At 43.5% G+C, this 115,343-nt stretch carries 90 protein-coding genes, 1 tRNA gene and 5 pseudogenes (1 of these 96 running past the window's edge); 72 read left to right on the forward strand and 24 right to left on the reverse strand.

Annotation, left to right across the window (positions count from 1 at the left end; all coding sequences use genetic code 11):
• Positions 1-387: 387 nt before the first annotated feature.
• Complete coding sequence (locus IEY34_RS08180) at positions 388-1,149, reverse strand: DUF4309 domain-containing protein (protein WP_229757521.1); 762 nt, start codon at positions 1,147-1,149, stop codon at positions 388-390.
• 226 nt (positions 1,150-1,375) lie between these two features.
• On the opposite strand from IEY34_RS08180, the gene IEY34_RS08185 reads away from it, so the two are divergent.
• On the forward strand, positions 1,376-1,945 hold the full coding sequence (locus tag IEY34_RS08185) for a xanthine phosphoribosyltransferase (RefSeq protein WP_189010158.1): 570 nt from the start codon (positions 1,376-1,378) through the stop codon (positions 1,943-1,945).
• An 80-nt stretch (positions 1,946-2,025) separates the two neighbouring features.
• Positions 2,026-2,352, forward strand: a complete 327-nt coding sequence (locus IEY34_RS08190) for a hypothetical protein (protein ID WP_145662633.1) — start codon at positions 2,026-2,028, stop codon at positions 2,350-2,352.
• 73 nt (positions 2,353-2,425) lie between these two features.
• Here the strand turns inward: IEY34_RS08190 and IEY34_RS08195 are convergent, their stop codons facing one another.
• The gene (locus IEY34_RS08195) at positions 2,426-2,743 is read right to left on the reverse strand and encodes a hypothetical protein (protein WP_189010161.1); all 318 of its coding nucleotides are present in this window, start codon (positions 2,741-2,743) and stop codon (positions 2,426-2,428) included.
• Positions 2,744-2,887: 144 nt separating this feature from the next.
• Between IEY34_RS08195 and IEY34_RS08200 the strand changes: the two genes are divergently transcribed.
• Together IEY34_RS08200 and IEY34_RS08205 are read left to right on the forward strand one after the other, a co-directional pair.
• Complete coding sequence (locus tag IEY34_RS08200; RefSeq protein ID WP_373291193.1) at positions 2,888-3,154, forward strand: hypothetical protein; 267 nt, start codon at positions 2,888-2,890, stop codon at positions 3,152-3,154.
• A complete protein-coding gene (locus tag IEY34_RS08205) occupies positions 3,129-3,875 on the forward strand; it encodes an adenosylcobinamide amidohydrolase (RefSeq protein WP_229757522.1) in 747 nt (248 codons plus the stop codon). Before IEY34_RS08200 ends, IEY34_RS08205 begins: the two co-directional genes overlap by 26 nt.
• A gap of 38 nt (positions 3,876-3,913) precedes the next feature.
• Here the strand turns inward: IEY34_RS08205 and IEY34_RS08210 are convergent, their stop codons facing one another.
• Entirely contained in the window at positions 3,914-4,093 is a 180-nt protein-coding gene (locus tag IEY34_RS08210) for a hypothetical protein (RefSeq protein WP_189010163.1), read from the reverse strand.
• A 124-nt stretch (positions 4,094-4,217) separates the two neighbouring features.
• Between IEY34_RS08210 and IEY34_RS08215 the strand changes: the two genes are divergently transcribed.
• Both IEY34_RS08215 and IEY34_RS08220 read left to right on the forward strand, forming a co-directional pair.
• Positions 4,218-4,301 (forward strand) — tRNA-Leu (locus IEY34_RS08215).
• A 400-nt stretch (positions 4,302-4,701) separates the two neighbouring features.
• Positions 4,702-5,853: an RCC1 domain-containing protein gene (locus tag IEY34_RS08220; RefSeq protein ID WP_189010165.1), complete on the forward strand. Its 1,152-nt coding sequence runs from the start codon at positions 4,702-4,704 to the stop codon at positions 5,851-5,853.
• Positions 5,854-5,934: 81 nt separating this feature from the next.
• Here the strand turns inward: IEY34_RS08220 and IEY34_RS08225 are convergent, their stop codons facing one another.
• The gene (locus IEY34_RS08225) at positions 5,935-6,219 is read right to left on the reverse strand and encodes a hypothetical protein (RefSeq protein WP_189010589.1); all 285 of its coding nucleotides are present in this window, start codon (positions 6,217-6,219) and stop codon (positions 5,935-5,937) included.
• Between the two features lie 128 nt (positions 6,220-6,347).
• Between IEY34_RS08225 and IEY34_RS08230 the strand changes: the two genes are divergently transcribed.
• The 4 genes from IEY34_RS08230 to IEY34_RS08245 all read left to right on the forward strand — a co-directional run bounded on the left by IEY34_RS08230 (position 6,348) and on the right by IEY34_RS08245 (position 8,735).
• Positions 6,348-6,638 carry an AraC family transcriptional regulator gene (locus IEY34_RS08230; protein ID WP_229757523.1) on the forward strand — a complete coding sequence of 97 codons (291 nt, stop codon included), beginning with the start codon at positions 6,348-6,350 and terminating at the stop codon, positions 6,636-6,638.
• 52 nt (positions 6,639-6,690) lie between these two features.
• Entirely contained in the window at positions 6,691-6,969 is a 279-nt protein-coding gene (locus IEY34_RS08235) for a hypothetical protein (RefSeq protein WP_189010167.1), read from the forward strand.
• Between the two features lie 400 nt (positions 6,970-7,369).
• Entirely contained in the window at positions 7,370-7,969 is a 600-nt protein-coding gene (locus tag IEY34_RS08240) for a stalk domain-containing protein (RefSeq protein ID WP_189010169.1), read from the forward strand.
• A 112-nt stretch (positions 7,970-8,081) separates the two neighbouring features.
• The gene (locus IEY34_RS08245) at positions 8,082-8,735 is read left to right on the forward strand and encodes a Bax inhibitor-1/YccA family protein (protein ID WP_189010171.1); all 654 of its coding nucleotides are present in this window, start codon (positions 8,082-8,084) and stop codon (positions 8,733-8,735) included.
• Positions 8,736-8,807: 72 nt separating this feature from the next.
• Here IEY34_RS08245 and IEY34_RS08250 read toward each other — a convergent pair whose 3' ends face one another.
• Positions 8,808-8,990 (reverse strand): hypothetical protein, encoded by a 183-nt coding sequence (locus IEY34_RS08250; RefSeq protein ID WP_189010173.1) that lies wholly within the window; start codon positions 8,988-8,990, stop codon positions 8,808-8,810.
• A 161-nt stretch (positions 8,991-9,151) separates the two neighbouring features.
• On the opposite strand from IEY34_RS08250, the gene IEY34_RS08255 reads away from it, so the two are divergent.
• Both IEY34_RS08255 and IEY34_RS08260 read left to right on the forward strand, forming a co-directional pair.
• Positions 9,152-9,433: a hypothetical protein gene (locus IEY34_RS08255; protein ID WP_189010175.1), complete on the forward strand. Its 282-nt coding sequence runs from the start codon at positions 9,152-9,154 to the stop codon at positions 9,431-9,433.
• A 77-nt stretch (positions 9,434-9,510) separates the two neighbouring features.
• A complete protein-coding gene (locus IEY34_RS08260; RefSeq protein WP_189010177.1) occupies positions 9,511-9,747 on the forward strand; it encodes a YqzE family protein in 237 nt (78 codons plus the stop codon).
• A gap of 31 nt (positions 9,748-9,778) precedes the next feature.
• Here IEY34_RS08260 and IEY34_RS08265 read toward each other — a convergent pair whose 3' ends face one another.
• The 3 genes from IEY34_RS08265 to IEY34_RS08275 form a co-directional block, all read right to left on the reverse strand.
• On the reverse strand, positions 9,779-10,735 hold the full coding sequence (locus IEY34_RS08265; RefSeq protein ID WP_189010179.1) for a hypothetical protein: 957 nt from the start codon (positions 10,733-10,735) through the stop codon (positions 9,779-9,781).
• A 117-nt stretch (positions 10,736-10,852) separates the two neighbouring features.
• Positions 10,853-11,860, reverse strand: coding sequence for a YqhG family protein (locus IEY34_RS08270; protein ID WP_189010181.1), 1,008 nt, complete (start codon positions 11,858-11,860; stop codon positions 10,853-10,855).
• Positions 11,857-13,650: a DEAD/DEAH box helicase gene (locus IEY34_RS08275; RefSeq protein WP_189010183.1), complete on the reverse strand. Its 1,794-nt coding sequence runs from the start codon at positions 13,648-13,650 to the stop codon at positions 11,857-11,859. Before IEY34_RS08275 ends, IEY34_RS08270 begins: the two co-directional genes overlap by 4 nt.
• A 177-nt stretch (positions 13,651-13,827) precedes the next feature.
• Between IEY34_RS08275 and lipM the strand changes: the two genes are divergently transcribed.
• A complete protein-coding gene (gene lipM, locus IEY34_RS08280; protein WP_189010185.1) occupies positions 13,828-14,667 on the forward strand; it encodes an octanoyltransferase LipM in 840 nt (279 codons plus the stop codon).
• Positions 14,668-15,053: 386 nt separating this feature from the next.
• On the opposite strand, the gene dat is transcribed toward lipM, so the two are convergent.
• Positions 15,054-15,881, reverse strand: coding sequence for a D-amino-acid transaminase (gene dat / locus IEY34_RS08285; RefSeq protein ID WP_189010187.1), 828 nt, complete (start codon positions 15,879-15,881; stop codon positions 15,054-15,056).
• A gap of 330 nt (positions 15,882-16,211) precedes the next feature.
• Between dat and IEY34_RS08290 the strand changes: the two genes are divergently transcribed.
• Positions 16,212-18,857, forward strand: a complete 2,646-nt coding sequence (locus tag IEY34_RS08290; RefSeq protein ID WP_189010195.1) for an adenosylcobalamin-dependent ribonucleoside-diphosphate reductase — start codon at positions 16,212-16,214, stop codon at positions 18,855-18,857.
• A 79-nt stretch (positions 18,858-18,936) separates the two neighbouring features.
• On the opposite strand, the gene IEY34_RS08295 is transcribed toward IEY34_RS08290, so the two are convergent.
• The 3 genes from IEY34_RS08295 to IEY34_RS08305 all read right to left on the reverse strand — a co-directional run bounded on the left by IEY34_RS08295 (position 18,937) and on the right by IEY34_RS08305 (position 21,007).
• On the reverse strand, positions 18,937-19,575 hold the full coding sequence (locus IEY34_RS08295) for a DUF1796 family putative cysteine peptidase (RefSeq protein ID WP_189010197.1): 639 nt from the start codon (positions 19,573-19,575) through the stop codon (positions 18,937-18,939).
• A 493-nt stretch (positions 19,576-20,068) separates the two neighbouring features.
• The gene (locus tag IEY34_RS37720; protein WP_189010199.1) at positions 20,069-20,311 is read right to left on the reverse strand and encodes a spore germination protein; all 243 of its coding nucleotides are present in this window, start codon (positions 20,309-20,311) and stop codon (positions 20,069-20,071) included.
• 576 nt (positions 20,312-20,887) lie between these two features.
• Positions 20,888-21,007 carry a YjcZ family sporulation protein gene (locus IEY34_RS08305; protein ID WP_189010203.1) on the reverse strand — a complete coding sequence of 40 codons (120 nt, stop codon included), beginning with the start codon at positions 21,005-21,007 and terminating at the stop codon, positions 20,888-20,890.
• Positions 21,008-21,522: 515 nt separating this feature from the next.
• Here IEY34_RS08305 and IEY34_RS08310 point away from each other — a divergent pair.
• The 5 genes and pseudogenes from IEY34_RS08310 to IEY34_RS08330 form a co-directional block, all read left to right on the forward strand.
• A pseudogene (locus IEY34_RS08310) lies at positions 21,523-21,738 on the forward strand (macrolide ABC transporter ATP-binding protein); the annotation flags it as partial.
• 271 nt (positions 21,739-22,009) lie between these two features.
• A pseudogene (locus IEY34_RS08315) lies at positions 22,010-22,721 on the forward strand (IS6 family transposase).
• A 612-nt stretch (positions 22,722-23,333) separates the two neighbouring features.
• Entirely contained in the window at positions 23,334-26,252 is a 2,919-nt protein-coding gene (locus IEY34_RS08320; RefSeq protein WP_373291209.1) for a glycoside hydrolase family 9 protein, read from the forward strand.
• Positions 26,253-26,344: 92 nt separating this feature from the next.
• Positions 26,345-26,623: pseudogene (locus IEY34_RS08325) on the forward strand (glycoside hydrolase family 48 protein); the annotation flags it as partial.
• A gap of 319 nt (positions 26,624-26,942) precedes the next feature.
• Positions 26,943-27,677, forward strand: a complete 735-nt coding sequence (locus tag IEY34_RS08330) for a helix-turn-helix domain-containing protein (RefSeq protein WP_189010207.1) — start codon at positions 26,943-26,945, stop codon at positions 27,675-27,677.
• A 443-nt stretch (positions 27,678-28,120) separates the two neighbouring features.
• On the opposite strand, the gene IEY34_RS08335 is transcribed toward IEY34_RS08330, so the two are convergent.
• From IEY34_RS08335 to IEY34_RS08345, 3 genes are all read right to left on the reverse strand, one after another.
• Positions 28,121-29,404 carry an ABC transporter substrate-binding protein gene (locus IEY34_RS08335; RefSeq protein ID WP_229757525.1) on the reverse strand — a complete coding sequence of 428 codons (1,284 nt, stop codon included), beginning with the start codon at positions 29,402-29,404 and terminating at the stop codon, positions 28,121-28,123.
• 117 nt (positions 29,405-29,521) lie between these two features.
• Complete coding sequence (locus IEY34_RS08340; RefSeq protein ID WP_189010210.1) at positions 29,522-31,150, reverse strand: response regulator transcription factor; 1,629 nt, start codon at positions 31,148-31,150, stop codon at positions 29,522-29,524.
• Positions 31,128-32,972 carry a sensor histidine kinase gene (locus tag IEY34_RS08345; protein ID WP_189010212.1) on the reverse strand — a complete coding sequence of 615 codons (1,845 nt, stop codon included), beginning with the start codon at positions 32,970-32,972 and terminating at the stop codon, positions 31,128-31,130. The genes IEY34_RS08340 and IEY34_RS08345 overlap by 23 nt, the downstream gene beginning before the upstream one ends.
• Positions 32,973-33,116: 144 nt before the next feature.
• Here IEY34_RS08345 and IEY34_RS08350 point away from each other — a divergent pair, with 144 nt between their 5' ends.
• The 16 genes from IEY34_RS08350 to IEY34_RS08420 all read left to right on the forward strand — a co-directional run bounded on the left by IEY34_RS08350 (position 33,117) and on the right by IEY34_RS08420 (position 53,946).
• A complete protein-coding gene (locus IEY34_RS08350) occupies positions 33,117-34,004 on the forward strand; it encodes a carbohydrate ABC transporter permease (protein ID WP_189010214.1) in 888 nt (295 codons plus the stop codon).
• Complete coding sequence (locus IEY34_RS08355) at positions 34,004-34,834, forward strand: carbohydrate ABC transporter permease (RefSeq protein WP_189010217.1); 831 nt, start codon at positions 34,004-34,006, stop codon at positions 34,832-34,834. The genes IEY34_RS08350 and IEY34_RS08355 overlap by 1 nt, the downstream gene beginning before the upstream one ends.
• Positions 34,835-34,870: 36 nt before the next feature.
• Positions 34,871-36,271, forward strand: a complete 1,401-nt coding sequence (locus IEY34_RS08360) for an ADP-ribosylglycohydrolase family protein (RefSeq protein ID WP_189010218.1) — start codon at positions 34,871-34,873, stop codon at positions 36,269-36,271.
• 37 nt (positions 36,272-36,308) lie between these two features.
• The gene (locus IEY34_RS08365) at positions 36,309-37,238 is read left to right on the forward strand and encodes a ribokinase (protein WP_189010220.1); all 930 of its coding nucleotides are present in this window, start codon (positions 36,309-36,311) and stop codon (positions 37,236-37,238) included.
• Between the two features lie 472 nt (positions 37,239-37,710).
• A complete protein-coding gene (locus IEY34_RS08370; RefSeq protein WP_229757542.1) occupies positions 37,711-38,619 on the forward strand; it encodes an ABC transporter permease in 909 nt (302 codons plus the stop codon).
• A gap of 16 nt (positions 38,620-38,635) precedes the next feature.
• On the forward strand, positions 38,636-39,523 hold the full coding sequence (locus IEY34_RS08375) for a carbohydrate ABC transporter permease (RefSeq protein ID WP_189010224.1): 888 nt from the start codon (positions 38,636-38,638) through the stop codon (positions 39,521-39,523).
• Positions 39,524-39,623: 100 nt separating this feature from the next.
• Positions 39,624-41,327 carry a type 2 periplasmic-binding domain-containing protein gene (locus IEY34_RS08380; RefSeq protein ID WP_189010226.1) on the forward strand — a complete coding sequence of 568 codons (1,704 nt, stop codon included), beginning with the start codon at positions 39,624-39,626 and terminating at the stop codon, positions 41,325-41,327.
• 143 nt (positions 41,328-41,470) lie between these two features.
• Positions 41,471-43,390, forward strand: a complete 1,920-nt coding sequence (locus IEY34_RS08385) for a sensor histidine kinase (protein WP_189010228.1) — start codon at positions 41,471-41,473, stop codon at positions 43,388-43,390.
• A complete protein-coding gene (locus IEY34_RS08390; RefSeq protein ID WP_189010230.1) occupies positions 43,365-44,933 on the forward strand; it encodes a response regulator in 1,569 nt (522 codons plus the stop codon). The genes IEY34_RS08385 and IEY34_RS08390 overlap by 26 nt, the downstream gene beginning before the upstream one ends.
• A 556-nt stretch (positions 44,934-45,489) precedes the next feature.
• On the forward strand, positions 45,490-45,669 hold the full coding sequence (locus IEY34_RS36620) for a hypothetical protein (protein ID WP_229757526.1): 180 nt from the start codon (positions 45,490-45,492) through the stop codon (positions 45,667-45,669).
• A gap of 523 nt (positions 45,670-46,192) precedes the next feature.
• Positions 46,193-46,315 (forward strand): Ger(x)C family spore germination C-terminal domain-containing protein, encoded by a 123-nt coding sequence (locus tag IEY34_RS37725; RefSeq protein ID WP_373291195.1) that lies wholly within the window; start codon positions 46,193-46,195, stop codon positions 46,313-46,315.
• Positions 46,316-46,339: 24 nt separating this feature from the next.
• Positions 46,340-47,023, forward strand: coding sequence for a GerAB/ArcD/ProY family transporter (locus tag IEY34_RS08400; RefSeq protein ID WP_229757527.1), 684 nt, complete (start codon positions 46,340-46,342; stop codon positions 47,021-47,023).
• A gap of 1,016 nt (positions 47,024-48,039) precedes the next feature.
• Positions 48,040-48,996: an ABC transporter permease gene (locus tag IEY34_RS08405; protein ID WP_373291196.1), complete on the forward strand. Its 957-nt coding sequence runs from the start codon at positions 48,040-48,042 to the stop codon at positions 48,994-48,996.
• Complete coding sequence (locus IEY34_RS08410; RefSeq protein ID WP_189010232.1) at positions 48,990-49,874, forward strand: carbohydrate ABC transporter permease; 885 nt, start codon at positions 48,990-48,992, stop codon at positions 49,872-49,874. The genes IEY34_RS08405 and IEY34_RS08410 overlap by 7 nt, the downstream gene beginning before the upstream one ends.
• Before the next feature lie 68 nt (positions 49,875-49,942).
• On the forward strand, positions 49,943-51,553 hold the full coding sequence (locus IEY34_RS08415) for an extracellular solute-binding protein (RefSeq protein ID WP_189010234.1): 1,611 nt from the start codon (positions 49,943-49,945) through the stop codon (positions 51,551-51,553).
• An 80-nt stretch (positions 51,554-51,633) separates the two neighbouring features.
• Positions 51,634-53,946 carry a helix-turn-helix domain-containing protein gene (locus tag IEY34_RS08420; RefSeq protein ID WP_189010236.1) on the forward strand — a complete coding sequence of 771 codons (2,313 nt, stop codon included), beginning with the start codon at positions 51,634-51,636 and terminating at the stop codon, positions 53,944-53,946.
• Positions 53,947-54,357: 411 nt separating this feature from the next.
• Here the strand turns inward: IEY34_RS08420 and IEY34_RS08425 are convergent, their stop codons facing one another.
• On the reverse strand, positions 54,358-55,908 hold the full coding sequence (locus IEY34_RS08425; RefSeq protein WP_189010237.1) for a response regulator: 1,551 nt from the start codon (positions 55,906-55,908) through the stop codon (positions 54,358-54,360).
• Positions 55,901-57,643: a cache domain-containing sensor histidine kinase gene (locus tag IEY34_RS08430; RefSeq protein WP_189010239.1), complete on the reverse strand. Its 1,743-nt coding sequence runs from the start codon at positions 57,641-57,643 to the stop codon at positions 55,901-55,903. Before IEY34_RS08430 ends, IEY34_RS08425 begins: the two co-directional genes overlap by 8 nt.
• Positions 57,644-58,132: 489 nt before the next feature.
• Here IEY34_RS08430 and IEY34_RS08435 point away from each other — a divergent pair, with 489 nt between their 5' ends.
• From IEY34_RS08435 to IEY34_RS37730, 7 genes are all read left to right on the forward strand, one after another.
• Positions 58,133-59,461 (forward strand): ABC transporter substrate-binding protein, encoded by a 1,329-nt coding sequence (locus IEY34_RS08435; protein WP_189010241.1) that lies wholly within the window; start codon positions 58,133-58,135, stop codon positions 59,459-59,461.
• A 67-nt stretch (positions 59,462-59,528) separates the two neighbouring features.
• Entirely contained in the window at positions 59,529-60,404 is an 876-nt protein-coding gene (locus tag IEY34_RS08440; protein WP_229757528.1) for a carbohydrate ABC transporter permease, read from the forward strand.
• 15 nt (positions 60,405-60,419) lie between these two features.
• Positions 60,420-61,250: a carbohydrate ABC transporter permease gene (locus tag IEY34_RS08445; RefSeq protein ID WP_189010245.1), complete on the forward strand. Its 831-nt coding sequence runs from the start codon at positions 60,420-60,422 to the stop codon at positions 61,248-61,250.
• A 30-nt stretch (positions 61,251-61,280) separates the two neighbouring features.
• Positions 61,281-62,153, forward strand: coding sequence for an HAD family hydrolase (locus IEY34_RS08450; protein WP_189010247.1), 873 nt, complete (start codon positions 61,281-61,283; stop codon positions 62,151-62,153).
• Entirely contained in the window at positions 62,154-64,397 is a 2,244-nt protein-coding gene (locus IEY34_RS08455; RefSeq protein WP_189010249.1) for a glycoside hydrolase family 65 protein, read from the forward strand.
• A 680-nt stretch (positions 64,398-65,077) separates the two neighbouring features.
• Positions 65,078-69,166: a DUF6259 domain-containing protein gene (locus IEY34_RS36625; RefSeq protein WP_229757529.1), complete on the forward strand. Its 4,089-nt coding sequence runs from the start codon at positions 65,078-65,080 to the stop codon at positions 69,164-69,166.
• Between the two features lie 14 nt (positions 69,167-69,180).
• Entirely contained in the window at positions 69,181-69,333 is a 153-nt protein-coding gene (locus IEY34_RS37730) for a Spo0E family sporulation regulatory protein-aspartic acid phosphatase (RefSeq protein WP_189010251.1), read from the forward strand.
• 280 nt (positions 69,334-69,613) lie between these two features.
• On the opposite strand, the gene IEY34_RS08470 is transcribed toward IEY34_RS37730, so the two are convergent.
• Positions 69,614-70,633, reverse strand: coding sequence for a LacI family DNA-binding transcriptional regulator (locus tag IEY34_RS08470; protein WP_189010557.1), 1,020 nt, complete (start codon positions 70,631-70,633; stop codon positions 69,614-69,616).
• A gap of 242 nt (positions 70,634-70,875) precedes the next feature.
• On the opposite strand from IEY34_RS08470, the gene IEY34_RS08475 reads away from it, so the two are divergent.
• From IEY34_RS08475 to IEY34_RS38105, 11 genes and pseudogenes are all read left to right on the forward strand, one after another.
• The gene (locus tag IEY34_RS08475) at positions 70,876-73,161 is read left to right on the forward strand and encodes a helix-turn-helix domain-containing protein (protein ID WP_189010263.1); all 2,286 of its coding nucleotides are present in this window, start codon (positions 70,876-70,878) and stop codon (positions 73,159-73,161) included.
• A gap of 167 nt (positions 73,162-73,328) precedes the next feature.
• Positions 73,329-74,252: an ABC transporter permease gene (locus tag IEY34_RS08480; RefSeq protein ID WP_189010265.1), complete on the forward strand. Its 924-nt coding sequence runs from the start codon at positions 73,329-73,331 to the stop codon at positions 74,250-74,252.
• Positions 74,253-74,307: 55 nt separating this feature from the next.
• A complete protein-coding gene (locus IEY34_RS08485; protein WP_189010266.1) occupies positions 74,308-75,198 on the forward strand; it encodes a carbohydrate ABC transporter permease in 891 nt (296 codons plus the stop codon).
• Between the two features lie 57 nt (positions 75,199-75,255).
• Positions 75,256-76,836 carry an extracellular solute-binding protein gene (locus tag IEY34_RS08490; protein ID WP_189010272.1) on the forward strand — a complete coding sequence of 527 codons (1,581 nt, stop codon included), beginning with the start codon at positions 75,256-75,258 and terminating at the stop codon, positions 76,834-76,836.
• Between the two features lie 602 nt (positions 76,837-77,438).
• A complete protein-coding gene (locus IEY34_RS37495) occupies positions 77,439-80,105 on the forward strand; it encodes a beta-1,3-glucanase family protein (protein WP_308422992.1) in 2,667 nt (888 codons plus the stop codon).
• A gap of 223 nt (positions 80,106-80,328) precedes the next feature.
• Positions 80,329-80,487, forward strand: a complete 159-nt coding sequence (locus tag IEY34_RS08500; RefSeq protein ID WP_189010274.1) for a hypothetical protein — start codon at positions 80,329-80,331, stop codon at positions 80,485-80,487.
• Positions 80,488-80,622: 135 nt separating this feature from the next.
• The gene (locus IEY34_RS08505; RefSeq protein ID WP_189010276.1) at positions 80,623-81,117 is read left to right on the forward strand and encodes an ABC transporter substrate-binding protein; all 495 of its coding nucleotides are present in this window, start codon (positions 80,623-80,625) and stop codon (positions 81,115-81,117) included.
• Positions 81,118-81,143: 26 nt separating this feature from the next.
• Complete coding sequence (locus IEY34_RS37260; protein WP_268240113.1) at positions 81,144-81,275, forward strand: hypothetical protein; 132 nt, start codon at positions 81,144-81,146, stop codon at positions 81,273-81,275.
• A gap of 188 nt (positions 81,276-81,463) precedes the next feature.
• Positions 81,464-81,877 (forward strand): Ig-like domain-containing protein, encoded by a 414-nt coding sequence (locus tag IEY34_RS08510; protein ID WP_189010278.1) that lies wholly within the window; start codon positions 81,464-81,466, stop codon positions 81,875-81,877.
• Between the two features lie 43 nt (positions 81,878-81,920).
• Positions 81,921-82,121 carry an S-layer homology domain-containing protein gene (locus IEY34_RS08515; protein WP_189010561.1) on the forward strand — a complete coding sequence of 67 codons (201 nt, stop codon included), beginning with the start codon at positions 81,921-81,923 and terminating at the stop codon, positions 82,119-82,121.
• A 213-nt stretch (positions 82,122-82,334) separates the two neighbouring features.
• A pseudogene (locus IEY34_RS38105) lies at positions 82,335-82,639 on the forward strand (transposase); the annotation flags it as partial.
• Positions 82,640-83,100: 461 nt separating this feature from the next.
• Here IEY34_RS38105 and IEY34_RS08525 read toward each other — a convergent pair.
• The 5 genes from IEY34_RS08525 to IEY34_RS08545 form a co-directional block, all read right to left on the reverse strand.
• Positions 83,101-84,672 carry an ABC transporter substrate-binding protein gene (locus tag IEY34_RS08525; protein WP_189010280.1) on the reverse strand — a complete coding sequence of 524 codons (1,572 nt, stop codon included), beginning with the start codon at positions 84,670-84,672 and terminating at the stop codon, positions 83,101-83,103.
• An 86-nt stretch (positions 84,673-84,758) separates the two neighbouring features.
• The gene (locus IEY34_RS08530) at positions 84,759-85,676 is read right to left on the reverse strand and encodes a carbohydrate ABC transporter permease (protein ID WP_229757532.1); all 918 of its coding nucleotides are present in this window, start codon (positions 85,674-85,676) and stop codon (positions 84,759-84,761) included.
• A gap of 13 nt (positions 85,677-85,689) precedes the next feature.
• Positions 85,690-86,667, reverse strand: a complete 978-nt coding sequence (locus IEY34_RS08535; RefSeq protein WP_189010282.1) for an ABC transporter permease — start codon at positions 86,665-86,667, stop codon at positions 85,690-85,692.
• Between the two features lie 96 nt (positions 86,668-86,763).
• Positions 86,764-88,377, reverse strand: coding sequence for a helix-turn-helix domain-containing protein (locus IEY34_RS08540; RefSeq protein WP_189010284.1), 1,614 nt, complete (start codon positions 88,375-88,377; stop codon positions 86,764-86,766).
• Complete coding sequence (locus IEY34_RS08545; protein WP_189010286.1) at positions 88,370-90,130, reverse strand: histidine kinase; 1,761 nt, start codon at positions 90,128-90,130, stop codon at positions 88,370-88,372. Before IEY34_RS08545 ends, IEY34_RS08540 begins: the two co-directional genes overlap by 8 nt.
• A gap of 312 nt (positions 90,131-90,442) precedes the next feature.
• Between IEY34_RS08545 and IEY34_RS08550 the strand changes: the two genes are divergently transcribed.
• The 16 genes and pseudogenes from IEY34_RS08550 to IEY34_RS08625 all read left to right on the forward strand — a co-directional run bounded on the left by IEY34_RS08550 (position 90,443) and on the right by IEY34_RS08625 (position 109,468).
• Positions 90,443-91,891: a cellulase family glycosylhydrolase gene (locus IEY34_RS08550; RefSeq protein ID WP_189010288.1), complete on the forward strand. Its 1,449-nt coding sequence runs from the start codon at positions 90,443-90,445 to the stop codon at positions 91,889-91,891.
• Between the two features lie 262 nt (positions 91,892-92,153).
• On the forward strand, positions 92,154-94,499 hold the full coding sequence (locus IEY34_RS08555; protein ID WP_189010290.1) for a glycoside hydrolase family 9 protein: 2,346 nt from the start codon (positions 92,154-92,156) through the stop codon (positions 94,497-94,499).
• A 6-nt stretch (positions 94,500-94,505) separates the two neighbouring features.
• Positions 94,506-94,778, forward strand: a pseudogene (locus IEY34_RS37735) (S-layer homology domain-containing protein); the annotation flags it as partial.
• A gap of 137 nt (positions 94,779-94,915) precedes the next feature.
• Positions 94,916-95,176 (forward strand): acyl carrier protein, encoded by a 261-nt coding sequence (locus tag IEY34_RS08565; RefSeq protein WP_189010292.1) that lies wholly within the window; start codon positions 94,916-94,918, stop codon positions 95,174-95,176.
• A 17-nt stretch (positions 95,177-95,193) separates the two neighbouring features.
• On the forward strand, positions 95,194-96,204 hold the full coding sequence (locus tag IEY34_RS08570) for an ABC transporter ATP-binding protein (protein WP_189010301.1): 1,011 nt from the start codon (positions 95,194-95,196) through the stop codon (positions 96,202-96,204).
• A complete protein-coding gene (locus IEY34_RS08575) occupies positions 96,179-96,967 on the forward strand; it encodes an ABC transporter permease (RefSeq protein WP_189010303.1) in 789 nt (262 codons plus the stop codon). The genes IEY34_RS08570 and IEY34_RS08575 overlap by 26 nt, the downstream gene beginning before the upstream one ends.
• A 3-nt stretch (positions 96,968-96,970) precedes the next feature.
• Positions 96,971-97,798 (forward strand): ABC transporter permease, encoded by an 828-nt coding sequence (locus IEY34_RS08580; protein WP_189010305.1) that lies wholly within the window; start codon positions 96,971-96,973, stop codon positions 97,796-97,798.
• A gap of 32 nt (positions 97,799-97,830) precedes the next feature.
• The gene (locus IEY34_RS08585; protein ID WP_189010307.1) at positions 97,831-99,405 is read left to right on the forward strand and encodes a bifunctional metallophosphatase/5'-nucleotidase; all 1,575 of its coding nucleotides are present in this window, start codon (positions 97,831-97,833) and stop codon (positions 99,403-99,405) included.
• A gap of 20 nt (positions 99,406-99,425) precedes the next feature.
• The gene (locus IEY34_RS08590; RefSeq protein ID WP_189010310.1) at positions 99,426-100,610 is read left to right on the forward strand and encodes a BtrH N-terminal domain-containing protein; all 1,185 of its coding nucleotides are present in this window, start codon (positions 99,426-99,428) and stop codon (positions 100,608-100,610) included.
• Entirely contained in the window at positions 100,576-100,827 is a 252-nt protein-coding gene (locus IEY34_RS08595; protein ID WP_189010312.1) for an acyl carrier protein, read from the forward strand. Before IEY34_RS08590 ends, IEY34_RS08595 begins: the two co-directional genes overlap by 35 nt.
• A 1-nt stretch (position 100,828) precedes the next feature.
• Positions 100,829-102,310, forward strand: coding sequence for a class I adenylate-forming enzyme family protein (locus tag IEY34_RS08600; RefSeq protein ID WP_189010314.1), 1,482 nt, complete (start codon positions 100,829-100,831; stop codon positions 102,308-102,310).
• Between the two features lie 33 nt (positions 102,311-102,343).
• Positions 102,344-103,471 (forward strand): nucleotidyltransferase family protein, encoded by a 1,128-nt coding sequence (locus tag IEY34_RS08605; RefSeq protein WP_189010316.1) that lies wholly within the window; start codon positions 102,344-102,346, stop codon positions 103,469-103,471.
• A gap of 38 nt (positions 103,472-103,509) precedes the next feature.
• Complete coding sequence (locus IEY34_RS08610) at positions 103,510-104,178, forward strand: dTMP kinase (protein ID WP_189010318.1); 669 nt, start codon at positions 103,510-103,512, stop codon at positions 104,176-104,178.
• A 5-nt stretch (positions 104,179-104,183) separates the two neighbouring features.
• Positions 104,184-106,880 (forward strand): hypothetical protein, encoded by a 2,697-nt coding sequence (locus tag IEY34_RS08615; protein ID WP_189010320.1) that lies wholly within the window; start codon positions 104,184-104,186, stop codon positions 106,878-106,880.
• Positions 106,849-108,087: a type III PLP-dependent enzyme gene (locus tag IEY34_RS08620; RefSeq protein WP_189010321.1), complete on the forward strand. Its 1,239-nt coding sequence runs from the start codon at positions 106,849-106,851 to the stop codon at positions 108,085-108,087. The genes IEY34_RS08615 and IEY34_RS08620 overlap by 32 nt, the downstream gene beginning before the upstream one ends.
• Before the next feature lie 19 nt (positions 108,088-108,106).
• Positions 108,107-109,468 carry a preATP grasp domain-containing protein gene (locus IEY34_RS08625; RefSeq protein WP_189010323.1) on the forward strand — a complete coding sequence of 454 codons (1,362 nt, stop codon included), beginning with the start codon at positions 108,107-108,109 and terminating at the stop codon, positions 109,466-109,468.
• Between the two features lie 193 nt (positions 109,469-109,661).
• Here the strand turns inward: IEY34_RS08625 and IEY34_RS08630 are convergent, their stop codons facing one another.
• Positions 109,662-111,812 carry a cellulase family glycosylhydrolase gene (locus tag IEY34_RS08630; protein WP_189010325.1) on the reverse strand — a complete coding sequence of 717 codons (2,151 nt, stop codon included), beginning with the start codon at positions 111,810-111,812 and terminating at the stop codon, positions 109,662-109,664.
• A gap of 842 nt (positions 111,813-112,654) precedes the next feature.
• Between IEY34_RS08630 and IEY34_RS08635 the strand changes: the two genes are divergently transcribed.
• The 3 genes from IEY34_RS08635 to IEY34_RS36640 form a co-directional block, all read left to right on the forward strand.
• The gene (locus IEY34_RS08635; protein ID WP_189010327.1) at positions 112,655-112,975 is read left to right on the forward strand and encodes an MFS transporter; all 321 of its coding nucleotides are present in this window, start codon (positions 112,655-112,657) and stop codon (positions 112,973-112,975) included.
• 1,164 nt (positions 112,976-114,139) lie between these two features.
• On the forward strand, positions 114,140-114,382 hold the full coding sequence (locus IEY34_RS08645; protein ID WP_189010331.1) for a dockerin type I repeat-containing protein: 243 nt from the start codon (positions 114,140-114,142) through the stop codon (positions 114,380-114,382).
• Between the two features lie 465 nt (positions 114,383-114,847).
• Positions 114,848-115,343, forward strand: partial view of a glycoside hydrolase family 3 N-terminal domain-containing protein gene (locus IEY34_RS36640; protein ID WP_229757533.1) — the 5' portion only. Its footprint extends 5,540 nt past the window's final position; only the first 496 of its 6,036 coding nucleotides appear in the window; it begins with the start codon at positions 114,848-114,850; its stop codon lies beyond the right edge, outside the window.

The following is a 115,343-nucleotide window of genomic DNA, read 5'->3' on the forward strand; positions in this document are numbered from 1 at the left end:
AACATGTCTGTAACTCGACCTTAGGGGTTTTTTTGTGTTTTGTCCAGAAAAATACATCATTTAATTACATATTTAGGAATATATTCTAACGAAATATTCATGTTAGGTTTTTTGCAAAGCTTCTGCCCTTAGGCGGCCAAATTCACGATTACATTGGATTTATCCAATGTAATGAGATTCCTCATGTTATTCATGTTAGGTTTTTGCAAAGCTTCTGCGCTACAGCGGGCAAAGCGGCCAGAGCACGCCAGCATTGGCAGGCTTAACACTGTTTTACTGCGTTAAAGTGGCCAACCGAGGCTGGGGCGCAGCGATAACGCTGTAAAACGCGTTAACAAGCCAAAAAGCCCCACAGGAGCAAGTCCTGAGGGGCTTTCTAACTTCAGCTTAATGGTCTGCAAATAGCTTAATCGATTGAATCGTGCCTTCACCTGGATCGATATCCAGTTTCAATAACGTGCCTTGCGATTTGTAAGATAGCACATATGTCGTGTTGGAATCCGGTTTGCCCAGAATTGCAATGGCATCCTGTGCTTTTTGACCTAGGTGCAGGCCACGCAGGCCAGGATCAATTTCGGTGGAGTGGACATCCACGAATTCAAGCGTGTCTTTCTTGTTGAAGCCTACGGAAAAGTCCGTGAAGTCGTAGACTTGGATGGCCTCTTCATCTTCATCCATGACGAATTGCTTTTTTGCTTTCCCGAACCGATCCAATACGGCGGTTTTGCTCGTTCCTAATTTCAAACCCATCAATGTCGGCTTTTCTTGTTGATACGCATCTTCCGCTTTCACCTTCGGCTTAGTTGACGGCTTCGAGCTGGCAGGTGTTTGGGGCAGATCGGATAGATCTGTCTTGGACGAGCCTGCGACTTGTGCTTCATGCTTAGCGACGGAGTCTTCCTGAGTTGGTGCTGCTGTCGGAGATACAACTACAATGGCTGGTGGTGTGATTTCCGGCGTTGTGTTTTGATAGTGGGTTTGCACAATCGGATCTATTGTAGGCTGTACGGGAGGAGCAGATGACTCTTGACACCCTGTAACCAGCAACGACGCAACAGCTACTGGCACGCAGCCAAGAAGGATAGGTCTAATAAGGTTGTTCATCATCATCTTCCTTTCTGCCGAGTCTTTGTTATAAGAATACAACATGTCTAATCATACTGCTTTCTGGTTGTCAATCTCAATGGATCTTGAAGCCTAAATGTGAGCAATTATAGAACGAATTTGATCATTGTTGCAGGCCTCATAAGTATAGACACCGTCAAGGACGTAAAAGTTTCAGTTCAAATAGACGATATTCATAAATTGGGACTTGAAACCTACTTCATCAATATGGTAACTTACTCATAATAGACAGGAGTAGGGGGCCAGTATCATGGAATTGTTAAAACAGCGAATCCTAGAAGTCGGTGTCGTTGTATCGGATCAAGTACTTAAACTGGATGCCATTCTTAATCATCAAGTGGATCCTGTACTCATCATGGAGATGGGGAAAGAGTTTGCCAGATTATTCCGGGAAACGAAGCCGGATAAAGTACTTACAGTCGAATCTTCCGGTATTCCGATTGCATACACAACTGCGTTGCAACTAGAAGTCCCAATGGTTTTTGCGCGTCGCAAGAAAACGTTAACGATGGATCAAGATACGTATAGTGAGCGCGTGCCGTCTTTTACAAAAGGAATTGTAACCGACATTATGGTATCCTCCCATTTGCTGCACAAAGGAGAGCGTGTCTTGTTGATCGATGATTTCATCGCCAATGGAGATGCAGCTCGCGGCTTAATTCGAATTATTGAGAAAGCGGAAGCTGAGCTGGTCGGTGTGGGAATTGCCGTGGAAAAATCGTTCCAAGCTGGGGGAAATTCGATTCGTGAACGAGGGATTCGAGTGGAATCTTTGGCACGTATTTCTTCCTTGGCGAACGGGCAGATCACTTTTAACTGATTTTACATCTAGACTTTGACTTCCCTGAAAACGATTTATCCTTTATAATGGGAACTAGGTAAGAGAGGAGGCTGACATCTATGGGTATCGAAAATGGTTCCATTGAATATTTCATGACTAAGCTTGGGGAAGCCAAAACACATTTTGAACGTGCTCTTGATTGTAAGCATACAGAGTTCGATGACCTGTATCCCTATATGATTGAACACCCTCAATTTTTCTGGTATAAGCGCTATGTTGCATGGTCTGAGTTGTTAACAATCGTGAAACTCTGCACAGAGCTCACAATAGAGTGGGAACAACAATTTTCCGTGGCACAAGTGGAATATATTCAGAAGCGCGTAATGTCTAGCAAAGTCCTTGATTTCTGGTTTGAGACGAATGATTCGAAGGAACATGTTAGTTAATTTTTCCCCATATACAGAAGAGGCCAATGAATCCGGATGGATGTCGTTGGCCTCTTTTTTATCGTTCTTTTGCTCAAATCCCATTTTCCAAAACGTTCATACTTTCAATATGCTGCTTGGTTTGTGGAGATCCTAGTTGATGTAAGGCGCGGTACACTTCGGTTAAATAATAATCGTACTCTTGATTCGCTTCATTGTGGTAGTAAACTTTCCAGGGCAGCCATGAAGTGCTGTAACTTCCTTGTGAAGAGTTGTCTGTTTCCTCGAAAAGCTCCCGTAATTTATCAAGTTCTTCCTCCGTCGCGGAGATTTCAAATTCATAGTTCAAGGCTTCTTTATCTTCAAGTACTTCACCCGTGCCGACGTTGATATAATAGGTTTTTTTGTCCACCAGATAACCTCCCATACGGATGCGATCGCGTAGCTTCATTTCGTCTTGATTAAGGTAACCCGACTAAAACGGATTTATGTAAAGTTTCAACAAAACGGGAATTGGTGTATGCTAGAAGAGTAAAATTGTCGTGTTGGAGGTAGAATGATGATATCGGATGAACAATTAGATCAATTTCGAATAGATAGTACGCTGCTGCGAGTGATCCGTGATGTCAGTCCAAGGAACGATGTCCGCGGCATTGTTGTGGCATGGGATGATGATAGCGTGCTGATTCGCAAAAAAAACCGCCGAGTCGTCAAATTGGCTCGCAGTTATGTGTACCAACCGCACGGCGACGAGAGACCGCCAGAATATATGCTCCCGCAGGAATTAATTGAGCCTGATGGCGAGTCGGAAGATGACGAGTAATCCCAATCCCTCGCTTCACAAGCAGATACCGATTCAGGGTATTCAGATGGATCTTGTGAGCTCACATTATGGGGATTACGTGCTGATTACAAGTAAGCATCCTTTGCGAACATTGAATTCGTCGCTTTGGGGCGGGGGCTTTGGCAGGCATAAGCAGCTTATGAACAGACAGGTAGACAAGCGCTACAATGAACCTGATCCCCTTGGGGAGATGGATTCATTCATCCAGCGTGAAGGATACGACCCTAGAGAATCTGCGGGTATGCTCACGGCAGCTTTGGTGAAGGATGTAGGCTATCACACGATGAGTTGGGATGCTGAGGCGGATCATTCAGAGGAACGCTTGCAAGTGTGCGCCTGGGTAACCATGGGGTTAGGGAATAAGGCGAGAGCGGGTGCAGAGCTGCCCGCGACCGCGCTTTATCATGGAACGATTAATACCATCGTGGTAATTAATGGATGCCTAACCGATGCGGCGATGGTGAATGCGGTTATCACGGCTACGGAAGCCAAAACGGCGGCGCTCCAAACGTTAGGCGTACTGGTGGACGGACTGCCGGCTACAGGTACGAGCACAGATGCTGTGCTGATTGCTGCGACAGGCCGCGGTCAAACTTATCGCTATGCAGGCACGGCTACTTCGCTTGGCTATTTGATCGGGAGAACGGTCTACGAAGCGATTCTTGCCCAGCTGTATTTGTATGACAAAACGCTCGTCTGAAACCAAATGGGCTCAGACGAGCGTTCGCTTGTTATGGATTAGGTACGGCGGAAGATGCCGTATGCGGCTCCTGCCTTAATTGCATCAAGTCCGGAATCATCTTCATCTACACTTTGATAGTTGGGATCGTGAACGATACCCTCGGCTTCACCTTCTGTGAGATGTCGTTTGTTTCCTGTATATTTAGGCTCCAGGGCTTTGATTTCTTCTTCATCCATCTGTCATCCCTCCTTTGCACATAGGGTTCGAAAGGGGGAGAGGAATTATACATCTTTTGTAAAAAAGTATCGTTGACGAGCCTCTATTTGCCATGTTATATTAAGTTTTGTTAAAGCTAAACAAGCGATCATGGCGGAATTGGCAGACGCGCACGGTTCAGGTCCGTGTGGGCTTACCCCCGTGGAGGTTCGAGTCCTCTTGATCGCATTATAACTAAAGCGAAACCCTTCGAATTTAATCGAAGGGTTTATTTTTTTATTGAACCATTACATGTAGTGTTTAGTATAGGACAGGAAAATGTTAACAAATGTCGATGTATATCTACTATTGATGAGATTTGAATATTTCTATTAAGATGTGTTCGAGTATTTTAATAATTACCTTCAAATTAATTTACAACCTCTCAACGTATTTCGATATTAAAAACAAATTATGTCATTATTCGCTATTGATTATATTTTTTGCAATGTTATTATTAATTATGTATTATTATCCAATTTTTAGTGATCGTTGGAAAGGAGGACACATTTCATAGAGAGTACGTTGGAAATTTATTAATTCGATCTAATCATGCAGTTCATTAATCGATTGAAGGAGAGATTTAAGGATGATGAGAAAAAAAGGATTTATTTCACTGCTGGCTTTCGTGTTAATTGCCATGTTGGTCGTTCCTGCTGGCGCATCTGCCAATCCGCTTCAGCTTAAGACCATCTTAGCATCAGGAATGGATTATTCGTTGTATTTGAAATCAGACGGGAGTTTATGGGTATGGGGTGAAGGGAATAAAGGACAATTAGGCAACGGGTTAAGTTCGGACTCCAACGTTGCAGTTCAAAACTCATTGATTCAAGATGTTGTCGATGTTTCGACAGGGTCGGAATATATCAGTCATATCGTGGTATTGCGGGACGATGGCAAAGTATTCGCATGGGGCAACAACCTGATGGGTCAGGTGGGAAATGGCACGACATCTGTCAGTGTCAACAGCCCGGTTCAATTGAGTAATTTAGACAATGTCATCGATGTCGCTGCTGGCGCTTACCATAGCTTGGCGTTAAAGTCCGATGGAACGGTATGGGCTTGGGGGAATAACGATTACAGCCAATTGGGAGATGGAACAACAACATCGCAGTTAACTCCGGTGCAGGTATCTGGACTAACCAATATTGTGGCGGTCGAATCCCGATTTAATCATAACCTTGCAATCAAGTCGGATGGAACGGTATGGGCCTGGGGTCAAAACTGGTATGGACAACTGGGGTACGCCTCAACGGTTATACCGTTAACTCCGGTGCAGGTGACTGGTCTCAGCAATGTAACTGACGTATCGGCCGGTAACTTTTACAGCCTTGCGGTTAAGAGCGATGGTACGGTATGGACTTGGGGCCGTGATAAACACGGCGAATTCGGAGGCGGCAATCCTACGGCCAGCTTGACTCCGGTTCAAGTTCCGGGTCTGTCCAATGTAAAAGAAGTAGAAGCGAGTGCAATTCATAGTTTGGTGTTGAAAAATGACGGAACGGTATGGGCCTGGGGTCAAAACAACTATGGTCAATTCGGCGATGGAACGACGAATACGTACTATCCAAGCCCTGTTCAAATAATAAGCGATGTAACGGCCTTGTCCGTGAGTCCAATTTTTACTGTGGTGAAAAAATCGGACGGAACCGTTTGGGCATCGGGCTGGAACACATCCGGGCAACTGGGCGACGGAACCACGACGGACCATTATACGCCTGCTCAAGTCACAGGCCTGTAACAGATCATATCCCCCATGGTTGACACAACATTAGCTCATCTGATTGGTTGAGCTAATGTTGTGGGCCTGAGGGGATTTTTTCTATGGCCACGAAGATATTGGCGGACATGGCCTTCGTCCACGCATGGTGTGCGATGCGAATTGGTTATCGATTAAGTACTTCATCATTCGTATGCGAAGGTCGGATGGAATGAGGTCGGCAAATTGCAGTCCAGTATGCTCCAAGAAATGTTCAATTGAAATCAGATAGAATTTGTACCAATCAATGGTGGTCTGAGTTAAATTGCGTAGCTTGCAGTGCAGAAGGAAGTCTTTCACATACGTTTGAAAATCGTGATACGCTTCTGTCGTCGCTTGTTCCTTCATGGTTACAATCCTCTCGTCATAAGAGTTTGGTGCGGAAAAGGATTAGCGCAGCTGAAAGCCATCTGGCGCGGCAAACTTTTAGTTTGATGTTCACGCTAAACACTTGCAAATTTTCGGGAAAAGCGAGCTTGTCCGAAAAAATTGCTCTGACCGATAAACCCTTATGTATCATGGTTTTGCGGGTTTTGCAGGGATTTGTTTCACCTCCTAGTCCCCCGTCAAATTCAGGTCAGGAAGTGGGATATAACGATGAGAGCCATTTCAGACGGGCGTTCAAAAGCCATGTTGGCATTTCCCCAGCGCTTTATTTGAAAAATCGTCAACTAAAAATTGCCGCCTACAGCTGGCTCATGATTACGATTCTAACCGAAAATCACTACTTCTGGCTAAACCGGATCGCGGTCAGAAGATTGGCGTGAGCATCTAGGTTTAACTGCCGCTTTTTTGGATAAAAAGGAAGAAGCAACGTGGTTGGCCCAATATGACCGCAATCAAGCCAGCATCAACGAGCAAATCAAGTGGTTGGCGCGAATAGAAAAGCTGCTTGTTCTGATGATCGATAGAAAAAATATGTATCAATGGGGAAGCAAGTATGAGGGCACGACACGCTTCTCGAATTCTAGTGATGATTTCAGAGGATGGGGCTTCTCAAGCTACTTGGCAAACCGTTCAGCAATCGGAAAATTGGCAACGCATGAAAGCCGTACAAGCCAAACGAGTTCATGTGATTCGGATTGGACCTTGGTATGAATATTCTGCTTTTAATCATGATTTGATTCAAAGCCAGATGCTTAAAGTATTGGATACTTTGAGCAGGAGTCGCTGAATAGGAACATAATGTCCGAAAAAGACTATATTTCGTCCGAAACGTTCATATACGGAGCAGATCGGGATGCCGTATACTTCTGTTGATAGTGATAGTGAGAATAGTTATCATTGTCGCAGAATTGGAACTTAGGGGAGAGAGTTTATCATGCAGCAAGGAAGAATGCTAGTTGTCATGTTGTGTTTGATGTTGATCTTATCCATGATGGCAGCCGCATGCAAAGGGAGTTTTTTTCATCCCTAGCAAATAATTTTATCAGTTGTATTTTACAACTTTTTCCATGAGTATGCGTATAAGAAACATAAACGTAATGGAGGTTTAACAATGAAAAAATTTATCATGGGAGTAATTGTAGGAGGAGCAGTATCTCTTTCAACTGTTGTAGGGGCATCTGATTCAATTCAGGCATTCTTGTTTCCAGCATACTTTACAATAAATGATCTATCCGTAGATATGGATAAAGAATCTCCGATACTTAATTACAACGGCCAAGCATACGTTCCTGCGCGTTTCATGGCAGAGCAGTTAGGCGCATATGTAGATTATAATGAAGAGTCCAAGCAGATCATAGTTAATTATTTTCCATCAAATAAGAGCGTGCTTACGGATAGTAAATATACGAATGTGCATTTCAGCCTTATTGATGTTTATTTAGATGGTGGCTATACAGGAGTTCGCGGCCTGCTCTCTATCGATAAAATAAAGGAAGCAGCGGTAGAAACAGAACATGACATTGAATTTAGTTTGAATTTTTATGATTCAAATGATAAGTTGCTTGGAAAAGCATTAGGATCATCCTTACCTAGATCTTCAACGTACAAACAAACGATCCGCACAGGTGAAATAAAGACCGTTGGCGCAGGTGAAGTTGGTGATTTTTCAAATTATTCCAAAGTGATTTTTGAAGTTACCCACTATAAATGAAAATATAGGAAACAACTACCTATTAAGCTTACGCGTATAGCCGCTTTCATGAAAAATAGGTATAATACATAGTATAGTTTGTACATGTTTGAATGAAGGAGATGATAAGTCCATGGAAAGAACAATTACAGGAACACTTTCAGGCAGTTTCGCGCATGTGCTTCAAACCTTTGCACTTTCACTGTTGGTCTCATTTCTAGGGACCTTGGTAGGAGCTATGGTTGTTCCTAAATCGATGATCCCGCTGTTCATTATCGCTGAAGTGGTGATGTTGGTTGCAGCCATTGTGATTCGTATTCGCGGCAAGCACATTGGATACGGCTTCCTGTATGCTTTCACAGCGGTTTCTGGCGTGACGCTTTATCCGGTTATTATGGCATATGGCGGAATACTGGGCGCGCAAGTGGTATCCGGCGCATTCTTCGCGACAGCAGCAATCTTCGGCGGTCTTGCGTTCTATGCGCATCGTTCGCAGCGTGACTTCAGCTTCCTGGGCGGATTCTTATTCGCTGGGACGATTGGTCTGGTATTGATGAGCGTGATCGGAATGTTTGTAGGTTTTGGATCGGTGATCAACCTCGTGTGGTCCATGGTGGGGATTTTGATTTTCAGCGGCTGGGTGCTTTATGATGTAGCTCAATACCGCAACGGTGTTGGTACGGAGGAAGTTCCGTTAGCAGCGCTGAATATTTATCTCGATTTTATCAATCTGTTCCTCTACATCTTGCGCTTTATTGCTTCCATTGTAGGGTTTAACAGAAATTAATTCATTTGTAGCATCCCCAAAAGCACGCTCGAAACTCACGCTAAGGTGGGCATCGAACGTGCTTTTTTCTTTTTAGTCTCCGCGAAATTGACGGTTCACCTCTAATAAGGTATGAAGGAGCAGCGTAAGCTCGGATTGGTTTATACGTATCGCTGAAGCTGATTCTTGGCTATGGTTTAAGGTCAACTCGAGCACTTGATGACGGGTATTCATCTGTATGTGCAACTGATCGGTAAGGAGCACTTGTTCCCACATGCGATGCACCTCTTTCTCTCTATTTACTCTAGTATATGCGGCGATCAAGAGATTAGAAGCTGCGGCAATGACAGGAGTGGATCGATTTTTGGGAATACAAGCACGATTTGCTTGTTTGCTTCATACAATTTAATGATCCTAGAGGAGAGAGGAGATGACCTATGGCGGCTTGCAGCACTTGGACGTATAGAGGGATTTCGTCTTCGGTATTTAAGGCGTTACAACAGACTGGCAGAAAACAAGGTTTCATGATTCCGAATTCAGCTTCGGGTAAATTTATGATTACTGTTGTAGGTATGAATGTCGGGTTCCAATACTCTTGGGATACGCATGGTCAAACTTTGTTATTGCAGTGTGATAATAAACCGATGTTGCTTGGTTGCGGAACGATAAAAACGTTTGCTGATAAAATCATCGCAGAAAGCGGCGGGAAAATCGGTTGAATGTCTATCCACCACCTGTCTATCCGTTTAAATACAGAACTCTCTGGTTAAAATAGGGAGAAAAGGCAGGTGGTCGTATGGCCAAAAGTGACGAGTTGGTTAAGTACATAACACAGCAAGTTGTTACCTATATCGATACGCCTAAGAATGTACGCCAACAGGCCAAAGCGATAAATAAGGAACAACGTGAAGATTGGCAAACGCGTTGGTTCGGGATGCTGCCGTTGGCTGCGCGAATGATGTTGAAGCAAGCAAAGCCCAAAAAGCAAGCGGGTCCAAGCCCAAATAAAAAGCCTTCAAAGCCACACGAATAGTGGCATTGAAGGTTTTTTATGCTGGAGGAGACTACTTATAAATGCGGCCTTGGGCCAGTGCTCCTTCGAGCTGCACATAACGTGCTCCCATGTGATCCAGAATGAGGTAGTTGTCGTTTTTACCCCACTGTTGATAGCCAATAATTGCAAGCGGCAGTGTGACAAGACCGCCATATAACTCAGTCACATACGTTAGGTTGTTGTGCTGTTTGAAGGCAGTTTGAAACTCCTGCACCTTGGAAATAGAGAGAGGTTGGCCTAATATCCACGGAAGCCGCTCATAAGGATCGAAGGAAGGTGCTGCAGCCGTGATGGCGGTTCCCTGTAGATCCGTTCTTTGCAGAGATGCCTCCGTTAGCTTAGGTTTTGGGTCTTCCTTGAGCGGCAGCAGTTCCCCGGTCTTGGCATCAAGGTAATAAGTTTGCCCTTCTATCGCTACTTTCCATACTGCTGTTAAAGCATCCATATATAAACGGTTTTTAGTTATCTGTTCATTGCGTACAAAATCAGAATAGGACATGGTTGAAGGTATGAGTTCCTGCTGCACCAAAGAGCGGTACAGCGTAGTTAAGCTGAATAAGGGATGAGCACCTGTTCCATATTCGTTGAGTCGGAAGGAGCCGTTCTCCGCAGCATACACGATCATATACCCGACTTCCTGGCCATGATCCGTGAGGATGACGCCCCAACCGTGTGTCCCTGGACCAAGTGGGAAGCTGTTCCACGAAGCCGATTGCCACGCTTCAAATCCTGCTTCACGGGCGAGAATTGAGCGCCAATTGTTGATGGATGCTTGAAGTGTAGCCTCGCTTCGCAAATCTGGGATCGGCTTCGCGACATGATCATCTTGCGCCGCTTGTGCAAGGCTTGTCCGTTCGACTTGGGCCACGGGATTCGGACCTTCGCCTGCTGAACTCTGGAGCGGGATACAAAACAGACTGCTTACACTAATGAAGCACGCGGTCGTCCATGCTAGCCAACGTGTCATAATCGTTTCACCTGCCTATCGCAAACTCTCATTTGTATGAATCTATTGTAATTCTTATGCTATAAAAAGATTGTTAGAACCTGTAGCCGTTATTATGCGATGTTTTAGCGACTGGCGTCAGTTTCTGGGTGTTCGTCCAGCGTTCAAATGAAACAGGCCGCAATTGATGACAGATACGACAACGCGCGGCTTATGCTGCCAGTCGATTTCTTGCAGCCGATTGCGGCATTGCGCTTCAATTTCATCGCGTTTATCTGGCTCGGCACTTAGCAGCAGACCATTATAATAAGCCTCTACACGGTCAATTTCACTGCGATGCTGCTCGTTGGCCTCATCAGCCCAGCTGTGGTCGTAGGTGCTGATTCGGCGCTCCAACGTCATTTCCAAAGCGTTCACAGCTTTCGACAAAGAGATCGTATCAGGTAAAATATGGCTGTTCGCCGGCAGCTTGGGCGAGAGGCTCTTCGTCAGCAATTGTTTATGAAATTGCTCGCGAATTTCCCCGCTATTCAGTTGGATGGCGAGCGAATGAATCTCACTTCGCTTGCGATCGCAGGCAAGCTCTACCTTGTAATTGATGCACAGCCAGGTATCGTAAACCAGAGCGGCATGGTAGGTCGCTCCAACCGGGAAGGGCTCCTCGAACAGATGAACATACTTGCCGCGTTCCCGCACGATGGTGAACATCTGCTCCAGGCGCCTGCTGCCGAAAGTCACCTCGTCTTGCGGGACGCGCGCTGTAATGGTCGTCGGAACGAAACCGAAATAACGGCCCAGTATACTGTCCGAGTTGCCACCCGGCGCTTGTGAAGCGGGCTGACCGATGGGCTGACCGCCTTGCTGAACAGAGTTCCCTCCGGGAGGAGGGGATTGGACAGCAACCGCAGCTTTCGGTTTGGCTTCCAGCTTCATCTGCTCGGGATCGAAAACGAATTTGTACGTCATCGTCTCCGCAGGAGCGCCCGTCCGTTCCACGAAGCTCCAGTAGTAAGCACGTCCCGTCATTTCTCGGTCAGCTTCCGGGGACAGCTTAGCGGTCACATAGGTCGGTGACTTCTCGATAATGGTGCAATGATAGGCTTCCAAAAAACGCATGACGAACGTATGAATGTTTCGTTTGTTCATGGCCGTACCTCACCAATCTCCGAACCGCTTGCAGCATCCAGAATGCTTGAGTAGGCCATTCCCTGCAAAGGATCATTCTGCTCCACTTCGGATTTCACTTCGATGATCGTATGGGCTAGCTGATCGATTTTTTGGCGAATATCCTCTTTGGAACCGGATTCCATGACCATACGGAAGAGCGAGGACTCAAGGGAGCCTTTCTTCTCAATCTTCTCCAGAATGGTATCCAGCTGTCCGATGACCATCTCAAACATATTGATTTTCTCATGCAGTAAGGAAATAATATATTCCTCAATCGTATTGTTTGTGGATAAGTTATAAATGTTAACGTCGTGCTGCTGGCCCAAACGATGGACCCGGCCAATCCGCTGCTCCACGCGCATCGGGTTCCAAGGCAGATCGAAATTAATCATGTTGTGGCAAAACTGCAGATTGATCCCTTCCCCGCCGGCCTCCGTTGCGACTAGGACTTGTACGCGATTGCGGAATAAATCCATCATCCAGTCTTTTTTGCCTCGATTCATACCACCGCGATAAGGAACTGCCGTGATTTTATGCTCCTTTAAATAATTCAACAAATACTCCTGCGAAGCACGGTACTCCGTGAAAATGATCACTTTATCATTGATGTCCTGGACCAGCTTCATCGTCGTTTCCGCTTTGGTGTTAGCTTTAATGCTGCGAATAAGCTCGACTAGCTCCCAGATTTTGGCGCGTACCGGAGAATCCTCGGCCGTTTTTTTGAACAAGTTAACAAGCGTTACGAAGACAGCATCTCTGGAACTGCATACTTCGCGTTGAAGGGTAATCAGCGAGAGCATGCTGCTGAGGTCACCCGCACTCTCTTCATACCGCTGGCGAACGAAATGGGTGACACCATCATATAGGGCTTGTTCATCAGCCGAAAGTGTCAGCGGGATGTTCTTCACCACACGCTTCGTGTAATGAACGCCGCCGTCGCCCCGGCGATTGCGGATCATTACTTTGGACAGCTCTTGCTGCAGCTGCACCTCATTTTTGGGTGTTCGTTTGCCCACGACATAATTGGATTTAAAGCTGCTTTGAATACCTAATTGACCGGGCTTGAGCAGCGTGATGAGATTATATAATTCTTTCAAATCGTTCTGAACCGGTGTGGCGGTGAGCAGCAGACAGTATTTTTTGCGCAGCTCGTTAACGAAGGTGTAATTGGTCGTTTTCTTGTTTTTGAGTTTGTGCGCTTCATCCACGATCAGCATGTCGTATTCCAGACCCATGACGATTTCACGATGCGGATCGCGCTTGGCTGTGTCCATGGAGGCGACAATAATATCGCTTTGCTGCCACATGTAGGCTTTCTTATGAGCGACAGCCGGAATGCCGAACTTGGAATTTAATTCCCGAACCCATTGCAGAACAAGGGAAGCGGGCACCAGAATCAAGGTTTTGCGGACCAAACCGCGAATCATGTATTCTTTGAGAATCAGACCAGCTTCAATCGTTTTACCTAGACCTACTTCATCGGCTAAAATAGCGCGGCCCCGCATCTCATTGAGCACCCGTTTGGCAGTATCAATCTGATGGGCCATGGGTTCAAGCTGTCCGAGGTGGACCAGACACTGCATTTCGTCAAATGTAGAAATAAGACCCGATTCTTCTGATTCGTAGGCTAGCTGATATAACGTCCAATCGTCCCATGGACCGCCTCCGCGTACACGATGATCCAGTTCAGTAAACGAGTCCCGCTCGAAGTGCATGTCAAGCTGATGATGAATAGGGCGAATGTTCTCTTGCTGTTCATGTTGTCGCATGGATGTGCCCTCCCTGAACGTAGAATACGTGTTAGTATGTCCATAAGAGGCGCTTTCATAACTTTTCCATGTAAGAGTTTTACTACTTTCCTGTACAGACTTCGTAAATAAGCACTCTTTTATGATATGATATAGCTTGTCTTTGGATTGTAACGTTAGAAAGGGTGACCGATGCAGATGACGGCATGGCGATTCATACATACAGGAGACCGATCTCCTGCTGAAAATATGGCATTAGATGAAGCAATACTTACTGCGCACAGCGAGGGAAAAGTACCGCCTACGGTGAGGTTCTACGGATGGAATCCGGCCACACTGTCCATTGGTTATTTTCAGAAGGCCGCAGAGGTTGATCAAGAAGCTGTAGCCAAGGAGGGGATTGGCTTCGTTCGTCGTCCAACCGGCGGGAGAGCCGTTCTCCACGATAAGGAACTGACGTACAGCATTATTGTGGCGGAGGACTATCCAGGGATACCGCGCAATGTGACGGAAGCCTACCGGGTACTGAGCGAAGGTTTGCTGCAAGGTTTTCGAGCGCTGGGATTAGCCGCTGAGATGGTGCAGCTTGCGAGCGATGAAGAGAAAGAGAAATACGCTTCGGCGGGATCGGCGGCGTGCTTCGATTCCCCTTCCTGGTATGAGCTCGTGGTAGAAGGCCGCAAAGTGGCGGGGAGCGCACAGGTTCGGCAAAAAAACGTCGTGCTGCAGCACGGTTCAATCTTGCTTGATATGGATACGGATCAACTATTTCGGATGCTCCGTTTTTCCAATGAGAAGGTCGGAGAACGGATGAAACAAAGCTTTCTGAAGAAAGCTGTGGCAATCAATGATCTGCTTCGTGTGCAGGGGAAAGAACCAGTGATACTCGGGCAAGTCGAGGAAGCCTTTCGTCGTGAGATCGCGACTGGACTTGGTGTAGAACTTGTGGAGGCTGGCTTGACGTCTTATGAAATGGAGCTGAGTGATCAGCTTGTGCGCGAGAAGTATGGGACTGATGATTGGAATTTACGCCGTTAGAAATAGCAAGAACCTCGAAAGCCACGTGAGTTGTGGATGTTCAAGGTTCTTCTTTTTTTGACATATAACAGTAAACGAGGCGTACTCGGGCTGCCTCGCGCGGAGGGAACTACAGTGCGCTATTCTAGCAAAAAGTCTCATTATCGCGAGGTTGAGGGAACTACAGGACGTTATTTTGCTGATTGATGGAAAATTCAGTGCTTTTTGTGGAAATAAGACCCTGTAGTGTAGTTCCGCTATTACCCAAGTATCTCCCCTTTTTGCCTAAATAGCGTCCGTCAGTTCCCTTATAGGATTAATCGCTAACAAGAGGCTCATTTCTCAGGGCAGCAAAGCCGTGAATCTGCGTTATCGAGCAGTGTTAGGTAGGAACTCGAACAGCAATTTTAGCTGAAAGTGTGTACAAATTCGCTTTGCAGCTTCTGCGTAAGGGGGCCTGGTGCGCCAGCGCCGATCGGTTTGCCGTCTATTTGAAGAATCGGTGTAATTTCGACTGTCGTACCCGTGATAAAGGCTTCATCTGCTTGATAAAGCTGCTCCGTTGTAAAGGTTTCTTCTTGCACCGTTATTGCGAGGGAAAGAGCCAATTTTAGCACGACTGCACGTGTGATACCATGCAAAATCAAATGATTCGCCGGATGCGTGTATAGAACCTGATCCTTGATTATCATAATATTCGATGCGCTGCATTCGGTAACGATGCCGTCTCGATGCAGCACGACTTCTTGCACGCCATGATCAAGAGCAGCTTGTTTGGCCATCACATTGGGCAGCAAATTCAATGTCTTGAGATCACAGCGAAGCCAGCGGATATCTGCCAGCGTTATCGCGTGGATACCTTTATGTATGGAAGCAACCGGTCTTGGCACCACAGAACAGTAGGCAAGTACAACCGGTTCCGTTTCCGCAGGAAAAGGATGAGCGCGAGGAGCTTCACCGCGTGTAATTTGCAAATAGACGGTGCCTTCAACCAGCTTGTTTTTGTGCACAAGCTCAGTCAGAATATCGCCAATTTCGGAGGCTGTATACGGCAGGGCGATACGAACTTCGGAAGCTGTTCTCTCAAGTCTTTGCAGATGGGCCTGCGGTTCATAAATCTGACCATTATACACGCGGAATACCTCGTAAATGCCATCACCGAAATAGTAGCCGCGATCATCGGGCGATAGCTGTATATCGTTCTTGCTTAGAAATTGATTTTTGTAAAAATACAAGGGAAGTCATCTCCTTAACATTCATATGAATAGAAATTTTATTGCGAACAAATGTTCTAAATATGGCGCTTATGTGTTATCCTATGTATAGGTTAGCAGAGGAATACGCCAGCGTCAAAAGGTGTGAAATAAAGAGGATTTGTAAGACTGAATAAGCTAATGAAGCAAATGCTTGTCAAATTGAGGGGATTTGGTTAATTATCTATTAGAGTGTCAATATATTGTGTTGTATAATGTAATAAGACACTATATATTGAAATTAACAGGGACTTCATCGTAAAATGGCTAGTTGATCACAGCTGAGTCTGTAGCTTATTGGGAGGAATTCGTATGAGTATCGTACCGTCAAGCAGTAAATTAAGTGGATTGAGTGAGAAAATATTTTTGGATCGCTATGCCCTGAAAAATGCCGATACGAGCGCTGCCAAGGTGGGGGATACCGTACTTGTGTTAACCAAGGATGATCCCAAATTTCCAGCCAAAGAAGTTGGCGAAATTATTAGGCGTGAGGGGAATCGGGTCCAAGTAAAAACGCGAAGCGGTGAAACGGTAGAATCTTCTGTTGAAAAGCTGACGCTGAACATCGAAAAAACACCGGATGAATTGTGGAATCGCTTAGCGGGCGCGATGGCATCCGTCGAGTCGACACCTGAGAAACGTGAGGAATGGACAGAAAAATTCAGATATATTTTGCAGGATTGGAAGCTTGTACCGGGTGGCCGGATTGCTGCTGGCGCTGATGCCAGTGACGAACTGACGCTGTTCAATTGTTATGTCATTCCATCACCGCATGACAGCCGAGGCGGGATTATGAGCACATTGACCGAAATGACCGAAATCATGTCGCGCGGCGGCGGTGTTGGCATCAATCTATCTTCCCTCAGGCCGCGTCGTTCCGTGGTGAAGGGAGTTAACGGATCTTCGAGCGGCGCGGTTTCTTGGGGCGGACTTTTCAGCTATACAACTGGGTTAATTGAACAAGGCGGCAGCCGCAGAGGCGCTTTGATGCTTATGATTAATGATTGGCATCCGGATCTAGAGGACTTCATTACCGTGAAATCAACAATGGGCCAGATAACGAATGCCAATTTATCCGTCTGTGTAAGCAATGGATTTATGAAAGCTGTGAAGGAAGATCTGGATTGGGAACTGGTCTTCCCGGATACAACAGATCCTGATTATAACGACAAATGGGATGGCAACCTAGACGCGTGGAAAAAGCTGGGCAAAACCGTCAAGCCTTATCGGACGGTCAAAGCACGAGAAGTCTGGCATTCGATTATGGAGTCCGCCTGGAAATCGGCAGAGCCAGGTGTAGTGTTCATGGAATACTACAACCAAATGTCGAACAGTTGGTACTTCAATCCCATTATTTGCACGAATCCATGCGGGGAGCAAGGGCTTCCGGCTTGGGGCGTATGCAATCTTTCGGCTATTAATTTATCCAAATTCTATGATACTCAGAAGCATGACGTGGATTGGGACGATTTGGCCAAAGTTGTCCGTTATTCAACACGTTTCCTCGATAATGTGATCGATAAGACACCCTACCATTTCGAAGAGAATCGGATAAACCAACAAAGTGAACGTCGTGTAGGACTCGGCTCTATGGGGCTGGCAGAATTAATGATTAAACTGCAAATTCGTTACGGCAGTCCCGAATCGCTGCTGTTCCTCGATAAAATATATAGTTTTATGGCTAGAGAAGCTTATCTGGCCTCTTCCGAAATTGCCGCAGAAAAGGGCTCTTTCCAAGCCTTTATTGCGGATAAGTATTTGGAAAGCGGCTTTATGAAAAATATGACCAAGGCGTTCCCTGAGGTTGGCGAAGCCATCCAGAAGCAAGGCATGCGCAATGTGACGGTTATTACCCAAGCTCCGACGGGGAGTACGGGAACGATGGTGGGGACATCGACAGGTATTGAACCTTATTTTGCCTTTGAATATTATCGCCAAAGCCGCCTGGGCTTCGACAAGCAATACGTGCCGATTGCCCAGGAATGGAAAGATGCTCATCCGACTCAAGAACTGCCGGATTACTTCGTGACGGCGATGTCCTTGAGCGCGGAGGATCATATTCGGGCGCAGGCCGCCATCCAGACTTGGGTGGATAGCTCGATCTCCAAGACCGCTAATTGTCCGGCGGATTTCACCGTTGAAGAGACCAAACGTCTCTATGAACTAGCGTTTGATCTTGGGTGCAAGGGCGTAACCATCTACCGCGATGGCAGTCGGGATGTGCAGGTGTTGAGCACAAGTTCGGACAAGAAGGAAGACGAAGCTGCACCGGCGGTACCGGACAATGGCGAGAAGAAAGAAGTGGCTGTTGCTGCGGAGGGCGTTAAGGAAGCTGGCAGCTTCGCTCATTTATCCGATCAACTTGCCGTGAATGTCGATGCGAAGACAGAGCAAGTTTTCGATAAGCAATATAAGCGTCGCCCGCAGATTCTACGCGGTGCTACGTACAAAGTGAATACCCCTTTCGGTATGGCGTATATCACTATCAATGACATGAACGGAACGCCGAGTGAAATCTTCCTCAACGTGGGCAAAGCTGGCTCCGACGTGTTCGCCATGTCAGAAGCGCTGGGCCGCGTGTGCTCCTTGTTCCTGCGTTATGGCGATCACGGGGATAAAGTGAAGCTGCTCGTCAAGCACTTGAAAGGCATTGGCGGTTCCGGCGCCATTGGCTTCGGCACCAACCGCGTCGAGTCGATCGCCGACGCGGTTGCCAAAGCGCTCGAGCAGCACGACGAAGTGATGAACGAGCAAGACGACGCGCGGGACTACGTCACCGCGACGAGCGAGGTGCTGGATGCGCCAGCACCCGCGGCAGAGCAGACGGGCCCGAGTCCGAGTGCCCACGCGTCCAGCGTGGCGTCGAAGGACTTGTGCACGGCGTGCGGATCCGCTTCGCTGGTGAACAGCGAAGGATGTAAGAATTGCATCAACTGTGGATACAGTCGATGCAATTAGGTTTTATCGAATAGTAAGAAAGATGAATTTAATATAATGGAGGTCATGGTCAGGAGGGGAAATCAAAAAGGAGTTAAACTCAACGAAGGGACGAAGCTTTCAATTTAAAGCCGTTCATACACGTATCCCAAGCTTGGTTAAATCCTCTCCAGTCTTCTCCTTTCGGTAGGAGCACCGAGCTAATTCCACCCAGCCCCCAATTTTCGTAAATCACGTCTTGGCGATCTTCCTGGTGGTTATTTACGATAAGAAGCTGGAACTTTCCATGCACTAGCCTTTTTAATGCTGCGTGTAGCTCCTGCGCTTCCTTTCTTTTCGAATTGGTTCTAATAAAAAGAATCGGTTGACCTTGAATAGTTCTCAAAAACCGATCTACGCGTCGATTGAGCTTTTGTTTAAACGCGGGATAAGCTTCCCGCCATCGATCCGCAGTGAGATATAGAGGAAAGTCATGGAAAGATATGACGTCATTTGCGTTATCTCTTACAACAAAGCATTCATTGGTAGTGCCAATGAGTTCAAGCTGGTTAAGTTCCATAAATCCGTTGAAACGATGATCTATCAAACGTACCACTCCGCCAATCGAATCGGAAACAAACCAATCTAAGGGACCCGCGTATTTACGTAAGCCCAGTCTTTTAAGCTGAAATGCTGTTTGACATGTGGAACCCAGACTAATGTAGGCCTTATAACCACCTAGGGAATCGCGCCATTTCATAACTTTCACTCCCGTCTCAACAACCGATCTCCTCCACAATGACGAGTAGAATTAAAGTATGCAAATGTTAAAATTGTGCTTGGGCAAACATATGACGTAATGCGAAAGTCTTTGCTGACAGAAAACTTGTATTGAAGTTTAGCCTCAGCATAAAGGTTGAGTAACCGTTGGGTCGCTCCGCTAACCGTCAGGCAATTTGAAATATTTATGATAAATGGAGGGTTTTGTACGTTATTAACAAATCCAAACGAAATAAAACAAGTTTTTAAGGGACATTCTTTTGGTTATTATCTTAATGACTTTTGCATTTTTAACCAACGTCGCAAAAAAACAGAAACGGTCTTATCGCTAAATAGATGCGAATACAGACCGTTTTTTTCGTTGTTTAAATGAGGGTGACGAGTAAGTTGAGTGTGTTGGGTGGCAATATCAATATATGGTCAAGTGAATGGTTTCGCACTAGGTTGATACCCATTTCGTGATTACTTACCTTCTAGCCAGTTCCAGAGCGCTTTCTTCGAGACTTGGATAACTTTCCATTACCGATCGGAATCAACGTTATCGTTGCACTAAATAAAGAAAATGTCATGGCGTGGTCACCAGTAACGTCGGCGCTGGCACCATTGAAAGATTTAGAGATTTCAGTTGGCGCTATAATTATTAACGATCCACCGTTGATTATGGTCCCTGAGTTAGTGACTACTTTAGAGGTACCGATTATAGATGGCATCTGCATCAACCCTTATCCTTATGATGTCCCTATTATATGTGAGTTTGGCCTTTTTGCTTGGTTTAGTGAACATGTCCAGACCCATTTTTCAGTGGATTTTGGTACAATACAAAAGCCATAGTAATGATAAGCAAAAGAAGAAATAGAACTAGAATTGCTGCACTACTATTGTTGCCTCTAATCTTTGAGATCCCTTCATGTGAAGCAACGTTAAAATCGGATGTTCTGCAGTCCGCCTTGCAGGTCTTGGAACGGAACCATAAGCGGCTCTTGGTCATGGATCTGGCAGGAGTGTTCGGCGTGTTGCTGCAAGAGGGGGAATCCCGGTGAGCGCTATCGCTATGATTGTGAAATAACCGCAAATTCCCCCTATGTGTCCACGCATTATTTTTTAATTTGAATCTTATATGCTATGCCTCCACAGCCACGCATCTCATGTTTCACCCTTCATTTACCATAAAAAAGTCACCCTGAGATTAAGATTAAGGGTGACTTTTTTATGGTAATAACAACGAGAAAAAACGGCCCGTAATATATTTCGCGGCCGCTTTTTCTCGTTGTTATTTGTGTTGGATTAAGGAATTACCATACAAAAGCTGATGTGATGATAACCAAAAGAATAAAAAGAACCAAAATAGCTGCTGAGCTTGAACCGTAACCTGCACAACTTGCACAACTTGCACCATAACCTACTGCTCCCATGTTTTCTCATTCCCCTCTGGTGATTTGTCACTACGGTATAAAATATGTTCGTTAAATAGTGTTTGCTTGGACGTATGCACCAAATTGAGTGCTGCTGTGGATTACCCGCTAAGTTCGTGTTTGTTCATGTTTGGCTGAATCAGTGGAGGGCGCTTATACCTCATCAACTAGTACAGGAGAACCTAAATGTAAGACCCACTAAAGAATGCAAGAATCCCGAGCATCACTTTATTTTCTCCGAAGAGCACTAGTACCATATCACATTTAATTGAATCAATACTTATTACTACCCACACAACCTAAGCATAGTTGCAATATTATAACTTAAAGATGCACTTGATGAAAGCAGGAGTAATCAAAAAATCGATCATTAAAACTGATCTTTCATTTGGTTATTTGCGTTTTATGTATGATTAATTGAGGAGTTGGTGATATTGCTATGATCTATGCAGCTCTTGGAGATTCCATCACATTTGGGGAAAATGCCTCCTCTTTTGCAAATGCTTATCCCCAATGTTGCGATAGCGAGGATTCTGGCGGGGGATCCACCAATTATTCTGGCTGATGAACCTACGGGTGCGTTGGATTCGAAGACTGGCGTGGAAATTATGGATATATTCAGGCGTTTGAATGAGCAGGGACGCACGATTATTTTGATAACGCATGATCGGCAGGTTGCGGAACAGGCGAAGCGCGTTGTGAGGTCTCGGGATGGGCGGTTGGTTCATTAAGTATAATAACGGTTAGTTGCCCTACGAGAATTCGTGGGGTTTTATGAATTTACATTAGTAGTTAATAGAATTATGAAGTTGATGTTCACTAACGGTTTGAGAGAGAAACGGTATTAACGGCAGGTGTTGATTTTGCTTCATATGTTGTTGGACTATTGAATGAAGAGTTACTTAGACTTGCAGATGGAGCAATGTATCACTCGAAGTTTACATGAAAGGGTTGTGGTGCAAAGTTCTTAAATCCATGATAACATGATTAAAATGACGTGGGATGGGGCAAGTACAATTAAATTTGTTTAAGTGGAAGCAGTATGAATCAGAGGTAATCTTGCTAACAGTAAGATGTTATTTGAAATATAGTCTAAGTTAGTGACTTAGTAGAGATGATGGAAGAACGGGGTCTTGGCATGACTCATACAACCATTATGCGATGGGTTCATCAATTTGGGCCGGAATTAGACAAGCGAAATTCGTCCCTATTTGAAGCCGACTAATGATTCTTTTAGAACGGATGAGACCTACATTAAAGTCAAAGGACAATGGAAATATCTTTACAGAGCAGTGGATTCAACAGGAAATACGATTGATTTCATGCTGTCTGAAAATCGAGATGCTCCTGCGGCCAAGCGATTTTTCAAGAAAGCGTTAACTTCACCACACAATCAATCGCCGCGCGTGATCACCGTCGATAAAAACCCAGCTTATCCTACCGCGGTTCAGCAATTGAAGGACGAGAAGACTATAAAACAAGAAGCACTACTACGACAACAGAAATATCTTAACAATATTATTGAACAAGATCATCGATTCATAAAGAAAGTCATTAAACCAATGCTGGTTTCAAGTCTTTTGAAACTGCAGAACATACAATCGCGGAAATCGAAGTCATGCATATGATACGTAAAGGGCAGGTCGAATGCATTCATTCGTCTGCCCTTTCTTCAGTTGAATTAATCAACAAATTGTTTGGTTTGACAGCATAATCAAACAACGAAATCGCGGGTTTCTTTGATCAATTTTATTGTTGCACCAAAACCAGTCATGTTGTAGCTTCTCCTTACCTATTCTTATTAAGGGGAATCGAGGCCATGCATATGATTAGGAAGGGCAGGCCGGAAATAATTCGTCTGTCCTCTTTGCTGTTGAATGGCTCAATAAAATATTTGGTATTGTGGCATAGTTAATTACAATTTATTGGGTAATCTCTGTCTTTATTAATTCTTGCACCACAAGCAGTTAGAAGATACCAGCCTCGTCGTCCACAGGGAAGACGTGGCCGATTCGTTATTACATATGCTTGATCTCTGTTCCGCGCACCGGATCAGGCAAGGCATTGTTAAACGGAACCAAGAAAGAGGTTACAATAATGGTGATAATTGGTTACTTTACGCACATTTTTTTCCAATTTTTCGATTTATAATAAAGTTACGATTCATAGAAAACCTTTTCCATGGGTGAAGGGGGTGTAATTGGCTTGGAATGAGTTATGTGAGGAACGATTAGAACTTAAATCCAAACTGGAGGGAAGTTGTATGAAAATGATGTGGAAAAAGCTGCTCAGCGTAGCGGCGTCGACGGCAATCGGGTTCTCTTGTATGCTCGGGATGGGGCAATACGCTTCTCCTACGGCGAAAGCTTCGGTTAGTTCTTACAATTACGCAGAGGCACTGCAAAAATCAATTTATTTCTTTGAGGCGCAGAGGTCCGGCGATCTTCCGGCCAACAACCGGGTACCGTGGCGCGGAGACTCGGGCATGTCTGACGGTGCGGATGTTGGAAAGGACTTGACGGGCGGTTGGTACGACGCCGGGGATCACGTTAAATTCGGATTGCCGATGGCATCGTCTGCAACGATGTTGGCTTGGTCTGTATACGAGTATGAAGACGGGTATAAGCAAGCGGGTCAATACGAAGAAATTCTGGACAACCTGAAGTGGGCTACGGATTACTTTATTAAAGCTCATACGGCTCCCAACGAGCTTTATGTTCAGATAGGGCAGGGTGGAGCGGACCATGCCTGGTGGGGTCCGGCGGAAGTGATGCAGATGAACCGGCCCTCCTACAAAATCTCCGCTGCCTGTCCGGGTTCGGACGTAGCCGGCGAAACGTCAGCGGCACTAGCGGCAGCGTCCATGGTGTTCAAGGAAACCGACCCCGCATACGCGGCAACTCTTCTAACGCACGCAGAACAGCTGTATACATTCGCCGATACATATCGGGGCAAGTACAGCGATTGCGTGACGGACGCCCAAGCGTACTACAATTCTTGGTCCGGTTATTGGGATGAGCTGAGCTGGGGAGCTACGTGGCTGTACATGGCGACAGGAAATAACGCTTATTTAACTAAGGCAATCGCGGCTTCGAACAATTGGGGCAAGGAGGGGCAATCGACGAATTGGGGTTATAAGTGGACCCATGCCTGGGATGACAAACATTACGGAGCCCAATTACTGTTAGCGAGAATTACGAATGACGCTGCCTTCATTGCTTCGACGGAACGCAATTTGGACTATTGGACTTCCGGCGTCCCGGGTACGGGCGAGAGAATCACGTACTCGCCGGGTGGACTGGCTTGGCTGGATACTTGGGGCTCGTTGCGTTATACGATGAATGCGTCGTTCCTGGCGTTCGTCTATTCCGATTGGGTCACAGATGCGGCCAAGAAAAATAAATACCGGACCTTCGCCACTAATCAAGCGCTTTATGTTCTCGGCGACAATCCGCGTAATGGCAGCTACGTGATCGGATTTGGCGCGAATTCTCCACAGCATCCGCACCATCGGACTTCTCACGGTTCCTGGGCGGACAGTCAATCGGTTCCCGCGAACCATCGCCATGTTCTTTATGGCGCGCTGGTAGGCGGTCCGAACAGCAGCGACAGCTACACCGATTCGATCAGCGATTACGTCAGCAACGAGGTCGCGACGGACTACAACGCCGGGTTCACCGGGGTGCTGGCGAAAATGAACCTGCTGTATGGAGCGGGACAGCAGCCGCTTGCAAACTTCCCTCCGCCGGAAACGAAGGAAGACGAAATGTTCGTAGAAGCCTCCTTTAACAGTACCGGACCGAACTATACGGAAATCAAGGCGCTCTTGAATAACCGCTCCGGCTGGCCTGCGCGGATGGGCGATAAGCTGAGCTTCCGTTATTACGTCGATCTAACGGAAGTGTACAATTCGGGTTATTCCGTGGACAACATTACGGTCAGCACGAACTACAACCAGGGAGCGACTGTGTCCAAATTTCTTCCGTATGATGTAGCCAATCATATTTATTATTTGATCATCGATTTCACCGGAACGAAGATTTATCCTGGGGGCCAATCGGCTTACAAGAAAGAAGTCCAATTCCGTATGGCGGCGCCTTCCGGGACCACCTTCTGGAACTCGGGCAATGATTATTCTGCCCAATTACTGTCGGGAACTTCAACGGTCAAGACGGCATATATGCCGGTGTATGACAATGGAGTGAAGGTATTTGGCAACGAACCTGGTCCTGTCGTAGTTACGCCACCGGCTGCGCCGACTGGATTGGCAGCAACAGCAGGCAACGCGCAAGTAATGTTGAGCTGGACGGCGTCAAGCGGTGCGGCCAGCTATAACGTGAAGCGTTCTATGACAAGCGGCGGACCGTACGTAACCGTGGCGACGGGAGTTGCCGGGACAAACTATACAAATAGTGGCCTAACGAACGGTACGACTTACTACTACGCCGTCAGCGCAGTGAACCCGGTAGGAGAAAGCGCGAATTCCGCTCAGACATCCGCCGCTCCTCAGTTGAGCTTGCCGTCCGTTCCGACAGGATTGACGGCAACTGCGGGTAATGCGCAAGCGACCTTAAGCTGGACGAAGTCAAACGGCGCGACGAGCTATAACGTGAAGCGAGCAACAACAAGCGGCGGACCGTACGCGAACGTTGCAACGGGCGTGAACACGACGAACTATACGGACACTGGGTTGATGAACGGCGCAACCTATTACTACGTTGTCAGCGCGATGAATGAAGTTGGAGAGAGTGCGAACTCCGTGCAGACAAGTGTTAAGCCGCAATCGCCACCGACAGGAAATCTGGTCGCTCAGTACAAAGCTGCCGATACGAACGCGACGGATAATCAAATCAAGCCCTATCTGAACATTAAGAATAGCGGAACGACTACCATAAACCTAAGTGACGTGAAGCTGCGGTACTACTTTACGAGTGATAGCACCGCGGCAATGAACGCCTGGATCGACTGGGCGCAGATCGGCGGGACGAATGTTCAAGTGACGTTCGGCAGCGCCTCGGGAGCGGGAGCCGATACCTATGCCGAACTTTCGTTCGCTTCCGGAGCGGGCTCGCTCGCTCCGAACGGCCAAACGGGAGATATCCAGTTGCGAATGGCAAAGACGGACTGGTCGAATTTCAACGAGACGGGCGATTACTCGTACGATCCGACGATGACGGCTTATGCGAATTGGAACAAGGTAACGCTTTACTTAAACGGTACGTTGGTATGGGGTATTGAACCTTAATATGAAACGAAGGAGGAATGACGAATGATGCGCAATTTATACCACATCAGGTTGGTTTGGTGGGTTGCGGCAGCCATGCTTGTATCCACGTTCATAGCTACTGGCTCTATCTTGAGATGCTATACGGCCATTACACGGGGGATTGGACCAGTCTGGAATCCGGCTGGAGCAACATGGAGAAGTGTATTATCCCGCTTAACGAAGGGGACTGCGTAGAGGAACAACGGACGATGAGTTTCTACAACCGGAGCAGTCCCGCAACATACGCCGCCGAAAGGCCTTATCCGGACCAATATCCTTCCTAGATTTAGGGACACAATTCGCGGCTGGTTCTGACCCGCTGGATGCGGAAAATGAAAGCCGCATATGGGGAACCGAGCATTGACCAAGTCTCTATAAGCCCGAGGGAAGACGAAAGAATCCGACTGCCCTTAATCGTTAAAGCCTTCAACTCCACTTCCGTGAAGTGGTTTTGGAGGCTTTATCGCATTCGGCTTGATCTTCGAAAGATCGTGCGGGGATAATGTCATTAAAGTGCTATGTCGGTCACCCTAGTAGATAGATGGCTCCCATTTTCTTCTTATATAATAGTACTGAGAAAGGAGGCATAAAGGCTGCAACGGAATCTGTATGAACGAAAAATTGACTACTTATATCTGTCCAGATCGGAACGACGCGGAGAAGGAGGGAATGATGGACCCTACAGAACCGGAGAGCAGTTGGATATTGCCCATTCGGATTTCGGTAAGAAGCTGGCATATTCCCTTACCCGATCTTGATCGCAACCTATTGGAATATGCGCTATATAAAGCGTCCGATGAATTGATCAGGTATCCGCTGTCAGGGGCAACCGTGCAGGTCCAGCACGGGACGGCGGTTTTCCTGTTCGGATTGCCTACCCCGAATCCTATGATAACCGCTTTGGAACATCGTTGCAGGCAATTGCAGAAGGTTGCGAAAAACTACTTGTACGCCGACGTAGGGATCGAGATTGGGCAATCCGTGCCGATGCGCGAACTGCCGCCGGAGAAGTTGGACGAGTCGTTGGCACAGCAGAGATACGACCGGGAGCGAATATTGTTTATGAAGCAGGCCCGTAGCTCCGACGATGCTTCGTTGCACCAAATCCTAGACTATATCGAGAATCATTTGCAAGAGCAAATGACCCGGGAAGATATCGCTCATTTCGTACACTTTCATCCTTCTTATCTATCCCGGTTTTTCCGCAAGAAAACCGGGTGGTCGCTCTCTGAATACATCGTTAGCCAAAGGATCGAACATGCAAAAACGATGCTTGCGCAATCGGAGCTGCGAATCAGCCATATTATGAACCGGCTAGGTTATGACAATCTATCCCATTTTACCCGAACCTTTAAGAAGTTGACGGGATATACCCCCCTGCAATACCGGAATAAGATTCATTAGACGAAAAAGGAAGCACCTCTTCCACGTGTGGTGGTTGACGGTGCTTCTTTAGTGCGCCGAGCAATGGCGTTAACTATAAGGTGAAAGTACCGAGTGACGAAGGCAGTAGTAGTCTTTAGCATAAGACAATGGTGTCGACCGCGAGGTCGAATCTGAAGGAAGTCGGCGGGAGGATCCCGAATCTCATATAAGGTTAACGTTCGCTGGATGAGGCTGCCAAGCTAAAGTCCTTACTGCCGAAGGCGGACGGGAGTGAACGAGGCGAATTATCATTTAGAGCTTTGAGATGGATTAATTGTTTAACTTACTCAATGGAGCTGATGAAGAATTCTATATGGTGATGCCGATTTCGGGTCAAACGAGTAGAGGACCAGAACCAAAATAACCGTCATGAGGATCTGACGGTTATTACTCTGCAGGGTCATTCAATTATAAGTACTTGGTTATTTCGGAGCTCCTAGCTGGATCCAGTCCTTTTGTATTTGTTCGATTACCTGTTCTTTGGTTTTAGCTTTGCCGATGTAGGCTTGCATATCTTCTCCGTATTTTTGATAGAAGCTGTCAATTGAATAATTAAGAGACAACGCCCCTGCCTTTCCTCCTGCTTTCAAATATTCTGTCAGTGCTTTCGCCATTTGCATATTTGGCATGTCTCCGTTTTTAATTGGTGGAATAACCTTAGCTATGTTCCCGAACCACGATTTTCCGTATTCAGAAGTATACAGCCAATTAAAGAAATCTTTTGTTTCCTGAAGCGATTTGGAATTTTTATTAATTCTAAGTGCCTGATCTGCTCCGGTCACAATCATAGATTTGTTAGGATCCTCATTGATAGGATAACCCATGATACCAATCTGCAAGTTTGGGTTAATCTTCGATATTCCACTTTCGGCCCAAGCCCCTTGCGCAGTTATGATAGCTGCTTTCCCCGTTGCAAAGTCACTGATCTCAGCCGGGAAATCCCTTTCTAATGGTTTCGGCATCCCATTCTGAATGGTCGTATCCACAAAATCAAACATTTTCATGAGTGTTGGATGGTCTTTAAAAGTAGTTTTGCCTGTATTAAAGTCGCTCATCAATTGCATGGCATTATCGGATTCGGCATTAATAAACTGTTGCAGGATATGCTTGTGAACCCACCATTCTTTGTATCCGTTTGCAAAGGGAGTAATCCCTTTGGCTTTAAGCTTTGTTATTGCTTCGGTTAATTGAGATGATGTTTTGGGTACATCGGAGATTCCGGCATCTGCAAACAGATCTTTGTTGTAAATGAGGGAAAACATGGCTACATTTATCGGCAGGCCAAGTACTTTCCCTTCATTAGACATACTTGTCTTTACAGAATCGGTCATTGCTTGTGCAAGCGGTTCATTGCTTAGGTCTGCTGAATATTCTGCATATTGCTTGATTTCACCGGCTGTAGATTGAAACACATCTGGCATGTCGCCAGTAGCTATTTTGGTCTTAAGTACGGTTGGATAATCCGATTGCATAATTTCAAGCTGGATCGTCACATTTGGTTTAACTTTTTTATACTCCAATATGGCGGCATTGTATGCATCTGTGTACTCTGGAGAGGCGACAAATACTTTGATTAAAGCCTGTTTTTCGCTTGTTCCTGATTTAGAGGTTTCTACTGGACTTGGAGCAGATGCCCCACAACCGGCAATCAGGCTGATCGTTAGAGAGGCGGTGACAATTGTGCATAATCCTTTTCTTCTTGACACTGTTTTTCCCCCATTCATGAGATGTCTTACTACCATTATTTTATCAAGAAGATTGTTTGTAAAACATGTTAATATGTAATCAAATAGGGGTAAAATAGTAACTTTAGGAAAAAACGTTTAAGGGTTGTTTTCTTCCACTCCCCTATTATCAGAAGGAGAATGACCAAAATAGTTTTTGAAAGCTTTGCTAAAATAATTGGTATCTTTATATCCAAGCATCTCAGCAATCTGTTGGATTTTTAGTTTGGGGTCATCTAGGAGTTCCTTCGCCTTGTTCATTCGAAAAATTTGAAGATACTCGTAAATACCGCATCGATACTCCTGTTTAAATAGCTTCATTAAATATTGACGGCTTAAGAAATAACGTTCCGTAAAGATGGCAATGCTAATTTCCTCAAAATAGCATTGCTCAATGTACTCTTTGACTAAAGAAATATGAAATTTCCCTTTTCTGTTATGGCCTTGGCCAATCTTGGCAAAGTAAGAGTGAAGAATCTGATACAAAAGATTACAATATTGTTCGAATGACACATAATCCAATATGAAACCTTTAGGTTTTAGACTGTCCTCAGTTGCCTGTTCACTATTTTCGTTATGAATGCATAGTTCAAGCACTAAATCATGCAAGATGAATTGAAATTCTTCCAGACTGCGTTGGGCATCTCCGAGACTGAAATAATTAGATTTTTTTATTTGGCCTATAAATTCATCTAGGATGCCTTTGGCATACTTAGAATCACTATCGCGAAAAGCGTTACGGAAAAGTGGTATCCGGCTATTAATGGAATGTTTTCTTTTACTATTACAATAATTACTATCTGTTAAAATAAAATCTTTCAATGAAAGAAGGTTTATGGAAAGAAGGAAGTCCTTAGCGTCATGATAAGATGCAGAGAGTGAGTCCAATCCAAATCCTACAGTTCCAGCTGCCCCTACTACCAATAGACCAAATAGCTCTTTCAGCTTAATCATTGCCTTATTTACACTAGCACGAGATAGCGAGTTCATATCTGCTACTCTTTGTCCGCAAATGACAATGATGAATTCTCTATCTTGCCTTGGATTTTGAAAGCTAAAGCAATTCAAGTATTGGCTGCCGAACTCGTTAATGACATTCGATACAGCAAAATATAACAAAGTGAGGTCATTATGAAATCTTATTTTTTGAATATGTTCTAAATTCAAAAAGGATAGTGTGAAAGCTTGATAGTAGGGATAGCCCTCATCATAAACCGTTTTTAAATGTTCTACTTGGTTCTGTTTATGGAATTTTCCTTCAATTATGCTCATATAGATGTCTGACTTCAACTTTGGCAAGGAGATATTAACGACAATATTTTTCTCCAAGAACTCATTTTTTACCTTTTTCCTTGTTTCTAAGATTGCAACAGCTTTATCTAATGCACGATTAAGGTCATGCCGAGCAAGTGGCTTTAAAATGTAATCTACGACATGTGATTGAATGGCTTGCTTCGTGTATTGAAAGTCACCATACCCACTAATCACAATGGTAGCAATGTGTGGATGATCCTGGCAAATCATACTAAGTACTTCAGGGCCATTTACTTCCGGCATTTTCATATCCAGCAATACGATATCAGGTCTATGTTCATTTATGAGTTCAATACCCGGAAGCCCGCCATTTGCCTCAAGTATTTGCTGCACACCAAGCCGATCCCAATCCCCTAGAATCTTTAACGCGTCTCTTGATGGTTCTTCATCATCAATAATCAGTACCTTTAACATGCTCCATTCCTCCTTTTGGCAGCTTTATGCATACTTCTGTATAAAAAGATTGGGTATGAATGACAACTTCTGCATCTTGACCGTAACGAAGCTTTAATCTGGCATGTAAATTTTGCAAGCCAATACTACCATATTCCCGATCTTCCCAATTTTTTTGAAACAAGCATTTAATAAATTGCAATCTTTCGCTACTAATACCAGGTCCGTTGTCAGTAACTTTTATCGTCACGCCATCTAAGCTTATGTTAGCTTCTATGACAATACAAACCTCATAAGACACTTTTTCCAGAGCATGTTTAATTGAATTCTCGACTAGGGTCTGAACTGACAATCTAGGAATGAACAGTTGTTCTAACTGAGGATCAATCCTGTATTGAATACGCAATCGTGAACCGAATCTTGCCTTTTGAAGTATTAAATAATTTTCGATATGCTTAAGTTCCTCATTCAACTTCACCTGATCTCCCCCGCTAAAACAATAACGAAGCGTCGATGCGAGCGCATCAACCATATCCACAATATCTTGAATGTTACTCTTCAGCGCTTTAGTGGAAATTGCCTGAAGGGCGTTGTACAGAAAATGAGGATTAATTTCCGCTTCTAATGCTTTCAAAATTGCACTTTGTTGAACTAATTTCAATTTATACTGTTCCTCGATCAGATTGTTAGTTTGTAAGATCATGTTATTAAACTGCTTGGAAATATGGGCAATTTCGTCGTTACCTTTTACTGGAACCCTAACATTAAAATTGCCTATGCTGAACAGCAGCATATGATTGGAAAGTTTATTTAGGGGTCTAGTAATTGCATTGGTAGTAAGAGCAATTAAAGTGATTGAAATTATCAAAAAAATAAGTCCAACAGCATAACTGATATTTCTAGATGCGTGGGCTGCTTTATAAATCTGTTCTGAGGTAATGAATTTGATCAGTTTCCATTGTCCTCTCTCACTCATATTCCAAATATCGAAGTACTGATTATCTCCCTTCTCCCCAATTGAATTCGTGTTATCGTTCTTGCCGATACGATTCCAATCCAGTTCCATAGATTGAAAAAATGCGGGATCGTCCCAATAAAATGGAACATTTTCATGACTGAGAAGAACAATATGCTCATTTGGGTCAAGGGAAGCATCTCTAATGATTTGATCTCTGACGGTTGTGTTGAAGAAGATGGAAATGATTGCTTTCGATTCTTTTGAGAAAATAGTACGAATCGCACGATGGTAAGCCATAAAGCTTTTATTTATATCGACAGGATATCCGACATCGCCTTGCGTTGAGGTAAGAAGAGAACTGAATAATAACTGTTGATCATTTTGCAATGCTTCTTGAAACCATTTTTTACTCGGAATCTCCTGATTTACAGCGATGCGTACTTTGCTTTCATTTTCATCGTGAGTAATGTAGTAATATTTATTTTTTTTGATCACATACAAATAAACTCCCTGAATATCAGGTTTCGAATAAAATAATACCCTTAAATAATCTTCCAAGTATTGCTGGGACGTATACTCTAAATCTTCGTTTTGAAGTGAATTAATGACTTGTTCATATTGATATTGCGGAAAAATGAATTGCCTTCTTTCAAAAAAATAATTATCAAAATTTTGATTTACGAGTTTCAGATTATTTTTTGTAGTTGTTACCATGTTTTTCATCGCTTCGTTCTCTGTAATTCTAGTGGAAATAATCGTTAGAGAGCCGACTATAAGAACAATTACAAAAGAAAGCAGCAATATTATTTTATTTACTAATTTTCTTGAAAGTCTTTCATGTAAGTTGCGCATCCAGCAAGCAACCCTCATTGTTATAAAGTGCATAGATAGTTCCCCCGAATACTGTTTTGAGTACCATATTACCCTAAATTGGAGACTTTAGTACATGTGATCCTATTATAACTACTTTTATAATGAACTTATAGGAGTGCTTTGTAAACGAAGTAATAATAACATCGGGGTGGAATTATGTTGAAGTTTAAACGAGAACATGTAAGACGTTTTGAATTTGGAATGTTTATCCTGCCAGCGATCATCACAATTTTATTTGCATTTTATATTCCTTTTATCATGAGCATGCTCTATTCATTAACGCAGTGGAATGGTATATCCTCCCAGCCGAAATTCATAGGGCTAGACAATTTCAAATCCATATTTATCTCGGATGATCATTTCAAACAATCAATCATATTCACCTTAAAATTCAGTTTCTTGTACATTTTATGTGTTAATGCACTGTCTCTAATCGTTGCATTGGCCCTTGACCAGAAACTAAGGACCACAAATCTACTTAGAGCAGCATTCTTTGTGCCCTACATTTTAAGCTTGGTCATTGTCGGGTTTATTTGGAGGTTCATTCTTAACCAAGGGTTCGATACACTCGCGGAATTTACGGGGATAGGATTCTTTAAACTAAGCTGGCTAGGAGTACCGAATTTAGCTTTCATTTCAATTATCATAGTTTCTGTCTGGCAATCAATTGGTTTTTACATTGTCATTTATATTGCGGGGTTACAAGCAGTACCTCGTGAATTGCTGGAATCCTCCATTATAGACGGAGCAGGTCCATTTCAAAGGTTTTTTAATGTGACTTTACCATTACTTGCACCTTCAGTTACCGTTTGTATGTTTATGTCAATGACCAATGCTATTAAAGTTTTTGACGTAATTTTGTCCTTGACAGGAGGAGGGCCAGGTGGCAGTACGTATAGCGTGGCATTGGATATCTATAGGGATACGTTTCAAAACAATATGTACGGTTACGGCTCAGCTAAGGCGTTGGTTCTATTTGTTGTCGTACTGCTGATTACGATCCTGCAACTGACATATTTTAAACGAAGAGAGGTTGAACATTAATGACGGGCATAAAGTGGAAAATAGTATCTCTAGAATTTTTGATGATCATTATTGCTGTATTGTTTTTATATCCCATCTTGCTTGTATGCTATAACTCTTTCAAATCCTTCTCGGAAGTAATGGCTAATGTAATTGCACTTCCACATCATCTTGAAGTAGCAAATTATGTGTATGTATGGAAATTTATTGATTACCCGCGCTTATTTCTGAATAACTCTGTGATCACAGCTCTTGGGGTTGCGGGTATTATTGGAATCTCTTCAGCAGGTGCGTATATGCTGTCAAGAAATAGAACGCTGTTTAGCTCCATCGTATACATTTTCTGCATTATCCCAATGTTAATTCCATTTCAATCCATCATGATTGCGGTTTTGAAATTAGCAAAAATATTTCATTTATCAGAAAGTGTATGGGGGTTAGGCGTTCAATATTGGGGCTTTGGAGCTCCAATGGCTATTTTTATATATCATGGTTTTGTTAAAGGCATACCTAGAGAATTGGATGAAAGCGCCACGATTGACGGTGCTTCGACCGTTACCTTATTTTATCGAATCATCTTTCCACTTTTAAAGCCTGTGACGGCTACCATTATCATTATTGATGTAATGTGGATATGGAATGATTTTCTTTTGCCTCTGATTATGGTTAATGGCTCATCTTCAACAAAAACATTAACTTTGGCTGCTTACACCTTCGTCGGACAATATACAACCGATTGGCAGTACACAATGACAGCGATGGTTATGGCTGTTTTCCCTTCTGTCGTCGTTTTCATTCTCATGCAGAAGCAAATTGTAAAGGGAGTAACAGCTGGGGCAGTTAAAGGTTGAAGAAAAATTTAATACATAGAGATAAGGAGATACAGCATGCTACCATCACTCACATTTCTTAAACGTCAATTAGAGGAAATTCTACGCAATAAATTTGAGCAGGGACATCAAACCTCCGGTTATTTAGCCAAGCTGGAGCAGCTTCCAGCAAGCTATGATGCCTATCTGGAATTCGCTCATAGCTTGGCTGCTATTCCAATGAGGGACAATTGGTCCTACTATGAGCCAAACGATTTAGAGGATATATGGCGGGAATGCGATCCGGCTAGACCTCTGGGACAGGTCGGAATCCTGGATCTGAAGGACAGCGCGAAGCGGGTAGAGGCGGCATTTCTCGCTTCAGTTTGCGGCTCTATGCTGGGGAAACCGATTGAGGTAAACCCCAGCTTGTCGGAATTGCGTCAAGCGCTAACTTCTGCTGGGGAATGGCCACTGAACAACTACATTTCGGATGAAATTCTCCATGCGTTGGATCGTCGTCATTGGTCTTGGTATGAGACGACCCGGGGGCGAATTGGTTATGTGGCGCCTGACGACGATATCAATTACACATTAATGGGAATGATGGCGTTAGAGCAATTCGGCGTTGGTTTTACAAAAAGAAATTTAAGAGATTTATGGATAAATCATATTCCGATAAGTACAACGTGGGGGCCAGAGAGGGCGATCCTGCTTCGATCCGGGATTAGCTATTTGGAGCATGATAAGGAGATATTCAATCATTCTGAAATTGAGGCTTGGCCTGACTTCTTGGTACAGGAAACAGAATTATGCGGTGCGGCGATTCGCGCAGACGCTTATGGCTATGCCTGCCCAGGACAGCCAGCACTTGCGGCTGAGCTGGCATGGCGTGATGCAAGCTTCACACATCGCCGGACCGGTATATATGCGACCATGTTCATTGCTGCTGCGATTGCTGTAGCGCAGGTACTGCGCGATCCGATTGAAATCATTAGGACTGCATTGCAATTCGTACCTAGACGGAGCAGATTCTATGAGATTACTCAGGATTGCCTGCAGATGGTCGCGGATGCAGACAACTGGCTGGAAGCCTATCAGAGCATTAACCAGAAGTATGCGAATTATTTCCATTGTCAGGTTTATCAGGAAATAGGTACCTTAATGAATACGTTTCGATTTGCTGACAATGTCGGCGACGGGATATGCAAGCAAGTGATGCAGGGCAATGATACGGACAGCTTTGGTGCGACAGCTGGCTCACTGCTCGGGGTTTATTTCGGTTCTGAAAGCTTGGAAACAAGATGGCTTAAGCCATTCCAAGACCGGATTCATACAGGACTCTCTAATTTTCATGAGCAAAAGCTGTCCCGTTTGGCTGAGCGGATGGGGCGTTTGCCAGAGCTGCTGCACAACGGCCAACATCGAATTCAACCCAGCGAACTCTATGTGAACGAGAACACGGATTTCGGCCTTTGAATTTGATTTTATCAAAAATGAAGTGAGGTATAGGCTTGTGGTAAAAATACTTGTAATAGGCAGTATTAATATGGATGTAGTGAATCATGTGTTGAAACATCCTCTCCCTGGTGAAACGATTAAAAGTATAAAGACTGACTTTAATTCTGGAGGAAAGGGAGCCAATCAGGCTGCAGCTGCAGCACTAGCTGGAGCTCAGGTCACATTAATTGGGGCTGTTGGCAATGACCCATTCGCTTCGCAGCTTTTGTCTGCTATTCGTGAAATGGGTATCCAGTCGGATTTTATGATACATAAAGTTGGAAATTCGGGATTAGCGTCAATTACCATAGATGCATCAGGAGAAAATCATATTATTCTTTCAGAAGGAGCTAACGGGCTGTTAACAGTAAGCGATATACAAGATTCTCTTGAGGTACTTGATACTGCTGATATTGTGTTGCTTCAAAATGAAATAAATTGGGACACGACGAGATATGTGATGGAAGAGTCCTATAAACGAGGCATTAGCGTTTACTTTAATCCCGCCCCAGCGTTACAAATACCGTTAGATATCCTTCATTTAATTGATGTGTTAATTCTCAATGAAACTGAAGCCGAGTCTTTAACTGGAATCCCCGTCTCTAACGATTACAGAGCAGTTCAAGCTTCTGCAAAATTAATAAATGGAGGAGTAGGGAACGTCGTGTTGACGTTAGGAAAGAAAGGATCAATGTTTACTGATAGTAGCTGTAATGTTATACATGTCCCATCCTTCGACGTACAAGTAGTTGATACGACGGCAGCAGGGGATACCTTCATAGGCTTTTTGGCTGCATTGACAGGTTCGAAGGAGATTTCGGAAGAGGCTTTGCGATTTGCTTCTGCTGCTGCTGCAATTAAAATTACACGAAAAGGTGCCCTAGAAGGTATTCCGAATAAATCTGAGGTTGAGGCATTCTTAACAGCTACAACTTCAATGAAGTAATGATGTGACATGCCGGTCTGTTCCCTCATTTCGAAAAGTTAAAACCATATCGCCCCCCCATTTCTATAGCCTTTAACTTTCTAGGTATATGGAGATAAGGGGGGGGGATTGCTTTCGAATCTTCGTTTTATTCGGGAAGCCAGCCAGTTGCCAAGCCCGGCCGCTCAGCAGCAAGTGCTTACCATCTCCTTCTACTTAACCTTCTGCTCTTAGCGCCTACAGATCCTGTCACGAGCGTTAGCCCATGTTCACCTATGACCTCGATAGCACCGAATGTAAACAGGAGGAACATCACCTGAAAAATAGCAACCCTAGCAGAAATTTGAAGCCTTACATTGCCAAGAGGAAGGACGTACAATGAGTGATATGAAACTGCTTGCGAAAATGCGGAAGGCCTGGAGGTATAGTCAGAATGAATACAGAAGTGGAAATCCACATTCCGAATCACAAAACAATAGCAGCTAGAAGCAAAATGACAAGGCTGCTACGCAAATTAATTGGACAACGATATTTGCAGGCGATGGCGCTCCTTGGCGTCGCCTGGATGATTATTTTCAACTATGTGCCGATGTACGGAATCATCATTGCCTTCAAGGATTTTAATATCATCAAAGCGATTTCTGAAGCTCCTTGGGTTGGACTCGAGAACTTCAAAGCTTTCATGGAAGATGACAATCTAGGCTATGTCATTAAGAATACGCTTGGCATGAGCGTGCTCAAACTGATCATCGGTTTTCCCCTGCCGATTGCTTTCGCGCTCTTTTTGAACGAAATCCGCTCCGTCCGTTACAAAAAGCTGGTGCAGACGATTTCGTATCTTCCTCACTTTCTGTCATGGGTCATTCTTGGAGGCATCCTCGCTACATGGCTGGCAGATGTTGGCATTATTAATAATATATTGATGGCGCTGAAAATCATCAAAGAGCCAATCAGTTATTTGGCCGAGCCTCAATATTTCTGGAGTATTATTATCACTTCGGACATTTGGAAGGAGTTAGGATGGTCTGCCATCATCTACCTGGCAGCAATCTCAGGTGTCTCGCCTGAAATGTATGAAGCGGCGACCATCGACGGCGCAGGACGGTTTCAGAAAATGTTCTACGTCACGCTGCCATCCATCAAAGGCACGATAACAATTTTGTTTATTCTCGCCGTCAGCGGCATTCTCAACTCAAACTTTGATCAAATTCTCGTACTCAAGAATCAACTGAACGAAACCACCAGTAACGTCATCGACGTGTACGTATACCAAATTGGTCTTCAACAAAGCCGCTTCTCTTATGCTACGGCGGTCGGTTTAATTAAATCCCTCATATCGCTCGTTCTGCTTCTTTCGGCGAACTTCATCACGAAGCGTATGAACAACACATCCTTATTTTGAAAGAGGTGCCGCAACGATGCTTTCCTTGAAACGAAAAACCTTCAAAGAGGTCGTTTTTGACCAGTTTAACAACTTGCTAATGTTAGCCATCTGCTTCGCCACGCTCTATCCGATCTGGTATGTGCTTGTCAACTCTTTCAATGAAGGACAAGACGCCATGCGGGGAGGTATCTACTGGTGGCCTCGGATGTTCAGCATCGACAGCTATTTAGCTGTATTCGCCAACGATGGCATTATGCTCGCCATGGGTATCACTGTAGCCAAAACGTTCGTCGGCACCGTCATCCACGTGTTCTTCACGGCGATGGTCGCTTACGCTTTCTCGCGCAGAGAGCTTATAGGCCGAACGGTCTATATGATCATCGGTACCGTTACAATGTTTTTTAGCGGCGGATTGATTCCTTACTACTTGCTAATCCGCGATATAGGGATGCTCGATAGCTTCTGGGTCTACATTATCCCGGCGATGTTCAGCTTCTTCGATCTCATTATCTTCCTTTCTTTCTTCCGAGAAATTCCCGATGCACTGGAAGAAGCTGCCAAGATCGACGGCGCAAACGATTTCAAAATCTTTTACCAAATCATTCTCCCGGTCTCCATGCCTGTCGTTGCCACCATTGCGCTTTTCCATGGCGTTTATCAGTGGAATGACTATTTCACGGGGATGATCTTTATTAACAAGAGTGACCTTCAGCCGATTCAAACGTATCTATACCGCGTCGTGGCGCAGTCTAGCTCCAACCAAATGGTCGCAGCAACATCGGGCAACGTGTTTAAGACGGTATCCTCCCAGTCCGTTAAGCTGGCGACGATGGTTGTGACTACCATGCCGATTGTTATCGCGTATCCGTTCTTACAGAAATACTTTGTAAAGGGTTTCATGATTGGCTCGATCAAAGGTTAAGTGTATGAACCTGTTTTCTTCCACTAGATTCCGGTGATAATCTTTGTCTTATGACAGAGATTGAACATACTATTATGATGCAGAAAAGGGGAAAACGTACATGAAGAAGATTAAAACGCGCAAGACATTAACTACACTGCTTGCTCTGTTCACAGCCGTATCTTTAAGCGCGTGTTCTACGGACAAAGGCGCGAGCAGCTCTAGCAGTCCGCAGCCGACGAAAGCGGTAGAAAAAGGGACAAGTTCCCCAACGCCTGTAGCAAATGCCGATGAGCCAGGCTGGAAATCCGACACGAAGCCCATTACGTTCGATTGGTACTTAAACTTCTCTTGGTTTCCGAACAAGTGGGGCGTTGACGCAACTTCCCAATACATCACGAAGAAAACCGGCGTAAACGTTAACTTCATCGTACCTGCCGGCAATGAGAACGAGAAGCTGAACACGATGATTGCTTCCGGCAAGCTGCCTGACATCATTACGCTTGGTTGGTACGAGGATGCGGTGAAGAAAATGATCGAAGGCAATATGGTGCTCCCGCTGAGTGACCTCGCGAAGCAGTATGATCCATATTTCTTCAAGGTGGCCGACCCTGCCAAGACATCCTGGTACACACAAAAGGACGGCAAATTTTATGGCTATCCGAATGCATCTTCCTCTCAGCAGGACTACAAGAAGTATGGGGAAAACTTCACTTCGACCCAAACGTTCTTGGTTCGCAAAGATATGTATGAGGCAATTGGCAAGCCGGATATGAGAACGCCTGAAGGGTTCCTGAACGCCCTGAAAGCGGCTAAAGAGAAGTTCCCGGAAGTGAACGGCCAACCGCTCATTCCGCTTGGTTTGCATGATTTTCAAGACAAAGGGAATTTATCATTTCTGGACGCAGCACAAAACAATTCCATGCTAGCAAACTTTCTTGCAATTCCTTATGAAAAGGATGGCAAGCTCTACGATCGTTTCACTGATCCGGAATATGTGAGTTGGCTGAAAACATTCCGTAAAGCCAATGAAATGGGCTTGCTGGCCAAAGATATTTTCATCGACAAACGCCCACAAATGGAAGAGAAAACCGCGCAGGGCCGTTACTTCGCCATGTTGTATCAGCGCTCGGATATGGCTAACCAAAATATTTCCTTATATCAAAAAGATCCAAACAAAGTGTATATTGCTGTGGACGGCCCTGCCAACGTCAAAAAAGATGCGCCTAATTTGCCGGGTCCAGGCATCTCCGGCTGGACGGTAACGTTGATCTCCAAAGACGTCAAGGATAAAGCGAGAGCGATTAAATTCCTTAGCTATCTAATGAGTGAGGAAGGCAATAAAGATGTGTACCTAGGAGAAAAAGGCGTTAGCTACGACACGATTGACGGCAAGGATCAATTCAAGCCGGAAGTGTTTGATTTGATGAACAAAGATCGCGCAGCATTTGATAAAAAATATGGTTCGTCCTTCACGTTCTGGATGCTGATGGATACAAACATGATGTTGAAATGGGCGCCGCAAACTGTGGAGCCGATCAAACAGCCTGAAGATTGGACGAAGGGTAAGACGAAGAGCTTCTCGCAATATGACAACATCTTGCCGACAGGTACATCTGAGGAAGGGATTATCCATACGAAAATAGCCCAAAACTGGGGGAAAACGCTGCCGAAGCTGCTGCTAGCCAAATCCGACGAAGAGTTCGATCAGCTCTTTGATAAATTCCAGAAGGAACGCAAAGCGGCGGGTCTGGATAAGGTACAGGCTTACGAGCAGAAGGAATTTGAAGCGAATAAGCAGAAACTTGCCCAGTTCGCAAAGTAACACCGCGGTTCTTGAAGTAGCCCTATGTGTCAGCCCGAGAGTCTGGTTATCCAGGCTCTTGGGTTTTTCGCTACAATTTTACCTGCATCCGGTGAAAGTTGTATGAAGCTAAGAGAATTAGGTCAGAGAGGCTGGATGTGTCCATGGGAAACATTCTAAGCGAGTGGAAAATGCGGCTCACACTGTTGACGAACCGTATTTCCATACAAGTGAAACTAATCGGTGCGTATATTCTCATTATTTTAATCCCCATTATTTTGTTCTCGTGGTATCTGTTTAATGAATTCTATCAGAACACGATTCAAGATACGATCAAGAAGAATCAATATGTGTTAGAGAGCGAGAAGGTCAGTATTCTCAACAATATTGAAATTATGGAGCGAACCGCTCAACTGTCCACAGCCGATCGAGAAGTCTTTAATTATTTGCTCAGTACCCGGGAGTTAGAAGTTCCGGAACTGGTCAATTTCGATACGAATTCGTCTTCAAACTTGCAGCGACTCATGTTTAGTAATCCGAACATCATGAACGTTCGCTTGTTTACTAATAATCCGAGCATCAAGGAAATCTGGCCTGTCATCTTTAATGAAAGCCGTATTGAGGGAAGAGCTTGGTATAAGCATGTGTTGGCTAGGAAGGGCACGGTTTGGTGGGAGATTTTGAAGGATGAGAAGGACATTTTGAAGCGTGAAAATACGGTCATGGAGTCAACCTCGACCTATGTATCCCTTCTTTGGGAGATCTGTTTTCCGATTGCTACACATGTCGGCATTAGGGTAGTAGATATGCAAATTGATAAATTTTTTCAGAAGGCGTTTAGTCCGAACCAGGACGGACAGTCCCATATGCTGATTGTTGACCGTTCGGGGGGGATTTTTACCGATACCGGCAGCCCCTTTTTTAAAGGTATGAATCTGGAGCAGCTTCGGAGGGATTGGGAAGGACAGCCGCATCAGGGTGGCTCCAGCTTTACGTTTACAATTGGGGGTACCCCCTATTTGTGCCTGACTACACCTATTGATCAACTTGGGGCGCATCTGTTGAATGTGGTATCACTGGAAAACCCGGTTACGCAAATTAAACATACCCGTAATCTTTTCATCGCTGCAGCGGTGGTCTTGATCGCACTTTTGTCGGTGATCACCTACTTCCTGCAGTCTCTTATCTTGAAAAAGCTGCACATCTTACGGGATTCGATGAAAAAAGTGCGTAGTGGCGACCTGAACGTGCAGATCGATATCGATGCAGGTGGAGAAGTTGGCGAGCTCGCCCATCATTTCAGACAGATGTTGAAAAAGTTGAATGAGCTTATCGTTGAAGCTGTAAACAAGAAGGCAGCAACGAAAGAAGCGGAACTGAACTCGCTCAAGAATCAGATCGACGCCCATTTCCTCTACAATACGTTGGAGAATTTAAAAATGCTGGCCGAAGTCGAGGCGCAGTACACGATCTCCGATGCATTGACCTCCCTCGGTGCACTCATGCGTTATAGCTTGAAGTGGTCGAGTGATCATGTCCGACTGCGAGATGAAATCGGGCATATTCAGAACTATATTGCGATTATGAATATCCGTTATGATGACAAGTTGGAGCTCAAGCTGGATATCCCGGAAGGTTATAAGGAGCAGGAAGTGCTGAAGATGTCGCTTCAACCTCTTGTCGAGAATGCCGTAAAGCACGGCATGAACTCAGATCAAGTCAGGCGTGACGGCATCGTGATCCTGATTCGAGCTTGGCAGATGGTAGACGGGATGCTCATTGAGGTGATGGATAATGGTGCGGGTATGTCCCCAGAAAAGCTTATTGAGCTTCATGAGAAGATCGAAATGGACGATGCCCACTTTCATACGAAGTACGTCGGTAATAAGCAGATTGGTGACAATGAAGGTAATGGCATCGGATTACGCAACGTGACACAACGAATTAAGATGTACTATAGCAATGAGTATGGCATTAAGGTAGAGAGTAGGGTGGGCGTTTACACCCGAGTGATGATGAAGCTTCCTTACTTAATATTATCCGGAGGACTATCTGCTTATGAGAAAAGTACTTATCGTAGATGATGAGAAGAATATCCGACTCGGCTTACGGGCCATGATCAATCGCGAATTTCCAGATGCGTATGATTTCGAATTCGCTTGTGATGGGGAAGAGGCGTTAGCGCTGCTGTCAGCTTCATCCACGGACATCGTGATCACAGATATCCGTATGCCAGTCATGGATGGCATCACGCTCATCAATCGGATTCAAGAGCTGGACTGGATACCGGCTGTTATCATTTTGAGTGGCTACGATGACTTTCAATATGCGAAGGAAGCGATTCGCTGTGAGGTAAAGGAATATCTGCTTAAGCCGATCGTTCGTGACGATCTATCCCGCACTTTTCTCCGGTTGGAGAAGGGGCTCCAGCAGAAAGAGCAGATTAGTGAACAATTAACAAGTTTCCTCAAGCAGCGTGAAGCATTCAAAGAAAGCCAGCTTAACTATTTGTTGAGGCACCCCCATCTAGGGGAGCTGGACCTGCGGGCCAAGCTGGTGGATATCGATTTGGAGTGGTTGAATGACGGCTTCCAGCTTGGTGTGCTGCAATACAGAGGGATCGCCCAAGGAATGGTCCATAATGAATTCTTGGCGCAAATCCAAGCCGAGATTGGAAATGTACCTGAAAAATTTCGACAGCGTCGAGCGCATGTGCTCGATAAGGAGAACCAGTTCGTTCTCATTGCCGAGCACGGAGAGCTTTTTCAGTACTTGACGGAGCGGATTGGCGAAGATGGATATTTCACCTACAGCATGGGATTAAGCGTGTTTACCTATGGTATGACGCGTTTGCAGTCCACATATCAAGAAGCGCAGCAGGCGCTGAAATACACATTCCTGCAATCTGCGCCCGGGGTCATCCGCTACGAAAGTATCAGCCAGAAAAGCAAACAATTCGTCCTCCCTATAGAAATGATCAAGAAAATCGCTAACATGCTTGGAACCAATCGCGACAAGGAAATGATGGCGCTGCTTATGGAGGTACTCGATATCAAGACGGTGGCTCGCTTCGACTTCGCTTATCTGGAAGTCGTGAGTCAAGCTTTCAACGATCTTGTATTTGATAAGGTTTTTCATGTGTACGGGGGAGAGTCTATAGAAATACTGCGGCTATTCAAGAGAGTCGGAGACATTTCGAACTTTAACTATTTTCACGATTACTACCATAGTGTGGAAGGTCTGTTACGTCGATTGAATGACTATGTACGAAGCATGAAGACGTTTTACATCGATCATAAAGAGATGAAGAAAGCCGTTCAGTACATGCAGGACAACTACCAGAAGGATTTGAATATGACGATCGTCTCCAACCATGTATCTTTGAACTATTCGTACTTCAGTCAGGCTTTTAAGGAATACACCGGAGAAAGTTTCGTCAATTATTTAAAAAAGCTGCGTATCGATAAGGCCCGGGATTTACTCGTCACAAGAGAGTACAAAGTCTACGAGATAAGTGAAATGGTCGGATTCGAGAATACGAAGCATTTTAGCCGTGTGTTCAAGGAGATGGAAGGTGTTAGTCCGCAGGAGTATCGAGAGCAATTTGAAGCGATGTGGCCCAAATAGGGTCGGTTTCTGCATCCTATATTTGAAATTGCGCCAGATCCTAGGATCTGAACTGTGAACTGCTTCGTAGACAGTTAACAAAACACCTAGTGCCTTTACATCCAAAAGATGGCTCCTAAATTCGTAATTCGTTAGGAGTCATCTTTTTTAAAATATTTTTATAATTTTCTCAATCGATCAACGATAATATGGTTGACAATTTCATCCCTAAAATGAATTTGAGCGAGAAAGAGATTCTCGACATCTCGGAATTTTTTGAGACTATTGAATTCAAATGTATTGAGCTTGCCGTTCAAAGAGCCGATGATGAGGACAGCTTCAGATTGAGAGCGCTCTCAGCAAAATGATTGCCAACAATATTCCGCAAAAAATTCTGGACGAAGCTACAATAAGAAATATTATCATACGAGATGTAAGCGGAATGGTGTATTAACTAATGGAAATATTCTATTGTGATAAGTGGTCGATTTTAAAAAAGAAACCATGGAATATGATTGATGAGATGACGGCAAATTTATGCCATTAAATCACCAACCGTATACTGCTGTATTAAGCGATGGGAAAAATCCCGAAAATATCATCAGAATTGCTGAGTATGGTTATGGGTTTTCAAGAAAATGGACACATTACGATGGAAAGAAGAAATGCCAAGACTGGTGAATCTGAAGAGCGCGAAGTGACTGAAAGCGTTGAGAAAAATTGGGAGGTATATCCCTTATTTGGTGAACACAAATAACCGCTCAGAGGGTATGAGCGGCGCAACTTTAAATGAATTTCAATTCAGACGACGAATTTTAATATTTTAAAATTACAGCATCTTGCGACAGAGATACACTTATCTACCCTGACCGATTCTGAACTCGTCTGCGACGTTGTATGCGTAGCTGTTAATCAGCATCAACACAAAAACCAAGAGAGTCCAGAGGAGCGTTTCTGTTCGTCAGGTATCATGTGGGGCAAAATCAACACTGGACAATGCAACATAACGTTTGGTACAGTCCTAGCTAAGAAATTATCAACAGCATGGGAGAGGGAAGCTTCGTACCAAAGGACCATGCTTCCAGAGCGCAGGCTGCAGCCATGATCTTCAGACTGTTTTTTCAAGCTTAGCCCGCAATCAAAGTAGATAAAACAAAGCACCGTCATTTTCTTAGTTCAAACGAACCGAAAGGATGTCGGTGTTTTGTTTTACATGGCCAAGCCCAGCGTTGGAATGTACTTGTTGAATAAAATATTGCAGTTAAGCAAAAAAAACAAAAATGAACATAATATGGAAAAAACTTGAGGACAATTGGGAGGAGTATTTTCCAGAGTTGGATGTATTGATGAACATTACAATAAAAATTAGAAACACTGGCATGATTATTGAACCTGTATTGTAAGCACTTTGAAAGAAGGGGATTGTCTTGTTTCAGAATAAAGAGAAAATATCTGGCAATCAAGCTCTGATGTTGATTTTGGCCGGTGGTGTGGGGAACATTTTTATTGTTTTATCGGTACCTGCTATTAAAGATGCCGGAAGAGATGGTTGGATTTCGGTTCTGTTGGCGTATGGTATTGCGGCTCTGCTTGGGCTTACATTGATTCAGTTGGGAAAGAGATTTCCCGATAAAACGTTTGTTCAGTACCTTCCAATTGTTTTAGGAAATATCCCTGGGAAAATCGCAGGTTTGTTCTATATTATAGCTTTTTGGGTGATGACCGCTCTCATTTTGCGAGAAACACTTGAATTAATGAAGTTTTTCTTGCCAGAAACACCCTCCATTTATATCAGCGTATTCATATGTATATTAATCGTGTATGCAATGAAAAAGGGCTTTGAGGTGTTTTCCAGGACTGCTGAATTTTTTTCAATCACGATGATTGCTCTGATCGTACTGCTGTTGCTTTTTATTATGTCGAATCTAAAATGGACAAACCTGGCTCCTGTTATGGAAAACGGTGTGATGCCTGTTTTTAAAGGACTTCGATTCCAGTACCCCTTTGCAGCAGAGACCATCCTATTTATGGCAATGGCAATCTGGCTTCCGTGTTTAAACGATAGAAAAAAAGCGGCAAAGAATTTAGAGGATTCGAAGCTATATTTATGATCTTGTGGTTATCGACCGCCTATTTGGAACTGCTGGTTTTCTTTTATCCTCCTGTTATCGGATTGGCTCAATGATTGAATCTCAAGGATTACAAGCCATTAATTGTTCCCATGACCGTTGTTATCATCGCATTGGCTATGGTACCATCCAATGTAATCGAGACCATTAAACTGGATGCACTAAAGAATCCGTATGTGATATTACCTTTAAGCTTATTGATACCTCTTGTCTGGGTAGTATTCATAATAAGGAAGCTGGAGGAATCTCAGGTTCTAATGGTTAAGGTAACTGAGGAATAGGGAAAACGAACCCCAGAGCCAATATCACAGAAAGTCCAAATCCAATGAGCAATATGATTGAAAATGCCCAAAGTTCAGCGTATGAAGTAGCTCGTATTAGCTTTGGTGCTTCAAAAAGACAGAAATATCTATCTTAAATAATCTTCGCACAACTAATAAAAAATATTCATAGGGTAGGTTTATCAATAGAGTAGACACGTCGAAGCAATTCTGGAATGGGATGAGAAACATGCAAATGATTGACATAAGCTGCGGACCGATGTGCACTTTGTCAGTTTCAGAATACAAGCATCGAGGACCTCTATGGAATCGACATGGAGGTCAAGTTGTTGCGCATCAAGACATTCGTATATTCCTAATGGGAGTTTAGCGACTGTTACTACTACGTCTACCGCGCCGAGTGGAGCGTCGATTTCACGGCACTCATTACAGTGAGTCCACCGTTAAGTTTGAACCTTTGCTCCTCCGACTTACGCGGCAGATCGACTCATAAGGCGGAAAAGAAATAACCTTAAACTTATATGAATTGAATTTCTAATTCGGTAGCTCAGATTTTGCAAAACTCATGCCTCCGAACCCGCACCGTTCCGGCATTCTGTAAAGATTAGCTGATGTGATTAAAAAATGCCGATGGACGTTGAAAGCGCTTTGTTTTATCGTAAACGGCAAGGGAGTCCATTACCCGAAACAACAATACGGAAAGGGAGGTGTATCTAATTGAAATATACTACGCTGGCAACGGCTTCAGCAAAAACGGCAGCGACCCGAAGGTCCCCCTTCGTATCCTCAATGCGCAAGCATTGGGATTTGTACGCGCTCTTACTACCAGTTATAGTTTATTTCATTATTTTCCATTACATCCCGATGTACGGTGTACAAATCGCATTCAAAGAATTTATCGCCTCTAAAGGAATTAATGGCAGCCCATGGGTCGGTTTCCAGCATTTCGAGAGGTTTTTCGATGGCTTTTACTTCTGGCGGGTGATTCGAAATACGCTTGGCATCGGTCTGTACGAGCTGATCGTGGGCTTCCCGGTACCGATTATTTTGGCACTCCTCATAAACGAGGTTCAGTCAAAATCGTTCAAGAAAACGGTGCAAACCGTCACCTACGCCCCCCATTTCCTGTCCACCGTCGTTATGGTCGGCATGCTGCTCATCTTCCTGTCGCCACGCTACGGCATCGTCAACACCCTTATCGAATGGCTTGGCGGGGATCAAATCGCCTTTTTGACGGAGCCCGGCTGGTTTAAGACGGTGTATGTATTTTCAGGTGTCTGGCAGCAGATGGGATGGAGCTCGATCATTTATTTGGCGGCCTTGACCGGTATAGATCCTCAGCAGCATGAAGCAGCTAAGGTCGACGGGGCGAGCCGTTTGCAGCGAATATGGCATGTTAATCTGCCCGGCATCTTACCGACCATCATCATTTTACTTATCTTGAACGTTGGATCTATCTTGTCCGTTGGCTTCGAGAAAGTGTTTCTACTGCAGAATCCACTCAACATGGAAGCGTCTGACATCATCTCTACTTACGTCTACCGAAGTGGGATCCTGGAAGCACAATACAGCTTTTCTGCCGCCGTCGGTCTGTTCAACTCTGTTATTAATTTCTTCATGCTCGTGACCGTCAACTTTATTGCCCGAAAGGCGGGTGAAACGAGTTTATGGTAAAGCAATCGTTCGGCGACAAAATGTTCGTCTTTATCGTGCACGCTTTGCTCATACTGGTCCTGATCACGGTTCTGTACCCGCTCGTATTCGTGCTCATCGCTTCGATCAGCGATCCGGGCAAAGTCGTGAACGGAGAAATTTGGCTATGGCCAGAGGGCATTACGTTTCACGGCTATGAGAAAGTGTTTCGAAACAAAGATATTTTGACAGGATATGCCAATACCATCCTTTACACTTTGTTAGGGACATGCGTAAATCTCATCATGACGATATGCGCCGCCTATCCACTATCGCGCAAAGAGCTTTACGGACGCAGCTTCGTTACGGCTTTGTTCGTATTCACGTTGTTTTTTAGCGGCGGGCTTATTCCGACGTATTTGCTTGTCAAAAAGCTCGGTATGGTGAACACGATGTGGGCGCTTATCATTCCGAATGCGGTGGCTGTCTGGAATATTATCATTATGCGGACGTTTTTTCAGCAAAGTATTCCAGGAGAAATTCAGGAATCGGCGCAAATTGACGGCTGTAACAACCTTCAAATTTTGCTGCGTATCGTCCTGCCCTTGGCGCTTCCGATCCTCGCCGTCATGACGTTGTTTTACAGCGTAGCTCACTGGAACTCTTATTTCAATGCACTTATTTATTTGACGGGTCGCGAGAAGTATCCGCTGCAGCTCGTGTTGCGCGAAATTTTGATCCAAAGCAACATGAAGGATATGGTCGCAAGCGGAGAAGAATCACTCGCAAAAAGCGTTATGGAAGCAGAATCGATCAAATACGCAGTCGTGATCATAGCCAACCTGCCTGTACTGATGATGTATCCGTTCCTGCAGCGGTATTTCACCAAGGGTCTTACGATCGGTGCGGTGAAGGGTTAATTATTTTTTATGAAAATAATTCGGTATTTTGAAAGTTGAAATATACAGCAAAATGGGAGGTCCATCACATGAACTCAAAAAAAAATGTTACCATATTATTATCGTTCATTTTGTCGATCAACTTGTTATCCGCTTGCTCCGGAGGCGGGGCGAAAAGTCCTGACGATACGAAAAAACCAGAAGCGGGAATTAGCACAACGGGAATGCCCATTGCACCCGAAAAAATAAACCTGAAGATGATCGCCGGCAAAGCACCTACGACCGCTTCCAATTGGAACGATGTCATGCTCTGGCAGGAGTACGAAAAACTGACGAATATTCATGTCGACTGGGATATGATTCCGGACGAAACCTTGACGGAAAAGCGCAACATCATGCTCGCTGGCGGGAATTATCCCGACGCCTTCTTCACGGCGGGAATTCCTACGCCGGACTTGCTCAAATACGGATCACAGGGCACATTCATCAAGCTGAACGATCTAATCGACAAGTATGCACCGAATATCAAAAAGCTTCTGAACGAAAATCCGGAGGTGCGCAAAGGGCTAACGATGCCGGACGGCAACATTTACTCGTTCCCAACGGTGTTCGATCCCAAATTTACATCGGTGCTTAGCGGCGGTAAAGTATGGCTCAAAAAAGAGTGGCTAGATAAGCTCAACCTGAAGGAACCGGAAACGACCGAAGACTTTTACAATATGCTGAAAGCGTTTAAGGAAAAAGACCCGAACGGTAACGGCCAGGCGGACGAAATTCCATTCCAAAGCGTTGGCTTGCCCGGCATCATCAATTATTTCAAAGGAGCCTGGGGACTCGGCACACGAGGAAGTCTCCATGCCAATGTTGACATGGATTCTTCAGGTAAGCTAAGATTTATTCCAACGGATCCCAAATACAAGGAAATGCTGCAATATGTGCAGAAGTTGTACAGCGAAAAGCTGATCGCCGAGGATATTTTCACGATCAAGTCGAACCAGTTTTACGCGACTGGCTCGAAGGGCTTGTACGGCGCAACCCGTACGACAAGCCCGCAGACGCTGATGAATCAGCCGGGATACATCGGCGCTAACGCGTTGAAAGGGCCTCACGGCGATCAGGTGTACACGGCCGTCGGATCTCCTTTGGCCGATCCAGGGGCATTCGTCATCACCGACAAAAACAAGCATCCCGAAGCGACTGTACGCTGGATGGACTATTTGTATGGTGAGGAAGGCAGCAAAATGTTCTTCATGGGCTTCGAGGGCAAGTCGTATGAGAAGACACCCTCTGGCGAACTGCAGTACACGAAGGAAATTACCGCCAATCCGGGTGGCTTAACTTTCGAGCAGGCGCTTGTTAAATACGTCGTATGGCCGGGCGGCGGTTATCCAAACATGGTGCAGCAAAAGTTTTTCAAAGGCGCCGAATCACTGCCGGAGTCGATCGCAGCGACGGAAAAGTTCGTGAAGTATATACCGAAGGAGATCTGGCCGACGTTCTCTTATACGGCCGAGGAAAACCAGAAGATGGCCGCTCTCAGCGCCGATATCAATACGTACGTGACGGAGATGAACGCCAAATTCGTCACTAGCAAAACTCCCTTCTCAGAGTGGGACAGCTATGTCGAAACGTTGAAAAAAATGAAGCTGAACGAATATATGTCCATCTACCAAGCCGCATACGATAGATATAAGAAATAATGGCTTCCAGCATCTGATCCGACAGGGACAGCGGGAAGATAATCGTCGTATAGATATCGTTCGGGAGGGAGGGGTTGCGGTTGATCAGGAGTCAACGGTTTCATCACTTTTTGTTCTCTTACATTTTGGTTGTTGTCCTGTTGCTTGTCGCCGTAAGCAGCGTCGTGCACCGGAGCTTTTTCGAAACACTGCGCAGCGAGGTGGAGGAATCGACCGTAGCTTCTCTCGCCCAGTTTCGAGATGCTGTCGATTTGCGTGTTCAGGAAATGAACCGGCTTGCCTCCCAATTGTCCGCAAATCCGCAACTGATGCCTTATACAGCAACTGACGGTGGTTACGGCTCGCTTCAAGCGGTAGCCGAGTTGGAGCAATATTTGTCTACGAACCTGTTCTTCAGTGACGTTGTTCTCTATTACAAAAAAACGGGTGTTCCGAAACTTTACGCCGCCAGCGGGACGTACGATATGAACTTGTTTTTTGAAGATATTTACCGATACCGCAACTGGAGCTCCTCTGAATTCATTCGAACGGCCGACACCTTGTCCGCTCCTTTCATGCGTCCGGTAGAACCGTTATCGTTCAACCGCGTCGCAGAACAACGCGTTGCTACGTACATGGCGCCGATCCCGTTGAATGCGGAAGTCCCTTATGGCGTTGCGCTGTTTCTTATCCGCGAGGAATCGCTGGCCAGTCTTGCTAAAGGCGTTCTGACCAAATCGAGCGGTATCCTGTTTATATTGAATCAAAAAGGAGAAGTTATATTTCGGCAGGAGAATGGGGTGTCCGAGCAAACTGGGGATCGTTTGCTTGGAGAAATCCGCAAGATCAATGGACAATATGGTATTGGCCAGGTGTCAACGAACGGGCGGGAGTTTTCTTTGCTAACACAACAGTCGGGCTTACAGGATTGGTCCTACGCGGTTGCGTTGCCAAACGACCAATGGATGGGCAAGGTTTCCAACATACGAGGCATCTTTAATACGACGGTTGTTGTTGTGTTTCTGATCGGTATTGCGATGGCGATCGGATTCTCGATCCAACACTATCGTCCGTTGAGCAGGCTGGCCCAAATCGTATCGAGCCAGTATCGGTCGGGATTATTCCACAAATCCGGCGATGAGATCGACTACATTTCTCGTGCTGTCGGCCAATTGGCGGAGGAGAAGGAGAGCTTGCAGCATCGGCTTCGCAGTCAAAGCCGGGCGCTTTCGGAACAAATACTGATCTCCCTAATCAAAGGGAGGCTGAAAACAAAAGCAGAGATCGACGACATGCTTCAGTTTTCAAATCTGAGCCTTGACAAGCCTTATTACGCCGTTATGTTGCTAAGAATCGACGATTACGCCTCCTTCCGCAAGCAAAATTCCGGTCGGATGCAGGAACTGCTCACGTACGGCTTGATCAAGGCGGTCGAGGAGCTGTCTTTGGAGGCGGGAAGCGGCTTCGGCACAGAAATGTTAGACGGTCACGGTATAGTGTTTCTCGTGAGCCTGAACGAAGGGTTCGACGATCCGGAAGTACTTCGGGAGCTGGCCGAGAAAGCGAGATCGTTTTTCAAGCAATACTTTCGCCTTACCGTTTCGATTGGGCTCGGTGGTATTTATGACGACGTGGCATCCATTTCCAGGTCATACGTGGAAGCAACCCATGCATCCCGGCATCGATTCGTGCAGGGCTGCGACAGAGTTTTTTCCTTTGACGAAATCGGCCCGTCTCAAACGAGCGATTATGTATACCCCGTGGAATGGATTGACCAGTTGGTCAAGGGGATTAAGCAAGGAAACGTCAGTCAGGTCGAGCAGGCGGTACGAGGCGCGTTCAGCCACATCACGGAGGCGAACGTCTCGGTCGAAGCGGCGGAATGTATCTGCTTCGATATCGTCAACAGCACCATCAAGACGCTCATCGAGCTCGAGCTCGAGCTCGACGACCGACTTGATGAAACGCTTCAGCAACTGTTCGTACCCCGCTGCGAGACCATGGATGAGTTGGAACATCTCGTCGTAGGCATATGTCTCAAAGTTTGCAAATACGTTACAAAGCAAAAAGAAAGTAAAAACGTCGTCCTGCTGGAAACGATGAAAGCTTACATTGAGCGTAAATACATGGATCATTCGCTCGACCTTGAAACGATCGCGGGGAAGTTTGGACTCTCCGGTTCGTATGCGACCCGGTTTTTCAAGGACCAAACGGGCTGCTCGCTAATGCGCTACATCGACTCTCTCCGCATGGAGGAAGCGAAGAGATTACTAAAAACAACCGAACTGGCCCTCAAGGAAATCATGGAAGAAGTCGGCTATGTCGATATAACGAACTTCATTCGAAAGTTTAAAAAGGTCGAAGGTGTGACGCCGATCCAGTACCGCAACCTTACCAGAAGCAGCACAGTATGATTACTGTGCTGCTTAGTCACACGTCAACTAGTAAGAAATGGAATTTAAAACATAACCTCATATTTTATGCAGTTGAAGATAAATTCTGGTAATATCTCGGGACAGTGCTCACTTACAAGAAATATTAGAAGCACATAACTCAATATATCAAAGATGTATATTTTATCAATTTAAGGCATCTTAGAATTAGAAGATAATTGAAAAAAACACGATACTCAAATTTCATATCGTGTTTTTTTGTGTTTTATTCACGAAATTCTGTGACAAAACAATGGGTATCTGAGTACATGCATTCTCAAGCGGACGTCGTCTGCCGAGTGAATACACACGGCAGGTCGTGGGTTTGGATAATTAACTTTAGCATTTTCGGAAACTTTGAGGCTTTAGAAGGTGTTTATGGATATGGTGAGTTTATCTTCTGCTATAATCCTTAGGACTTACACCAGTATATTTTTTGAAAATAATAGAAAAATATGAAGGGTCAGGAATTCCAACCTCTTCAGCTACTTCATAAGTTTTTAAATCAGTAGTGCTTAAAAGTTCTTTAGCCTTTTCTAAACGAACTTTATTAATAGTTTTAGTAACGGTATCACCGGTTTCCTTCTTAAATAGCCTACTTAAATAGCTACTATTAGTGTGTACATAGTCTGAAAGTATCTTTAGTGTAATGGAACTTTTATAGTTTTCATTAATATACCTCATAGTTTTTATGATTATTAAATTATTTTGTTTTGTTATGATGGCTAGCTTTATTGAAACCTCAGAAGCTAGTTCAACTATTAGCTGGGAAAGTTTTAAAGCTGAAGTACAAGCTACAATTTGTTTATATATAGGTTGTTCCTCCTTAGTGAAGCTGGAAAAACTTAAATTATAATTTGAAAGCAAAGCTTGGAAAGCAAAACAAAGATTGATGCCCGTATTTTTTATATAGTCTATAGGCTGCTTAGTAGCTCTTAGCTGTTCAAATAGTTCAGAAATGAGTCTAGAAAATTCAGGTCCATTTCCTACTTTAATCTCATCTAGGATATTCTCTACAGAAGTATTTGTTGAAAATTTTTCTTCATGGCACAAGGAATTGACATAGTTTGAATATATACAAAGGCTATTTTCAGTTTTGTTATAAAACCTAGAAGTAAGGGAGATACTAGTTTCTTCATAAGCTGTTTTAAGCTCCATAATATTTAAGTGAGGGTTACTAATTCCAATAGAAATAGGGGCGCTTATAAAGCCTTCTAGAGTTCTAAGAATTTCTGAACATAGCTCAAACAGGAGATAGGAATTTTCATCCTTGAAAGAGATTAGGGTACCTAACTGGCTTTCCTTTAAGCAGACAGTATAAAAAGTATAGTCCTTGAAAGCTAAGCTAATCAGCTGTTTTATATCTTCAGCATTTGTATTATGGATTTCAAATAGAAGTACATAATAGGAAGTTAAATTTAATTCAAGCTCGTTAGCTTTGTCTGCAATAGCGCTGTTTGTTTTTATTACTCCATCAAAGACATCCTTAATAAATTTTTCTCTTAAAGCTTCTGAGTAATCAATAATTTTATTTTTAAGTAAGCTAAGGCTATAGTCTACTTCTACTGCAGCAAGCAGCTGTGCCTTAGCTTTTGTTACTGCAGCAATCAGTTGCACTGGTTCTGTTGGCTTAAGGACAAAGTCTACTACATTATATTTAAGGGCCGCTTGAGCATAGGAGAAGTCAGTATAACCTGTTAAAATTATGACCTTTATCGGCAGAACCTTTTCGTGAATATATTTTGCTAATTCTATTCCATTCATTCCAGGCATTTTAACATCTGTAACTATTATTTCAGGAGCTAGCTCTTGGATTTTTTCTATAGCCTCTAACCCATTAATTGCCTCCCCAACTACTTCACAGTCTGCAGAAGCCCATGCTACAAAATTAACTAAACCAAGTCTGATAGCCCGTTCATCATCTACAATTAATACCTTATGCATTATTAAGTTCTCCTTTATCTAATGGAATTCTAACTATGACTTCAGTTCCTTTACCTAATTCACTGGTGATATTTATTCCATAGTTTTCACCATACAAAAGCTGTATACGTTTATTTGAGTTATATAATCCTATACTTACATGTTTTTCACTTTTTAAGGTAGTAAGCTTATTTGTTTCAAAACCAGCTCCATTATCCAGTATTTCAATTTGTATTCCCTCAGAATAGAACCTAAAGTTAATAGTAAGCAAGCCCTTGCTAAGTTTCTCTTCAAGTCCGTGGATTATTGCATTTTCTACTAAGGGCTGAATACAAAGTTTAGGAAGATAGTAGGATGAAATGGAACTGTCATCTACATTAACCTTACTTTCAAACCTATCTTTGAAGCGGCTATGTTGGATGGAAAGGTAAAATTGTATATATTGGAGCTCTTCTTCTATGGTTATTTTTTCCTTGCCACTTAGGGAAAGGTTAGCGCGCAAAAAGGACGCTAAGGGGGAGATAATTTCGTTTATTTCTTTATTTCCTGCGGCTCTAGCATGCCAACTAATGGTATCTAGTACGTTAAAGAGAAAATGAGGATTAATTTGCGCTTGTAAGGACATTAATTCAGCTTTCGTTAAAAGTAATTGCTTTATATATACATCATTTATAAGATACTGAATTTCATCTGTCATTTTATTAAAGGTCTCTGATAATTGCCTAAGCTCTAAAGCTTTATAACTAGGCATTTTAGTTGCATAGTTTCCTTTTCTAATATGATTTATATTCTTCATTAAATCCTTAATAGGTTTGGAGATTTTAGCTGAAAGCAAAATAGTAAGCACTAAGAATAGTAGTAGAATTAGAGCGATTACTTCAATATATCTTAAAAGATCCTCTGAAAACTTAGAAAATACCTGCTTTTTCGAGACAGAGATACTGGAGATAAAGTTATATTTTTCTATTGGTTTAGCCATGGTCAAATAAATTTCTCCCTTACTAGTTACTTCCTTTAATTCAGTAGAAGAGCCCTCGACTAGGTTAGCATTTATTTTTTTGCCTAGCATACTAGTGTCGGTATGAAGCAAAACTTCCTTGTTTTTATTAACAAGGATGGCTTGGGCACCTTTATATTGAGTAATATCTTTAAAGTTTTTCGATAGAATTTGCACATCTATGGCAAAAATAATTGTGCCAATATGCTCTAAAGAGTATTCACTTTTCATGTTTTTAACTAAGTAAAGGGTTTCATCTTTTTCAGTAGGGGGTATAATTTGAGTTGCCTCAAGCTGTAAGGAGCTTTCCTGGTAAGCCTTTACATTATGTTGAAGAGAAACCTCCGTAGTTAAACTATTATGTTCAATGTGGTAATGGGCGTTTTTACTATCAAATATATATACAGATTTTATTAGCTGTGCATCCCACAAGTAGTTATAGATAAGTAAATAAGACAATTGTTTTTCGATGTTGGTTTTTTGCATGGCTTGATGAACTTCCTCAAAGTTTGGAGATTCTTTATCTAAATTATCTCTAATTAAAGGGTTGGACATGAAAAATAGTAAGGTTGAATCTATAGTATCAAATTGCGCTTTCAGATTATTATTGGTTTGATTTAAAATCTGAGAAAGTTCCCTTTCTGCATTAGATCTTAGGGTATTTGACATCGTAAAATAAAAATACCCGCCAGTTACAGAGGTAATAAGTATTACAATAAAGGTTATAAGAAGAAAAAGCTTAAATCTAATCGTATTCATAACAGCACCTCGCATAAGGAATGCATAGTAATTCGACATAGCTTTTACCAATCCTTTTTCCTTATAAATAGGGTAAAATTAATAAAAGAAAGTAAAAATAAAAAAAAAATTTATTTGTAAGTAAAGGTCTTCTGAATTTTCAAAAAACTAGGCAATAAAAGTAAAAGTTTAAAGCATTTTACTCAATTAACTTCAGGCTTAAAATTTTCTATAATAAACTCAACTTGAAAATATAGGGGGATACAGATAAAACAAACCAGAAAAAGAATCTTAGCAGCGTTGGTTTGCTGAGCAATGACATTAAACTTAAGGGATTGTTACGCAAAAGACGGACAGCGCTTTCATTTGTACAGCTACTAGCACACCAATGGGGAGAGGGTATAACTCTAGAAGCAGAAGAAATACCAGGAGAGGATGCTTATCCTCAGAAAATGAATAATGGTTCTGGTTGGCGAGAACCTGAGACTGAAAATATAGGAGGAAATATAAATGAAACAAACGACAAAGAGAATCTTAGTAGCTATGGTTTGCGGTGTAATGACACTAAACTTAATGGGTTGTAACGCTAAACCAGAAAGGGCTTCCACTAGTACAGCTAATAGCACAAAAAAAGAACCTGTAACCCTTAAAATAGCTACTTATTGGGTAGGTACTTTACCAGAGGCAGCTTTCTTTAAAAAACTAGTAGAGGAATTTCCAAAATCAAAATTGGGAGAGGGAGTAACCCTTGAAGTAGAAGAAATACCAGGAGCGGATGCTTATGCTCAGAAGATGAAGCTGCTAATTTCATCAGGAGACCTTCCAGATATCATTCAAGCCACGGGTGCTAATTACTTAGATTTAGCTGTAAAATCAGGAAAAGTAACGGATTTGACACCTTACTTTAATGCAGACGAAGACTGGAAGGGCTTATTTGACCAAAAGTCATTAGATTATAACTCTAGAGATGGCAAGATTTACGGAGTCCCTTATACTAAGGAAGTTGGTACTATGTACTATAATAAAGAATTGTTTAATAAAGCAGGTATAGCAGAATTCCCCAAAACCTGGGATGAGTTTTTTAAAGTTTGTGAAAAGCTTAAAGCGGCTAATATTACTCCAATTGCCTTGGATACCGCAGAGTATGGATGGTTCACTTCCTTAATGCTTTGCTCCATGATTGGCACTAGTGGAACAAATGGTAACAAGTGGATGAATACGGCCTTTCCTAAAGATTATACATCTCCAGAAGTAATTAGTGCGTTTGCAAACATTCAAAAGCTGTTCAAAAACTATACAACTAAAGATGCAGTAGGTGGAAACTGGGTAGTTCCTACAAATCACTTTGAAAAAGGTGAGGTGGCTATGATTGCCAATGGACCATGGATGGTACCAGATTTTAAAGATACTACAAAGGTGGAAGCTGGTTTCTACGATAAAGTTGCAGTTGCACCCTTCCCAGGTGAAGGTATAATTTCAGTTCCACAATTTGGTGAAATGATAGGTGCTAAGGACAATGCCAAAATAGAGGCGGCAATCAACTTTGAAAAATTCAAGACCTCTATGGAAAATCAAATAGAATACATGAAAATTACTGGAAATATTTATGAGTCGCCAAAGATTCCAGCACCGACTAACATCATAAAAGACAATCCATTACTAGGGGATATAATTGATCTTAGCAGCAAGATAAAAACAACCTATGGAGAAAACCAAGCTTTATGGTATCCAAACACTTTAGACGCATTAAGTAATCTGCTTCCAGACCTTGCTTTCGGAAAGTTAACGCCTGAGGATATGGCAAATAAACTCACAGAAGTAGCTCGAAAAAATAAATAATATGAATTTATATAAGGATAAATCCTCATGGAATGTGGGGATTTATCTTTTAGAGGGAAGGATTTATGTGGTTAAAAATAAAAATTTTTGGGTGATTGCTTTTATAGCTCCCACAGTATTGCTTTTTACTATAATTTTTGCTCTCCCATTAGTAACTGTATTTGTTACAGCCTTTTGTAATTACACGCCTTTTCAAAGCCCTGTATTTGCAGGTATAGATAATTTCAAAACTTTGTTTATAAACAATAGCGACTTCTGGAAGGCCATAAGTAACACGACAATTTGGATCCTGCTTCAAACCACCCTATCTATTTCATTCGGAATATTAGTGGCACTTTTACTTTACAGAAAGCCTTTTGGCTGGAAATTTGTAAGAGCTTCTTACATGATTCCCAATATTATACCTACTGCAGCTACAGGCCTAATGTTTTATCTATTACAAAATCCAGATTTAGGCATTGTAAAAAGTATTTTTGTAGCCTTAGGCAAGGGAGATTTAACTCCAAACCTATTTGGCAATAGCAGCTATACTTTTATAACGGTTACCTGTACTTGGATTTTCTATTCAGCCTTTAATACAATACTAATCATGTCCGAAATAGGTACCATACCTACGGAGGTTTTTGAATCTGCAAAAGTGGATGGGGCCAGCCGCTTTCAGGTAGATGTATTTATAACCTTACCAATGTTAAGAAATATATTAACTACCTGCGTTATTTTGGCTGCTGTTAGTATGATATCTCAATTTGATATTTTATATATAACTACCAAGGGTGGGCCAGATAATACTACTTTAAATTTACCAATTTACCTCTTTAAAACTGCAAACTTAGAAATGAATTATGGCTTGGCTAATGCTATAGGTGTCGTTCAAATTATCTTTGGCTTATTTTTAGTGTTCTCTATTGGTAAAATATTTAAATTCGGTCAAAAAAATGAATAGAAGGGAGGGCTGAAAATGTTTAAAAGATTTGTAATTGTTCTTATAAAATATATAGTTTTATTATTTTTCGTAGTTATTTCTATAGGACCGATACTATGGGTAATCCTAGGTTCCTTTAAAACTCATAAAGAATTATTTGGAAATTCGGCTTTTTCTATTCCCAAACAATTTAGTTTTAGCAACTATGAGAAGGCCATGTCTATAGCACCTGTAGGAAAGTTCTTTACAAATTCTCTACTTATTTGTGGAACAAGCACCTTGTTAAGTGTGATTATTGTTTCTTGTTGCGCCTATGTGGTGGCAAGATTTGATTTTAAATTTAAAGGTCTTTTGGTGCTGCTAATATCTTCAGTACTATTAATTTCAGCGCAATCCATATCCCAACCGATTTTTGTTTTATTTAAAACCTTTAATTTATTTGACACTAAAACAGGACTAATATTTGTATATTTAGCCTTTAGTATACCTGTAACCTTCTATATTATGAGAAGCTATTTCCTCAGCATACCGAAATCCTTAGATGAGTCGGCCTACATAGATGGGGCTGGTTTCCTTAAAACTTATTTGCAAATAATACTTCCATTGGCAAGGCCTGGTGCTGCAACTGCAGCTATACTTCAGTTTATAGGCTCTTGGAATGAATTCTATTTTGCCTTAATTCTAACCAGCGGAAATAATGCAAGAACCGTCCCAATAGCTCTTAACTATTATACTAGTCAGTTTTCAAGTAACTATCCAGCTATGTTTGCGGCAGTAGTGTTAACCATACTTCCAACCATTATTTTATTTATAATTGCTCAAGAGCAGGTAGTGGGTAGTTTAACAGCTGGGGCAGTTAAAGGGTAAGTCTATTTTGTTAAAGAAAGAAGGGGTAAAATGAATAAAAATTACAAGGCAATATTTTTCGATTGGGATGGAACTGCAGTAGTAAGTAGAACTGCACCCACAGATAAAGTACTTCGTTTAATGGTAAAACTTCTTGAGAATGAAGTTAAGTTAGTAATAATAAGTGGTACAAGTTATGAAAATATCGCAGGTGGGAAGCTTCATAAGCTTATAGATAAAAAGCTACTTAAAAACTTATATTTAGGTTTAGGTAGAGGCTCCTTTAATTATGGCTTTGATGAGATGGGAAACTTAAAAATCTTAGGTGGGGTTTTGCCTAAAAAGGAAGAGGTAATTAAAATTCATGAAGTCTGTTTTAAGCTTCATAAATATCTTTTGAGTGAGTATAACTATGAAACAGATATAGTTTTTAGTAGACCTAATTATTGTAAAATTGATCTTTTGGTGGGTTTCGATCGTCAAGGAAAATTATTTCTACAGCCTGAGGAAATTGATATGGTAACGCAACGGCTAAAATTTTATGGCTATAAAAAAGGAATAAAAGGTCTAATGGATTATACCAGTGAAATAGGTAAAACTGCTGGCATAGATGTAATGGTTACTACAGATGCAAAATATCTTGAAGTTGGGATGAGTACTAAAGGGGATAATGTGGACAGCTTGTTAGAAGAAGTAATCTTAAGTAAAGCTATAAAGATAGAAGACTGTTGTTTTTGGGGAGATGAATTTACTTATTTTGGGGAAGGGGTACAAGGCAGTGACGCTTATATGATAACAGATAAATCTCGTAAGGGTGACTTCTTCGATGTTTCAGAAGCTCCTTTAGGACTTCCTCCAGAGGTTAAAGCTGTAGGTGGAAGCGTAAATGGCTTCTTAAATTTTCTTGAAAAGGAGGGAAAGTAAATGGAATTTTTGCCTTGGAAGATAGTTGAAAAAGACTATGAACCAGAGAAAAATATATATTATGAAACAAATTTTACTTTAGCAAATGGTTATATGGGCTTACGTGGTTGCTTAGAGGAAGGTTTTAGTGAAGAAATGGAAACCTATCCGGGAAACTATATTGCAGGGGTTTTTGATAACTTTGAGGGTGACTATGTAGAAATAGTTAACTGCCCAGATTGTATAAGCACAAATATATGGATAGGAAATTCTAAATTAGACATGACTCAGGGGCGATTAAGGGATTATAGCAGAACCCTGGATATGAAGGCAGGTACCTTAACCCGTGAATTTACTTGGGAAGATCCTGAGGGAAATATTACTCGTTTTTACTTCCAGCGGTTTCTATCTATGGATAATGTGCACTTAAACTGCTTAAGAATTAGACTAACACCAGTAAATCATCAACTGCCAATGAAACTTGAAACGGTGTTAGATGGAGATGTATTTAATAGAAAACAAAGGGATTATCCCCCCATAAAAAAAATAATTCCGAATTACCATTTTAATACAGTGAAAGTAGAAGGCTTTGGTAAAAATGGAGCTTACTTAGAATCTTGTACTAAAACTACAGGAATAACTTTAGCGCAGTATGTGTGGCTTTCACCTATAAATAATATGAAAGTAGACCTAGATCTTAAGGAAAGGAAGGTAATTCAAACTGTTATTTTTGAAGGAGAAATAGAAAAAGAAGTTGGTGTTGATAAGTATGTGGCAACTTACACTTCTCGTGATGCCAAGACTACAGAGCTAAAAGCGCTAGCAGGAGAGGAAATAGTTAAAGCAGCCAATAATCAGTATGATATTTTGTATAATTCTCATAAACTGGCTTGGGAAAAACATTGGGAAATAGCTGATATAGAAATTGAGGGGGATACTTCCTCCCAACAAGGAATACGTTTTAATATATTTAATTTAATTCAGGCCAATGCCTCTTGGGATGCCTACGTAAACTTGCCAGCAAAGCTATTAAGTCATACTCGCTATAAGGGCAACGCTTTTTGGGATACAGAAATGTTTATGTTCCCATTTTATTTATTTACTAATCCACAAGCAGCTAGAAATTTATTAATGTATAGATATAATATGCTGCCGGCTGCCCGTGAAAATGCGAAGAGACGTGGTCTAAGAGGTGCCATGTATCCTTGGATGAGTGCCCATGATGGCTCAGAACAATGTGACAGTTGGGAATACGGAGATTGTGAAATTCATATAACCGCCGATATTGCCTACGCCCTAGATCAATATGTGCAAACTACCAAGGATACAGATTTTTTGGAAAATTACGCTACAGAGATTTATATTGAAACCGCTAGATTTTGGGTAGAACGTGTAGCTTTTAATGAAAGGCTAGGGAAATATACCATTCTTGCGGTTAAAGGACCAGATGAATACTGCTCTATAGCAAATAATAATATGTATACAAATTATTTAGCTGAAAGAAATCTAGAGCTAGCCATAGAAGCTGTAGAGTATTTGGAGCAAAATTCTAGAGAAAAATTAATAGAACTAAAGAATAAACTTAATTTAGAAATAACAGAAGTAGAACAATGGAAGAAAGTTAGCAATAATATATATAAAAATTGGGACAAAAGCCGCGAGCTATTAATTCAAGATGATGCCTTTATGGATTATCCTGAAATTGATATGGAAAAATATGCAGACAGAACCATGCCACTACTTGAAGTAATAGGTTATGAACGTGTTATGAGATATCGTATATTAAGACAAGCTGATGTATTATTACTGATGTATTTACTTAATGATAAATTTGATAAAACACAAAAACTAACAGCCTATAATTTTTATGAACCAATAACTACTCATGATTCATCACTGTCCTTTAATACTCATTGCATAATGGCTGTAGAGCTAGGTATGAAGGAAAAAGCTGTAGATTATTTCTTTAAAACCTGCAGATTGGATTTAGATGACGAACAAGATACTGCGGCTTCTGGCCTTCATGGTGCCTCCCTAGGTGGAACTTGGCAGGCTGTTGTAAATGGCTTTGGCGGTTTAAGAGTTATAGAAGGACAACTTTATTTAGCGCCCATTATTCCTGAAAAGTGGAAGAAGTTAAGCTTTAATATTCACTTTAAAGGTAGGTTAATAGGAATCTCAATTACAGAAAAGGCTACAGAGGTTAAGCTTATTCGTGGAGATGGAATTGAGCTGTTTATTAATAGGAACAGTGTAAAAATATAAATTTTAAATATAGAGACATCCATAGATTTGTGTAAATCAAATCTATGGATGTTTTTTTAGTGCGCCCTGCACAGGCGCTATCTTGATCAAAACCTGGGTACATGAAAAATAACAAGGGGAGATGAAAAACCCGGGTTTGTATCGCGTAGGTATAATTTGTTTGGGAATGTAGGTTGGATAGTAAAAAAAGAAGAAGAAGGTAAATATTTTTAAAGTTAATACTTTTAAAAAAGAGAGATGCATCATTGCAAAAAAACAAGTCGAATAAATAAAAGGATAAGTCATTTATACCAATATTTCTTTTGTATCGATATTTATATAATAGAAAGTAATGAATACAAATGAATACGTAGAAAATGGGGGCGAAACTTCCTAGACAAATCGGAGTCGAATTTGCAAGAGAAATTTCAATAGGTGAAGCTTATTATAAACACCTTAACGATATGAAAATGAAAGGAGGGGGTTCAATGTCCGAAGTGCCAACAGGATGATTGTTGCATTATCACAACACGAATATTATAGATGTATGAATGCAAACAATTTCCGATTTAACAGATCTAAATTCAAAGATGTATTGCAATCGCTTACATCAGTCCTGTCTTTTAACTACAACTATAACTTATCCTGAGCTAACCAGATACTGTACAGGACACTTTAAAAAATTTAGGAGGTAATTTAGTATGAAAAAAAGATCTAAGTTTCTTTTACATCTATTGATTGTAACACTTGTATTTTCAATGATTTTTAGTGTAGGACCCAAAAGCTTGGTACAAGCTGCCGCTGTAACATCACCTTTAACCATGGTATCGGGTAATCTCCAAGTCGGAGTATCTTTCACAAATTCTGGACTTAATCTTACAAGAATCTATGATTCATCAAAAGCACAAGACTTATTGTCTACAGCAGTTGATGAACCACTTTTCACAATAAGATTGAACGGTGCTTCAATAAATTCTAAAGAGGGATGGACTAGTGTTACGGAAGATTTGACCGGCAACGTATATACCTTTGTATTCTCTGGCAACTCAAATGCATCAGGTATTACTGTTACCGTAAAAGCAGATAAAAGCACGGCTGATGCTATCAAATGGAGTATTGCCATAAATAATACTTCCACAACAAAATATGTTCATACCATAGAGTTTCCTAACATTCCGGTTCGCGACTTAGGAGCAGGACGACAAGCTTTTTATCCCTATGCATCAGGAACTGTAAATGACCTTTGGAGCTCAGGTAGCGGCTATTCATTCCCTTATCCTAGCACCGTTAGTACAATGCCTTATGTTGCTGCATACAACGGACAAACTGGACTTTATCTGGGTTGGCATGCCAACGAAGCTCAGATCATATATCCTAATATATGGGGAGACTCAGCAAATTCAGTTGTTAAAATGGGTATGGAGATTTTGGCACCTGATGATACGAAAGTAGGAAACGACTTTAATACCACCGCGAGTGCACTAATGCAATTAACCCCTAGCTGGTATGATGCTGCGATGATTTACAGAAATTGGGCGAAAGACAATGCTAGTTGGTGGCCTACAATAGATAATAATGGGCGTACAGATACTCCAGATTGGCTAAAAAAATTGAATGTTTGGACCAAAACAGAGAACAGCAACGGAGAAAAACCATCGGTTACCACAACTCTTGCAGAGGCTTTTCAACAATACATGGGTATGCCTGTTGGGAATCATTGGTACAGATGGCATGAAATCTTGATGGATGGGCATTTTCCAGAATATTTCCCTGCAAAAGATGGGTTTGCTGAAAATGTTGTAGCACAGCAAAATAATAATATTTATGTTGTGCCATACACCAACGGGCGTTTATGGTCATCTACCATACCTTCCTTTGATTCAGAGGGAGCAAGAGCTGCGGCAGCTAAAGATCCATCTGGGGCTCTTTATACTGAAAATGATGATCAACCTAATGAATATTTAGCAACCATGGATCCAAGCCAAACGATGTGGCAGAACAAGGTGAAATATTTCACTAATGAGTTGTTGAATGCATATCATGTTAATGGCGTTTATCAGGACATGGTAGGTTATTCTGCGCCTGCTCCTGACTATGATGCATCTCATGGACATACTTTGGGTGGCGGCGATTATTGGCAGAAGGGTTATGAAACAATGTACAATACGAATATCAGAAGTAATAAACCAGCAGGGACTATACTTGTTACTGAAGGGCCTGCTGATTCCTCTGCAAAAATGTTTGATGCAATGTTGGCATATATAAATTCTGATACGGGATTGGATGGTGTACCTGCTTTACATGCGGTCTTGGCAGATGCAACTCAGCTTATGGGACGTTATTATGACAATAATGAATCTGACCTGCAATGGAGGCAAAAAAATGGCAGAGCCTTTGTATGGGGCGAACAGCTTGGATGGTCCGATGCAGATATAATAAATTATCCAAGCAAGGCAAGCTATCTTAGAAATACTGCAAAGGTCAGAGCCCAGATAAACCGTTCTATATATGCTGGACAAATGGGTAGACCCTTGGTATTGAGCGGAAATTCTACTGTAACAGGCCCTGATATTACTACTAATGTAGTAGAAAATGGTGTTTGGATGCTTCCGCAGGATAATAAGGTAGTTGTTTTATTAACAAACGTATCTAATGCCTCTAAAACAGTAATGGTTAATATGGCTTTATCACAATATGGCATGAACAGCACTAGCTTAAATGTTGATGAACTTGGACCAACTGGGAAAATAGGTTCTTTTACAAGTTCCACAAACTCACTAACAAATAAGAGTGTTACTTTAGCTGCAGGTGAAGTAAAGGCTTGGGTAATAACTCCAGGCTTGCCAGCACAAACAGGTAAAATCCTAATCTTGGCACCGCATCCGGATGATGAAGCATTAATGGCATCTGGAATAATGGAAAAGGGAATTACCGATGGAAAAACTGTAAAGGTAGGCATTGCAACAAATGGTGATTATGCTGCTTCACTTGGTGATATGACAGTTGGTCAAACACGAATTCGTGAGTCTGTTGCCGCAGTTACTTATTTAGGAGTACCACAAAGCAATATTACGGTGCTGGGATATGGAGATGATCAATTGTGGTCATTATACAATGCAACAAATGCTGATGCAGTAATAACATCACATGAAGGAACAGTCACATATGGGACTCCTGAAAATCTTGATTATCATTATCAAAAATTCGGAACCCATGCAAGCTATACACGAAATAATTTTAAAAATGATTTGATGACCATGATTAATGATTACCGCCCGGATGATATATATATAACCTCTATGTATGACAGTCATCCAGACCACAATACCCTGAATTATTTCACTTTGGAGGCAATAAGACAACTTAAGCAGAATGATCCTTCTTATGCACCAAAGATGCATGAGGCAATAATTCATTCAAATGATGGTGAAGTTTTTTGGCCTTCACACGAGCCAATAACGTCAAATGCGCCGATGGTCCCATTTTCTAAACCAACCACATTGGACTCAACTTCACAGCTTGATTGGACGGCTCGTGAATCTGTAAGTGTTCCTACAGATATGATGGTTGTTCCAAGAAATGTCGGTAACAAAAAATTTAATACTATTTCGAAGTATGCAACACAGTTGGGTGATGCTGACTATATGTATGGGTTTATAAAAAGTGATGAAGTGTTCTGGCTAAAGGATTTCTCCAATATTGCACCTTTGGCAACGGTAACAGTCTCATCCCAAAATACAGCAGCTGGGCAATTGGGAATAAAAGCTATTGATGGTATATTAGATGGGAATCCAAGGCTTCCTGATAAAGAGTGGGCTACAGTAAGCCAGACAACTGGTGCATGGATCAATTTAGCTTGGAGTGGAAGCCAAAAGATTACAAGTGTTAAGCTTTATGATCGACCAAATAGCAATGAAAATATTACAGGGGCGACATTAACATTTAGTGATGGCAGTTCAATTACTACTGGGGCTCTTCCAAACAATGGTTACTCCAAGACTATAACCTTCGCAGAAAAAACTGTAACCTGGGTTAAACTTACAGTAAACACGGCAACAGGAATAAATATCGGGTTAAGTGAATTTGAGGTTTATGGCCATGATGGTGGCACACCGAACAACTCCATCATAACTCCAACGACAGCAACATTTGATAAAAAAGTTGCCAAGCAGGCTGATATTGGAGTTTCAATGACACTCAACAACAATAGCTTTAGTGGAATCAAGAATGGATCTACTTCTTTAATACAGGGGACTGATTACACAGTCATAGGAACAAATGTAACGATACTAAAGAAATATCTTGCGAATCAGGCAGTGGGAACAACAAACCTTACATTTGACTTTAGTGCAGGTGTTGACCCAGTGTTGGCTGTAACTGTAGTTGATACTACTTCTGCTACAATGTATTACACAATCAAAGATAGGTGGAAGGGCAATTACTTGAATGACAATGGTAGTGGTAAGGTTAATTATGGTGCGACAGCAAGTACCGATTACTACAAGTGGTCATTGGAGACAAGTGGAGGATATACACAGCTTAAAAACAAGGCAACTGGTAAGTATATGGCTATAGAAAATCAATTGGGCTATGTCGAGAGTACAACTGTTCAACCAGGTTGGTGGAGCAAGGATTGGACTCTTGTAGATGACGAAAATGGATATAAGAAAATCACATGCAGATTTCAAGGTGTCAGTATAAATGTTGAAAATCAAACGGGCTCTGCGGAATATGCAGTAGTTGAACCAGGCATGTGGAGTGCCGAATTTGTAATTAGTGCAGCAAATTGACAAGGGAAATATCTATGAGGATTGAACAATTAAGGGCCGAAATGAACGATTTAAACGCATCATATGAGCAACTACTTGTAAAGTCAGAGGAATTAGATCAGCTAATTCTACAATATATGCAGCTCAAAAATAATAAATTAAATTTGGAGGGTTTGCTCTATGATTGAAGTCTAATATTCCGCTTGATGTTTGTTTTCACTTGATGGGGTAGTACCAGTGAAGCTGTCACGAGGGGCAAAGTAAGCATAAAAAACGAAGAGACATGACCTCTTAAAAAAGTCATGTCCTTTTTTTGACTTTCAGGTCTCTTATCAATGCTTCCCTTTAAAAAAATCCGATTTGGTTTCCATCGTAAGTTGCTCTATCTCATGACTACATTATCAGTTAGGTTATCATGAATTAGAGCTTTGCACCACACCCCGTCTTTCTATATACAGCAGCCGGGCTTCATTCCCGCCCTTTTATTTTATAGTCGGAGGAGCCTCGGATCAGCAGTTCAGATTCCACTTTTAAAATGCGATTCTCCGCATCTTCATTCTCATTCATCATGTCGATTAGTTTCTCGACAAGTAGCGCACCCATCGTGTATTTCGGCTGATTCACTGTGCTTAATGGAGGATTCAAATATTTACTAATTCGATTATTATCTACCCCGACTACAGCTAGTTGCATCGGGATTTGAATACCGTGCTCCGAACATGCCCGATATACGCCAAGAGCCATCTCGTCATTGGCTGAGTAAACGGCACTAAAGCGTATCTTTTTAGCCAGTAGTCGCTTGAAAGCTTCATATCCACCCGTTTCATTAAAGTCGCCGTTTTCAATTAATTCGGGATGAAACGGAATTTGATGCTCTTTTAAAGCTTTCAAATAACCTTCTAAACGATTAGAACTGTCAACAGCGTGGGAAGAGCCGTTAATGATTGCGATCTCTCGATGGCCAAGTCCCACTAGATGGCTTATAACCTGCATTGAAAATTTCACATTATCGGTGAGTATGCATGGGATTCGTTCATGATCAATCTGCCTTCCTACAATGCCAATAGAATACTCATGATCTGCAAAATTTAAGATGATTTCGTTAGAAAGCATGGGTGCAACCATGATGACACCGTCGATTGTACGAGTAGTTAACAAATTCAAGAATTCTAGTTCTTTTTCTGCATTATTTTCGGTATCACATATCACCACTTTATACTTTTTGGAATATGCGATGTTCCCAATACCCTTAATGACTTCAGAAAAGTAGGAGTTGCTAATATCAGGGACAACAACTCCTATTGTCATTGTTTTTTGCGAACGAAGATTTTTTGCAGCGGCATTGGGTTGATAACCGAGCTCATTAATAATTTTCATGACTTTTGCTTTTGTTTTAGGGGTAACCTTGCTGCTGTCATTGAGAACGCGTGAAACCGTAGCGGGAGCAACTCCTGCTTTGGTGGCGACGTCGACAATTTTGATTTTCATATCCATGAGTATCAACCTTCTATTCAAATTAAACAGATCATGTGATCGGCTACATCAAGTATAAGTTAGAATGAAAACGATTTCAATATAGTAATTCATCCAAAGAAAGGTTAGATGAAACTCATAAGGATTACGGAAGATTATCTGAAAATAGAACTTACTACTAAGATGTAAAACAAATTGACTACGATTTCATGCTACACTATAATAAAATGAAATCGATTTCATGGAATGGAGTGTTGATGTTGAAAGTAAAGGCGTCCGATTCCGGCGTTAAATTCTTCGCTACTATTTTCCAGTCTTTTACTTTGACCATTGCTTTAACAATTGTGGTGCTTTCGGGAGTTCTTCATTTTTATTTCGAAGATATCTCCCTAAAGCAGACGTACAGCTCCACATTGACCAATCTAGCGCAAACAAGCCAAGAGGCTTCCATTATGGCGGTTAACGCCCGCACGTTTGCCAAACAAATGTATAACGACATGAATATATCCAAATTACTTTACTTCTCATCGGTAGACCCTCTCGATACAAGTGCGGCGATGGCTCAGCTGAACTCCTATAGGGCCACTTCCCTTTTCATCGATTCCATCTATATTTACAACTACCAGACGGATACATTTTATACGAGTGCCGACATCAGTACCAATTCAATCTGGAAGGGGAATGAGTTTTACGATACGACAGCTGTACAAATGGTTAAGCATATTTCGGATTACAAGGCGTTGATGCCAATCCCGCGTAAAATTCCGTTTGAGAGCCTTATGTTAAACAATCAAGAGAAAGAACGGGATTGTTATACCTTCCTGTTGTACGACACCCTTTCCCATAAAAATGAAAAGAACGTCATTATCGTCAATATATCCGAAACGCAGATGCACAAAAACATAGACGGCATGATCGCGAATTCAGACAAAAATACTTTTATCATCGACGACCGTGGAGTTCTCATTACGAACAGCTGGAAGAATGCGATGCTTACCGATCTGTCAAATAAATCATACATACAAGAGGTGCTCGAAAGCGGTGAATCCGAAGGATATTTCCTGTCTGAGGCGGAAGGGGTTAAATCTTTGGTAACTTATACAGCTCCCGACGTTCTGGGCTGGCGTTATATCCGAATTGCACCTTACAGCGTCATAACGAAAGGTATCAATCATGTGAGGATTTATACCATCGTGATAGCAATTGCTATTTTATTGCTCGGGCTTCTGACATCCTACCTGATCACGCGTAAATTGTCTTTGAATGTAAATCGCAAGCTAATGAAGCTGATGATTTTGGAGACGGAACGAAGAAATCACTTCATGGCTCTTCGGCAAGATCTGGTTCGCAATTTGCTATTAGGCTCGGGATGTGCTAATCCAAACGGCTTAAACGAGAAGTTTAAGTTGTGTGAAATTAAATTGGACGCGAATGAAAATTGTGTCGTAACTGTGCTGAAGATCGATGGTTACGGGGAACTGGTTGAGCGATACAGTGCCAGTGACAGAAGCCTGTTAAAAATTGGGATCATGAATATCGCTCAAGAACTGCTGAATCCATTCTGCCGTTCCTTTTCCGTAGATATGGGACATGACCGTATTGCGATTCTGCTTAACGGTTGGGAAGCAGCTTCTGATAGTCACCCTATCCTGCCAGAGAGTCTATGGCGTCAAATTCAATCCTCCGTGTCAGATTACATTAAAGTATCCGTATCCATCGCGGTGAGTACGAGAGGTGATGATGCTCGAAGTGTTAGCCGCTTGTACACTCAGGCAACAGAAGCATTGTTCCATCGACTATTCTTTGGTCACGGCTGTCTAATTTACGCGGAGCAAATCGAATCGCTCAAGGCTAAGTCCTATGTTTACCCGATCTCGAAGGAGAAGCAGCTGATCGAAGAACTGATGCTGGGTCGGATTGTTGATGCGAAACGCATATTCCGAGAGGTCGTCGAAGAAACGGCCGCTTATCCTTACATGTCGTATCATCTGGCTGTGTCGCATTTGGCCTTTGCTGTGAACAACGCAGTTTCCACCATTCAAAAGAATAACGATATCTCCTGGGATTTAAATATCAATGCCCTTCTTGCTGGTCTAAATGATGCGGAGCTGGTCAATGATATGTACCGTCCATTCTTCGAGGTATTCGAGCAAGTATCCGCTAGCCTAGAGGATAAGAAAAATACAAAGCACGACGAGGTGGTGGGCAAAATCATCGCGATTGTGCAGCAGAAATTTATGATTCAGGAGCTTTCCCTGGACGGAATTGCGGAGGAGATGGGCTTGTCCGCAACGTATATCGGCCGTTTGTTTAAAAAAATTACCTTAAATACGATTTTGAACTACATTATTGAAGTAAGAATGGATAAAGCGAGAGAGCTTTTGCTTACCACCGAACTTCCCATTGGGGATATCGCGGAAAAAACAGGCTTCTCAAACAGTCCATATTTCTACAAAGCCTTCAAGAAGATCAACGGCGTTAGCCCGGCAGAGTTCCGTAAAAACGGAAGGCTGCAAGATGAAAGGGCTCTAGATATCAGTTGAGCCCCTAAACAACGTAAAAAGTGAATCTGTACGGGTAAAATCCATTCGCAATGAAGCAAAAAATGATAATGATCGCAAATGTATAGTTGCTCACTCCTTGGAAAAAAGCCTAAGATTGGCTTTGCAAGCAACAAAGACAATCCAAGCAGCAAGGAGGTGAGTAAGCGATGACGGCTTTAAGAGGCTTCTGGACGGAATTGTCCAAGAACAAAATTATGTTTCTAATGGTAGCTCCCGCGATCCTTTTTTTCATCGTGTTCAGCTATATTCCCATGGCTGGCATTTATCTGGCCTTCACCAAGTTCAGCTTCGATGGAGGCATTTTTGGCAGTGAATTCATCGGCATGATGAACTTTAAGTTTCTATTTCAATCGGGTACGCTTTGGAACTTGACGAAAAATACGGTCATGTACAATTTGTCCTTTATTTTTATCGGTAACTTCCTGCAGTTGGTTTGTGCCATTTTCTTAAGCCAGATTGCCAACAAATATTTCAAGAAGGCAACGCAATCCATTATGTTTTTACCGTTTTTTATCTCCTGGGTTCTTGTAGGCGCTTTCGTATTCAACTTGTTCAACTCCGATACGGGTGTCATCAACACATTGTTGAAGCAGCTAGGGGCGCAGCCGTATGACTTCTATTTAAATACGGAGCCTTGGAAGTACATCATTGCCTTCTTTCAAATCTGGAAAGGGCTTGGCTATGGAACGGTCATTTATTTGGCTGCGATCATGAGCATCAGCGATGAATATTACGAAGCGGCGGAAATTGATGGAGCTAATATCTTTCAGCAAATTCGTCACATCACGATTCCACTTTTGATACCTACCTTTATTTTGCTCGTCATGTTCAGCCTCGGGGGTATTCTCAAAGGGCAATTCGACCTGTTCTATCAGATCATAGGCAACAACGGTATGCTCTATGATGCGACAGATATTATCGATACCTATGTGTATCGGGCGTTGGCGGTCAATTTCGACATTGGGATGGGAACGGCTGCAGGCTTGTACCAATCGCTCTTCGGCTTCCTATTAGTGATGACTGTTAACTTTATTGTGAAAAAGGTCCGCGAAGATTACGCATTGTTCTAAGGAAATGCTTACGAAGCTAGTTTTGCTAAAGCAAAACTCTGAGGAGGGACCACTCGTGAGACGCAAAAAAGACTCGGCGACGATCGTTTTTATGGTTATCGCTTACGGAACTGTAGCGCTCCTGACCGTGCTCTGCTTGCTGCCGTTTTGGTTAATTATTTCGGGTTCGTTTACGTCAGAAAATGAAATCATCGGGGAAGGGTTTAAGCTGTGGCCAAACGAGCTGTCTATTGATGCTTATAAGGCTGTCTTCACTAACCCAGAACAAATTTTCCGGGCCTATTGGGTGACAATTTGCCTCACCTTCACGGGATCACTCTTTGGCTTGTTTCTTACGTCCATGGCGGGTTACGTACTTTCCCGCAAAGATTTCAAATATCGAGGCTCAGTTGCATTCTTCATATACTTTACAACGCTGTTCAGTGGGGGCCTGATCCCATGGTACATTCTCATCGTGAAGTATCTTGATTGGAAGGATAGTTACTTGGCAATGCTGATTCCCGTGCTGATGAGCGCTTGGAATATCATTCTTATGAAGAATTTTATGAAATCAATTCCGGATTCCATCGTGGAGTCAGCCCGTATCGATGGCGCGAACGATTTTACGATTTATAGCCGCTTGATCCTACCTTTATCTACACCTGGGCTTGCCACGATCGGACTGTTTCTTGCGCTTAGTTATTGGAACGACTGGTTTACCGCCAACATCTTCATGACAACGGAAAGCAAATTTCCGCTGCAGTTCTTCTTGTATAAGATTCTCGCGAATGCCGCCGTACTGCATACGGACATCGCCGCAAATTTGTCGGCCGTCAATTTCAAAGCTCCTGCCGAAACGCTGAAAATGGCAGTCGCGGTTGTTGTTACAGGGCCGATTGTCTTCTTGTATCCCTTCGTGCAGAAGTATTTCGTGAAAGGATTGACCATCGGCGCAGTCAAAGGTTAGAACCGGTTATATACGGCTAACATAGAAAACGTTTAAACGTCTAAGGAGGAGTCTCATATGAAAAGAAAGATCGGAACTATTCTAGCTGGTGTTATACTGGCAACAGCTACGTTAACGGGTTGCAGCAGCTCTAGCGGAACAAAGCCGGAACCATCGGCATCTGCAAAGACAGAAGGTAACCAAACGGCAGCGCCTGCATTGTTGACACCGGATACGTCAAAATCGGTTGAGCTTGTTTGGTATTTGGTAGGCGATGCTAATAAGGATACGCCTAAGGTTATGGAAGAGTTCAATAAGATGCTGAAGAAGGATTTGAACGCAACCGTTAAGTTGAACTTCACCACTTGGAACGATTGGCAAACGAAGTACAACCTGCTGCTGACAGCCGGTGAGAAAATTGATATGATCTTCGCTTCTTCTTGGGCAGGTTACTTTAAGTATGCCAAGCAGGGTGCATTCATGGATTTGACCGCTTTGATTCCGAAGTATGCCCCTCAGGTGCAAAAGCAAGTTTCGGCGCAGGACTGGAGCGACGCCACCATCGGCGGTAAAATCTATGCCATTCCGAACACGAACCCCGAGTATACACCAAACGGTATCTTGTATCGTGAGGACTGGAGAAAAGAGCTGAATCTGCCTGAAATCAAGGATATTGCTTCTATTGAAGCTTATTTGGATGGTATTAAGAAAAACAAGCAAGGCGTTATCCCCATCAACGGAAACGCATTGAATGAAGTCAGCACCTTGTTCTCAGCAGTTAACGGCTACCAAACAATCGGCGGAGATACGCAAAGCGTTGTCGTAGCCAAGAGCTATAACAGCCCTAGAGATATTGTCGCTTACCCATTCACTCCGGAATATGAGGCATGGGTTAAGAAAATGAAGGAATGGGCGGATAAAGGCTACTGGTCGAAGAACACGTTGTCTTCCAAGCAGGAAGCGGGGGACTTGATAAAGACGGGCAAGGGTGCTGTCTACTGGCGCAACCCTCCGGGAGCAGCGGGATTGATCACTGAACTTCAAAAGAACGATCCGAAGCTGCAACTTGGCTACTTCCCGTACACGCGTATGCAAGGCTTTGCGATGCCGACAATGGCTATTTCTAATGGGATGGCCATTCCAAAAAGTGCAGCCAACCCTGAGCGTTCGCTCATGGTGCTAGAGAAAATTAGAACCGATGCGAAGTATTACAATCTAATCACATACGGCCTCGAAGGTTATCACTATGATTTGATTAACGACGGCAAAAACATCGTTACGCCTTCCAAAACGCAGGATGCGTCGAAGGTTCAAGCTTACACCATCGCCGATTGGGGATGGAGAAACAAGCCGTTAATGAAAGCGGTCGCTGGCGGTTGGGACGGTTTGGATAAGCTGAACGATGAATTCTCGAAGATGAGCAAACCGGATATTTTCTCGCCTATATCCATGGATTACGATTCTGTGAAAACGGAGTATGCGGCTGTAAATCAAGTCATTGAGCAATACGGCAAGCCGCTTATGATGGGTTTGGTACCGAACGTCGATCAGGCCATCAAGACTTACCAGGAGAAGCTGAAAGCAGCAGGCATCGATAAAGTTCTCGATTATGTTAAGAAACAAGCTGTGGCGTACTACGACGAAAAAGGTATTAAGTAAGAGAAGTTTGACAACTAAGCAAGAGGCAAGGGCAACAGGATCAGCAGCCGATGTGAAACATCGGAGGTTGGCCAGTTGGCCTCTTGCATTTTTAAAATCTGGTCATAATGAGAAGGTGTATCAGCAAAACCACGGCTTTGGTACGGCTTGGGAAACCTTCCGCTTTTAGAAAATGGAAACCAAAGCTGAAATTTGCACCCTTACAATGTAAATAGATACCACCTACAATGAGTAGTGATATGAAAATAATTGCTCAAAGAAATCTACATGGTGGAGGTGCAGCCAGCTTCTCTATTTCCATCATCCGTTTTGAATGAAAAAGGACTTTCATGATGAAAATGATAACTTCTAAGGACCCTGAAATAGGAGGGGAACCTGTCATGAATGTTATGATACGTTTTGTATCGGAAGTAAGAACAGTCAAGTTTACTTGGATCAAATCAGTTTACTAGAAAAACCTTAGGTCAACGATCATAATTGGGCATTCTGAATGGGGGTGAGGTATTTGTTATAAACCGATTTTCTGTAATAAATCAAGCTCTCAGTAAATGGAGGTACGCTAAGGCAAGCGCACTGTATTTATCTTGATAAGGAGCGTGTTTATGTTTATTAAAAAGAGATTTAAACGCATCTCAGTTATGTTTTTGGCTATTATGATGCTCATCCAAGTGATAGTTCCTTTGGCAAGAGTAAGCGCAGCGGCAGATTATGCATTGGCTTCTGATCGGGCTTATACGTGGTTAAAAGCGCAGCAGGATTTAACGATAGGTATGGCAGGCGATGGTATGGTGGATAGTTTTGACGATTGGTGGGATGCGACGAATCGTAAACAAATTGCTTACACCTATGATCAGGGTGTGGCGGCGATTGCGTTCATGCTCAAGGGGGATCGCGTCAGAGCGGAAAAAGTTTTAACCAAAATGTCTCAATTTCAAGATGCAGATGGATCCTGGATTAACTCTTACTGGTGGAACAACGGTTACGGTGAAGAAATCCGCAAACATGTGGGTCCGGTGGCTTGGATGGTTATGGCTTATATGACCTACGAGAAGAAATATGGGGATAACCGTTTCCAGCCTAATGCCAAGAAAGCACTGGATTGGGCGGTAACATTCCAGAAAGCAAATGGCGGTATTTCAGGAGGCAGGACGCAATGGGATGTTCCTAATACATGGACGGATGAAGTATGGACTTCCACTGAGCATAACGAAGACATGTACAATGTGTTGAAATACTATGCAAATGTGTTCCCGGACCGTACGACGACCTACAACAGTGCTGCTGCAGGAGTTAAAAATTTCTTGGATAACGTCGTATGGAACGACTCGCTTAAACGTTGGAACGGCGGATGGAAAAACAATACGAATCTGATTGATCCTAGTGTGCCATTGGATGTCAACCCTTGGGGCGTCCTTTCAATGGGCTTAACAGGAACAAGGGATTATAAACAGTCGCTTGCTTTTGTCGATAATGCTAACGGTACAGGAACTGCAACAGATCCTAAATATGTACAGACGTTGGATTATGATGGCACCAACATGATGACAGCATATGATTTCGATTGGGAATACGATTGTGCCGCAGCATTAACGCCAACCGGACAGCCAAACGGAAATAAATGCTCGGATATTTGGTTTGAAGGTTCCGTATTCATGTCCACGGCGCATTTCATGAACGGCAATACGGCCAAAGCAAACTCCATTTTGGATGAATTAATCAAGAAACAAGATACAAGCGGAACTTTGCTTGGTGGATTGCCTTACTCGTTAAAAGGTTCGAACAATAACTATTGGAAAATGAGCCAGGAAAACTGTGTTTCGAGCACCGGCTGGCTCGTCATTGCCATCGCTCGGTATAATCCGTTTACCAGTGAATCTTTGACTGATGCATCAGGTGGCGGAGCGGCTATTCCCGGGAAAATTGAAGCTGAAAGCTACAGCGCTAAGTTTGACGTTCAGACAGAGCCGACTACCGATAAAGGTGGAGGCTTGAATGTAGGGTGGATCAATACAGGGAGTTGGATGGATTACAGTGTAAATGTCCAAAACGCAGGGATTTATACCGTAGGATTAAGAGTAGCGAGTATCAATACGACAGGTCAGCTTCAAATAAAAAATGGTTCGGGTCAAATATTAACGACAACGAACGTTCCAAATACAGGCGGATGGCAAGAGTGGCAAACCGTGAACGCAAGCGTTAACTTGCCGGCGGGTACCCAAACGCTGAGGCTGTACGCTTCCGCAGGTGGCTTTAATATCAATTGGTTGAACTTCACAACAGGTGTATCATCTTCCATATACTCCGTACCTGCCTCGTCCATACCGGGGCCGACCGGAAGCGGCGTGTTGTCGCTCAAGGTCATGAATGGGACGAATGGCGCCTATTCCGATAGTCAGGTTTACTGGGGTGTTCTCGGCATAAATCCAACTAATGGCAAATGGAGTTATTTGGATTTAAATGGCAATTTGCAACCTATTTCACTGGCGCTTAATGATGCTCCCGGGCATTTAACGAAGAATGGCGTTAACTATGCAAACATTTATCACAAAATTAGCGATGCATCGTGGGTAAGTATGCCAAGAATAACATCAGGCAGAATGTACCTTTGTGTAGCCTCTGAGTGCTTCATCAAAACTTATGATAGCGGATTTGCAGGACCCGATATTAATAACCCCGCAGACCCGAATATGAATGTATATTTTGACTTTATCGAATTTACAGTTGACGCAGCCGGATATCATGGAAACACGACAAGGGTTGACATGTTCGGCTTCCCCGTTCAACACAGACTAGTCAATACAGCCGGAAATTACGACCATACCGTTGGTGAATTGGAAGTTGAAACCCGTTCTGGCTTATTCACAAAATTCGCCAATGAAATGCCTTCCTCATTTAAATCGCTAGGCACCGTTCAAGCTCCTTACCGGGTTATTGCTCCAATTCACGGTTCTTTTGCCCCAGGCGGCGCTAATTCTAATTATTTTTCTGGGTATTCCAGCTATTCCACACAGGAAATTCTTAGATGTGATGGTGCTTTAACCAATGCTCAAACTTGTGCTGCAATCAATAGACATGTATTGACAGATAGCAATTGGAACATTGTTGGCAATTATTATCAAGCTGCTCCAGCCAATTACTATTCAAAATTTTGGCATACTTACGGCATTAACGGATTAGCCTACGGCTTTCCTTATGACGATGTCAACAATCAAGCCGCTTATCTGGAAATTGGCAATCCGAAAGGTTTAATTATTAGGGTTGGATGGTAATCTTTGCATAATTGTAATGCTCCTGAGGTAGGAATATGAATTCCTGCCTCTTCGGTGCGTTTAGCAGAGGTGATTCGTTAGCTATTGCCCCGGCAGAAACAAAGAATTGATTAAAAATTAGACAAATAAAACTGAAAAATGCCACCTTATTCTGAGGAAGCGTTAAGGTTACAATGGGTTCAAGCTTAGAAAATAAGCTAATTGAAAAAAGGCGGGTAACAAGATGCACGATAAGAATAAGCAGTCGGTTCTGAAGAAATTATTAACGGTTATGGCAGTTGTTTGCCTAGCTGCGGGATTGTCCGCATGCGGGAATAGTTCCGACACTGCGGTCAGCAGCAAGCCAAGTGTGAATAGCGAAAGTGCGAAACCAGCCGAGTAAGCAGCGGCCAAGAAGGTCATCTTGACATTCTTTTCCAACAATCCGGATCGGTTCGTGGGACAAGGCATGATTGAACAAAAGCTCATTGATCCGTACACAAAGGAAAATCCGAACATAACCATCAAGGTTTAAACGTTGTCCAATCAATACCAGGACAAGATCAAAGTGTATAACGCATCAGGAACTCTACCGGATATCATTGTTGCTTGGGGCAATGACGGGTACATGAAGCCATTGATCGCCAATAACGCCCTGGCGGAGTTGAATAAAGAGGACTTTGCAAACGTCCAGTTCATTCCAGCTGCTTTGGATGGGTTCTCGGCAAATGGCAAACTCTATGGTCTAACGAAAAATTCCGACTTTTGGGTCTTGTTCTACAACAAAAAGATTTTTGCTGATAATGGACTGGAAATACCCAAAACCGAAAGTGATATGCTCAACGTAATTTCCAAATTGAAGCAGAAAAAAATCATCCCCATTGCGATGGATGGTCGTGACGGGTGGCCATCAGGGATTTGGTTTGACACGATGCTTCAGCGTGTATCTGGCAGCTGGGATGATTCCAAGAACGCAATGAGCCGAAAAGGCTCGTTTAATGAACCGGCCGTCGTGGAAGCCGCAGCTATGTAAATACGTGGTTGCAAGTATACGAATTTATGTTTGGTACAACGAAAGATCCAGATAAAGGGTTTGCTACGATCACCATGGACAGCAATGCTTACCCACTGCAGTTAGGCGAGATGCATAAGACTTCCGTGATGGCGAATTACCCGAATGGTACCCAATAATCGATAACTGACCGAGCTTCTTATGTTTCTACTAATCCTAAAGTGGCTATGGTCAGTCAAACAGGGAAGTTATTGCTGCCGTATACGGAACGGCTGATATTATCGCATCTTTCGATGGCCAATATCAAATCACGAAAGTGAAGGTTTCGCCGGACGGTTCCGACGTTACCCAACACGTAGTGGACAGCTTGGATTATAAGCTTGCGGAAAATCATGAGCACCAAACAGTAGTCAGAGCTGTCTATGCTGACGGAAGTCAGAAAGAGGTAACATCACTTGCGAAATATGGCTCGTCCAATCCTTCGGTAGTCGTAGTTAGTGACACCGGTCTAGTGAGAGGTCTATCGCCTGGAAACGCTGAAATTGTGATTAATTACGCTTATCTGGTAAAAAGAGTAAAGATTAGCGTTGTTCAAGAAGGAGAAACACGGAGTTTAACAGGAATCAGGTTGGATTCGAATGCGTACCGCTTAAAAGTGGGAGATTCTCATCACACAGTCGGTTATGCTTCCGTAACAAGGGCTGAATTTATCGTAATGCTGGTAAGGGCTTTACATTTGCAGAACAACAAGACTTCGCTTGCATTTTCGGACTCGGAGTAAATTCCTGATTGGGCTCAAGCATCCATTGCTGCTGCTGTAGACGCTGGCTACGTTCCAACCAGATCAATTCATCACGAGGTCTGAAATGGCAGTAATGGTAGCACGCGTGTTACATTTCATGCGGACAGACGACGATGGAGTGTCTGTAGCCTTCGCGGATCAAGATCAGATCCCTTCATGGGCCAAGGAATCTCTAGCCGCGGTAGTGAAGAAAGGGATTGTTAAAGGACGGGATAACAATTAATTTGCTCCTCTTGCGAATGCAACAAGAGCTGAAGTAACAACAATATTGCTAAGAATGTTAGAAACCAAGAAATAAATGAAACAAGAGGGTGTGCCAAAAGCCATGAAAATGGCGAGGGGCACCCTATTTCTCAATTTTGTAAAACAAAAAGAAACCGTTCTTTTGGTAAAATGGAAGTGCGACCCACCATTGAAAAAGTAGAGGGTTTCTTATATTCCTCAAAATCACCTCGTTCGAATCGTGAATGCCGCCGTGAATCGGCTGGACGATGCGATCTTTTACGCCGCTTACCCGGGGGGCGGCGGGGACGCTATCACCCGAAAATGCTGACCAAAGTTATTATCTACGCCTACAATCAGCGCGTTTACTCTTCTCGCCAAATCGCCAAGGCTGTCCGTGAAAATATCATGTTCATGTAGATCGCCGGCAGACAGCGCCCGGACTTCCGTACCATGAATCGCTTTCGTTCCGAACGGATGAAAACCGTGTTAGAGACGATCTTTACTGCCGGTTGTCAAACATAAAGCAAAACATACGGTGGCGAAGAGAACTACGACTATGTAGCAAGCACTAATTACTTCGAAAAATTATTGGTGAAAGATTTCTCTTTGAGAATAATAAAAACGGCTAACAAACCAACTTTTTTTTCGAAGATTGGTTTCAGATTTAGTCTGAAAAAAAGGGAGGGTCGATAGCTTGTGAAAATATATCGATACTTTTAACTGAATATATTTCAGATAATAAAGAGCCTTTAGAAGGAATAGGTGAATAGATTTAATAGGCATTAATGATGAAAATAAACTAGTTATACATCCTATGAAGAATCCGATGTTGTAATAGTTGGCGATACTGAGGCAACACTCAAGGGAAGTAACTCATTGATCAACCTCGCTACTTGGATAATTGAGCTATTGTGCACTAATCGAAATAAAAACGGTAAAGCTGCAGAATGCAGGCTTTGCCGTTTTTAAAATTTTCCCTATTTCTTACTTGCGAGAAAAGCATCAAGTTGTTTTTGTTTTTCCGCCAGTATTTTTTCCAAACCAGCCGCCTTCAGCTTATCCCTATACTTCGGAAGAATTTTCTCCGGATCCACAGAACCCGTATCAAGGGGAGGATCGAATTCTTTCCCGACATTGACGAGCGCTGCGACTTCCGTTTTAACAGGTTCGGCATTAAAGGTAAAACCAAGAGCGGGAGATTTTTTTGCATCTTTGTTGAACTCTTTGAATTTATCCCACTTTTGCGGATCTTCCGTGTCCCAGATATAGTTCAGGAACTGGTTACCAAACATCCAAGAAGATCCGGGATTGTAATTTTTTGAAGCGTCTGTTGCTTTTATAATGTTATCGGAAACCTTCTCATAGTGTACGCCATCTATCCCAAAGTTGAGCAGGTTGTTCAATGCTTTGTCCGTGTGCAGTAAATTGATGAAGATCATAGCACGCTCGGGATCTTCTGATGTGGTGGAAATTCCCAACATGGAGCCTGAAGTTTCTCCTGTTGAAACGGTTTTGGGTGTCATTTCGATTTGCTTCAGCTTGCCCTGCAGACTGATACCATTCGCCATCTCAGCATCTTTACCCGGTTTCAAAGAGACGACAACCATGAAAACGTTGCCCGCCTTTAAAGCTTCACCAGTCCCAAGCGACGTAGTGGCGGCATCTTTGTTGATATACCCTTTTTTCATAAAATCGCGAGTGATTTTCAGCGTTTCATTGTACCTGTCTAGATCGCTTGTTAGAACAACCTTTGTGCCATCTTGGTCTTTAAGGATGACGCCGGGAATCGAAGCATCGCCAAGGGCGTCGGTTTGTGCAAAATAGTGGGCGTTGAAATTGTCTCCATTTCTTAAGAATAACGGAGTTATATCCGGTCTCTTCTCTTTGACAGACGTCAAAATCGGTTCAAGATCCTTGATTGTCTTCACTTTGGTCATATCCAGATTGAGCTCTTTGGCAATGTCTGTACGGTAGATCACGCCACCCTGAGCGGCCAATTCTTTATTGGTGGGTACAGCATAGTTTTTGCCGTTAATTTTGGCTCCCTCAAGGAAGGTCGGACTTAAGGAATCGATAATGCCCTGACCGTGTTTTTTTAATAAATTCCCGTATTTATCCAGGCCATCATCATTCATCGGGAGAAAAGCGCCTTTCGATACATTGACAGCATGTCCATTCCATTGGGCGGTGAACATAATGTCGAATTTTTCACGGGACGCGATCATCAGGTTTGCTTTATTATCCCATTGCCCCCAATCGATGGGCATTAATTCGATAGTGGCATTGATTTTAGGCTGTAAAATTTTGTTCATGGCTTCTTGGACTTTTACTTGATCTGCTTGCGTGCTTCCCGGATAAACCAACTTCAATTTATACGGCTTCAGCTGTGTTGCGGGGGTACTCTCACTACCTGAGTTCTTAGTGGCTACGGGTTTATCGCTCCCGAGGGCACTGTCTTTACTATTTCCTTCTGAACATCCTGAAAGTACAAAAGATGCAGATAACAACAGCATGGACAGTGAAAGGATACTTTTTTTGACTACTTTCATACGTAGAAACCTCCCTTTTCTTATTTCGATTTATGCTGAACCGAGCTTTACGGTTATAGCCGATGTTTTTACCAATACGGTAGCATTTAGCCTTTTACAGCGCCTACCGTCAAACCTTTGACAAAGTATTTTTGGAAAAAAGGATAAGCGAACACAATGGGTCCGATTCCCAATACGGACATAGCCATGCGCACCGTTTCCGTTGGAAGATTAAAGAATCCGCCTGCTTGGCTAATTCCCTGCTGGGCCTGTGTATTGGTGGCTAGAAATTGGATATCAAGCATCGTTTTATACATCAAATACTGCAGATTCACATTCTTATTGCCTGTTATAAAGACTAAGCTTAAGAACCAATCATTCCAGTAATTTAGAGTTTGAAAAAGGGCAACGGTTGCCAGCACGGGCAAAGAAAGCGGTAGAATGATTTGCGCAAATATCCTCATTTCACTCGCTCCGTCGATTTTGGCTGATTCGATCAAGGCAGGTGGAATCGTGCTTGCAAAGAACGTTCTCAGAATCATTACAAAAAAAGCGGATACCAACAGCGGCAGGATCAGAGCAGTCATCGTATTTTTCAGATCCAGCATTTGTGTATAGACCAAGTACCAGGGAACAAGTCCGCCGTTAAACAACATAGTGAAAAACATAAAGAAGGAGAAAACATTTTTGTGTGGAAAATCGTTGCGTGAAATCGGGTAAGCATACATCGACATGACGATTACGCTGATTGCCGTACCGGCAACTGTTATGAATATGGATATCCCGAAGGACCTCAGTATTTGCGGCCAGTCCTGGAACAAAAATTGATAAGCGGAAAGACTGAATGTTTCCGGTATAAAGTTATAGCCGTGAATCAAAACAGACTTTTCATCCGAAAAAGATACAGTTATCACGAGCAAGAGTGGAAGAATACATGCTGCCGTATGGAGCAAGAAAATCAGGTTGATAAAAAAATTGGATGTGTTCGAGATGTCATTTGGCCTTCGCCTACTCACTTTAATCACTTTGCTCGCCTCCTCAAAACAACGCATTATCTTTACTGACACGACGTACAATCAAGTTTGAACCAAGTACCAAAATAAATCCTACGACTGACTGAAATAAACCAGCAGCAGATGACATCCCGACATCTCCCATAGATAAAAATGTTTGATACACATAGGTATCAATGACCTGAGTGGAAGGATAAAGAGCCCCAGCATTCCGTGTAACTTGAAAAAACAATCCGAAATCGGCATAGAATATTCTTCCGATTTGTAATAAGGTCATGACAATCATGACAGGTACGATGAGAGGAATTGTAATCTTTTTGATTTGCTGCCACTTAGAGGCACCGTCAATTAATGCGGCTTCATAGTATTCGTTATCAATTCCTAAGATCGCTGCCATATAGATAACGGTGAAGTAGCCGATGTTCTTCCAAATGTTCACGATCGGCAGAATAAATGGCCAGTATTTCGGGTCTGAGTACCATTCGACGGATTCAATGCCCAGCTTAGGAAAAATAACGGTATTCAGAAAACCGTGATCTTGTCCCAAAAATGCATAGACCAGATAACTTACAACGATCATGGATAGGAAGAAAGGAAGAAACATTGTGCTCTGGTGAAACTTGGAAAGGAACCTGCTGCGCATTTCAGTGAACATAATGGCAAAAGAAACAGCTATCACAAGATTCATTATTATGAACACAACATTATAACCAATGGTATTCCTGGTGATGATCCACGCAGATTCCGTCGAAAACAAAAACTTGAAGTTTTGTAAGCCGACCCAAGGACTTGCAAGAATGCCCTTGGAATAATTGATGTTCTTAAATGCAATGATCACGCCGAACATCGGAATGTAGTTGTTAATGATCAGAACAATGCCTGCGGGCAGCATCATGATATAGAAAAACCAATATTTGCGTACCGTCTTGAAAAATGCAGGCTTCGATCCTGACGTGTTCAGGTTGCGACGTTGTCTTGATGAAACACGCGTTGAATTACCCATTACGTTCTGTTTTCTCCTCCCTGTTGGTTCCTCTCAATAATTCTATATTACCTATTAGGGAGGGAGCGTTCTACCTGAGACGTGACTACTTAAACACTATGGTGACTTGTTGATTTGGAATTTTTTTCTGTATTCTTGGGGGGAAATACCGGTTACTCTTTTGAACATTTTGGCAAAATGCGAGAAGTGACCATAACCGGTTACTTCGGCTACATTGCTAATTTTATTGCCCGATTCTATGAGTAATTTTTTGGCTTTGTCCATCCTGATACTTAGCATGTATTCGGATATGGATAGTCCTGTTTCTTTTTTGAAAAGGCGGGACAAATAAGCGGGATTCAGGTAGACAAATGCAGCAATATCCTCCCTGTTCACTTCTTCATGCAGATGATCGTCCATATATTTCTGGACTTTAGCGATGACAGCGGAGACATCCTGATGATGCATGTCCATATACTCGATAGCAGCCGATACAATACGAATTGCCCAACCGCGAAGTTGGTTTAGCGAACGAGTGGCGGTAGCTATATCCTGCAGTTCATCATGAGGGAACATTTTCTGAATCGACAAGCCCTTTTTATGAGCTACATGATAAACCATGTGTATCAGTCCGTAGTATAAAGCTTCCAACGATTCCGAACGTACGCCGCCTTCTTGCATCCGATCTGTAGTTTCATGAATTCTGCCCAGCAGTTCATTTAGTTTGCCGAGTTCAAAAAGCAAGAACCAGTCGGAAATCAAAGGGAATGATGGTAAACTCCCTTGCTGCTCTTCACGGGTCTGCAGATTCATAACGCAATTGATCTTCGTCACATTATTTCGTTCCATGCCGAGCAGTGTGCCTAGGACTTGATGGATTTCGGTAACTGGGGTCATTTCTCCGATATAACATGATAAATTGCAGTGAAAAAAACGATTGCAAGCCTGTATGTATTCGGCGCATCTCCTGTTTAATTCCAGGGAAATAGGAGTGCCAGACTGAATGTAAAGTAGCACCAGAATGAAACCGCTTTGGTCCGGAATTACGCAGCCAGGGACATCCTGAAGAATCATTTCCGCTCCCGCCTTGCGCAAAGCGTATTCCATGATTTCCTCATCCCTCGCGTTTAATTCTTCTTTCCATTGTTCGACGCTGATCAATACTGGAATAACCTGACTCTGCGCATTCAACGGAATGCTGTATATCTGGAATCCCGTCTGCAGCCTTTCTTGCGTCGAGGGGATTTTGCCGTTTAACACATCCTGCCAGAAACGTTCCACAAGGAAGGGCAATTGGTCTAACCAGTGCTTGTAATAGGTTTCGTAGGTTTTGTTATAGTCCAGTAGTTCCAACTCGGATTGAATTTTGTGAACCGCTTTCCTGACGATCTCTTTCAACTGATCATGATTTACTGGTTTTAACAAATAATCAAAGCTTCCAAGCCCAATCGCTTTTTGTGCATAGGTGAAATTAGCGTGCCCTGTCAAAAAAATCGTTTCCGTTAATGGAGATTGTTCCTTGACCCATTCCAGCAGCTTCAAGCCGCTTGCGTCAGGCATCTCGATGTCCGAAATCATTACATCAATTTTGTGGGATATCATGAGCTGCTTGGCTTCCTCCGTACTGAAAGCTTCATAGATATGCATGAAAGGCAGGTCAGACCAATCGATTCCTTGCGTAATGCCTTTTACAGCAAATTTCTCGTCATCCACTACTAGCAGGTTAAACATTCGAATCATCTCCTTGTCCAAAATGATGTTGAAGAGGGAAACGAATACGGATTTCGGCGCCGGTTTGTTCCCTGTTCGCGAAATGAATCTTGGCCGTGCCGTAGCTCATGCGGAGCCTGCGAAGCACATTCCAAATGCCCAAGTGTCCGTCTCCCGACTGATTTACGTAGTGATCGGAACTCAATTCCTGCAGCATCTCTGGCGTGAATCCTTTCCCGTTATCTGAAATAGTGACGATAAAGTAATGCTGGGGATCATCTGGGTCGGGAAACGCTTCGATTTCTACGCAAAAGCATTCCAAATTACCTTTATAACCGTGAATCACCGCGTTTTCCACAAAAGGCTGCAACGTCAATGAAGGCAACTGAAAGTCCCGATACGATTCTTCAACGCGAATGGCAAAAGTCAGGCTGTCGGGGTATCTCATGACCTGAATTTCTAGATAATTGTAAATATGCTGAATTTCATCCGCGAGCGATACGGACGTACGGTCTGTACGAATGAGATTACGAAAGTAGTCTGCTAGATGAAGCGCCATCTTTTGCACGGATTTATGGTCTTTTAGTGCGGCTAAATTGTAGATGATGTTCAAGCAATTCATGTAAAAGTGAGGATTAATTTGTACCTGAAGATGTTTGAACTCAGCTTGCTGTACTCTGATTTTCTCTTCATAAACAGAAATTTTTAAATGCTCAATTTGCTTGACCATATCGTTGAAGGTGGAAACCAGAAACGCAAATTCGGTTGAATTGCTTTCGTTCAGGCGGACATCGAATTGACCCCGGCCGATTTTTCTCATACCACGAATGAGCTGCCCCATCGGCTTAAAAAAGATTTTTTGCAGGAAAGCAAGATATAGTGCGAGTACTAGAGCGACTCCCAAGGGAAGAAAGTAAATGGCTTTATGTAAATAGGGCAAGTTCTGTAGGATTTTTTTCTCGGCAACCACGATCAGGTAATGAATTTTCGCGAGTTTCGAGGATTCACCAACAACAAGGTATTCCTTTTTATTTGTCTCGTCCCGAATGATTTGATACACCTGGTTTACGGGGTGTAACTGCTTTTTAATACCAGCATAGGTTTGCATCGGGAAAAACTGTTCCGTTAACGGTTGTCCGCCGTCTGTAACGATGATCGTTCCACCGCCTTCACCCATATCCCAAGTACTGAGCGGCATCGCGAGGCTGTTCAGGCTGATGAGACAGCCAGCATACATTTCGGACCCCAAATCTTTCATTTGCACGAGAAAATAGGGATCACCCGATTGAATTAACTGCCAATCATTCCCATGGTGAGGCTCCGTTTGTCTAAGGGTTTGTGAAAGATAGTTCTGTATGGTTTGATAACGTTCGTGGAAATCTCCGCTTTCCTGGGTTACGAGCAACAGATCATCGTTGGACCTGGAGTATACGAAGAAAGTGTTGATCATACTGTAGTAGCCTATGTCCGTCATAAATTTGTTGTACACTTTTTGTTTGGCTAAAACATAGTCATCCAAAGAGGTTTTATTCGTTTGCATGGAAACAATTTCTGGATCACTTTCTAATCGATAGAAATAGTAGTCGAATTCTTTCAACATGTTATCCGTTCCATTGACGTAATGGGTGAGCAACTTGCTGTAATTCAGGGAGACCTGATCGCGAACTACATTCATTGCATACATGTTGTTGTAAAACAGAAAAAACACAAGGGGAACCACGACTAGAATGAATCCGCTTACAGTTTTAAATCTGACTGAGTTTTTGAAATTCATAGAATGACACCCCAATATTCTATAAGATACTCCTATATGTATAGTATACATGTTTTTTCTTCCATTATATAACACCTTTGATGACAGATTAACACTTCCGTTACTTTTCCTGTTCATTTGGCAAATTATCGTGATGGAACAAGTCATCAAAGTGTTCAAGACGTCACGTAATGGGTAGAGGTCCCTTACCTTGAATAGGTACACTATAAATACATTGAAGGGAAGGAGGTTATAGTTACTAGCAAACGGACAGCTGGCGGAAGGGAAGACGCGAAATTAAGCGACAAACAAATTGAGGAGGTATCTTTTTATATGCTAAAAAGAATGAGTTTGATCTTGTGTACATTTATTATCACGATCATGATGACTGTAACTTTCGTTCCAGCAGACAAGGCACAAGCCGCAGCAGGTTCGGTGGTATCTCAAAACGGTCAATTGAGAGTTTCCGGAAGCAATTTGGTGAATCAGGCGGGACAAACCATCCAACTCAAGGGTATGAGTTCCCATGGAACGCAATGGTTTGGACAATACGTGAACTATGACAGTATGAAATGGTTGAGAGACAATTGGGGAATGACTGTATTCCGACCTGCAATGTTTACGCAAGATGGCGGATATATCAACGATCCTTCCCAAAAAAATAAGGTGAAAGAAGCCGTGCAGGCTGCAGTTGATCTTGGTATCTATGTCATTATCGACTGGCATGTGTTGGGTGAACAAGACCCGAACGTATATAAACAACAAGCAAAAACTTTTTTTAGTGAAATGGCCAACTTGTATAAGGATTATCCCAACGTGATTTATGAAATATGCAATGAGCCGAATGGGTCTGCCGTCACGTGGAACGGTAAAATTAAGCCTTATGCTCAGGAAGTGATCCCAGTTATCCGTTCCATTGCTCCGAATAGTGTTATCATCGTAGGAACTGGAACATGGAGTCAGGATGTGAATGATGCGGCGGACAATCCTCTCTCTTACAGCAACATCATGTATACAACGCATTTCTATGCCGGAACTCACGGTCAATGGCTAAGAGATCGTATTGACTATGCGAGGAGCAAGGGTGTGGCTGTGTTCATTACAGAGTGGGGGACAAGCGACGCTTCCGGTGACGGCGGTCCCTTTCTCGCTGAATCCAAGCAATGGATGGATTATTTAACGAACAGACAGTTGAGCTGGGTCAATTGGTCGTTATGCGATAAAACGGAAGCTTCGGCTGCATTAGTGCCTGGCGCAAGCCCGTATGGAGGATGGTCCGACGCGCAGTTAACGGCATCCGGTAAATTTGTCAGAGATCAAATGAAGGCAGGAACAACGCCGCCAGGAGATGGTATCGTTTCTGGAAAAACCTACAAGTTAGTTAACGTAGGCAGCGGTAAAGCTCTAGATGTAAACGCTGCGGGTACGGCAGACGGTACGAACGTACAGATCTGGGACGATAACGGCTCGGGCGCTCAGCAGTGGGTGATCACAGATGTTGGTGGCGGGTTGTATAAAGTTATCAACACCAATAGCAATAAAGGATTGGATGTAGCTGGCACGGCCAATGGTTCGAATGTACAAATTTGGAGTTATGGCGGCGGCTTAAACCAGAAGTGGAGCATTATAAGTGTTGGAGGAGGCTCATATAAACTGATAGCTGGCCACAATGGCAAAGCTTTGGATGTAAATGCTGGAGGTACGGCTAACGGTTCTAACGTTCAAATTTGGGATGACAATGGTACGAATGCTCAAAAGTGGAATCTGTACAAATTAAATTAGGTTGAGTTAGGGAATAGAAACCTGACACTGCCTGCGATCACTTGCTGTTAGAGAGGTCGCAGGCTTTTCTTTGGTCAGGAGCACGCGATGATGACCACCATGCTGCAGCGTATTGGAATAGTTAAATGAGAATGTCACATTAGTGTTCAAAAGATCATATTACAGATAGATTCCATATATGGGAAAATATATAATTCAATTACGGAACCGTAAGTTATACTTTAAAGCTTGCACCCTATACATCATTCAGGAGGTTGAAAACATGAGGAAACGATTTTCAAATATATTGTTATCGCTTTCAATTTCGTTTGGTGCAATATCATCCATGATGCCTCTTACGACGAAAGCTGCTGAAGGACCATTGGTTGGTACGACGGTGAAGGTAGATCAGATTGGATATTTGCTTAGTGCCGACAAAGTGGCATTAGTGATTGAGACGACGGCAGCCGACCAGTTTCAATTGATCAACTTGGATTCCAATATGAAGGTGTATAGCGGGAAGTTATCGGCTGCTGTCAATGATTCGAATTCCGGTGATACCGTCAGGAAGGCGGATTTCTCTTCCTATAGGGAACCTGGGACTTATATGTTGCAGATAGAGGGGGGAGGAGTCTCCTATCCGTTCCGTATCGGAGACGATGTGTATCGGAACTCCCTGCTGCAGGCGATCCGTTCTTATTCGCTAGGAAGGTCCGGGACTGCAATTCGCGACGGTCTGACCGGTCTTTCCTATCAAGCGGGCCATACTCAGGACAAGCAAGCATTGATGTACTTCTCGGACGAGTTTCATCAGAAGGGCGATATTATTGATGTCAGCGGCGGATGGTATGATGCGGGGGACTTCGGTAAGTACATCCCAACCGCTACAGTCAGCACTGCCCAACTGCTGCTTGCCTATGAGTTTGCCCCTTCAAAATTTTATAAAGGACAGATGGTGCTACCCGAAGGCTCCACGAATGACAGCAAGCTGCCTGACCTTCTCGCCGAAACGAAATTCGAGCTGGATTGGATGAAGAAGATGCAACGAGACGACGGAGCTGTCTATTTTAAGGTAGCCGGTAAGGGATGGCCAGGATTTATTAAGCCTGAGGTGGATACCCAGGACCGTTACGTGTACGGGCTGACCACTTACGGAACCGCGCAGTACGCAGGCGTTATGGCTATGGCTGCGCGCATCTACCAGCCCTTTGATGCCGACTATGCGAAGAAGCTACTGAATAATGCGACTAAAGCGCAGCAATATTTGGAGAAGCATCCGTCTCCGGAATTCCGCTCAGATAAGGATCAAGACAGCGGTTCTGGAGCCTATGGCAAAGCGACAGATATCGAGGAGCGCATATGGGCCGCGGCAGAGCTGCTAAAAACAACAGGAAACAGGGATTATGACCGCTATATTAAGGAGCATTTCGCGGATCAGCTGACACAGAAATCCGGGCCGGTATCATGGGCGAACAGTATTCTACTCGGACAATACGCATACGCTACCAGCGAACAAGCGGATACTTCCCTCAAGGAGAAGGTGAAGGCAGCCATTCTTGCCTATGCCGATTCGCTGCTGGAGAAGATCTCGAATGACGGTTATCGTGCTGCCTTAAGCGCGGAGCAATACGGCTGGGGCTCGGCCAAGGATAGTGTAGCGCAAGGAAACGTTCTCTTGCTGGCAAATACCTTGTCGCCAAAAGAAGCTTATGTGCAGGGAGCACTTGATCAGCTTCACTATTTGTTCGGCCGAAATGCTACCGGCTACACCTACATGACCGGATCCGGTACGAAAATGCCTCTGCACCCGCATAACCGAATTATGGTCGGAACGCATACTTACATCCCAGGACTTGTCGTAGGCGGACCTAATAAATTCGGCGGGGACCCAGCCATTGATAAAATCCTCAAGGATGCGGGTGGCAGTACACCGCCTGCCAAGGCATATGTGGATATTGTGGATTCATATTCAACGAATGAACATGCAATTGATTATACGGCTCCTGTGGCGTTTGCTCTTGCTTATTTTTCTAAAGGGGATATTGCGACGGCTCCGAAACCCTCTGCGGACGACAGTAATACAGCCTCTAACGCCCCTAAAGGAAGTGTAGAAAGAAATTACATTGGAGCTTTCGGCTCCTCCGATCCGTTCCATGATCCTTCTTCTAAGATAACCCGCACGATCTCATCGGACGGCTTGCTTAATGTGGCGTACAATCTCCATCAAGGCGGTTGGCTCGGTGCTCCTGCAAGTGTCAACGAGAATTGGTTGGACTTCAGTGGCATGATTCTGGATGTTAAGGGCGGCACAGGGAATTTAATTCGAGTTGAACTGACGGACGGAAACGGTGTGCATTACGAGAAAGTAATTGTTGACGATGCTAAGGAAGGCAAGACGGTGGCTCTGCCGTTTAACGAGTTTACGCAGCGGAAGGATTATCAACCGGACGACGTGGATACGAAGAAACATTTCTCCTTAAATCCCGTGCGCGGTTTGACTTTATCCCCTCTTAGTGGGGAAGGCACGATTACTTTTGCTAATTTGATGCTAATCAAAGGAAGTGCCTCAGCTCAAAGCTTCAACGATGTAACGGAAGCAACGAGAGGGCATGAAGCGATTGGTGTGTGATATGCGAAGCATATCGTTCAGGGGTATGAAGATGGATACTTCCATCCGTCCCAGCCGATTAGCCAGTACGAGGCAGTTCTATTGATAAGCCGCGCTTTAGGTAAATCGGCAGATGCAGTTCAGTCAGCTGTTCCTCAATATCAAGCGGATGCTCCTATAATGAAGGATATGCTTGAGAGTCTCGCCTTGAAATTCAGAGGCTCCCCGGGAGCGGTGGAAGGATCCGTTGTCACTAGAGCGGATTTTGCCATCTTCATTCAAAGTATACTTCAGCCATAAACCAGCAGTTGCGCTGATAATCGCAATCCTCGTCAACGATGTATGGGAGTCTACCATCCACCCGAGAGTAAACGTGAGGGGATCAGGACGATCTATGATTTTGAACGAGAATGTCACATTAAAAGGAGTGAGAAATTATGATGACTTACGAAAAGATTGTCGAGCTCGTAGCTATGGTATTTCGACTAGAGGTTGATCATGTCAAACGCCTGCCCAGGGATGAGTCACTGAGTAGAATTGGCTTGGACTCAATTAATTGTATGGAAATTGTCGTGAATATCGAGGAGGAATTCTCGATTGTTTTTAACGATGAAGAGCTGCTGCTTGATAATTTAAACACACTGGACAAATTGATTTACATGGTGGAGCAAAAGACAGGGGAGCACACTTTGATTTAGGGCAGGAGGAGACAGAAATGGCTTTAATTGAAGTGAGGGATTTAGTTAAGGAGTATAAATTAAATGTACGAAATAGAGGGATAATGGGTTCTCTCAAAAATTTATTGATCCCGGAGTATACGACCAAAAAAGCGGTCGACGGGATTGACTTCTCTATCGAAAAGGGGGAAACGGTTGGCTTCATCGGTCCGAATGGAGCAGGCAAGTCTTCTACAGTGAAAATGTTGACCGGCATTTTGGTGCCTACTTCGGGAACGATCTCCATTGGAGGCCTCTCTCCCTATAAAGATCGCAAGAAGAACGCCTCAAGATTAGGTGTTGTTTTTGGTCAGCGAACACAGCTGTGGTGGGATTTGCCGGTGAGCGATACCTATGATTTGTTGAAGCATATTTATAAAATCCCTGAGCAAGTGTATAAGAAGAATTTGGACATGTTCAGCGAGATGCTGGATCTGCATAATTTCATACGTCAACCAGTTAGGCAGCTTAGTCTTGGACAAAAAATGCGGGCGGACATTGCAGCCGCACTGCTGCACGATCCGGAAATTATTTTTTTCGATGAGCCGACGATCGGACTGGATGTCATTGCCAAGGAAAAAATACGTGAGTTTGTCAAACAGATTAATAAGGAAAAGGGTACAACGATGCTCTTTACCACTCACGATATGGTTGATATTGAAAAAACGTGCGAACGTATGATCATTATAGACCATGGTATAAAAATTTATGACGGTACTGTAGATGAAATTAAACGCAATTATGGCAGGGAGCGTATTCTTGCTGTTGAGTTTAGTGAAGCCGATTTGAATATCTTCATCCCGGGGGCTCAGCTCACGAATGAAAAGGGAAATAAGAAATGGTTTCGGTTTTCCAAAGATGACATTCAGGTATCTGAGCTGATCAGTACGTTGTCGCAGAAGTATACCATTGTGGATTTGACCGTCGAGGAGACCGATATTGAAGAAATCATCCGGCAGATTTATCAAGGAGGTATCCATTTGAGTGAGAGTTTATCTGGAGTTTGCTAAGAAATCATTCCAGAATAATATCGTCTACAGGATGGACTACTTAGCGGGTGTCGTGAATGCGATTGTGATGATTTTCGTCAATATTTCCATCTGGAAGGCGATCTATGAAGAGGAGGAATCGTTGGAAGGCGTTCAATTTAAAATGTTGGTCACCTATATTGTTCTCTCTTTCCTGATGCAGGTTGTCTATATGATGGACGAATATATCATCGAATCGAAAGTAAGGAGCGGACTTATTTCCTCTGATTTGTTGAAGCCCATAAATTTCCAGTTGTATCTGCTATCCCATCATTTGGGTACAACGGTCTTCCGCCTCCTTATGCAGCTCTTGCCTGCCATTATCGTCTCTATTACCTTATTCCAACTGTTAATGCCGTTTTCCACACTCATGTTTGTTTATTTCATACTCAGCGCATTGCTTGGTTATTTGGTCTTATACAATCTTAACTTTATTGTATGGGTAAGTTCGTTTTGGTTCTATTGGACGTTCAGTCTGGTAACGATCAAGGATGCGGCCGTGATGATATTTTCAGGAGCATTGATCCCTCTTTGGTTTTTGCCTCAGGGGGTAGTGGACTTCATCAAGCTGACACCATTCGATTCGATCTTTTACACGCCGATTCGAGTTTATTTGGGTATGATCCCACAGGAAGAGATTTGGAGCAGCTTGATGAGACAAGCATTTTGGATCGTAATCCTATTTGTAATCGGCCAACTCCTATGGAAGGCGGCAGCCAAGAAATTGGTTGTACAGGGGGGATAATAGATGCATTATACATGGTTGGAATTGCTCTCGTTATTTTTGCGTTATACGAAACTGACTTTAAAGACGACACTAGAGTACAAATTTGATAGATCATTGATTACGATCGCCATCTTTTGCCGGGAAATGATTAGTGTGACAGTAATGTTTCTTATTCTTCTACGTTTCCTGCATATTAAAGGGTGGGAAATGAATGAGTTGATGTTCCTCTACAGTTTCTTGTTCTTATCCTACAGCTTGTTTGTTTTTCTTTTTGCCGGTGTTCGGGATTTCGATAGTATGGTGCATTCGGGGGAGTTCGACCGTTTACTCACAAGACCACTTGGTTTGCTATATCAAATCATTGCAGCCAGAGTCGATTATCCAGCTACGCTCGGTCATGGGATTGTAGGTATCATTTTGTTTGCCAACACAGCCTTCTCTGTAGGCATTCATTGGAATTTGCCTAATATAGTGTTTTACATCCTTGCTCTACTGGGGGGAGCGATTATACAGGCATCGATCTTTATGCTTTCGGCTTGCTTCAGTTTCTGGTCGGTCAAAACGGAAAATTTGCGCAATTTGATTTTCTTCAATACAAGGAGAATTGCCGGTTACCCGATCAGCTTTTATCCAACTATGATTCAGAAGCTACTCATTTTTGTTGTGCCTTTTTCATTCGTCAATTATTTCCCTGCCCAATTATTCCTGAATAAGGGGGGAGCTGACCAGTTCTGGGGTGGGTATATGTATATGACGCCGCTCGTAGGCCTCGTAATGTTCTTGCTTGTTAGCGTTATATGGAAATTCGGCGTAAAAAATTATACAAGTACAGGCAATTCTATGTACTGATTCTTTTTTAAGAAGTGTTGAGGAGCTATTCCATGAAAAAATATATCAATTTAATTGTTCTTGGCATCCTGTTGGCATCCGCAGCAGTTTACCTCACTGTAAGAACGGTAAACTTGAACGACATGCTTCTCGGAATCGGATATTACGATAAGAAGATCAGTCTGATTAACACTGGCGATGTGCATGGACATCTCGTTTATGAAGAGGCCAATGGCGGGTATTATACGCTTGATGAAGTCAATGTACAGATGGGATTACCGCTCGTGAAAGGGATCGTGAATGAGTTGCGTCAGGAAAATCCCGATTCGCTATTCATTGATAGCGGAGATATGTTCCACGGAACGAATGAGGCGAACATTGATGAAGCGAAAGGTGTTGTGGAAGCCGCCAATCTGATGGGCTATGATGCGATGGTGCTCGGGAACCATGATCTCGATTTTGGCTTCGATCGTGCAGAGGCTATTAGAGCAGAACTTAAGTATCCCATGCTATCAGCGAATACATGGCGTGATGGTAAACCTGCATTCGATGCATACAAAATTGTTACCGTAGGCGGCAAAAAAATCGGTGTTTTCGGATTGACTGTACCCGAATCGTTATCGAATATGAACGTGTCAGATCCGAAAGGAGTACAGTTCGAAGACCCTGCAAAGTCCGCGGAAAAAGTAATAGCTGACTTGCGGGCGCAAAAGGTCGATGCCATCATCCTTCTCTCGCACTTGGGCGACGATTTGGACAAGGAGTTAATTAAAAAGGTTGACGGGATTGATTTTATTTTGTCCGGCCATCATCACTGGCTGTACACAGATGTGAAGAAGATCAATAACACGTATTATGCCGAGCCAGGTTCTTACACTACACATGTGGGCCTAGCCGATTTGTATTTCAGAAACGGCAAGGTAGCAGCGGTAGGTTGGAGTCTTCATAAAACGACGGATCGCTCCAAAGAAGATAAGGCTGTGGCTGAAGTTGCCCATACCTATCAGACTATTGCTCTGGAAAGAGGCAAGGAAGTGGTCGGTTCATCCATCGTGCAGCTCAATGGAGTACGTTCACAGGTGCGCTCGAAAGAAACGAATCTGGCCGATCTTATTGCGGATGCGATGAGGCAGGAAGGAGGGGCGGATATAGCGCTACTGAACGGCGGGGGAATTCGTGAGAGCATCCCTAAAGGTGAAATCAATCTTTATGACGTAGGGAAGCCGCTGCCTTTTGTTAATTCGTTGATGGTTGTTGAGGTGCAAGGAGACAAGATTTATGATGCGCTGGAACGGGGACTTCGAGAATGGCCGAATGGAGCCAGCAACGGAGGATTCTTGCAAGTATCAGGTATTGCCTATGAAATTGATGGCTCCAAACCTGCGGGGCAAAGATTAGTGAGTGTCACCAAGGATGGGCAGCCGCTTGATAAAAACAAGGTATTCAAGGTAGCTACGAATGACTACCTGGTCAACGGGGGTGATAACTTTGAGGAATTCAAAGATGCAAGGCTAATCAGTCGTGGTGCCTTATTACGAGATGTACTGGCTGCATATATGAAGAGAAATGGAGTGGTTGCACAAGAGATAGACGGCAGAATTAAAATTGTGGGCGAAAGATATAAGTAAGGGGAGAAAGGATGCTAGAAATGAAAAATTCAGTTGAAAATGTACCGAGATATTATGAGACATACATCAACGATTGCTTTGCAGCAGCTTATGGGGCGTGCTTGGCTCATCAAGGGCATAATCCTAATATCGTACTCGCTGACTATTTATCCTTCATGTTTAACGAAGAAACGGGTTATATGGGTACCACCTACATGTACAGGTACTCGACATCTGTTGAATTCACAGAATCGGAGTTAAATTCATCGCTGGAGTTCGCGTACTTTCCTAAGACGACTTATTTCAACGGGAGTCAAGAGACAGAAGGCGCTTTAGAGCATAGTGATCGCATACAGATAAGTCTTCATATCCATGATGATCCCGAGGTAGCTTCTGATCGAGTAAGAGAACTGATTGATGGAGATAAACCTGTTGCTGCTGTTGTGGATCTGTATTATATGAGCTATCACAGAGCGTATCTGAAAGAACATGGTCTACATGCAGTTGTCATTACAGGTTATGACTATGAGCAGAAGACCTACGATATTTTTGATAAATACTTGCTTTCCAGCAGCGATTTTGACGGTAAAGTCCCGATGGACGCGTTCATGCAAGCGAGACTATCTGATACACCGCGCATTAGTTCGGTTGTTGGGGAGTATAGAAGGCCCATTCGTCACCTTTGGATGGAATTCGATACGGGACGGGAGTTCCAAATAACGAAGGATAAGCTGTTAGCAATTCTTCAAGAGAGCTATACGCGTATGAGGGGAGAACAGTCTCATAATGTTGGAGAAACCGGTCTAGGACGTATTGACGCCTTTAGGAAAAGCATACTGCTCAGGAAAGAACAGCCCATTGATGAAACAGTGGCTCTCTTCTTTAGGGAATATTACAACACGTGTCTCAAAAGGGTAGCTCGAGGGCGAAATCGATTCCTTGTCTTTGTGGAGGAAATCGCCGATATGTTGCCGCAAGAGGCAGTGACCATCCTTGGCGATCAACTAAGGGAATCAGCCAAACGATGGGATATTTGCGCCAATTTAGCACTTAAACTGGCTATTAGCAAAGCTCCCCGATTGTTAGATGATCTGGAACGCAACCTGCAAGCAATTATCGAAATTGAAAGCCGTGTTGTGGAACAGCTTCGAATCTGCATGTTGGCCCAATCAAAAAAGGAGAGTGATCACAATGAATGTGAAACAACAAATTCAAGTAGCTATTAACGAAATTGCAATAGGTGTCGAGGAGGATGTATTGACGGATGACATGATGCTGACGGACTTGGGAATCGACTCTTTGAAATACGTGGAACTGCTTGTTCGTATCGAGGAGCTTTGCGACATCGTCTTTGACGAATCCGATTTGGGTATGGAATCCCTGCGTAATGTTGGTGATTTGGCCGCGCTTACGAATAAAACGATATCCAAAAGAGCTGGTTGATATGAGCTTATGGAGCGCGCTGAAATGTGCAATGCGGGTGAACGGGAATGGACCTGCTTTAACAAGGCAGGACGGTTCGACCATGCGATATGCGGAAATTTTGGAGTGTGTAGAGCTGAAGGCACTGAAGATTGGTAGGTTTATCCCGGCAGGCAGCAAAGTTGCTGTCATGGATGACCATCCATTCTTTGAAGCGTTGTATGTGCTTGCTTTCATTAAGCTTCAACTGACGATCATACCGATGACACTGAAGTATGGCGAGCAGCGCTGCTCACAGATTATCAAGCATACCGAGCCTGATTTTCTATACACGAGTCAAGCCTCGATTCTTACGGAGTTACTCATTGAAGCGTGTAAGTCGGCTGGAACCACGATCATCGATGATCAGGGGGTTTGCTTGAGTGCAGAGCGTCGGAGTCGAGAGATGAGTTGGAGCGGGTTAATGCCGGATCTGCCGCCTAGCTTTATTATGTATACGTCAGGAAGCACGGGATTACCTAAGGGGGCAGTGCTGACTTATGAGAATGTTTGGGCAAACATCCAAGACATACAGTCTTATTTTGATTTGAAGTCAGATGATCATCTGCTAATCCATCGTTCTTTAAGTCACGCATCGGTGATGACCGGCGAATTTCTGTACGGAATCATAGCCGGCGCTCGGCTGACGTTTTATCATGAAGCTTTTGTGCCCCGAAGAATGTTGTATTTTATGGAAAATAATGGTATTACTGTATTTTGTTCAACGCCGACGATTCTGTATCAATTGGCTTTAGACAAATCAGATCATTCCCTGCCGCTTCTCCGTCAAGTGGCGCTTATGGGAGAATATTTGCATAAAAAGGTAACCCTCAAGATCAGTGAAAAATTTCCGCATGTTCATTTCTATATGCTGTATGGGCAGACAGAAGCAGCGCCTCGAATCTCGTATTTGCCTTCTTGTCATTTTACAGCGAAAGAGGGGTGTATCGGGATACCTTTACCGAGCATAGCGATCCGAATCATCGACGAAGAGGGAAACGAAATGAAGCACGGACAGAGCGGCGAACTGCTTGTAAGAGGGCCTAATATATTTCTTGGCTATTGGGCCCAACCGGAATTAACGGCGGTTAAGCTGCAAGGAGGCTGGCTGCACACCGGGGATATGGTCTATGAAGGTGAAGACGGGTATCTATATATTTCGGGAAGAAAGGACGATATGATCATCCGCGCGGGAATGAATATTTACCCAAAAGAAATTGAAGAGGTTCTATTGGAGGATACGCGTATTCGCGAGGTTGTCGTCAGCGGTATCACGGACCCCAAGTACGGGCAGAAGATTCAAATTATGTTAGTGCCAGATATTGAATGCATGATTACGATAGCCGATGTTCTGCAAATATGCCAGAGAAAACTAGCTTCTTACCAGTACCCGGATGCCATTCATATTGTCAAGGAGATTCCCCGCAATGCCGTTGGTAAAATCATCAGAAAACAATTCGTGTAAGTTAAGCATCTATTCGAAGAAGGAGTGATTCGTTTGAACAAGACATTAGAGCAGGAACTCGTATTGGAATTGTCGCAATTTCGCAATCCGAACGCTGAACGTATGAAAGAGCTGGTGACCCAGAAATTGGACTGGGCGGAAATACTGGGTCATCTGGTCTACAACCGAACAGCTGGTATTGCGTATCATGTATTGCGTAAGAGCGAAATGCCTTTTTTTAACAGAGAATTCGAATTCGGTCTGTTCCTGATTTATGAAATACAGAGGCTGCGGACCCAATCGCATCGTCACTACATCTCGCAGATCGCTGCTGCAATGAATATGAGCGGGATTCCTCACGCGTTCTTGAAAGGCTCTATTCTTGCGCACTCCATCTATCCGATAGGCTGCCGAATTTCCAGTGACATTGATATTTTGCTGCGAGCGAGTGATCTGACGGCGTGCGGCAATGTCATGAAAGAACTTGGGTTTATTCAAGGGTTCTATGATGAGAATGAACGTGTTGTCGTTCCTGCCACCCGCCGGGAAATCCTGAACCATCGGATGAACTACGGCGAGGTTGTTCCGTACCGTAAAGCCATTCAAGAGCCGGGCATCAATCTGATCGAAATTGATATCAATTTTTCGCTGGATTGGATGGCACAAGGCACGGAGAAAGCAGTAGATAACTTTATCCAAGAGGCAGAAGCGTATCAATTTGATGCAGGAGAGCAAATTAGTTCTCTGCCCAAAGAGTATTTTTTGGCGCATTTGTGTGTTCATTTGTTCAAGGAAGCAGCTGTAATAACCTGGGTAGATTTTCAGCGTGATTTAGGGCTATACAAATTCGTGGACATTTACGGTTTCCTGACGGATCCACATATTGATCTGAATTGGGACAAATTTGTAGCCATCCTTACGAATAATCAAATTATTAACGAAGCCTACTATGCACTGGAGCATACGAGAGTGTTCTTCCCGATTCTAAATGAGTATGAAGGCTTTATTGACATGTTGAACGCCATCAAACCGACAAATACCGATTATTTGGAGCAGGTTGTTGATGCTTCGAACGCTCAACTCGTGTACAAGTGGAATAAGGACTTGATCACCCGCTTTTTTGATTTGAAACGATACAATTGTTTGGATCAAGTAATGAGCAGTATGCCAAAAATGATATGAACAACAGCGCCTTTATCCCAAATCACAAGAAGGGTATATTGCTTGTATACGAAGGGATTAGCGGTTCGGGAAAAAGCGAGGGAATTGCCAAACTGCGGGGTTATTTAACTGCACAAGATCTCTCGCCAGTTATCATCGAATGGAATGCCAACACAGCTATCCGATCAATAGTCAAAAAGCTGGATCGCATCGGACTACTTACATCGAATGTGTATAGCTTACTGCAATGGTTTAGCTTCATCATCGATTACCTGTTCATTGTTTGGCCATCCATATGGAAGAATAAAATTGTGATCATGGATAGATACGTATATACGGGTATGACAAGGGATGATGTGAATGGTGCGATGACATGGCTCGGGTGGATACTGTGCCGATGGGTTAGGGAACCAGATGTAGTGCTGTTTTACGATACATCGCCACTAGTATGCCTTGAGCGCATTCGCTGTCGAGGGAAGACTTTGTTTCATACGAGGAAGAATAGGTCTAAGGAAGTTACAGACTTATCTTATCTGGAGGAGATGAGCAGGGCGTACTATCGAATTTTCTCACACCTGCGCAAAAGGAAGATGAACATCGTAGTTGTGGGGGAAGATTCGGTTGATGTGTATAAACATATTGAAGGATTTATCGATAAAAAAATGTCTTACTCTCATTATCGTGAAACGAAGTATTCATTAACGAAACACAAGGAGAAGGCGAGGTAATTGGAATGGAATTGCAAGCGTATCTGGAAAAGTTGGTTTCCAACAGCCACTGCCCGATCACATTTGCTGGAGACATCCCGAATGCACTAAGCCGGTGGCTGGTGCGAAGTAAATTTATGAATGGTGTCCAGCCAATGGGAATCGAGCCTTATCTGGACATGGAAGCCCGATTGCTGTACTTCAACGAGCTTCTTGTGATTCCCCGGGAAGAAATAGAAGCGAATTGGCGACATTACATTGCCGAAATGATTAATCGTTACCAAGAAGTGAACACGCCCCAAAACCTATTTACAATTGAACCAGATAAATATATGTATGGGTTAAACACGGTGTATTGCCAGAAAGAGCAAGATATTCTAGTCAATGTGATTACCTATTTCCCAACACCAACCCGAATGTGGATCAATGGACAGCTTGTCATAACAGGGAATCACGATTATTTGATAAAAGATTACTTCTTTTTGTACCGGTTTCGAGAAGGAAGCAATACCGTATTATTCGAATGCCCCCTTGCTCTGAGAATGCCTTTATCTAATCAGGAAATCATCGTTAAGCTCAATCCGGTTGACTGTTTAGAGGTCAACGGCAAGGAATTTATTGATGAGGATTTATTGGACGCGTATAGGCAATCCTACAGCCTTTTCCCAGAACGTGTATTTTACATGCCCAATGAGGAACTACACGTGATCGTTCTACCTCAATATGTGGGTCCTCAAACTGAAACTGAGATTGTTCACGTCAGCATCTTCAGTGCGACAGGAGTTCTATTGCAGGATAAGGAGCTGGCTGCTTCTTCGGTTGCGGCCTTTCCATGGCAGGACAACTTTAACGGCCTGCTCCGCATACGCGCCGAAAGAGTGGGAGATGCTCCCAAGATAGGCGAGGTCTATGTGTATTACGGCGAATTTCAGAGCAGCATTGACCAGGTTATCCAGCAAGTGGAGAAGCGGCAGGACTGTGATCATTCTGTGGTCAAGACCATTAAAGAGATGGTGGTTCTCCCTGATGCCTTCAAGGCATTGAACCAGTATGTGCCGAATGTTTGTTACCTTACTCTATTTCAAGTTCTGGAGAAATTCATTCGATACGCAACCTCTTCTGAGAAGGAGGTTAAACAGACCTATCGAGATGTGTTTGGATCGAGTTTCACAGTTTATGAACCCCAGCCAAACGGAGATCGGCTCGCTGCGTACACGGTGCATTTGCCAGATGACTATGACCAGGATGCATCATACCCATTGGTCGTCTATTTCCACGATGCACTAGCTCGATCTTACCCGGTGGATCTCCCTTGGGTGAAACGCAGTACAATATCGGAAGCTATTATCATCAGCATCGTTGGGATCGGCAGGTTGAATTATGTCGACGACGTCAACGTCATTCGTATGATCAATAGATTTACAGAGACCTACAACGTGAATCGGAACCGCGTTTATCTGATCGGTCACTGTACGGGTGGTTCCAAAACACTTCGCATGGCGATGCAAGTGCCGGATACATTTGCAGGGATCGCCAGCGTTATTGGGGATATGCGGTTAAATATTAATGAGCCTGAATATGCACAGCTTGATAATATGAGCAATATGACTGTTTTGGGGTTGACGAGCACCGAACACTGGTTTTTTAACTCTACGCGAATCATGCACTTTCTAAAAAGGCTGCCCAAGTCAACAACGCGTATAATTCACGGTTTTATGCATAACGAGTTCAATGCTGTATTGAATTCCAAGATGTTACTACATAAGCTGATTGCCGAGCAGCGAGATCCTTATCCTGAAGAGCTCAAGCTTTCCGTTCTTGAACCAGGATACAACAAAACCTATTGGCTTAAGGTAGAGGCAATTGACGATCTGGAAGAGCCGTCACAGATTTTGGCGAAGAAGATAGCCCCTAATCGAATAGAAATTGAATTGAACAATATCGAATGCTTCAGTTTACTTCTTAACAGGGAGAAGATGATCCTCGCCGATAGGATAGAAATTGCGGTGAATGGCGCTGTTCAACGAGTGGCTCTAGCTCCTTATTGCAAACTTTGGGTAAGCTGGCAGCCCAATAATTACAGGGTAGAGGTCATCCCTATGACCGAACAAGAGTTCGAAGGAAAGTATCATGCCATCGGTGTAGATGAGGAACGAATGGGGATCAAGCAAATCTATTTGAACGCTTGTACGATTATAAAGCCTGAAGGCAGTAATCCAAGCAAGCGGAGCATGGTTAGCAAGCTTGCCTATTTGCTGCAAAATCCGATCAAAGACCGCTACATTTATTACAAATACGAGACAGGCAACGAGCAAGATTGGGATTGGGAGCAGGAGAGGCAAACTCATACCAACCATGTGTTTATCATTGATGCCAGGAGCAAGAGCAAGAAACAAGAAAAACTGTTAAATAAATTAGACATTAATATGGATGAAGAAAGACTTATTTACCGCGAGCAGATGTTTGCAGGGACGTATTTCACATTTATTAAATGTCGTCATCCTTATTATAGCGAGCGACTCTTGCTAATCGTGGCTTTCAATGATGATCAAGTAGAGACGGAAATCATCACATGGATGAATGCTTTCGAAACAAATTCGCTGTTTTACAACGACGCCGTTGTTTTTCATGATGGAAGGTACCACGGGTTTAGAGATCGGTCCATATTTCTGGCTAGGGGTAATGATGAGTATGAATCAACATATATGGAAGAATATTGCTAACATCTACGGCACTCCTGCATACATCTACGATGGGAACAAAATTGCGCAGCAATATGAGCTATTGAAAAACTGCTTGCCTGAACCATTCGAGATTTTTTATTCGGTTAAGTCTAATCCATTGTTGGGTATATGCCAGCTATTCAAGAAATTGGGATCGTGCATAGAGGTTGCATCCTCCGGGGAATTATATATGGCGCTAGTGGCCGGTTTTCATCCGAGCCAAATCATTTTTACAAGTCCTGGAAAGACGTGCGAGGATCTACTTTATGCGATTGAAACGGGCATTTACAGTATCAATGTCGAATCGGTTGAAGAAGCGAAGCTGATTCATCAATTAGCAAGTGATAGGCAGCGCAAGGTGAATATTTCGCTACGGATCAATCCAAACTTCAATATCAATGGTGCAGGCATGAAAATGACCGGAGTTCCTACGCAGTTCGGTATCGACCAGTCCATTCTAAAAGAAACAATGGATATCATTCAAGCATTACCATCTGTTCGTATTCGTGGGATTCATATTTTCTCAGGCAGCCAGATGCTGGATGCGGATCATATCGTCTTGACGGTGGATGAAATCATGAAGCTTGCTGTGGATTTGATGGATACGTATCACTTTCAACTTGACTTTCTGGATTTGGGGGGGGGATTTGGCATCCCTTACTTCAAAGGAGAGTCCTATCTGGAGATGGATCGACTCCAAGGCGGTTTAAGCGAAGTGTGGGGGAGATACAAGAAAAGGCTGGATGGTGTCCGAATTGGTGTGGAAAGCGGGCGATTTCTGCTCGCTGAAGCGGGTTCGTTTATGACGAAGGTACTCTATGTCAAAGAAAGCAAGGGAAGCAAATACATCGTCTGCGACGGTGGCTCGAATCAGCATGCTTCAACTGCTTTTTTGGGACGATATGTAAGGAATAATTTCCCAATGCGACTGCTTGAAAAAGAAGGGAATTTGGAAGAGGTAAATGTCGTAGGTTCACTCTGTACCCCTACTGATGTCTTGGGACAAAAGGTGATGCTGCCTATTGCCGAGCCTGGAGATCTGCTTATTATTGACAAATCGGGAGCTTACGGGCTGACGCACAGCCCCGTTTTGTTCCTCAGTCATGTGCTGCCTCCGGAGATTATTTGCTTGGATGGGGAAATTACGGTCTTGAGGGAGAGAGGCCACTATGCTGATTTTCTAAGAGGACAGCATTCATTTTGTTGATTCGAAAGGAGTGGAAGGTATGGCCGAAACGTTCCATTTGGTTGAATATTTGACCGTTCAACGAACGAAGGGTGTTATCATTTGGCTGTTGAACATAGGTGCGGAGAAATACTGGAACCGTCTTCAGGCAGGTATTGTGGACCGCAACGAGGATCGTATCGTGAATCGGGTGGAGGAGATGAACTTGCTGCTGTGCCGTGAGCAGGATATCCTCATATTGCGTGAGCAGCCGGATCCTGCCTATCTCGAACAGCTTAGACAGTGGGGATTCTCGATCCCAAGACTTGTTGTACCTGAGCATTCGGATGCACTCACACCGATTGCTGAGCTGGTATTGAGAGATGAAAAGCTAATGCAGACGCTTGAACTCGCAGCGGCGGAGCAGGAAGATGTCTATTTTGTACCTTACGGGGTCACATATTTGGAGGAACAAATTGCGGAACGTTGTGGGCTGTGCCTCATGGGAGCTCCGTCTGAGTTACAAGCCAAGGTCAATGATAAAGTGTTCAATCGGGAGATTGCCGAAACGCTCGGTTTGGCTACTTGCCTAGGCTTTGTGTGCAGCGATATTGAGGAAATTAGAGAGGCCTATCATCAATTGACGGGAAGCACACATAATTTCAAAAAAGTCATAATTAAAGAACCGCACGGCGCCTCGGGCAAAGGGCTCTATATCATTGACAACACGGATAAGCTTTCGTCTTTGCTCACACGCTTGTCGAGAAGCGCGAGGCAGAATTCGAATGCGCGTTGGCTCGTAGAGGGCTGGTATGAGAAGAAGGCGGATCTGAATTATCAAATCTATATTTCACCCCATGGCTCCGTGGAGATGTTCTCACTGAAGCAGCAGGTTCTAAGGGATACCGTATACATCGGTTCCAAAATTCCGGTTGATCTGAGTCCAGAGATTATCGAGAAGTACCGAGGATATGCGGAGCAGATTGGATCTTATCTGTATCAGATGGGCTATACCGGAGTTGCGGGCATTGACTCCATTATTACAATGGACGACACGCTCATTCCGATTATTGAAATTAACGGAAGATTCACGCTGTCTACGTATATTTCCTTTCTGGAACCAATGCTGCGAGAAGTCAAATTGTTTTCACGGTATCTCAAATGGATATCGGATAAGCCATGCGATTTCACAGAAGTGTGTAGCCTGTTAAGACAGGAGGGGCTTCTCTACGACCCCGCTACTGGAGAAGGTATCCTTGTTTATACATCCGGAACACTGCCTTTACAGCAGGATGAAGGCGGATCAGCTTACACGGGACGTTTGTTTACACTGCTTGCATCGAAGGGTTGGGCCAACATCGAAGCCTTGAACTCCCGCTTAGAGCATTTCATTGATCGGTTGTCCAATCGGATCACGGTTTAACGCTTAATAACAAATGATTAGGCATAGTACAATCAGTTATCCACTGATTATACTATGCCTTTCTACACAGAACTTGGCATTCTAGGAGCGGAATCAACAAGATCAACGGTAGGTGATAGCGTGGTAAATCTCAGACACCGACCTAAAATGGGTAAGGGTGTTATAAGTTTAGGACCAAAGTGTTTCATGGATCTTAAGGCTGAATCCCCCAGACAAGAGCGCCGTTCTGGAAGAGCGTTACTTTGTCCCAATTCGTATACGACGTCTTCGTCCCATCGAATGAGTAGTCGTTCGATTCGTTAAAGTTCGACCAATCGGTTTTGGACATCCGGAGCTGGATATCGCCGGACTGTCCTCCTGCCGGAATCGAACCGGCTCCTGAAGTAAAGCTAAGCTCGACATAAGTGTCCGTATTGGTGCCGGTGGCGCTGACGAATGTTCTTTGGATATTGGTGCCGCCGACCAGCGCCCAATCGATCCATGAGTCCATCGCTTGAGTGCCATCTTTAGTAAAGTAATAACGGATGCTAAGGTCACTTAAATTAACGGCAGTTGTACCGTTATTCTTGATGTTGAAATGAGGCTTGATCTGGTTGTCATTGACGTTGGTATCAGCTGCTCGGTACTGTACTGTCAGATTGCTCTTAGGGGGCGTTCCCTGCGGCGTTACGCTCACTTGTGCGGAATTCGGGCTTTCTCCCGCGTTGTTCACTGCGGTTACAACGTAATAGTATGTCGTTCCGTTGGTCAAGCCGGTGTTTGTATAGCTCGTTCCGCTAACCCCGGTTGCCACCGTCATATACGGCCCACCGCTTGACTCTGCGCGTTTGATGTTGTAGCTCGTCGCGTCGGTCGAAGCTGTCCAGCTAAGAGCTGCCTGCGCATTGCCCGCTGTAGCGATTAGGCCAGTCGGCGTAGCTGGTATCGTTACGCCAGCTTGAGGCATCGCGCTCACTTGCGCGGAATTCAGGCTTTCTCCTGCGCTGTTCGCAGCGCTTACGACGTAATAGTACGTCGTTCCGTTGGTCAAGCCGGTATTGGAGTAGCTCGTTCCGCTAACCCCGGTCGCCACGGTCGTATACGGACCGCCGCTTGTCGTTGCGCGTTTGACGTTGTAGCTTGTCGCGCCGGTCGAAGCTGTCCAGCTCAGCGTGACTTGCGAGCTGCCAGACATTGCTGTCAGGCCAGTCGGAGCCGTCAGCATGGGAAGCGCGTCTATCAGGCGGTTAAGCATATCCTGTTTCGGTTGATTCCAGGTAACCCAATCATCCAGCAGCAGCCCGCCGGTATCGCCGCTATTTGGATTGATGCACCAATACGTCCAATACAAGTCGTTTACTTTAATATAATCGACTAACGAATTTTGCCATTTGCCTTCCATGGACGTCGTATCGACGCTCCGGCCGCCGAATTCACCGATGAGAATCGGCGCCATGTTGTTTTTATGAACGTATCCCCAATACGTATCCCAAATGTTCGACATGTTGTTAGGGAATGTCGGTTCAGAGAACCAAGGTTGATTGGATACACCCGGACCATAATCATGGGGAGAATATACGACGCGATTTGTGACATTCAAGCGTACTGGATCATTCTGTACGCCTTTCAGGTTGCCGCCCCACCAATAATTGCCGGTTTGACCCTGGACATTAGAAGACACGCCTTCGACAATGATAAGCCAATTCGAATTAATGCTTAGTATGGCATTGCCTGCACGTTCGGCGGCCAAACGCCAATCGCGAGCCGAATCTCCGCAGCCCCAACAAGCGTTTCCGTGAGGTTCGTTATGCAGATCTGCCCCGATTACCGTATCGTTGCCTAAATAACGCTGCGCAAGCATTTTCCAGTCTTCCACCCAAGTCGTTTCTGAAACTGTTGAAGTGTACCACAACTCCGACTGTTCAGCAGATGTCGGGCGATGACGATCCAAGAATACCTTCATTTTCCTTATGCCTGCCTTTTCAATCAGTTTGTCGAGGATCTGTATTGGCGTCAACCCCTGCAGATCGGGGTTTTTCGCATAATCGATCCCGTTAGGCATCTTACTTGGCAGAAACATCTCATTAGTGTAAGGGATACGCAGCAGATTGTAGCCTTTCCCCTTCATTTGATCGAGTAAGCTGTCCATTGAACGGGTCCACAATCCGTGTGGCGTTAAATTTGACGTTTCAAATCCAAACCAGCTAACGCCGTTAAAAATGGCGGTGTTGCCGCCAGAATCCACAATCCGGTTACCACTGGTGTGATAATAATTTGGACTGTCCGCGGATACCTGTAATCCAGAACCCAGTATACCTACAAATAGAGAAATAACTAGCGTTAATATCGATATTTTTCCTTTCATTTGTTCCCAACCTTTCTATTTAATAATAGGATCAAGGGAATTCCGCAGGGTTTACATTTGCATCGCCTCCTCTCCATCGGAACTGTTCCTTTTATTACCTCCTCTCAATCAGAATGGCTTACAGACATGAGCCTGTTGCTATGCTGGAAATATTCGTTGCGCGAAAATACGTCCTTATCTTTATTTACGTAAGGAATGACTAAGCTGTCTTTTGGATAGGGTGGAATGGAATGAATTGGATTGGATTGTTTAATGGACTTTAAAAAAGTAATCGAAACAGGTTAGTATAGTTGGGTAGTAGCAAAAGGGGATGTATGAACGGGAGTATCATTAATTTGAGTGTGTGACCATTATAGGAAAGATTGACTTACTAACGCTATAATTTTAGTTACCATATTAGCACTTTAATAACATAATACCCCCTTTCAAGGGAGCTAAATGAAATTTTACTTATAGAAAAAGACTCCATAAGTATGGAGAAAAGCTTATGGATACTTAATGGTGGAACCTAGCAACCGTTAATCCTTGATGGATCGGCACGTAGCATCAAAGATAACGGGAACCATCTCAAGTCGAAGTCGCTGATGATTAATCTCGCACTTGAGATTCTAACGACTCATTTTAATACAACGCTGAGTTCCGTTCAGTGGAATTTTAACCGGATTTATGCTTGCGATGGGAACAACGGCGCCGCTTGTTGGGGATTTGGGAGAGAAATTCAGCTATAAGAGATTATATCTTTTTACGTTGATCGGCTTCATCGTTGCTTCTGCTTTGTGTACGGCTTCATGGAACGAGAGTTCCCTGATTGTGTTCGAGTAGTGCAGGAGGCATTCAGTGGATTGATTATTCCAACAACCATGGCCATTATTTATCAAATTATTCCGAAGGATAAACAACCAATAGCTGTGGGCATGTGGGGACTGGCAGCCATACTGGCTCCGGCTTTTAGCACGACGATCAGCGGATGGATTTTGCAAAACTTTGACTGGCAAGGGCTGTTCCCAATGAATATACCGATCGGATTGAACGCGATCTGGTTCATAGCTGCGTATATTCCTTATTATCGTCCTAGCATTATGAAGAGCTTTGATGGTCTTGTTTTTTTTGACAGTTGTTCTGAGCAGCTCATCTTTGTTGCTGGCGCTTGCTCTAGGACATAACTGGGGGGAACGCAAGAGTTAACTTGCCGGCGGGAAATCAAACGCTCTGAGGATGGTGGCTTTAATATCAATAGGATGAATGTAGTAAAAGGTTAAAAATCATCCATATACTCCGTACCTGCCTCGTCCGTGTAAAGAGTCCCTATAAGGGGCTAGCCTGAGGCACCACGCGGTTGACAGATTTTCAGTGCGCCTTTAGGCGCTTGCCAGTACCAAGCCCTTATAGGGCTAAATGGAAGCCACCGGCTAAATCGGTGGTTATGACTGTGACGCGGGAATGGGATAAAGCTTTTGACTTAATAAGACGACGGGGTCGTTTATCCTCGACATATAAGAGTTTATATGTTTTGAAGTGAACGCGGAGTTACTCCGGCAGCCCTGTGCGAACAGAGGGAGGGAACTACAGTCCGCTATTATAGCCAAAAGTGTCATTTTCGGGAGGTTGAGGGAACTACAGTCCGCTATTTTGCTGTTATATGGGGATTTTTACACTTTTTGTGGAAATAAGACCCTGTAGTTCCTCTATTACCCTCGCATCCCTACTTTTTGTCTAATTAGCGTCCCCTAGTTCCCTTACTAGGTTTTGCCGCTAAGAAGAGGCTGATTAGTCAGGGCGGCGAAGCCGTTTTTCTTATGTTCGATCACAAAATATCTCTTTCACAAACGAAAAACAGATGCTGATATGATACCGAATGTATCGTTTCTCACATTTTCTGTAAGAGCATTCAAAATTGTCGATGCACAGAGAGGAAGAGATGTACCGCCGCATGATCAAAAAAACGATATCGATGCGCTCGCTGCTGCTCTCCGTTTTTTTACTGCTGATGATCTTTCCGTTAACCATAGCTGTTATTACCTACAACAAGGAAAACGAAGTTTCACAAAAGCAGGTCAGTCAATATTTGCTGCAAACCGTCGAACAGACGCAGAGGGCGCTGGACGCCAATTTAGCTGAGGTTGACCGTCTGACTTGGCCTTTGCTCTATCAGCAATCGCTTGATTTTTTGGACTATCCGCTGGAAACCCCTTATCAGTTGTTTCAGGCGAATCAGAAGTTCCGGCCAGTATCCGGCAGGCTTGAAAGCAGCGTTGCAAGCGGCAATCGATCAAGCCTCTGCGGTAGCTGTGAATGCTCAGGCGACTCAAGCGGAAGTGGATCAAGCGGTGACAGCACTGAATGCGGCGCTGCAAACATTCATCTCATCCGTGATTACGAGCAGACCGGGTGATGTGAACGGCGACGACAAATTTACGGTGGGCGATCTCGCAATCGTAGCGGCATACTACGGCAAGAATTCATCGGACAGCAATTGGCAGAAGTACAAAGTAGCGGACATCAATGGCGACGGTGTCGTTGATCTTATTGACTTGGCTGCCGTAGCCCAAAAAGTACTAGGAACACTATAAGCTTTGCAGGGGAGGGGCGATGATTCGTCTCCTTCCCTATTTATATCTCTGTAATACGCACAAAAGGGATCGTTGGAATCGTTCTTTTATCAATAACATTTTTGATCTTGAGTATTTTCTCCTCTGGATTCGTGGTATAAATACGGGAAGGATATGTAGTCCTGGATCCAAATCAGTAGAATATTCATATAAAATAAGAGGATTTCGAATGTTAATCACAACAGGATTAGTAGATAATAACTTTGAAAGCGTTTTAATTTCTGAGGGTCTAACTCCCCGCAGCTTGCTGCGGGGAGAATGCATGTTACTTTTGTCTTTTCTGATACGATTTGTATCAATAATGCATGAAGGGGGTGAACTCTGATTGAAATGATACCTTCAAAAGTTTCCGAACTAGACGCTTCGCCAAGCTCTTTGATTCTACCAAAATGGCAAGGATGATGATGAACAAGAAGGAGGAAAGGAATGGTTACAGGAATGAAGAAACAAAAAAAAATGTCAGGACAGCGCTTGTTTAAATGGGTTTTTAGTTTGGTAATGGCAGCATCCATCATCGCGCCACAAAGTTATACGCCTGTTTCGGCACAGGCGCTTCCAGGTTTGCCCGATGTGGCTAGGCAAGTAGCTGCCGAAGGCATTGTATTGCTTCAAAATCCAGATTATAAGACAGCGGGCTCTCAGGTAAACGAGATCGAAAAAGTGCTGCCGATCAAAAAAAGTGAGAACGTATCGGTGTTTGGCCGTATTCAAACGCATTATTACAAATCCGGCACAGGCTCTGGCGGTGCTGTCAGAGTAGATTATGTCAACGGAATTTTAGAGGGCCTGCGCAATAATCCGAGTGTGCAAGTCAACGAAGATTTAGCCAAAGTGTATACGGATTGGGTGAAAACGCATCCATTTGACAATGGCGGCGGCGGATGGGCGGCTGAGCCGTGGTCGCAAGCGGAAATGCCTTTAA

It is taken from the genome of Paenibacillus marchantiophytorum, from assembly GCF_014640555.1.
In the GTDB taxonomy this organism is placed as follows: domain Bacteria; phylum Bacillota; class Bacilli; order Paenibacillales; family NBRC-103111; genus Paenibacillus_E; species Paenibacillus_E marchantiophytorum.

What these genes read in the sequence shown, in the direction of transcription:
- IEY34_RS08180 (WP_229757521.1), bottom strand. Translation starts at nt 1,149, where the DNA reads ATGTTGTATTCTTATAACAAAGACTCGGCAGAAAGGAAGATGATGATG.
- IEY34_RS08185 (WP_189010158.1), top strand. Translation starts at nt 1,376, where the DNA reads ATGGAATTGTTAAAACAGCGAATCCTAGAAGTCGGTGTCGTTGTATCG.
- IEY34_RS08190 (WP_145662633.1), top strand. Translation starts at nt 2,026, where the DNA reads ATGGGTATCGAAAATGGTTCCATTGAATATTTCATGACTAAGCTTGGG.
- IEY34_RS08200 (WP_373291193.1), top strand. Translation starts at nt 2,888, where the DNA reads ATGATGATATCGGATGAACAATTAGATCAATTTCGAATAGATAGTACG.
- IEY34_RS08205 (WP_229757522.1), top strand. Translation starts at nt 3,129, where the DNA reads ATGGCGAGTCGGAAGATGACGAGTAATCCCAATCCCTCGCTTCACAAG.
- IEY34_RS08210 (WP_189010163.1), bottom strand. Translation starts at nt 4,093, where the DNA reads ATGGATGAAGAAGAAATCAAAGCCCTGGAGCCTAAATATACAGGAAAC.
- IEY34_RS08220 (WP_189010165.1), top strand. Translation starts at nt 4,702, where the DNA reads ATGATGAGAAAAAAAGGATTTATTTCACTGCTGGCTTTCGTGTTAATT.
- IEY34_RS08225 (WP_189010589.1), bottom strand. Translation starts at nt 6,219, where the DNA reads ATGAAGGAACAAGCGACGACAGAAGCGTATCACGATTTTCAAACGTAT.
- IEY34_RS08240 (WP_189010169.1), top strand. Translation starts at nt 7,370, where the DNA reads ATGAAAAAATTTATCATGGGAGTAATTGTAGGAGGAGCAGTATCTCTT.
- IEY34_RS08245 (WP_189010171.1), top strand. Translation starts at nt 8,082, where the DNA reads ATGGAAAGAACAATTACAGGAACACTTTCAGGCAGTTTCGCGCATGTG.
- IEY34_RS08250 (WP_189010173.1), bottom strand. Translation starts at nt 8,990, where the DNA reads ATGTGGGAACAAGTGCTCCTTACCGATCAGTTGCACATACAGATGAAT.
- IEY34_RS08255 (WP_189010175.1), top strand. Translation starts at nt 9,152, where the DNA reads ATGGCGGCTTGCAGCACTTGGACGTATAGAGGGATTTCGTCTTCGGTA.
- IEY34_RS08260 (WP_189010177.1), top strand. Translation starts at nt 9,511, where the DNA reads ATGGCCAAAAGTGACGAGTTGGTTAAGTACATAACACAGCAAGTTGTT.
- IEY34_RS08265 (WP_189010179.1), bottom strand. Translation starts at nt 10,735, where the DNA reads ATGACACGTTGGCTAGCATGGACGACCGCGTGCTTCATTAGTGTAAGC.
- IEY34_RS08270 (WP_189010181.1), bottom strand. Translation starts at nt 11,860, where the DNA reads ATGAACAAACGAAACATTCATACGTTCGTCATGCGTTTTTTGGAAGCC.
- IEY34_RS08275 (WP_189010183.1), bottom strand. Translation starts at nt 13,650, where the DNA reads ATGCGACAACATGAACAGCAAGAGAACATTCGCCCTATTCATCATCAG.
- lipM (WP_189010185.1), top strand. Translation starts at nt 13,828, where the DNA reads ATGACGGCATGGCGATTCATACATACAGGAGACCGATCTCCTGCTGAA.
- IEY34_RS08290 (WP_189010195.1), top strand. Translation starts at nt 16,212, where the DNA reads ATGAGTATCGTACCGTCAAGCAGTAAATTAAGTGGATTGAGTGAGAAA.
- IEY34_RS08295 (WP_189010197.1), bottom strand. Translation starts at nt 19,575, where the DNA reads ATGAAATGGCGCGATTCCCTAGGTGGTTATAAGGCCTACATTAGTCTG.
- IEY34_RS37720 (WP_189010199.1), bottom strand. Translation starts at nt 20,311, where the DNA reads ATGCAGATGCCATCTATAATCGGTACCTCTAAAGTAGTCACTAACTCA.
- IEY34_RS08305 (WP_189010203.1), bottom strand. Translation starts at nt 21,007, where the DNA reads ATGGGAGCAGTAGGTTATGGTGCAAGTTGTGCAAGTTGTGCAGGTTAC.
- IEY34_RS08320 (WP_373291209.1), top strand. Translation starts at nt 23,334, where the DNA reads ATGCTCGGGATGGGGCAATACGCTTCTCCTACGGCGAAAGCTTCGGTT.
- IEY34_RS08330 (WP_189010207.1), top strand. Translation starts at nt 26,943, where the DNA reads ATGATGGACCCTACAGAACCGGAGAGCAGTTGGATATTGCCCATTCGG.
- IEY34_RS08340 (WP_189010210.1), bottom strand. Translation starts at nt 31,150, where the DNA reads ATGTTAAAGGTACTGATTATTGATGATGAAGAACCATCAAGAGACGCG.
- IEY34_RS08345 (WP_189010212.1), bottom strand. Translation starts at nt 32,972, where the DNA reads ATGCACTTTATAACAATGAGGGTTGCTTGCTGGATGCGCAACTTACAT.
- IEY34_RS08350 (WP_189010214.1), top strand. Translation starts at nt 33,117, where the DNA reads ATGTTGAAGTTTAAACGAGAACATGTAAGACGTTTTGAATTTGGAATG.
- IEY34_RS08355 (WP_189010217.1), top strand. Translation starts at nt 34,004, where the DNA reads ATGACGGGCATAAAGTGGAAAATAGTATCTCTAGAATTTTTGATGATC.
- IEY34_RS08360 (WP_189010218.1), top strand. Translation starts at nt 34,871, where the DNA reads ATGCTACCATCACTCACATTTCTTAAACGTCAATTAGAGGAAATTCTA.
- IEY34_RS08370 (WP_229757542.1), top strand. Translation starts at nt 37,711, where the DNA reads ATGACAAGGCTGCTACGCAAATTAATTGGACAACGATATTTGCAGGCG.
- IEY34_RS08375 (WP_189010224.1), top strand. Translation starts at nt 38,636, where the DNA reads ATGCTTTCCTTGAAACGAAAAACCTTCAAAGAGGTCGTTTTTGACCAG.
- IEY34_RS08380 (WP_189010226.1), top strand. Translation starts at nt 39,624, where the DNA reads ATGAAGAAGATTAAAACGCGCAAGACATTAACTACACTGCTTGCTCTG.
- IEY34_RS08385 (WP_189010228.1), top strand. Translation starts at nt 41,471, where the DNA reads ATGGGAAACATTCTAAGCGAGTGGAAAATGCGGCTCACACTGTTGACG.
- IEY34_RS08390 (WP_189010230.1), top strand. Translation starts at nt 43,365, where the DNA reads ATGAGAAAAGTACTTATCGTAGATGATGAGAAGAATATCCGACTCGGC.
- IEY34_RS36620 (WP_229757526.1), top strand. Translation starts at nt 45,490, where the DNA reads ATGGGAAAAATCCCGAAAATATCATCAGAATTGCTGAGTATGGTTATG.
- IEY34_RS37725 (WP_373291195.1), top strand. Translation starts at nt 46,193, where the DNA reads ATGAACATAATATGGAAAAAACTTGAGGACAATTGGGAGGAGTATTTT.
- IEY34_RS08410 (WP_189010232.1), top strand. Translation starts at nt 48,990, where the DNA reads ATGGTAAAGCAATCGTTCGGCGACAAAATGTTCGTCTTTATCGTGCAC.
- IEY34_RS08415 (WP_189010234.1), top strand. Translation starts at nt 49,943, where the DNA reads ATGAACTCAAAAAAAAATGTTACCATATTATTATCGTTCATTTTGTCG.
- IEY34_RS08425 (WP_189010237.1), bottom strand. Translation starts at nt 55,908, where the DNA reads ATGCATAAGGTATTAATTGTAGATGATGAACGGGCTATCAGACTTGGT.
- IEY34_RS08430 (WP_189010239.1), bottom strand. Translation starts at nt 57,643, where the DNA reads ATGAATACGATTAGATTTAAGCTTTTTCTTCTTATAACCTTTATTGTA.
- IEY34_RS08435 (WP_189010241.1), top strand. Translation starts at nt 58,133, where the DNA reads ATGAAACAAACGACAAAGAGAATCTTAGTAGCTATGGTTTGCGGTGTA.
- IEY34_RS08445 (WP_189010245.1), top strand. Translation starts at nt 60,420, where the DNA reads ATGTTTAAAAGATTTGTAATTGTTCTTATAAAATATATAGTTTTATTA.
- IEY34_RS08450 (WP_189010247.1), top strand. Translation starts at nt 61,281, where the DNA reads ATGAATAAAAATTACAAGGCAATATTTTTCGATTGGGATGGAACTGCA.
- IEY34_RS08455 (WP_189010249.1), top strand. Translation starts at nt 62,154, where the DNA reads ATGGAATTTTTGCCTTGGAAGATAGTTGAAAAAGACTATGAACCAGAG.
- IEY34_RS36625 (WP_229757529.1), top strand. Translation starts at nt 65,078, where the DNA reads ATGAAAAAAAGATCTAAGTTTCTTTTACATCTATTGATTGTAACACTT.
- IEY34_RS37730 (WP_189010251.1), top strand. Translation starts at nt 69,181, where the DNA reads ATGAGGATTGAACAATTAAGGGCCGAAATGAACGATTTAAACGCATCA.
- IEY34_RS08470 (WP_189010557.1), bottom strand. Translation starts at nt 70,633, where the DNA reads ATGAAAATCAAAATTGTCGACGTCGCCACCAAAGCAGGAGTTGCTCCC.
- IEY34_RS08475 (WP_189010263.1), top strand. Translation starts at nt 70,876, where the DNA reads ATGTTGAAAGTAAAGGCGTCCGATTCCGGCGTTAAATTCTTCGCTACT.
- IEY34_RS08480 (WP_189010265.1), top strand. Translation starts at nt 73,329, where the DNA reads ATGACGGCTTTAAGAGGCTTCTGGACGGAATTGTCCAAGAACAAAATT.
- IEY34_RS08490 (WP_189010272.1), top strand. Translation starts at nt 75,256, where the DNA reads ATGAAAAGAAAGATCGGAACTATTCTAGCTGGTGTTATACTGGCAACA.
- IEY34_RS37495 (WP_308422992.1), top strand. Translation starts at nt 77,439, where the DNA reads ATGTTTATTAAAAAGAGATTTAAACGCATCTCAGTTATGTTTTTGGCT.
- IEY34_RS08500 (WP_189010274.1), top strand. Translation starts at nt 80,329, where the DNA reads ATGCACGATAAGAATAAGCAGTCGGTTCTGAAGAAATTATTAACGGTT.
- IEY34_RS37260 (WP_268240113.1), top strand. Translation starts at nt 81,144, where the DNA reads ATGTTTGGTACAACGAAAGATCCAGATAAAGGGTTTGCTACGATCACC.
- IEY34_RS08525 (WP_189010280.1), bottom strand. Translation starts at nt 84,672, where the DNA reads ATGAAAGTAGTCAAAAAAAGTATCCTTTCACTGTCCATGCTGTTGTTA.
- IEY34_RS08535 (WP_189010282.1), bottom strand. Translation starts at nt 86,667, where the DNA reads ATGGGTAATTCAACGCGTGTTTCATCAAGACAACGTCGCAACCTGAAC.
- IEY34_RS08540 (WP_189010284.1), bottom strand. Translation starts at nt 88,377, where the DNA reads ATGTTTAACCTGCTAGTAGTGGATGACGAGAAATTTGCTGTAAAAGGC.
- IEY34_RS08545 (WP_189010286.1), bottom strand. Translation starts at nt 90,130, where the DNA reads ATGAATTTCAAAAACTCAGTCAGATTTAAAACTGTAAGCGGATTCATT.
- IEY34_RS08550 (WP_189010288.1), top strand. Translation starts at nt 90,443, where the DNA reads ATGCTAAAAAGAATGAGTTTGATCTTGTGTACATTTATTATCACGATC.
- IEY34_RS08555 (WP_189010290.1), top strand. Translation starts at nt 92,154, where the DNA reads ATGAGGAAACGATTTTCAAATATATTGTTATCGCTTTCAATTTCGTTT.
- IEY34_RS08565 (WP_189010292.1), top strand. Translation starts at nt 94,916, where the DNA reads ATGATGACTTACGAAAAGATTGTCGAGCTCGTAGCTATGGTATTTCGA.
- IEY34_RS08570 (WP_189010301.1), top strand. Translation starts at nt 95,194, where the DNA reads ATGGCTTTAATTGAAGTGAGGGATTTAGTTAAGGAGTATAAATTAAAT.
- IEY34_RS08580 (WP_189010305.1), top strand. Translation starts at nt 96,971, where the DNA reads ATGCATTATACATGGTTGGAATTGCTCTCGTTATTTTTGCGTTATACG.
- IEY34_RS08585 (WP_189010307.1), top strand. Translation starts at nt 97,831, where the DNA reads ATGAAAAAATATATCAATTTAATTGTTCTTGGCATCCTGTTGGCATCC.
- IEY34_RS08590 (WP_189010310.1), top strand. Translation starts at nt 99,426, where the DNA reads ATGAAAAATTCAGTTGAAAATGTACCGAGATATTATGAGACATACATC.
- IEY34_RS08595 (WP_189010312.1), top strand. Translation starts at nt 100,576, where the DNA reads ATGAATGTGAAACAACAAATTCAAGTAGCTATTAACGAAATTGCAATA.
- IEY34_RS08600 (WP_189010314.1), top strand. Translation starts at nt 100,829, where the DNA reads ATGAGCTTATGGAGCGCGCTGAAATGTGCAATGCGGGTGAACGGGAAT.
- IEY34_RS08615 (WP_189010320.1), top strand. Translation starts at nt 104,184, where the DNA reads ATGGAATTGCAAGCGTATCTGGAAAAGTTGGTTTCCAACAGCCACTGC.
- IEY34_RS08620 (WP_189010321.1), top strand. Translation starts at nt 106,849, where the DNA reads ATGAATCAACATATATGGAAGAATATTGCTAACATCTACGGCACTCCT.
- IEY34_RS08625 (WP_189010323.1), top strand. Translation starts at nt 108,107, where the DNA reads ATGGCCGAAACGTTCCATTTGGTTGAATATTTGACCGTTCAACGAACG.
- IEY34_RS08630 (WP_189010325.1), bottom strand. Translation starts at nt 111,812, where the DNA reads ATGAAAGGAAAAATATCGATATTAACGCTAGTTATTTCTCTATTTGTA.